99 protein-coding genes, 5 tRNA genes, 1 other RNA gene and 2 pseudogenes (2 of these 107 running past the window's edge) are annotated in these 115,343 nt (G+C 55.1%); 51 read left to right on the top strand and 56 right to left on the bottom strand.

Annotated features, from left to right (window positions below; all coding sequences use genetic code 11):
- Positions 1-215: the 5' end (the start) of a YkgJ family cysteine cluster protein gene (locus tag H8K03_11095; protein ID UVT18392.1), read on the bottom strand. The gene continues 439 nt to the left of window position 1, outside the view; the window shows 215 of its 654 coding nt (coding positions 1-215); the start codon lies at positions 213-215; its stop codon lies beyond the left edge, outside the window.
- Positions 205-765 carry a hypothetical protein gene (locus tag H8K03_11100; protein ID UVT18393.1) on the bottom strand — a complete coding sequence of 187 codons (561 nt, stop codon included), beginning with the start codon at positions 763-765 and terminating at the stop codon, positions 205-207. The genes H8K03_11095 and H8K03_11100 overlap by 11 nt, the downstream gene beginning before the upstream one ends.
- Positions 766-1,057: 292 nt before the next feature.
- Here H8K03_11100 and H8K03_11105 point away from each other — a divergent pair, with 292 nt between their 5' ends.
- Positions 1,058-1,345, top strand: a complete 288-nt coding sequence (locus tag H8K03_11105) for an HU family DNA-binding protein (GenBank protein UVT18394.1) — start codon at positions 1,058-1,060, stop codon at positions 1,343-1,345.
- A 132-nt stretch (positions 1,346-1,477) separates the two neighbouring features.
- On the opposite strand, the gene H8K03_11110 is transcribed toward H8K03_11105, so the two are convergent.
- Positions 1,478-1,753 carry a MoaD/ThiS family protein gene (locus H8K03_11110; GenBank protein UVT18395.1) on the bottom strand — a complete coding sequence of 92 codons (276 nt, stop codon included), beginning with the start codon at positions 1,751-1,753 and terminating at the stop codon, positions 1,478-1,480.
- 82 nt (positions 1,754-1,835) lie between these two features.
- Here H8K03_11110 and H8K03_11115 point away from each other — a divergent pair, with 82 nt between their 5' ends.
- The 3 genes from H8K03_11115 to H8K03_11125 all read left to right on the top strand — a co-directional run bounded on the left by H8K03_11115 (position 1,836) and on the right by H8K03_11125 (position 3,049).
- Entirely contained in the window at positions 1,836-2,261 is a 426-nt protein-coding gene (locus H8K03_11115) for a hypothetical protein (protein ID UVT18396.1), read from the top strand.
- Positions 2,262-2,273: 12 nt separating this feature from the next.
- Positions 2,274-2,834 carry a dTDP-4-dehydrorhamnose 3,5-epimerase gene (gene rfbC / locus H8K03_11120; protein ID UVT18397.1) on the top strand — a complete coding sequence of 187 codons (561 nt, stop codon included), beginning with the start codon at positions 2,274-2,276 and terminating at the stop codon, positions 2,832-2,834.
- A 137-nt stretch (positions 2,835-2,971) separates the two neighbouring features.
- Positions 2,972-3,049 (top strand) — tRNA-Glu (locus H8K03_11125).
- A 501-nt stretch (positions 3,050-3,550) separates the two neighbouring features.
- Here the strand turns inward: H8K03_11125 and H8K03_11130 are convergent.
- From H8K03_11130 to H8K03_11150, 5 genes and pseudogenes are all read right to left on the bottom strand, one after another.
- Positions 3,551-3,853, bottom strand: a pseudogene (locus tag H8K03_11130) (recombinase zinc beta ribbon domain-containing protein).
- Positions 3,854-4,198: 345 nt separating this feature from the next.
- Positions 4,199-4,672, bottom strand: a pseudogene (locus H8K03_11135) (recombinase family protein).
- Positions 4,673-4,876: 204 nt separating this feature from the next.
- Entirely contained in the window at positions 4,877-6,199 is a 1,323-nt protein-coding gene (dnaB, locus tag H8K03_11140; protein UVT18398.1) for a replicative DNA helicase, read from the bottom strand.
- On the bottom strand, positions 6,159-7,088 hold the full coding sequence (locus H8K03_11145) for a DUF1376 domain-containing protein (GenBank protein ID UVT18399.1): 930 nt from the start codon (positions 7,086-7,088) through the stop codon (positions 6,159-6,161). The genes dnaB and H8K03_11145 overlap by 41 nt, the downstream gene beginning before the upstream one ends.
- A gap of 155 nt (positions 7,089-7,243) precedes the next feature.
- Complete coding sequence (locus H8K03_11150; protein UVT18400.1) at positions 7,244-7,432, bottom strand: helix-turn-helix domain-containing protein; 189 nt, start codon at positions 7,430-7,432, stop codon at positions 7,244-7,246.
- Between the two features lie 1,589 nt (positions 7,433-9,021).
- On the opposite strand from H8K03_11150, the gene H8K03_11155 reads away from it, so the two are divergent.
- From H8K03_11155 to H8K03_11195, 9 genes are all read left to right on the top strand, one after another.
- Positions 9,022-9,933: a hypothetical protein gene (locus tag H8K03_11155; protein UVT18401.1), complete on the top strand. Its 912-nt coding sequence runs from the start codon at positions 9,022-9,024 to the stop codon at positions 9,931-9,933.
- 1 nt (position 9,934) lies between these two features.
- On the top strand, positions 9,935-13,522 hold the full coding sequence (locus H8K03_11160) for a DEAD/DEAH box helicase (protein UVT18402.1): 3,588 nt from the start codon (positions 9,935-9,937) through the stop codon (positions 13,520-13,522).
- Positions 13,523-13,958: 436 nt separating this feature from the next.
- Positions 13,959-14,543 carry a recombinase family protein gene (locus H8K03_11165; protein ID UVT18403.1) on the top strand — a complete coding sequence of 195 codons (585 nt, stop codon included), beginning with the start codon at positions 13,959-13,961 and terminating at the stop codon, positions 14,541-14,543.
- Positions 14,544-14,791: 248 nt separating this feature from the next.
- Complete coding sequence (locus H8K03_11170) at positions 14,792-16,291, top strand: SAM-dependent DNA methyltransferase (GenBank protein ID UVT18404.1); 1,500 nt, start codon at positions 14,792-14,794, stop codon at positions 16,289-16,291.
- Positions 16,288-18,990, top strand: a complete 2,703-nt coding sequence (locus H8K03_11175; GenBank protein ID UVT18405.1) for an N-6 DNA methylase — start codon at positions 16,288-16,290, stop codon at positions 18,988-18,990. The genes H8K03_11170 and H8K03_11175 overlap by 4 nt, the downstream gene beginning before the upstream one ends.
- Entirely contained in the window at positions 18,987-21,974 is a 2,988-nt protein-coding gene (locus H8K03_11180) for a type I restriction endonuclease subunit R (GenBank protein ID UVT18406.1), read from the top strand. Before H8K03_11175 ends, H8K03_11180 begins: the two co-directional genes overlap by 4 nt.
- Before the next feature lie 1,189 nt (positions 21,975-23,163).
- Positions 23,164-23,883, top strand: a complete 720-nt coding sequence (locus tag H8K03_11185; protein UVT18407.1) for a hypothetical protein — start codon at positions 23,164-23,166, stop codon at positions 23,881-23,883.
- Between the two features lie 642 nt (positions 23,884-24,525).
- Positions 24,526-24,999, top strand: a complete 474-nt coding sequence (locus H8K03_11190; protein UVT18408.1) for a carbohydrate-binding protein — start codon at positions 24,526-24,528, stop codon at positions 24,997-24,999.
- Between the two features lie 300 nt (positions 25,000-25,299).
- A complete protein-coding gene (locus H8K03_11195) occupies positions 25,300-25,509 on the top strand; it encodes a hypothetical protein (protein UVT18409.1) in 210 nt (69 codons plus the stop codon).
- Between the two features lie 238 nt (positions 25,510-25,747).
- On the opposite strand, the gene H8K03_11200 is transcribed toward H8K03_11195, so the two are convergent.
- Together H8K03_11200 and H8K03_11205 are read right to left on the bottom strand one after the other, a co-directional pair.
- A complete protein-coding gene (locus H8K03_11200; protein ID UVT18410.1) occupies positions 25,748-26,389 on the bottom strand; it encodes a hypothetical protein in 642 nt (213 codons plus the stop codon).
- 57 nt (positions 26,390-26,446) lie between these two features.
- The gene (locus H8K03_11205; protein UVT18411.1) at positions 26,447-27,169 is read right to left on the bottom strand and encodes a terminase small subunit; all 723 of its coding nucleotides are present in this window, start codon (positions 27,167-27,169) and stop codon (positions 26,447-26,449) included.
- Between the two features lie 579 nt (positions 27,170-27,748).
- Here H8K03_11205 and H8K03_11210 point away from each other — a divergent pair.
- From H8K03_11210 to H8K03_11220, 3 genes are all read left to right on the top strand, one after another.
- Entirely contained in the window at positions 27,749-28,033 is a 285-nt protein-coding gene (locus H8K03_11210; GenBank protein UVT18412.1) for a hypothetical protein, read from the top strand.
- A 179-nt stretch (positions 28,034-28,212) separates the two neighbouring features.
- Positions 28,213-28,737: a hypothetical protein gene (locus tag H8K03_11215; GenBank protein ID UVT18413.1), complete on the top strand. Its 525-nt coding sequence runs from the start codon at positions 28,213-28,215 to the stop codon at positions 28,735-28,737.
- Positions 28,738-28,903: 166 nt separating this feature from the next.
- The gene (locus H8K03_11220) at positions 28,904-29,107 is read left to right on the top strand and encodes a superinfection immunity protein (GenBank protein ID UVT18414.1); all 204 of its coding nucleotides are present in this window, start codon (positions 28,904-28,906) and stop codon (positions 29,105-29,107) included.
- Positions 29,108-29,323: 216 nt separating this feature from the next.
- Here the strand turns inward: H8K03_11220 and H8K03_11225 are convergent, their stop codons facing one another.
- From H8K03_11225 to H8K03_11235, 3 genes are all read right to left on the bottom strand, one after another.
- Positions 29,324-30,532 (bottom strand): NAD(P)/FAD-dependent oxidoreductase, encoded by a 1,209-nt coding sequence (locus tag H8K03_11225; protein ID UVT18415.1) that lies wholly within the window; start codon positions 30,530-30,532, stop codon positions 29,324-29,326.
- Positions 30,533-30,694: 162 nt separating this feature from the next.
- Entirely contained in the window at positions 30,695-31,078 is a 384-nt protein-coding gene (locus H8K03_11230; protein UVT18416.1) for a hypothetical protein, read from the bottom strand.
- A 212-nt stretch (positions 31,079-31,290) separates the two neighbouring features.
- On the bottom strand, positions 31,291-32,100 hold the full coding sequence (locus H8K03_11235) for a methane monooxygenase/ammonia monooxygenase subunit C (protein ID UVT18417.1): 810 nt from the start codon (positions 32,098-32,100) through the stop codon (positions 31,291-31,293).
- Between the two features lie 354 nt (positions 32,101-32,454).
- Here H8K03_11235 and H8K03_11240 point away from each other — a divergent pair, with 354 nt between their 5' ends.
- Positions 32,455-33,015, top strand: coding sequence for a DUF1566 domain-containing protein (locus H8K03_11240; protein UVT18418.1), 561 nt, complete (start codon positions 32,455-32,457; stop codon positions 33,013-33,015).
- A gap of 136 nt (positions 33,016-33,151) precedes the next feature.
- Here the strand turns inward: H8K03_11240 and H8K03_11245 are convergent, their stop codons facing one another.
- Positions 33,152-34,033 (bottom strand): cobalamin B12-binding domain-containing protein, encoded by an 882-nt coding sequence (locus H8K03_11245; protein UVT18419.1) that lies wholly within the window; start codon positions 34,031-34,033, stop codon positions 33,152-33,154.
- Between the two features lie 510 nt (positions 34,034-34,543).
- Between H8K03_11245 and H8K03_11250 the strand changes: the two genes are divergently transcribed.
- The 8 genes from H8K03_11250 (at position 34,544) to pyrE (ending at position 41,854) form a co-directional block, all read left to right on the top strand.
- Entirely contained in the window at positions 34,544-35,521 is a 978-nt protein-coding gene (locus H8K03_11250) for a formylglycine-generating enzyme family protein (GenBank protein UVT18420.1), read from the top strand.
- Positions 35,522-35,602: 81 nt separating this feature from the next.
- The gene (locus tag H8K03_11255) at positions 35,603-35,971 is read left to right on the top strand and encodes a hypothetical protein (protein UVT18421.1); all 369 of its coding nucleotides are present in this window, start codon (positions 35,603-35,605) and stop codon (positions 35,969-35,971) included.
- The gene (locus H8K03_11260) at positions 35,968-36,810 is read left to right on the top strand and encodes a formylglycine-generating enzyme family protein (GenBank protein UVT18422.1); all 843 of its coding nucleotides are present in this window, start codon (positions 35,968-35,970) and stop codon (positions 36,808-36,810) included. Before H8K03_11255 ends, H8K03_11260 begins: the two co-directional genes overlap by 4 nt.
- A gap of 374 nt (positions 36,811-37,184) precedes the next feature.
- Entirely contained in the window at positions 37,185-38,099 is a 915-nt protein-coding gene (locus tag H8K03_11265) for a TIGR01777 family protein (GenBank protein UVT18423.1), read from the top strand.
- A 167-nt stretch (positions 38,100-38,266) separates the two neighbouring features.
- Entirely contained in the window at positions 38,267-39,712 is a 1,446-nt protein-coding gene (locus H8K03_11270; protein ID UVT18424.1) for a deoxyribodipyrimidine photo-lyase, read from the top strand.
- On the top strand, positions 39,709-40,662 hold the full coding sequence (locus tag H8K03_11275; protein UVT18425.1) for a DUF523 and DUF1722 domain-containing protein: 954 nt from the start codon (positions 39,709-39,711) through the stop codon (positions 40,660-40,662). The genes H8K03_11270 and H8K03_11275 overlap by 4 nt, the downstream gene beginning before the upstream one ends.
- Before the next feature lie 8 nt (positions 40,663-40,670).
- Positions 40,671-41,180, top strand: coding sequence for a CbiX/SirB N-terminal domain-containing protein (locus H8K03_11280; GenBank protein UVT18426.1), 510 nt, complete (start codon positions 40,671-40,673; stop codon positions 41,178-41,180).
- A 98-nt stretch (positions 41,181-41,278) separates the two neighbouring features.
- The gene (gene pyrE, locus H8K03_11285) at positions 41,279-41,854 is read left to right on the top strand and encodes an orotate phosphoribosyltransferase (protein UVT18427.1); all 576 of its coding nucleotides are present in this window, start codon (positions 41,279-41,281) and stop codon (positions 41,852-41,854) included.
- Between the two features lie 36 nt (positions 41,855-41,890).
- Here the strand turns inward: pyrE and H8K03_11290 are convergent, their stop codons facing one another.
- The 18 genes from H8K03_11290 to H8K03_11375 all read right to left on the bottom strand — a co-directional run bounded on the left by H8K03_11290 (position 41,891) and on the right by H8K03_11375 (position 61,041).
- A complete protein-coding gene (locus tag H8K03_11290) occupies positions 41,891-42,208 on the bottom strand; it encodes a hypothetical protein (GenBank protein ID UVT18428.1) in 318 nt (105 codons plus the stop codon).
- Entirely contained in the window at positions 42,208-43,110 is a 903-nt protein-coding gene (locus H8K03_11295) for a phosphodiester glycosidase family protein (protein ID UVT18429.1), read from the bottom strand. The genes H8K03_11290 and H8K03_11295 overlap by 1 nt, the downstream gene beginning before the upstream one ends.
- Positions 43,111-43,113: 3 nt before the next feature.
- Positions 43,114-44,745 (bottom strand): response regulator, encoded by a 1,632-nt coding sequence (locus tag H8K03_11300; GenBank protein ID UVT18430.1) that lies wholly within the window; start codon positions 44,743-44,745, stop codon positions 43,114-43,116.
- Between the two features lie 8 nt (positions 44,746-44,753).
- Positions 44,754-45,209: a response regulator gene (locus H8K03_11305; protein UVT18431.1), complete on the bottom strand. Its 456-nt coding sequence runs from the start codon at positions 45,207-45,209 to the stop codon at positions 44,754-44,756.
- Positions 45,206-46,159 carry a hypothetical protein gene (locus H8K03_11310; protein UVT22451.1) on the bottom strand — a complete coding sequence of 318 codons (954 nt, stop codon included), beginning with the start codon at positions 46,157-46,159 and terminating at the stop codon, positions 45,206-45,208. Before H8K03_11310 ends, H8K03_11305 begins: the two co-directional genes overlap by 4 nt.
- Positions 46,160-46,810: 651 nt before the next feature.
- Complete coding sequence (locus H8K03_11315) at positions 46,811-48,307, bottom strand: NADH-quinone oxidoreductase subunit N (GenBank protein ID UVT18432.1); 1,497 nt, start codon at positions 48,305-48,307, stop codon at positions 46,811-46,813.
- Positions 48,304-50,013 carry an NADH-quinone oxidoreductase subunit M gene (locus H8K03_11320; protein UVT18433.1) on the bottom strand — a complete coding sequence of 570 codons (1,710 nt, stop codon included), beginning with the start codon at positions 50,011-50,013 and terminating at the stop codon, positions 48,304-48,306. Before H8K03_11320 ends, H8K03_11315 begins: the two co-directional genes overlap by 4 nt.
- 8 nt (positions 50,014-50,021) lie before the next feature.
- The gene (locus H8K03_11325) at positions 50,022-51,581 is read right to left on the bottom strand and encodes an NADH-quinone oxidoreductase subunit M (protein ID UVT18434.1); all 1,560 of its coding nucleotides are present in this window, start codon (positions 51,579-51,581) and stop codon (positions 50,022-50,024) included.
- Positions 51,582-51,599: 18 nt separating this feature from the next.
- Complete coding sequence (nuoL, locus tag H8K03_11330) at positions 51,600-53,576, bottom strand: NADH-quinone oxidoreductase subunit L (GenBank protein UVT18435.1); 1,977 nt, start codon at positions 53,574-53,576, stop codon at positions 51,600-51,602.
- Between the two features lie 138 nt (positions 53,577-53,714).
- Positions 53,715-54,017, bottom strand: coding sequence for an NADH-quinone oxidoreductase subunit NuoK (gene nuoK, locus H8K03_11335; protein UVT18436.1), 303 nt, complete (start codon positions 54,015-54,017; stop codon positions 53,715-53,717).
- A complete protein-coding gene (locus H8K03_11340) occupies positions 54,014-54,541 on the bottom strand; it encodes an NADH-quinone oxidoreductase subunit J (GenBank protein UVT18437.1) in 528 nt (175 codons plus the stop codon). The genes nuoK and H8K03_11340 overlap by 4 nt, the downstream gene beginning before the upstream one ends.
- Before the next feature lie 9 nt (positions 54,542-54,550).
- On the bottom strand, positions 54,551-55,138 hold the full coding sequence (gene nuoI, locus H8K03_11345) for an NADH-quinone oxidoreductase subunit NuoI (protein UVT18438.1): 588 nt from the start codon (positions 55,136-55,138) through the stop codon (positions 54,551-54,553).
- A 42-nt stretch (positions 55,139-55,180) separates the two neighbouring features.
- A complete protein-coding gene (locus tag H8K03_11350; GenBank protein ID UVT18439.1) occupies positions 55,181-57,874 on the bottom strand; it encodes a molybdopterin-dependent oxidoreductase in 2,694 nt (897 codons plus the stop codon).
- Positions 57,875-57,952: 78 nt separating this feature from the next.
- Positions 57,953-59,095: an NADH dehydrogenase (quinone) subunit D gene (gene nuoD, locus H8K03_11355; protein ID UVT22452.1), complete on the bottom strand. Its 1,143-nt coding sequence runs from the start codon at positions 59,093-59,095 to the stop codon at positions 57,953-57,955.
- Positions 59,096-59,211: 116 nt separating this feature from the next.
- The gene (locus H8K03_11360) at positions 59,212-59,709 is read right to left on the bottom strand and encodes an NADH-quinone oxidoreductase subunit C (protein UVT22453.1); all 498 of its coding nucleotides are present in this window, start codon (positions 59,707-59,709) and stop codon (positions 59,212-59,214) included.
- 9 nt (positions 59,710-59,718) lie between these two features.
- Positions 59,719-60,246 (bottom strand): NADH-quinone oxidoreductase subunit B, encoded by a 528-nt coding sequence (locus H8K03_11365; GenBank protein UVT18440.1) that lies wholly within the window; start codon positions 60,244-60,246, stop codon positions 59,719-59,721.
- Between the two features lie 7 nt (positions 60,247-60,253).
- Positions 60,254-60,637, bottom strand: a complete 384-nt coding sequence (gene ndhC, locus H8K03_11370) for an NADH-quinone oxidoreductase subunit A (protein UVT18441.1) — start codon at positions 60,635-60,637, stop codon at positions 60,254-60,256.
- Between the two features lie 125 nt (positions 60,638-60,762).
- Positions 60,763-61,041, bottom strand: a complete 279-nt coding sequence (locus H8K03_11375; GenBank protein UVT18442.1) for a hypothetical protein — start codon at positions 61,039-61,041, stop codon at positions 60,763-60,765.
- A 130-nt stretch (positions 61,042-61,171) separates the two neighbouring features.
- Here H8K03_11375 and H8K03_11380 point away from each other — a divergent pair, with 130 nt between their 5' ends.
- Together H8K03_11380 and priA are read left to right on the top strand one after the other, a co-directional pair.
- On the top strand, positions 61,172-62,725 hold the full coding sequence (locus H8K03_11380; GenBank protein ID UVT18443.1) for an OmpA family protein: 1,554 nt from the start codon (positions 61,172-61,174) through the stop codon (positions 62,723-62,725).
- Positions 62,726-62,860: 135 nt separating this feature from the next.
- On the top strand, positions 62,861-65,131 hold the full coding sequence (gene priA / locus H8K03_11385; protein UVT18444.1) for a primosomal protein N': 2,271 nt from the start codon (positions 62,861-62,863) through the stop codon (positions 65,129-65,131).
- 2 nt (positions 65,132-65,133) lie between these two features.
- Here the strand turns inward: priA and H8K03_11390 are convergent, their stop codons facing one another.
- The 6 genes from H8K03_11390 to H8K03_11415 form a co-directional block, all read right to left on the bottom strand.
- Complete coding sequence (locus H8K03_11390) at positions 65,134-65,556, bottom strand: hypothetical protein (GenBank protein ID UVT18445.1); 423 nt, start codon at positions 65,554-65,556, stop codon at positions 65,134-65,136.
- 92 nt (positions 65,557-65,648) lie between these two features.
- On the bottom strand, positions 65,649-66,020 hold the full coding sequence (locus H8K03_11395) for a response regulator (GenBank protein UVT18446.1): 372 nt from the start codon (positions 66,018-66,020) through the stop codon (positions 65,649-65,651).
- Positions 65,998-67,860 (bottom strand): PAS domain-containing protein, encoded by a 1,863-nt coding sequence (locus tag H8K03_11400; GenBank protein UVT18447.1) that lies wholly within the window; start codon positions 67,858-67,860, stop codon positions 65,998-66,000. Before H8K03_11400 ends, H8K03_11395 begins: the two co-directional genes overlap by 23 nt.
- Positions 67,861-68,013: 153 nt before the next feature.
- Positions 68,014-68,670 (bottom strand): response regulator transcription factor, encoded by a 657-nt coding sequence (locus H8K03_11405; GenBank protein ID UVT18448.1) that lies wholly within the window; start codon positions 68,668-68,670, stop codon positions 68,014-68,016.
- Entirely contained in the window at positions 68,657-73,192 is a 4,536-nt protein-coding gene (locus tag H8K03_11410; protein ID UVT18449.1) for a PAS domain S-box protein, read from the bottom strand. Before H8K03_11410 ends, H8K03_11405 begins: the two co-directional genes overlap by 14 nt.
- A gap of 313 nt (positions 73,193-73,505) precedes the next feature.
- Complete coding sequence (locus H8K03_11415; protein UVT18450.1) at positions 73,506-77,420, bottom strand: PAS domain S-box protein; 3,915 nt, start codon at positions 77,418-77,420, stop codon at positions 73,506-73,508.
- Between the two features lie 587 nt (positions 77,421-78,007).
- Between H8K03_11415 and H8K03_11420 the strand changes: the two genes are divergently transcribed.
- On the top strand, positions 78,008-78,718 hold the full coding sequence (locus H8K03_11420) for a hypothetical protein (GenBank protein UVT18451.1): 711 nt from the start codon (positions 78,008-78,010) through the stop codon (positions 78,716-78,718).
- 179 nt (positions 78,719-78,897) lie between these two features.
- On the opposite strand, the gene H8K03_11425 is transcribed toward H8K03_11420, so the two are convergent.
- Both H8K03_11425 and H8K03_11430 read right to left on the bottom strand, forming a co-directional pair.
- Positions 78,898-79,449: a hypothetical protein gene (locus H8K03_11425; protein ID UVT18452.1), complete on the bottom strand. Its 552-nt coding sequence runs from the start codon at positions 79,447-79,449 to the stop codon at positions 78,898-78,900.
- Positions 79,450-80,148: 699 nt separating this feature from the next.
- Positions 80,149-80,232 (bottom strand) — tRNA-Leu (locus H8K03_11430).
- A gap of 154 nt (positions 80,233-80,386) precedes the next feature.
- Between H8K03_11430 and H8K03_11435 the strand changes: the two genes are divergently transcribed.
- The 5 genes from H8K03_11435 (at position 80,387) to H8K03_11455 (ending at position 85,080) form a co-directional block, all read left to right on the top strand.
- Complete coding sequence (locus tag H8K03_11435) at positions 80,387-81,067, top strand: HAD family hydrolase (GenBank protein UVT18453.1); 681 nt, start codon at positions 80,387-80,389, stop codon at positions 81,065-81,067.
- A gap of 78 nt (positions 81,068-81,145) precedes the next feature.
- Positions 81,146-81,781 carry a 7-carboxy-7-deazaguanine synthase QueE gene (gene queE / locus H8K03_11440; protein UVT18454.1) on the top strand — a complete coding sequence of 212 codons (636 nt, stop codon included), beginning with the start codon at positions 81,146-81,148 and terminating at the stop codon, positions 81,779-81,781.
- A 92-nt stretch (positions 81,782-81,873) separates the two neighbouring features.
- Positions 81,874-83,385 (top strand): leucyl aminopeptidase, encoded by a 1,512-nt coding sequence (locus H8K03_11445; GenBank protein ID UVT18455.1) that lies wholly within the window; start codon positions 81,874-81,876, stop codon positions 83,383-83,385.
- Positions 83,386-83,397: 12 nt separating this feature from the next.
- Positions 83,398-84,504, top strand: coding sequence for a beta-N-acetylhexosaminidase (nagZ, locus tag H8K03_11450; GenBank protein ID UVT18456.1), 1,107 nt, complete (start codon positions 83,398-83,400; stop codon positions 84,502-84,504).
- Positions 84,505-84,618: 114 nt separating this feature from the next.
- A complete protein-coding gene (locus H8K03_11455) occupies positions 84,619-85,080 on the top strand; it encodes a hypothetical protein (protein ID UVT18457.1) in 462 nt (153 codons plus the stop codon).
- A 16-nt stretch (positions 85,081-85,096) separates the two neighbouring features.
- On the opposite strand, the gene H8K03_11460 is transcribed toward H8K03_11455, so the two are convergent.
- From H8K03_11460 to H8K03_11475, 4 genes are all read right to left on the bottom strand, one after another.
- A complete protein-coding gene (locus tag H8K03_11460; GenBank protein ID UVT18458.1) occupies positions 85,097-86,545 on the bottom strand; it encodes an amino acid permease in 1,449 nt (482 codons plus the stop codon).
- Between the two features lie 129 nt (positions 86,546-86,674).
- Positions 86,675-87,415, bottom strand: coding sequence for a gamma-glutamyl-gamma-aminobutyrate hydrolase family protein (locus H8K03_11465; protein UVT18459.1), 741 nt, complete (start codon positions 87,413-87,415; stop codon positions 86,675-86,677).
- Between the two features lies 1 nt (position 87,416).
- Entirely contained in the window at positions 87,417-87,809 is a 393-nt protein-coding gene (locus H8K03_11470; protein UVT18460.1) for a hypothetical protein, read from the bottom strand.
- Positions 87,810-87,922: 113 nt separating this feature from the next.
- On the bottom strand, positions 87,923-88,399 hold the full coding sequence (locus H8K03_11475; protein UVT18461.1) for a hypothetical protein: 477 nt from the start codon (positions 88,397-88,399) through the stop codon (positions 87,923-87,925).
- Between the two features lie 79 nt (positions 88,400-88,478).
- Here H8K03_11475 and H8K03_11480 point away from each other — a divergent pair, with 79 nt between their 5' ends.
- Together H8K03_11480 and tatA are read left to right on the top strand one after the other, a co-directional pair.
- Positions 88,479-89,681, top strand: a complete 1,203-nt coding sequence (locus tag H8K03_11480) for a M24 family metallopeptidase (GenBank protein UVT18462.1) — start codon at positions 88,479-88,481, stop codon at positions 89,679-89,681.
- Between the two features lie 107 nt (positions 89,682-89,788).
- Positions 89,789-90,589, top strand: a complete 801-nt coding sequence (gene tatA / locus H8K03_11485; GenBank protein UVT18463.1) for a twin-arginine translocase TatA/TatE family subunit — start codon at positions 89,789-89,791, stop codon at positions 90,587-90,589.
- Between the two features lie 105 nt (positions 90,590-90,694).
- Here tatA and H8K03_11490 read toward each other — a convergent pair whose 3' ends face one another.
- The 6 genes from H8K03_11490 to H8K03_11515 form a co-directional block, all read right to left on the bottom strand.
- On the bottom strand, positions 90,695-91,213 hold the full coding sequence (locus H8K03_11490) for a PilZ domain-containing protein (protein ID UVT18464.1): 519 nt from the start codon (positions 91,211-91,213) through the stop codon (positions 90,695-90,697).
- A gap of 41 nt (positions 91,214-91,254) precedes the next feature.
- Positions 91,255-91,773 (bottom strand): TIGR02266 family protein, encoded by a 519-nt coding sequence (locus tag H8K03_11495; GenBank protein ID UVT18465.1) that lies wholly within the window; start codon positions 91,771-91,773, stop codon positions 91,255-91,257.
- A gap of 181 nt (positions 91,774-91,954) precedes the next feature.
- A complete protein-coding gene (gene clpX, locus H8K03_11500; protein UVT18466.1) occupies positions 91,955-93,211 on the bottom strand; it encodes an ATP-dependent Clp protease ATP-binding subunit ClpX in 1,257 nt (418 codons plus the stop codon).
- 13 nt (positions 93,212-93,224) lie between these two features.
- Positions 93,225-93,851, bottom strand: coding sequence for an ATP-dependent Clp endopeptidase proteolytic subunit ClpP (gene clpP / locus H8K03_11505; GenBank protein UVT18467.1), 627 nt, complete (start codon positions 93,849-93,851; stop codon positions 93,225-93,227).
- A gap of 64 nt (positions 93,852-93,915) precedes the next feature.
- A complete protein-coding gene (gene tig, locus H8K03_11510; GenBank protein ID UVT18468.1) occupies positions 93,916-95,232 on the bottom strand; it encodes a trigger factor in 1,317 nt (438 codons plus the stop codon).
- 34 nt (positions 95,233-95,266) lie between these two features.
- Positions 95,267-95,349: transfer RNA gene (locus tag H8K03_11515), tRNA-Leu, on the bottom strand.
- 341 nt (positions 95,350-95,690) lie between these two features.
- Here H8K03_11515 and H8K03_11520 point away from each other — a divergent pair.
- From H8K03_11520 to H8K03_11545, 6 genes are all read left to right on the top strand, one after another.
- Positions 95,691-95,780, top strand: a tRNA-Ser gene (locus H8K03_11520).
- A gap of 107 nt (positions 95,781-95,887) precedes the next feature.
- Positions 95,888-95,987: signal recognition particle sRNA small type (ffs, locus tag H8K03_11525), an RNA gene on the top strand.
- A 107-nt stretch (positions 95,988-96,094) separates the two neighbouring features.
- The gene (gene dnaX / locus H8K03_11530) at positions 96,095-97,891 is read left to right on the top strand and encodes a DNA polymerase III subunit gamma/tau (protein ID UVT18469.1); all 1,797 of its coding nucleotides are present in this window, start codon (positions 96,095-96,097) and stop codon (positions 97,889-97,891) included.
- Complete coding sequence (locus H8K03_11535; protein UVT18470.1) at positions 97,888-98,211, top strand: YbaB/EbfC family nucleoid-associated protein; 324 nt, start codon at positions 97,888-97,890, stop codon at positions 98,209-98,211. Before dnaX ends, H8K03_11535 begins: the two co-directional genes overlap by 4 nt.
- Entirely contained in the window at positions 98,211-98,813 is a 603-nt protein-coding gene (gene recR / locus H8K03_11540) for a recombination protein RecR (protein UVT18471.1), read from the top strand. The genes H8K03_11535 and recR overlap by 1 nt, the downstream gene beginning before the upstream one ends.
- A gap of 72 nt (positions 98,814-98,885) precedes the next feature.
- A complete protein-coding gene (locus H8K03_11545; GenBank protein ID UVT18472.1) occupies positions 98,886-99,335 on the top strand; it encodes a TraR/DksA C4-type zinc finger protein in 450 nt (149 codons plus the stop codon).
- Between the two features lie 105 nt (positions 99,336-99,440).
- Here H8K03_11545 and H8K03_11550 read toward each other — a convergent pair whose 3' ends face one another.
- From H8K03_11550 to H8K03_11575, 6 genes are all read right to left on the bottom strand, one after another.
- Positions 99,441-100,589 carry a hypothetical protein gene (locus tag H8K03_11550; GenBank protein UVT18473.1) on the bottom strand — a complete coding sequence of 383 codons (1,149 nt, stop codon included), beginning with the start codon at positions 100,587-100,589 and terminating at the stop codon, positions 99,441-99,443.
- 118 nt (positions 100,590-100,707) lie between these two features.
- Positions 100,708-101,049, bottom strand: a complete 342-nt coding sequence (locus H8K03_11555; GenBank protein ID UVT18474.1) for a hypothetical protein — start codon at positions 101,047-101,049, stop codon at positions 100,708-100,710.
- 523 nt (positions 101,050-101,572) lie between these two features.
- Positions 101,573-102,436 (bottom strand): SHOCT domain-containing protein, encoded by an 864-nt coding sequence (locus H8K03_11560; GenBank protein UVT18475.1) that lies wholly within the window; start codon positions 102,434-102,436, stop codon positions 101,573-101,575.
- An 82-nt stretch (positions 102,437-102,518) separates the two neighbouring features.
- Complete coding sequence (locus tag H8K03_11565; protein ID UVT18476.1) at positions 102,519-103,979, bottom strand: hypothetical protein; 1,461 nt, start codon at positions 103,977-103,979, stop codon at positions 102,519-102,521.
- 79 nt (positions 103,980-104,058) lie between these two features.
- On the bottom strand, positions 104,059-104,529 hold the full coding sequence (locus H8K03_11570) for a cytochrome c (GenBank protein UVT18477.1): 471 nt from the start codon (positions 104,527-104,529) through the stop codon (positions 104,059-104,061).
- A gap of 864 nt (positions 104,530-105,393) precedes the next feature.
- Positions 105,394-105,468: transfer RNA gene (locus H8K03_11575), tRNA-Val, on the bottom strand.
- A gap of 116 nt (positions 105,469-105,584) precedes the next feature.
- On the opposite strand from H8K03_11575, the gene trmFO reads away from it, so the two are divergent.
- The 10 genes from trmFO to H8K03_11625 all read left to right on the top strand — a co-directional run.
- Positions 105,585-106,901, top strand: a complete 1,317-nt coding sequence (gene trmFO, locus H8K03_11580; GenBank protein UVT18478.1) for a methylenetetrahydrofolate--tRNA-(uracil(54)-C(5))-methyltransferase (FADH(2)-oxidizing) TrmFO — start codon at positions 105,585-105,587, stop codon at positions 106,899-106,901.
- Positions 106,874-107,812: a tyrosine recombinase XerC gene (xerC, locus tag H8K03_11585; protein ID UVT18479.1), complete on the top strand. Its 939-nt coding sequence runs from the start codon at positions 106,874-106,876 to the stop codon at positions 107,810-107,812. Before trmFO ends, xerC begins: the two co-directional genes overlap by 28 nt.
- Complete coding sequence (hslV, locus tag H8K03_11590) at positions 107,809-108,345, top strand: ATP-dependent protease subunit HslV (protein ID UVT18480.1); 537 nt, start codon at positions 107,809-107,811, stop codon at positions 108,343-108,345. Before xerC ends, hslV begins: the two co-directional genes overlap by 4 nt.
- A 39-nt stretch (positions 108,346-108,384) precedes the next feature.
- Complete coding sequence (gene hslU / locus H8K03_11595) at positions 108,385-109,752, top strand: ATP-dependent protease ATPase subunit HslU (protein ID UVT22454.1); 1,368 nt, start codon at positions 108,385-108,387, stop codon at positions 109,750-109,752.
- Positions 109,753-109,813: 61 nt separating this feature from the next.
- The gene (gene argB / locus H8K03_11600) at positions 109,814-110,710 is read left to right on the top strand and encodes an acetylglutamate kinase (GenBank protein ID UVT18481.1); all 897 of its coding nucleotides are present in this window, start codon (positions 109,814-109,816) and stop codon (positions 110,708-110,710) included.
- Between the two features lie 23 nt (positions 110,711-110,733).
- On the top strand, positions 110,734-111,600 hold the full coding sequence (locus H8K03_11605; GenBank protein ID UVT18482.1) for a M28 family peptidase: 867 nt from the start codon (positions 110,734-110,736) through the stop codon (positions 111,598-111,600).
- Between the two features lie 81 nt (positions 111,601-111,681).
- The gene (locus H8K03_11610; protein ID UVT18483.1) at positions 111,682-112,281 is read left to right on the top strand and encodes an ORF6N domain-containing protein; all 600 of its coding nucleotides are present in this window, start codon (positions 111,682-111,684) and stop codon (positions 112,279-112,281) included.
- Positions 112,282-112,843: 562 nt separating this feature from the next.
- Entirely contained in the window at positions 112,844-113,932 is a 1,089-nt protein-coding gene (locus tag H8K03_11615) for a hypothetical protein (GenBank protein UVT18484.1), read from the top strand.
- Positions 113,919-114,710 carry a hypothetical protein gene (locus H8K03_11620; GenBank protein UVT18485.1) on the top strand — a complete coding sequence of 264 codons (792 nt, stop codon included), beginning with the start codon at positions 113,919-113,921 and terminating at the stop codon, positions 114,708-114,710. The genes H8K03_11615 and H8K03_11620 overlap by 14 nt, the downstream gene beginning before the upstream one ends.
- A 36-nt stretch (positions 114,711-114,746) precedes the next feature.
- Positions 114,747-115,343, top strand: the 5' portion of a protein-coding gene (locus H8K03_11625) for a hypothetical protein (GenBank protein UVT18486.1). 96 nt of this gene lie beyond the right edge of the window; the window shows 597 of its 693 coding nt (coding positions 1-597); it begins with the start codon at positions 114,747-114,749; its stop codon lies off the right edge, out of view.

Consider the following 115,343-nt stretch of genomic DNA (forward strand, 5'->3'; position numbering starts at 1 on the left):
ATCCGGTGTTCGTCAGGCAGCGACCGAAGACCGCGCTGAATCTCCCGCTTGTCGAGGAGGGTTACAGGAAACAGGCCCATACAACAGTGGGAGCAACCTTGGCGACACGGGAGAGTTCCAAGAAGGGCGGCGCCGGCGCGATCAAACCATTGCGAGGTGTTTTGAAAGAGTTGAGAGGGTTGCACGAGAAACACTCCCGGCAGATCAGCTCTCATCCGAGCCCGACAGATCCACGATCAAATCGCCCTTCGGCGAATAAAAGCCTTGGTTGTCGATCTGTACGATACCGTTGCATTGTTCTTGATAGAATTCGAGGATCCATCCATTGAAATCATAGCCCTCGTCTGTCAGATCCTTCTCAGCCATCCGCGTCGTCAGAATGAACCGGCACCGCGTGACGTACTCGAGAGCCAGCTGCGCCTCCACCTCATCGTGAGCGGTGAGCATGTTCACGAATTGGGCTTTTTCCTGATCGAACACATCCCGATAGCTGCCACGATCTCGTAGACAGAACAGATGGATCGGTTTGCGATCCCGATGGTACCCCAAGGCCACGTGAACCCAAGCCCATTCCTGGAGCACCGCTTCATCCAGATTGGGAGGCAGGATCGGACTTTGCCCGCGGGACTTTAAAAAATCGATCAACAGCTGGAGTGGAGGTGAGTTTTCCTTCTGGCAGAATACACGAGAATAGAGAACACTCTCGGTCTCCCCTGGGACACTCTCTTCTTTACCTAGGTGTAATAATGGCAGTTCTTTACCCATAATCTTCCACTATGTCAAGAGCCGTTTATGCCGATCGTCTGAGACCAACCAGCTCTACTGTACCCTTCCATTTGTTGCTACCGCAAGGGGTGGTATAGGCATTTTCCCTGCGCCAGACGCAGTTTTTCTCGTTGACAGCCCTCAGACTCTTGGCTACACTCTCGCGGGCTTTCACCATATGAACATTGGTCAGCATTCGACGATGCCAAGTGCCGGTCTAGACGTTTTCCCACGAGGCACGTCAGCGAGAATGTAGACTCACTTCATCTCTCACCTTCAAGGAGGTTCACGAATGGCAAAATCAATGACGAAGTCACAGATTGCGGATTACTTGGCCGGAAAAGCCGGCATCACGAAGAAAGGTGCGGTCCAGATCCTCGATGATCTGGCGGCTTTGGCTTATCGTGAGGCCAAGAACGTCTTTACCGTGCCCGGCATCGGCAAGCTCAAGTTGGCCAACCGAAAGGCTCGTATCGGCCGCAACCCTCAGACCGGCGCAGAGATCAAGATTCCGGCAAAGCGGGTCGTCAAGTTTCGCGTAGCGAAGGCTGCTAAGGACTCGATTCTCGGCAAGAAGTAAAGAGGGTTCCGGCATTTGAGCGCCGTGCCGGCGCCTGATCCGTTTGGATGAGATTCATCCGCTGACCGACAACATACGAAGGGGGTCGAGACCGCCGAGGTCTCGACCCCTTTCCTTTTCTTCGTCTACCCCTCAGGGATCCGATGGCCCAAGTCCGCTGCCTCCCATTCCATCGTGCCCGATCAGACGAATGGCATCTCCATCCTGAACAAGCGAATCCTCACTGGCTATCCGCTTATTGATGGTTACAAACACCTTCTTTTCCCGCAGCAACTGCAGGAGGTGGCGAAGCTGCACTCCTTGCCGTTGGATCAGTCGGCGGACAGACATGGGCTGGTCGAGTTCACATGCCAGATCCCGCTCTCCATCCACGGTTTGCAGTTGCCCGGTCAACATGATGGTCACCATGCCTGTTGTTCCTCATCTGTGTGAAGGTTCCCCATGGTGGGATAGTTGACTCGCCCGGCATCTCTCCTGATAATGGGCGAGTATGCCATCGCTTGATGTTCAAAACCCCGAAATGCCCGACCTCCAGTTTGTCCTCTTCGTTGCAGCTCTTTGCACGTCTGATCTGCCGACGCTGAACATCTCGCCGGAGCTCCGGACCACCATTTTTGACCGCTGCTGGGCGCTCATCCACACCGAGCCGCCTCCGACGAATCCCAAAGAACGAGTGCTTGACCTTCGAGGAGGAACGGAGCTGACACTCGACGCCTGCGCTTCTACGATCCGATCTCTCTTCACCGAAGCCAACATTACCACCCTCGTGTGGGACCATCCGGTGAGTGAACCGAGCATGAACAGCTCCCCTGAGGCCCTTCCGCTTATTGATCGCTTGGGGCGATTGTATCCCGGTGACCCGAACGTCGTCGATCCTTCTCATCAGCCCCCTGGCGGGTCGAATCCAACGCAATGACCAGAGGATACCGTGCGTGTGACTTCCATTGACATTCCTGGTGTGCTCTTGCTCGAACCCTCTGTCCTTTCCGATCGTCGAGGGCGTTTTATGGAAACGTATCACGAGCGTCGTTACCGAGAAGCCGGCCTCGAAGAGGGATTCGTCCAGGACAACTACTCCAAATCCGTCCGGAATACCGTGCGCGGCCTTCATTTTCAAGAACCTCGGGCACAGGGGAAGCTCGTCATGGTCCTTGAGGGGACTGTGTACGACGTCATCGTCGATATCCGCAAGGGGTCGCCGACATTCAGCAAGTGGTACGGCGTCGAGCTCTCAGCTGAGAATCCGCTGCAAATTTACATTCCTCCGGGCTGCGCTCATGGTTTTTGCGTGACGAGCGACACCGCCTCCTTCTTGTATAAGTGCACGGCCTACTATTCGCCGCAAGATGACCGAGGCATCCTCTGGAACGACCCTGCTTTGGGGATTCTCTGGCCGGTCAGCGAGCCTATTCTCTCAGCAAAAGACCAAGGCCACCGTACACTGGCAGGAATGGAAGCAGAATTGCCCGTCTATAGACCGACGACCTAGCTGAATCCTCACTCTCGGATCGTGTTATACCAGCTGTACCACTGACTTTGCCGACAAGGACATGGGTCCGGCTGTCCTAGTGACAGCACAACCACGAGTGTGGTATGAGTCCTCGTAACTTCTACCCATATTGGCACGTCCCCATCGTCTAGCCTGGCCTAGGACATTGCCCTTTCAAGGCAGTAACACGGGTTCAAATCCCGTTGGGGACACCACTGACCAGGGAGCAGAAATTCTGTAGCTTTTTCAAAGAGTGGCAGATAGCTTCCGGTTCCGAGAATTCGATACCCCCGCCGTTCCCCGTTCCGAACAATTTCAAATCGTAGCGGCTGATCCAGAAGAGTCCTCAGTAGCTGGCGAGCCCCGGGCACATGGCGGCTGAGCAGTCCCTGCAGGTCAGCAAGCCGGGATTTGAGTTCCCGTTTTAATCGACCCTCATCTAACGAATCGATCGTCGTCTCCCTCTCGGTGAGCTGCTCCAGTTCCTTGGTTAGTTCCACTCGTCTGGCTTCCTCGACCTGCAGTTGCTTGAGGAGAGGATCCATCGCCTGACCCTTGCCGATGGCGTCGACGAGATTCTTTTCATAAGCTTCAATCAGAGATAACTCCCGCTCAATGGCAGTCTTTCGATCCAGCTGCGGACCCTGCCCAGCCCTATGTTTCTCAAGGGCCTTTCTGATCGCCACCTTGATCATGTCTTCGCTCAACGCTTCTTCCAGCGACTTCAGCACAATCTGATCCAGGAATTCTTGCTCAACCAGGGAAGAGTTCTTACAGATGGATGACCCTCGCTGCTTGTAATACGCGCAGCCGTAGTAACGTCCCTTCTTTCGTTGATAGTCCTGCCCTACAATCTGCATCGGTCCTCCGCAATGCCCACAGCGGGCCATCCCGGTAAGCAGATATTTGGATTCGGTGTCTCTGAAAACGGGCTTAGCTTTCTCCTGATTGCTGGCTAATCTTGCCTCGACATGTGTCCACACCTGCGAGGTGATAATCCTCAGATCTGGTGCATCCATCCGGATGACTTCCTTTTCTGCACGCTGCCGGCGCCGCTTCGTTCCACCGCGCACGAACTTCTGAAGGCGCCCATAGACAATTTCACCCCGATAGAGTGGCCGATAGAGAATTTCTCGAACGGCACTGGGTGCCCAGCCACGCGGGCTTCGACGCGGCGCCAGCACCCCTTCCGCATTCAACCGTTTGGCGATTCGCCCAATGCCTAGCCCGCCGGCATACATGTCGAAAATCTGTCGGACAATCGTCGCCTCTGTTTCGTTCACGACTCGCAATACATGGAGCCGCCGGCCCGCGGATGAGAGGACCTCTTTGTTGTCATATCCGTATACCTTGCCTCCAGTGACATGGCCGGCCTTCGCCTTCCTGAGCATTGCGTCATAGGTGCGCTGCTTCGCCCGCTCTCGCTCCATTTCTGAAGAGAAGTTCACGAGCGACAGCATAACCTTATCCATGGCATTGTCGAGTGTGCGTTCCCGGTCCTCCAGATAGAAGAACACGCGGACACCAGCATCAGTGATCCGTTTCAGCGCATATGCCGTTTCAATCTGCTCGCGCCCAAGTCGGGATTCTTCGGACATGATCAGAATCTGAAAGGCCGGGCGAGGACTGAGCGCATTCATCAACCGAGTGAAGCCCGGCCGCTTCACGAATTCCGCTCCGGATATCCCGTCGTCGACAAAGATATGCTCATCAGAAAGGCCCCAGCCCTTCTTTGCAGCATAAGCCTTTGCATGCTCAATCTGTCGGGTTACAGACTTCTCTTCATCGCTCACGCCGTTTTGTTCAGTCGATTTGCGGGCATAGATTGAAGCAATCATTCGACGGACTCTCCTGAGAGGACGGCAGTATTCTCCTGTGCGCTGGATCTGTCAATGCTAACTCCTGAAGATAGCTGAGGATATCGCCTGAGATCTTGTAGCACGAGGTCGGCGAGTAAGTCCGTGATCTGCTCGAAGACATCGTGCGGATAACGACTTCCTCGTCCTTGATCGATGTGTTGGACAACAGGGGCGTTCATCGCACTAAGATTCCAGATCCTCAAACCGCACATACTGTTTCACAAATCCAAGCCGCAGCTCACCCGTTGGGCCATTTCGATGCTTACGGACCAAGATCTCGGCAAGACCCTTATCGAGTGATTCTTCGTGGTAGACTTCGTCCCGATACAGCATGAGCACGATGTCAGCATCTTGCTCGATGGATCCACTCTCACGAAGATCAGAGAGAATCGGGCGCTTACTCTCACGCTTTTCACATTCCCGCGAGAGTTGAGACAGCGTGACGACGGTCACTTCTAGCTCTTTAGCCAGGGACTTCAGACCTCGGGAGATTTCCGACACCTCGACCTGGCGGCCGTCTCGCTTCCTCACTCCTTCCATGAGTTGGAGATAATCGAGGAAGAGAATATCCACTTGCTTCTTGACCCTGAGCTGGCGAACCTTCGCTCGTAATCGATCGATGTTGAGCATGCCGGAGTCGTCGTAGTGGATTGGAAGGTTACTGAGTGACATCGCCGAAGTGGCCACCCGGCGTTTCTCGTCGTCACTCAGCTGCCCATTGTTCAGCGCAAATAGATCCACGCCCGCGTCAATGGCGACCATCCTCATGACCAACTGGCGCCGACTCATTTCGAGGGAAACAATTGCCACGTTAGACCCTGCACGTGCCGCGGCCATGGCAGCCTGACACATGAGCGAGGTTTTACCCATCGAAGGTCGAGCGGCCATAACCACCAAGTCACTCTGTTGCCATCCACCCAACATCCGGTCGAGGGCTATCAATCCTGTAGTGATGCCGCTGATCCTTTCTCCACGGCACTGCATCATCTCGATATGATTCAAGGTCTCGTGAATCACGTCCATGTGCGATTGCCAGACCCGGACCTGCCGCGCCCAACAGGCGTTGTACAGCCGGCGTTCTGCTTCGATCGCAATTAGTTCGGAAGACTTCTTCTCCTCGGACCTCGTGAGGATTTCGCGTCCGATGTCGCGTAAGGCCCGCAACACTGAGAGTTCCTTGACCATCCTTATATGGGTCTGAATGTTCGAAGCCGATGGCACGGCTAAACTGAGCTCGTTGAGATACGCGAGGCCTCCGATCTCTCGAATCACACCGGCTGACTCCAATTCATTCGAGACTGCGAGCGGCTCAATCGTGTCATTCCTTCCAGCGACGCGTTTCATCGCGGCAAAAATCTGTTGGTTCCGACGGAAGTACCAATCCTCCTCGCTGACCACCTCCGCGACGTCATCGAACGATCCTCCGAGAAGCAGGGCTCCGAGGACAGCCATTTCGATTTCTTCACTATGCGGTGGCAGTGTTGGGAACAGTTGCGCGTCGCTCATGGTACTCCTTGTGCTCAGCACACAACGGACGCCCGCAGACCTCTGTGATTACGGGCTGCCCGCATAGCTTCAGAGATATTCCACACTGCACCCGCTCTTGGCACCCTTGCGTCGAAGCAGGCTTGAGATCGATCAGAGTGTCGTAATTTCCGGCTTCGATTTTGTCCAGGTTCGTCGGCGCCAGGGCCCAATCGAGGGAGGCGTGAAAGGGCGGCTTCCCGCAGTTGGTCCGCCCGCAGAGGAAGTCTGACCCTTGGATGCGCTGGAAGAAAGTTTCCCACCAGGCCGCGTCCGGATATTGCTTCAGCCGAGCCTGTATGCGTGCTCGGATCGTCGTTCCCAGCGCTTTGCAGAGTTTGACACCAGGAATGGCATTCCAGCGTTGTTGGACTTCTTCAGGACTCTGCTTGAGCGAAGAGGAGCCCGTGTGTATCTCTCTTTCCTTCCTTCTTGAAGATGGGATTGGGATTGAAGAGTTCGGCTTTTGTTCAACAGGTGCTGAACGTTTGTTGAACACATGTTCAGTATCATTTGTTCTCTGCTTTAGCCGACTTGCGCCACTTTCTCGACCGGCACGTCTCCGCTCTTTCTGAATCCGGAGATATTTTTGATGTTCAGCATACAAGCGGATGTTTGTCAGGAATCCAGGCTTCTTTGGATGGGACTCGAACGCCTGTTGAACAGGTGTTGAACGGGTGCTCCAGTGCTCCCGAAGTTCGGAAAGTGCCGCTAGGATGGCCGGATCATCGGGAAGAGAACAGTCGTCAGTATCCCAACAATGACACAGCAGATTCATGTAGGCGGCTTGCTGGTCAAGGGCCATGGCGGCGCGCTTCTTACTGGTCAACCAGTCCTTGACGTATAACTGAAATGCGGGTGGACGTCCCATTTAGATCCTCACCCCACTTTGTTCGGCGATCGCCAAGAACTCTTCATCGGTTAGGTGACGTCCCATCTCAGATTCCAACCGAGGACGCAATTCAGCCCGTCGACTGACTTCCTTGACGACATCACTCAAGGCTAAGGAAATGTGGATAAAACCCGTTACCTTTTTTCCCACTTCTTAGCCCTCAGCTCCTTGGCAAGCTGCTCGACATCACTCAACTTAAAGAAGCGTTGCCCGCTTCGAGTTTTCTGTGCTGGCAAGCGTCCTTCTCGTTCATAATCGCGAACACGCTCGACGGATCGGCCGAGTAATTTGGCGGTGTCCAAGGTCGTAAGATATTCGTTCATTGCATCCTCCTCGCATTGCTGGAGCCAGGGTACTGCATGCAGAATGGGAGACGCATTAAACGGACAAACTCTGCCAGCTAGAAAAGAAACCGAAGAAGAAATATATTGAAGTGAGTGAGACTAGAGAATGAAACTGGAACTAACACGACGTCGTAGTGCTTCGGGCGAAGGTAAGTCTCGATCAGGGTATCGTAGCTGCCACAGGGCTATGATCTGCTGCCATAGAACTCGCGGTATTGCTGTTTTGCTATCCCAAGATTTTCCTTTCATGTGTGGCCGAATCCGAACGGCCAATGGTCCCGCACATGCTGTCCAGAATCCCTGGCTGGTCGGTGATCCGTCGTAGCGTGTAATCCCACCTCTGCCCCAATATGCAGAAGCATGTTTCCTCTTTCGCGATGAACCGTGAGCCGTTTTAGACACTTTCATGAGAAAGGAGAGATCATATGGTGGGAGATACGTGAGATCCAGGAATTCCCATGCAGTAATTCCCATATTGTTGCTCCAATCTTGCGTCTGCCGAACAAACGATTCTCGCGAGAGCGCCTGCCAATGATCAGCTTCACGTATGCACCAGGCCAAAGCAAGAGCGGCACGTCTCCTTCCGGTCAGGTTTCTAGAACTTTCTCGCCATCTCGCGTTGAACGATTCTTGAAGCGGTACGGGAAGATCGCCTACCAGGTCCTTCCATAAGTTATTGCGACTTTGGACCCACCAGAAGCTCATGAGAAATGTTCTTGGGAGATGTCCACACTCCTTGCAGCTATTTACAAGGTAATCATTGACAGCATATTCCTTATCGCCATTTGGAAGAAACTTGCTGACACTATGTGTGGGCTCCGAATCGTGTCGAAGTGATAACATCCCTTCCAATTCCTCAACTGGAGGTAGCTTTCGTGTGAGGATATTGGGGGCAGTAAATCGATCGGCCGATTGCTCTTCAGTAACTGATTCCACTCGACAGCCATCACATTGCTGATTCGAATTGCGGCGCGACCGGTCAAAGAAAAACCTCCGGCACTTCTTGCATCCCTTCAGGCGCCGCGGTTGTGAAGAGCATAGCCATGCATTCAATGCTTTTTGAAGCTCTGTTCGCTCATCTCCTTCTTTCTTGTAGAGTTTATTGAACAAGCTTTTGGCTTGTTTTAACCCATGCCTCCTCAAGCTCAGCACTACCACTCTTGCGTTCTTATCCCGGGCGTACAGTGAATTAAGAACTAGGAGCAGGCGTGGCAGGGCCAAAGTCCCATACACAGTGTTTCGAAGAAGGGGCGGGCGGGTTTTGTCCAAAGGTCTCCTATCCTGAATAGGATCCTGGATCGAGGAGTGGAGGCACGGATGCCAGGAACGCACGCCGATCGGTTCATGTAGCTGACCGTTCGCGACAATTTATAGCATCGCACCCTGAAACGGCAAGCTCGCTACCTCACAAGCAACATTGATAGCGTTGACAAGTGTTTTAACACACGCGAGAATCTCGACCCTATAAGCAATTCTTTGTTGGTGCGTACTTTGCTGCTTCCGTAACTAAGCAAATATCGAGTCAAATGGTCTTAGGCACATGCTCTTTCTAGGCATTCCTTCTGCATATGATCCGTTTTAAGCGGTTGACGACACAACATCTCGATGCGTGGTTGGTTGACCAACGCATTGTCAGTACCCATGCGAATTACCGATTGAGGGTCTGGCGCGAGAATCGTCCTGGTCTGGCAGCGATTCGATCTGAGCTAATCGCCTACATCGAGGAAGCAATCGATGATGCACGTCGACGGATCCGGTGTGGATTTGAGGACAGCCTATCACCATTCAATGACCCCATGACAGATCCAGCAGCGAACTACCCCGCGCAACTTCATCGCATTACGTTGCAGGGATATTGGGGAGAAACCCTCGCGGCTCTTGCGGTCGAGCACTGGGGTGCTCACGGCAATACGGATTGGAGCATTCCAGCCTTTCTCTTCCGGATGCACGAACAGGAATTTCAGCACCTTGATGCTATCAACGAGCGCCTTCTCACTGGTGAGGCCTATGAGGCCGATTCCATTGCTGAACGGCGTCCTGGCCGCACTGGTGATGACGGTCTCGCATTTCGAAAAAACGGTGAGAACGCCATCACCGAAGTTCTGGTGATTGAGGCGAAGTGCCTTGATGCAAATAACAATGAGAAGATCAAGGAAGCGCATGAGAAGCTTGCAGCTGGCGGGGTGAGACCATCGGGCGTCCGGGAACTTATCAATCTTCTTGAGGAGTATGCCACGCCTGATGCCCAGGCATGGCAGGAAGCGTTGCTCAAGTTATGGCGAGATGGTTATCGGGTCGCAATACGCCACGACGCGATTGGATATACGTGTGGGAGTGTTCCAACTCGGGGTAGGCGTGTGGCTTGGTTACCTGGAGATGCACCCCATGCAGCCTACACTGCGTCGCGAAGACTAGAAGGGATGGAATTTCAATTCGAAGACCTGGCTACTATTATCGACACTCTCTACCGAGGTGCCTGAGATGGCAAATGCAGCCACTATTGAAGTTGCGAGGGGCATCCGTCATAGCCTAGCAGGTAGCGCACTCACCGGGAGACAAGCCAAGCTCTACAGTCAACGTTTGCGTCGTGACATGGGTCGTGACGGTCTAGCAAGCTTTTTGCCCGGCGATGTTGACGCCTTTCTAGATGAGGCTATGCTCCTGTTGCACTGCGGCCTACTTGAAAGGCGCGACAATCGGTCGAGCGCCTGGCGGGATGCGATCAAGCGCGCAGCGGAAATCCTGGAGTGGTTATCACAATCCAGCCTCAAGCCTCCCGAGGCACCCTTGCATCTTCTTGCTGCGGCTGCATATCAGCTAGCGGACTATCCAGCTATGGCACTCGGCCACCTCCGTCATGTTCCAGACAATCAACCGGTTTCTGTCATGCTACGCGAATTACTACGGGCCGATTTCCCAGCAGCACTCAAAGCGGTGCACGATTTCTGGCTCAAACAATTAGCTCTTGGAGGAACAGACCCAACCGCGCCATTAGATCTCACAATCGACACGTTTAAGCATGTTGTCATGTGTTTAGGAACAATATGCACCTACCTACGGACCGGCGATGGAATGACGGATCGTGCGCTCGTAAAGCTTGAGAAGCTTGCGGCGAGCCTCCTCCACAGCCACGATCCTTACTCCTATCTCCTTGCCATGCTGACAGCTACAAGCTGCCGACAATTTGTTGAAACCTGTCTGTGGCCACAGGTTGAGCGTCTCAGTGAAGGCTCCACAAGCGCAGCTCGCGAGGCATTCATCCAGTTTGCACGATCCGCCTTTGTTAACCGCCGCGCACTCATCTGGCCGGCGCAAGCTGCTGGCATCGAACGCCTGCCTGAGAACTCCTCGTTCGTTCTCTGCACACCGACTGGATCCGGCAAGACAACCGTCGCCACTCTGGCTGTGGTACAGGGCTTGTTCGCCGCCCCTCCAGAAAACTCGCTCGACCTTTCTGAATTTGGGCTGGGAAACCTAGTCCTCTACATTGTGCCCTCACGCGCACTTGCAGCTGAAGTCGAGGGTCGTCTTGCACAGGATCTAAAAGGGATTGGTGCAGCCCCGATCGTCGTCACGGGACTATACGGCGGTGTCGACTGGGGCCCAACCGATGCATGGATACAAACAGGTACGGCTACCATCGTTATTTGCACGTTCGAGAAAGCGGACGCCCTGATGCGATATCTTGGGGTCTTTTTCCTTGCCCGTGTCCGCTTGGTGGTCATTGATGAAGCTCACATGGTCGAACAAGATCGAGTTCGTGTTGGTGGGCTTGAAGATGGCTCTTCACGCGCATTCCGTCTCGAACAGCTCGGTGCGCGTCTGCTTAGGGCCCGTAACAATTACGGTTTTAGAGTACTAGCGCTCTCTGCCGTTGCGGCTCGCGCAGCTCCGGCCTTAGCCCGATGGATTTCCAACTCACCTCATGCAGTTCCGACGACATCGTCCTACCGCAGCACCCGACAAATGCTTGGCCGACTGGAGGTAAGCGCCGGAGGCCAGTACACCATCCGTTATGATTTGATGGATGGGCGATCCCTTAAGTTCGACGACGAACGCCCGGATGATACACCTTTTGTCCGCAGTCCCTTCCCTCCGTTGCCTGGTGGTATCAACGGAGAAGAGGGGCCCGAGGTACGCATGCGCGCTCCGACCCTCTGGGCTGCCTTACAACTCGCTGCTGAACGGCAAGACGGATCGAAACCGTCCGTTCTAATCTCATTGACGCAGAACGTTGAAGCATTTTCCGCAACATGCGCAGACCTCATGGATCGTTGGTCAGAGAATGAGCTGCCAAACTATCGAGCCTTAGACGAGACCAATGACCTATGGGTTCGATGTCTCGCCAGCGCAGAGGATTACTTCACGGTTCAATCTATAGAGTATCGACTGCTTCGTCGCGGAGTAGCCGTCCATCATGGAAAAATGCCTGGCCTTCTCGCCAGACGGCTCAAGGCTGTTATCGACCAAGGTCTTGTACGGATCATCATCGCAACTTCGACGCTTTCGGAAGGCGTCAATATTCCCGTGAGTTTCTTGCTGATCCCTAGTGTTTGTCGTGGCTCGGCCGTAATGAGCCTGCAAGAATTTACAAATCTTATTGGTCGAGCTGGCCGTCCTGGCGTTTCCTCCGAGGGTAGCGCGCTTGTCGTCCTGCCTGAGAGGCTCGTGACACGTAATCCCAAAGGCCGCCCGCGACTGACTTCCAGCCGGCAATGGAAGGGCTATGAAGGTTTGGTAGCTGGCATCGAGGAGACAACCATGGCCTCAAGGGATGGGGCGCCGGAGGATGCAGCATCAAGTCCGCTTGCTCACCTGCTTCGTGCCCTCGAAGCCGCATGGGTACAACTAACAGGCGGTGGTACCCACGAGCACTTTATGACATGGCTCGAACGCACGGCTGTCATTGGCGATGATGGAGAAGCAGGATTGGCCTATAGATATCTGGACACCCTGGATTCCTTCCTAATCGCAGCGATTCAAGAGGTCGAGGATTTGCAGCTCGCGGAGTTGGCAACTGAGCAGCTTGAGGCGGAACTCACCGCTATTTGGCGCCGAACATATGCATTCGCTTCAGTCCATGAGGAGGAACGCCTGGCCGAGATTTGGTTTGCGCGAGGGCGTGTGATCAAAGCACATTATCCGGAGGCAACCCAGCGACGTCGCATCTACAAAACAAGTTTGTCACCAAGGTCGGCGAGGAGTCTTTTGGATCTTGTCGACACCGCTCGAGCTACTCTTGAAAGCGGTGCTGGTTATTCACGATGGACGTCCGAACAACGATTTACCTTTATTCGTGATGTAGTGGCTCTTTTGTCTCAGGTGCCTTCTTTTAAAATCTCAACCACCCTCGGTAGACGTCGGAATTTCCACGACTGGCCAAGACTGTTGCGTTGGTGGCTTGCAAAACCTAGCTTGTCAGTCCTGCCAGTACCAGGAGAGATCACAACATGGTATGAGTTTGTCGCACAGAATTTCGTTTACCGAAGTGCGTGGGGGCTAGGAAGCCTGATCGGTCTTCTCTTGGATGCAGGTCAAGGTGAACGGCCGATTCGCGCCCTTGAGATCAGTGACTGGCCTCGAAGCGGCCTGCCCTGGATTGCTTTCTGGATGAAGGAATTGATTACCTGGGGCACGCTCGATCCCGTTGCTGCATTCTTACTCGCCCGAGGAGACGCCATTGATCGTCCTCGAGCCGAGGAGCTAGCTCGTAGCTACTATGACAGCTTTCCTGAAGGCGCCGACCCCAACGAAGTGTTGGATCCCAGGACAGTGCGTGACTGGGTCGACGTTCGACGCATTCCTCCAGAAGAGTCTCGGACAGTCCGAGAGTTGTTCATCGCCAGCGATCTTGTTCGCCCAGTCTCTGAATATCAACAGTCTCGCCTTATGGTTTCGCCGCTTGAGCATGAGGACCGGCTGAGTTGGATTGACTCCGCCGGCTATATTGTTGCGCAGAGCGAAAAGCCCGTTGACTGGCCTGATAATTTCTCGACTTTCGAGTTCGAGCTTAACGTTCCAGATAGAAGAATTGTGGGCAATCCATATCTCCGATACGCGCAACAGTGATTGTTCGAAGATTGGCAGTAAGAACAGGCGCAACCCCTAAGCGAGTCGCGCAGTTGCTAATGCTTCATCTTTTTGAACAGAAAAAGATGAGGACGCATAAAAAACAGCTGAGCCCCTTTTCGACGAGCTCCTGAACAATCTTACAGCCCCACCGTCTGGCCATCTAACGACACCCATTCACAGATAGCCGCTCGCGTAGCCATACCATTTTTGATGTGCATCCTCCATTTCCCCGATAAGAGGGACATAGAGGGGCTAATTCTGAGGCGAAACAATCAGGGGACTTGTTCAGCCTGTCCTGAAAACCCCATAAATTTCCTAATCAGCGACCCCGCTATTCATGCGGGGGTAGCGCCTTGGTTTCCGTTGTCCTATATACATTTGATTATAGGACATATGCCATGTATATTATTCGCCATACATACGGAGGCCTAACATGAAGAAGCGCGTGGCGTTATATGCCCGGGTCAGCACGGATGGACAGAGTGTGGAAAACCAGCTAGGCGAGTTGGAGGCTGTGGCTGTGAAAGAAAATTGGTTCATCGTGAAGAAATTTATCGATCAGGGGATTAGCGGGTCCAAAGGGCGAGAGGGGCGGACTGGCTTTGACGCCCTGCACAAAGGCATTGTGCGCCGAGAATTTGATCTGGTGGCGGCGTGGTCGGTGGATCGTCTGGGCCGGAGCCTGCAAGATTTGGTGGCGTTACTCAATGAACTCCACAGCAAACAGACGAATCTGTATCTGCACAAGCAAGGGATCGATACGACGACACCCGCGGGGAAACTGCTCTTTCAAATGTTAGGGGTGTTTGCCGAATTTGAACGCAGCATGATCGTGGAGCGCGTCAAGGCTGGTCTGAAGCGAGCCAGGGTAGAGGGTAAGGTCTTGGGTCGGCCTCGCGTGAGTGCCGATATTGAGGCCAAGGTGCTCACGTTGCGGGGCAAAGGCGTGGGAATGCGGAAGATTGCGCGGACGCTCGGAATTGGTAACTGCACGGTACAGCGCATCGTAAACGCCTAATGGGAAGTAGTATCCCTCACACCTGCATGGCCGGGACAGCTGCTTTGTACCGGTTGCCTGTCAAAATCTCCATCTGCTGTACCTCCACCGGCCCGCGGTGCCTCTCACACATGCCTCCAATGTGCCCATGTACCCACAAGGAAGTCTGGGTGATTTCTCGCAGTGAAAACGGGTATTCTGCGCAGACAAATGTGCTGCTTATCCTGGCATATTAAGTGCCCGATAAAGGCCGTGTTTCCCCTTTCTCCATGAACAATATGCCTGTCACCCTGGGCCAGCTTGAATCCCATCTTTGGGAAGCCGCCAACATCCTTCGTGGGACGGTGGATGCTGCCGATTTCAAGACGTATGTGTTTCCCCTTCTCTTCTTCAAGCGTATCTCCGATGTCCACGACGAGGAATACGAGGCGGCGCTGAAGGAGTCAGGGGGAGACGAAGCCTACGCGCTCTTTCCCCAAAATTACCGATTCCAGATCCCGGATCATTCACACTGGAGCGATGTTCGAATTAAGACGGTGAATGTCGGTCAAGCGTTGCAGACCGCGATGCGCAGGATCGAGAAGGCCAATCCTGAAACCCTCTATGGGATCTTCGGCGATGCCGCATGGACGAATAAAGAACGATTGCCCGATTCTCTCTTGCGCGATCTCATTGAACATTTCTCTCGCATTAACCTTGGCAATCAGGCGGCGCAGGCGGATGTCCTCGGACAGTCCTACGAATACCTGATCAAAAAATTCGCCGATCTCACGAACAAGAAGGCCGGAGAGTTTTACACGCCGCGTTCGGTCGTCAAGTTGATGGTCAATATTCTGGATCCAAGGCAGGGCGAGTCTATCTACGATCCAGCGTGCGGGACGGGCGGTATGTTGTTGGAGGCCATCCACCATGTTCGTGAACGCAACGAGGATGACCGCACGCTGTGGGGTAAGTTGTTCGGGCAGGAGAAGAACCTGACGACTTCTGCCATTGCCCGCATGAATCTCTTCTTGCATGGCGCGGCAGACTTCCAAATCGTGCGAGGGGATACCTTACGCCAGCCGGCATTTTTCTCCGGTGACAATCTCGCGACTTTTGACTGCGTCATCGCCAATCCCCCGTTCTCACTTGAGAAGTGGGGGGAGGAAGTCTGGTCCAGCGATCCGTATGGCCGAAACTTCGCTGGGATGCCGCCAGGTAAGACCGGGGACTATGCCTGGGTGCAGCACATGGTTAAGTCCATGGCCCCGGGGACCGGTCGTATGGCAGTTGTTCTTCCGCACGGCGCCCTATTCCGCATGGGCAAGGAAGGCGCGATTCGGAAAAAGATTCTGGGCATGGACTTGATCGAAGCCGTCATTGGACTTGGCCCGAACTTGTTCTATGGCACAGGTCTCGCCGCCTGCATCCTTGTTTTTCGGCAGAGGAAGAAGAGAGATAGGAAGGGGAAGGTGCTCATCCTTGATGCTTCCCACCAGTTCAAGACTGGCCGGGCGCAGAACGAACTTCTGCCCGAGCACGTCGAACGGATTTACGGCTGGTATCGCGACTATAAAGATGTGGAAGGTGTCGCCCGCGTAGTCACACTCGACGAGATCGTAGCCAATGACCACAACCTGAACATTCCCCGCTACGTTGAGCCAAAGAATGAACAGGAAGTGCTGACGGTAGAAGAAGCCATGAAACGCTTAAAGGGCAGTGCCGAGGCCGCTTTTGCGGCGGAAGCTAAACTGATTACCATCCTGAAACGGGAAGGTCTTCTGCTATGACCACCCATATCACCCAACAGCAGCTTGAATCCTATCTCTGGGGCGCTGCCTCGCTTCTACGAGGAACCATTGATGCGGGCGACTACAAGCAGTTCATCTTTCCGCTGCTGTTTTATAAGCGCCTGTGCGATGTATTCGACGAAGAGACGCAGGCCGCTCTCAAGGAATCTGGCGGTGACGCCGAATTTGCCGGCTTCCCGGAAAACCACCGATTCCAGATTCCGGCAGAGGCGCACTGGAAGGAAGTCAGGAAGGTGGCCAAGAATGTTGGGCTGGCACTCCAGTCTGCGATGCGTGCCATCGAAACCGCCAATCCCGATAAGCTCTATGGCATTTTCGGCGACGCCCAGTGGACGAACAAAGATCGTTTGTCCGATGCCATGCTGCGAGACCTCATCGAGCATTTCAGTACCCTGGAACTGACGCTTGTGAATCTTCCTGAAGATGAACTAGGCCAGGGTTACGAATATCTCATCAAGAAGTTTGCCGACGATTCCGGCCACACCGCAGCCGAGTTTTATACCAACCGGACCGTTGTCCACCTCATGACTGAGATGCTTGAGCCAGAGCCAGGCGAGACTATCTATGACCCCACCTGCGGCTCCGGCGGGATGCTGCTCTCTTGCATCGCCCATCTGCGCCGGCAAGGGCAGGAGTGGAGAAACGTGAAGCTCTATGGTCAAGAGCGAAATCTCATGACCTCCTCCATTGCCAGAATGAATTGTTTCCTCCATGGCATCGAGGATTTTCAGATTGTGCGTGGTGATACCCTTTCAGAGCCGAAGCTCGTCCAGGGCGATCGGCTCATGCAATTCGATGCCGTCCTCGCCAATCCGCCGTATTCCATCAAACAGTGGGACCGCGAGACCTTCACTGCTGACCCCTGGGGGCGCAATCTGTACGGCACTCCGCCACAGGGCCGTGCCGACTACGCCTTTTGGCAACATATCCTGTGCAGTCTCGCCCCCAAGACTGGCCGCTGTGCGATTCTGTTTCCGCACGGAGTGCTCTTCCGTCAAGAAGAAGCCGAGATGCGGCGCAAGTTGATTGAAGCCGATACCATCGAGTGCGTGCTCGGCCTCGGACCAAATCTCTTCTATAACTCTCCGATGGAAGCCTGCGTCGTCATCTGTCGTGCGAGCAAGCCCAAGGCGCACAAAGGCAAGATTCTGTTCATCAATGCCGTGAATGAAGTCACCCGAGAGCGGGCTCAAAGCTTCCTGACAGACGACCATATCGAACGCATTGTCAAAGCTTACAAGAAGTTCAAAGACGAACCGGGCTTCACGCGTGTGGCGACGTTGGAGCAAATTCGCGTCAAGGACGGCAGTCTCAGCATCCCTCTCTATGTGGAAGGAGCCACAACCAACGGCAATCTCCCGACGACACAAACGTCTTCATTGGCAGAGGCATTGAATGGGTGGATGAAGTCGCGTGGCGAGGTTGCTGAGACTCTGACGAAGATTCTGCCGAAATCACAATCGCCTAGGCTGGGAGCTCTTTTGCGCGGCAGCGATGTCTGTGAGCTGATTAAAGGTAGGAGCAAGTGGACACGAGTCCGCTTTGGTGACCTGGTGGAAAACCTCAACGAGACGGAACGCGATCCCGCCGGTGCAGGTCTAGAGCGATTCATAGGACTGGAACATCTGGAGCCAGGTTCTCTGCATGTCCGTTCGTGGGGCAATGTGGCTGATGGTACGACGTTCACTCGCCGTTGCCGACCGGGACAGGTGCTCTTCGGAAAGCGCCGAGCCTATCAGCGGAAGGTGGCGGTAGCCGAGTTTGATGCCGTGGTGTCAGGTGACATTTATGTGCTTGCTCCGAAAGACGACCACCTCTTGCCAGAGCTTTTGCCCTTCCTTTGTCTTTCTGAGAGATTCTTCCAGCATGCTGTCGGAACTTCTGCTGGCTCACTCTCGCCTCGCACAAATTGGACCAGCCTAGCCAGTTATGAGTTCAACCTCCCGCCTCTCGACCAGCAGCGCCGTATCGCGGAAATCTTTTGGGCAGTGGATGAGGTCGTCACGAAAACATATGCTGCTTCAGAGGATGCAACCGCTGTCGTCGAAGCGGAGCTAGACAAATTTCTCTACCACAGTCCAAGTTGGCGAATCGCTGAAAGCCGTAACTTATTGGCGGAAGGACCGCGCAATGGTTTCTCCCCTCCTGCTAACCCAAGCAGTGGTCGAGTCCCGACGCTAAGTATCAGCGCCATTCGTGGAGGGAAAGTTGTGCCGAATGGTAGCTTGAAATACTCCGATGTCAGCGACGAAACAGTAGCACAATTCAGACTCCGCCGAGACGATATTCTTATCGTCCGTGGAAACGGAAACCGCTTGCTTTGTGGTCGTGCAGGAATCGTGGAGGACTTTCCAAAAGGCTGTTTCTATCCTGATTTGCTCATTCGACTTCGTTTCCGAGACGATTGTCTGCTGCCTGCGTTTGCCGTGATGCAATGGAATGAGCGAAAGACTCACAAACGCTTGCTCAGGAAAGCCAAGTCTTCGAACGGCATTTACAAAATCAACGGGCAGGATATTCAGTCGCATCAACTTGTCGTGCCCCCAATCGAAGAGCAGAAGCGATTTCTTGAGAGCATGAGTACGAAGAACGCTGTCACGGATGCTCTAGACTACTCGGTAACCAACGCTGTGAAATTTCAAAGCTCCCTCATCAACACGATTTTTACTAGGCCATGAGCTTCACCGAAGCAAATACCGTCGAACAGATGATTCTTGATGCGGTCACCAAACACGGTGGCCGTGAGTTACCGCTGGCTGCTGAGACCCCGGCTCCCGGCTGGGGCGTTTCGCTCGGTGGGGAGTTGAAGCCGGCGCACTGGGATTATGTTCCCGCTCTCCAGATTCCTCGCCAGAGTGGCGATGTGATGGTCGAACAATGGGTGCGCGAGGCGCTCATCCGGCTCAATCCAGAAATTGCCGCTCAACCAGATCGTGCCGATGAGGTCATCTACCACCTCCGCGCTTGCATTCTTTCCGTTCAGGCTGATGGTTTGGTCCGAGCCAACGAGAATTTCATGGCTTGGGTGCGTGGCGAGAAGACGATGCCTTTTGGTCTTCATGGTGAGCACGTTACGGTGCGACTCGTGGACGTTACCCAGCCATCCAATAATCGGCTGACTGTCGCGAATCAATGGACCTACGTCATTGGGACTGTAACAAAGCGGTTTGATGTGGTGTTCCTCGTGAATGGTTTACCGGTCGTCATTGGGGAAGCAAAGACACCGACAAGGAGTTCGGTCACTTGGTTCGATGGCGCGTTTCAGGTCAACCAGATTTATGAGAAGACGATCCCGGCCATGTTCGTGCCGAACGTCTTCTCGTTTGCCACAGAGGGGCGGTGCTACCGGTACGGCTCCATCCGCATGCCGATCGAGATGTGGGGGCCGTGGCGTGATGAACAGAATCAAGTCGAGGGACAGCTTCACCACGTCAAGGCCACTGTTCAAAGTATGATCCGGCCCGCCGTGGTCCTCGACATTCTGCAGAACTTCACCTTGTTTGCGACGGACAAAAAACACCGGCGGATCAAAATTATCTGCCGCTACCAGCAATACGAGACGACAAACAAGATCGTAGCCCGGGTCGTGGCAGGTTACCCAAAGAAGGGACTGATCTGGCACTTTCAGGGCAGCGGCAAATCCCTCCTCATGGTCTTTGCTGCACAGAAGTTACGCCTGCATCCGACGTTGGGAAACCCGACTGTGATGATCGTGGTGGACCGGATTGACCTTGATACTCAGATCACGGCCACGTTCAACGCAGCCGACGTGCCGAACATGGTTGGCGTCGCAACTCGACAAGAATTGCAGAGCCTACTTGGGCAGGACGTCCGCAAAGTGCTGATCACGACGATTCATAAGTTTGCCGAGGCGGGTGGGAAGCTGAACGAGCGATCCAATATCATTGTCATGGTGGACGAAGCGCACCGCACGCAGGAGGGTGACCTAGGACGCAAGATGCGCGAGGCCTTGCCGAACGCATTCCTCTTCGGTCTCACGGGCACGCCTATTAACCGTATCGACCGCAACACGTTCTGGGCGTTTGGCGCAGACGAGGATGAAAAGGGCTACATGAGCCGGTACTCGTTTGAAGAGTCCATCAGGGACAAAGCCACCTTGCCGCTGCATTTTGAGGCCCCGGAAGTACGGCTGAAGATTGATAAGGCGGCGATCGATGAGGCGTATGCCAGGATTACGGGCGAGCTGAGTGAGCAAGATCGTGATGACCTCGCGAAACGTGCCGCCAAGATGGCGGTGTTGGTGAAGAATCCCGAGCGTGTGCGGGCGGTGGTCAATCACATTGTGACGCATTTCCAGACAAAGGTTGAGCCGAATGGATTCAAGGCACAGGTTGTGACCTTCGACCGGGAATGTTGTGTGCTCTATAAGCAGGTCATGGACGAGTTGATCGGTCCCGAAGCGAGCGCCATCGTCATGATCAGCCAGTCCAGCGATCCTCCAGAGTGGAAGCAGCACGCTCGCAATAAAGATGAGGAAGAAAAGCTGCTCGACCGGTTCCGTGATCCAAGCGACCCGCTCAAGTTTGTAATTGTCACAAGCAAGCTCCTGACCGGTTTTGATGCGCCTATCCTTCAGGTGATGTATCTCGACAAGCCCATGAAGGACCACAATTTATTGCAGGCCATCTGCCGAACGAATCGAACTTATGGCCAAGAGAAGACCCATGGCCTTATCGTGGATTACATCGGCATTTTTGATGATGTGGCGAAGGCCCTCGCTTTCGATGAGAAAGCGGTGCAGCAGGTTGTTTCTAATATTGACGAACTGCGGAAAGCGTTGCCGGTACAGATGCAGTCCTGTTTGGCTTTCTTCCCCAATGTGGACCGGACGGTCGGCGGGTATGAAGGCCTGATGGCTGCCCAGCAATGTCTGCCGAACAACGATGTGCGTGACAAGTTCGCCTCTGAATACTCAACGCTCGGCACGATTTGGGAAGCGCTTTCACCTGATCCAGGTCTTCTCCCTTATGAAAAGGATTATCGCTGGTTGACTCAGGTGTACGAGTCCGTGAAGCCGCCAAGCGGAAACGGCAGACTCCTGTGGCACGCGCTCGGAGCGAAGACAGTGGAGTTAATTAACGAGAATGTCCATGTGGAGTCCGTGAGAGATGATGTAGAGAGTTTGATTCTCGATGCGCAAATGCTCGAAGAATTCATCAAGAAGAGTGGACCTGAAAAACGGGCGAGGGAAGTCGAAATCAAGTTGGTCACGCGGCTCCAGAAACATCGGGGTAATCCAAAATTTACGGCGCTCGGTGAACGACTGGAAAAGATCAAGGAGCGTCATGAACAAGGTCTACTCACCAGCATAGAGTTTCTCAAACAGATTCTTGATCTTGCGAAGGAAGTGGTTGAGGCGGAGAAGGAAACCGACCGAGAAGAGGAGCGCGACCGAGCCAAAGAGGCGCTTACGGAGCTGTTTTCAGAAGCGAAGACTCAGAACACGCATATCATCGTCGAGCGTATCGTGGCCGATATCGACGACATCGTGAAGAAAGTACGTTTCCCGGACTGGCAGCAGACGACGCAAGGTGAACGGTTGGTGCAAAAGGAGCTACGCCGGACCTTGCTCAAGTACAAGCTACATACCGACCAAGAGCTATTCGATAAAGCCTATGGCTACATTCGACAGTACTACTAACTGAGAGAGTAGCTTAGGCCTTCCAGGGTATTTGGCCCAATGCGGCGTAGACGGTTGCCTGTGATACATTACAACTATTTCCCACATCACCCTGTCATGGGCAACAACCGACCGGTTGTTGCACAGAGAGCCCAACGACGAGGTTGGGCGTTTGGCGCGACTAAGCGCCAATACGCTCCGACCTCTGATTCTGCCTGTTCTTGTATTCCCTCATGACATCGTCGATCCATTGCCTGACTGTGAGAGCAACAGACTCGACATCCGATCTCTTCTGTGGACATCGAGGGTGTGGACAAACTGCGATCTGCATAGAATCTGTTAGCGCGTGGTAAAACACAAACCGTCCGGCAGTGACAGACTGCCATTCAGAAATCTGGAAGAAGTCTCTTGCCGCGCCAGCCAATGTGGTAGACGCAAGAAGCAACCCGGAGGCATTCAGTTTCTTAATCGCCTTCTGGAGTCGAGAAAACGCCAGTTCAACTTCGGGCTTCGACCGGGCAGTGAACGATTTGGACGAATCGTAGAACAGGTTGGTCTGGGAGATGGCTAGGTTCAGTTCAGTCGGTGTCCTATCTGGATTCTCGAGAGAGATATTCCACCATGCAAACCAGGACGCGAGCCGACTGACAAATCGATCCCCCTTGCTGTTGGACTGATAATCAGTGAAGTGGGATGCCCAGGGGGGAAAGTCGCTCTCTCCTTGGGGATTTCCATCCCTTGCTAGACCGTAGTTCAAGCCACAGATCAACAGTCCGCCATCTCGGGTAGGGCTGTCAACTGTTGATAGTCTGGGTTCTTCGATCATGACTCCTTCGGCAGAACTATGTTAGGCCTACCCGAATAAGAGCCGGACCTGTCAGTTCCTGTCCGCATAACATGCTTCTCGCATTGAGTTCACATCCTATCCAGGAGACTGCGGAAGCGCAAGAGCCGGCTGGAACTTTCAGAATTTGAATCCGCGTATGGACAATAACCGGTCGGTCATTGCACATCGATGAGTTGATTAAACCGGCCGGAGCTGCGGGCACCCCACATATTCCGGCACCGCGAGCTGATGATCGAAGCGAACCCATGTAACTGGTGGGTGGCTGAGAGCACAGCTACGAGCCAGCGGAGAACCAAATGACTGGATTGATACTTGCTCACCGTCTGCGCCTAATGCAGAATACCGCATTACAACTAGTCTAATATGGAACATTTTAGCGCTCTTTCCAGAACGAAGAGGGTTAATGACCTTGTACGAGAGTTTGAAATCTACTGTGATGAATTCGACAATGCCGGTCTCTTCAGTGGGCCAAGCGTTTACTTTCACAATAAAACAATATCTCTACTTCGAAAATATCAATCCCCTTGCCAAGTGCTTCAGGACAAAGAGTTTTATGAAAGTCTCTATGCAACTCTGGCTTCTTGGGGCCTTCATCGAATGGGACCTGGAAAAACAAAGCTCGTAAATTTTGACCAAATGGTTAACATTCTCCAAGGCCTTGAGAGCGATATAAGACACCTTGAAACGTTACAAATCTGGAATTTGAACTCGGAACGGCTACAAGCAGTTGCAGAGCAGATATGGAGCTTGATTGCGAGACTTAAAATTGGCATTGGACAAACACGAATTGTCAGTGGGTCGAAGGCACTTCATCACCTGATTCCTGAGCTCGTCCCCCCCATGGACAGAGAATATACTCTGAAATTCTTCTTCAATCACAAAAATCTCAATAAAAGTGGTGAGGATGCCTTCCGCGAAATGTATCCCCACTTCCATAGAATTGCCGTTTCATGTCGAGAACGAATAGAGGCGCGATTGGGCAAAGGAATGTACACGAGCTTCACGAAGGTCATTGACAATGCCATCGTTGGCTATGTTGTGAAGCATTTGAAGCAAAGTATGCATCCGGAATACAGTCCTTGAAGGATTGGAGAATGAAGCAGGAGAGCGACGGGCAAATATAGTTGCAAGGCATCATAAAGTACTGTGATGGGTACTGTCCTCTGTTGTATACCGTTCAGAGTTCTCCAGACCCAATCAAACTTTGAGTATGGAGTCAGTGGATATCGGGCTAGTTTGTTTACAGGAAGCGCACAAGACTCGGTCACCAGTTGTTTCATTGAGCACTCCACAGACTCCAAAACATGTCGGGTCGGTCCCCTGTGGCTCCATGCCAAATAGTCGAAATCATCATGTGCCCTTTCTGACACCTCCCCGAAATCATCACCTGCTGACAGTGGAATTATCAAAGGTCAATCGACGAAAGGGTTCCTGAATGGCCTTCGCTCGGTCCCACTTGAAGGAGACAAACTCATGGGTCTGTTCAGTTTTCGGATCGATCCGAGTACGACCGACAACCTTCACGAATTTCGCGTTCGGCTTGGCGGAATACCCGCGTTCAGGGTCCCAGTTCAAGGTGGTCTTACAAGTGGGGAACTACGAAGCGAAGTCCACAAGGTAAAGCAGCTGTACGAAAGCACATGAGGGTGTTCCCTCGTTACTAGTCTCTCACCGAACTCATACATTGGATTTATTGCCGAGACTCTCGAACCCATAGGCGCACTCATGAATAAGCGAACCATCGATGGTGTTTCCACAACCTCCCTTTCTCCCACCCATGAATGGTTGAACGTGGAGGGCCTCGCTGAGGTAGAAATCACCTCAGAGCACCCGTCTCACCCAATTGAATCCGCAGTGCTAGCCGGTCGTGGTTCGGGGTGGCGGGCCGCAGGACCCGGAAGACAAACGATCCGTATGATCTTTACGCACCCGCAGGCGCTGCGACGGATCTGGCTGCATTTCCACGAACCCGAAGTGGAGCGCACACAAGAGTATGTCTTGCGTTGGTCGTCAGATCACGGGCAGTCGTTTCAAGAAATCGTGCGACAGCAGTGGAACTTTAGCCCACTTGGCTCAACCAATGAGACGGAAGATCATCATCTCGATCTCCAGGCTGTTACGCTGCTTGAGTTGAGTATCATTCCGGATATAAGTCAGGGGAATGCGTTCGCGTCGTTGGCACAATTGCGACTTGCCTAAACGTCAGCAGTGCATTCTCTTCCGATCCATTATTTATTGACGATCACGTAGACTCGCGTTTTATCGAGGATACTGCCGAGTTCTATTGCAGAGCGGTTCCGTTCAGTCCTAGAATCTGGCCTCCTCTCTAGTAGCTAGCGACTATGAGCACCGAGCGTCCTAAACGTGAATTCATGTCCCGCGAAGAAGCCACCTTCTCGAACATATGGGAGATTGCGGTAAGCTGTATCGTGTACGTACAGCAGACTGATTGGATGAGAAATGCATCAAAATAATTCCGAATGACAAGGGAGGTTTCGTATGCGTATTTTATGCGCTCTACCTTTTGCCCTTCTGGCCGGTGTCATGGTTGCAGGCTGTGCCGATGATTCTTATTCCGGTCGACGACCCGCGCCTGGCTACGACAACGTCAATCCGGGGACGCCGCAGCCTGGCCAACAGCATCGTTACGACGAACCTACGCCGAATTCACAACGTGATCCTTATAGCCGTCAACCTGGATACTATTAGCAGGACGCCCATGAGAGGATCACCTGACCTTTCACGCTCCGTCCGTTGCCTCCGCTGAACGCTGGAGGCGGGTGAGAGTGGGGGTCAGGTGGAGGTTCATATGGTTCTGTACCCTATTCAAAAGCCGCTCTACCTCTTCCCGTCGGATCTTAAACGGCCAGATCCTCATGAATTTCTTTATCTTTCCCCTTGGGTTCAGCGGCTCCGCAGTTCAGCGGTTCTATGCAAGCATGTCGTCCTATTTGATAATTCCTCTCTTAGCATACTGTCTCCGATATTCAGCGTTCAGCCACGTCACAAAAGCCTCTTTCGAACCTTTGCCATACCCCTTTGTGATTGGTAAATGGGGCCTCAGTAATTGAGGAAGGTTGCAGTCTGATAGAGCGGCCACGAACAATCGCGCCTCCTCCGGCCGATACGCATTCAATTCGCAAAGCTCGGGTTTCCTCAAAAGGGCCGTCAATCGCATCACAGCTTCTTGCCAGACATGGTCCTGCACTGAAAGGGGAAGTGCACTGAAGTCAGCACGAGAACACTGGAAAAAGTAAAATAATCCATCAGTGTTGAGCTTTTCACCGCAAAATCGACATCCCTTCAAAATCCACCAATAGCGAGGCGCTTCTCTCCAACCGCCGGTGAGGTCCCAGCCCTGATCGAATGCCAGCATGCAGGCGATACGGGAGATTCGGTCCTGCTGCAGAGGCCTCACGGTCGTCTCCAAGATCCAGTCCCACATACAGGGTTGAAGCACGCGATAACCTTCAGCCAGGACATCGTGTAAGACGTTTGGACGGTTCGCATCACAGGCCTCTTGAGTGGTTGCGAGTTGAACCTCAGCCTTTGTCACTCGCTGATTGAGAATCCTACTGTACACGCTCATGGGCCCGTCCTTTGCGGCAAGAGCCGCTGTTTTCGCTGGGAAATGTGCAAGTGAAGATCATACACTTCTCACGCTTTGACCTTCCTTCTGTTGGGTAAGCAATTGGTCCAATTTCTCTTCCAGCGCCGTGAGCCGGCCTAGTAGAGCATTATGCTCAGCAATCTTCAGTTGAAAGTCTCGGGAGCGGAGCAGTACCGTTAGCTCATCGGTACTAAGGTCGCAGCGCGTAAAGGCTTGCTCGATCTCCTTCCAGGCGGTCATGGGGTCGTCGGCAAATTGGAGCGGCTTTCTCCATGGCGTGTCCTTCGCATAGCCCAGGACCTTTCCCATGTACTCATGCCGAGTCTTGTACGAGGTGGTTTTGTAGTCATGGCTGTAACCCGTCGGCACGGCCTCAGTTTCGCCTGCCGCCTTTTTGACCTTGGTGTACTCTTCCGTAAACTTAAATCCTTCGATAAGGGTAATTTCGTCGTCCCCAAGCTCAGTGACTGGCACGGTATTCCCGAACTGATCGAAGAGCTTTCGTGGATCGGCCCGATACAACCGCAGGCCGTCTTCGATCCATTGCTCACGGGTGAGTTGTACCTTTTCGACTATTGGCTTCAACAGCTCTTCGATTCTTAGGGTAATCTCAGGGTCTTTCATCAATTTCGAGGCTTCGGTGTCAATTGCCGCCCGACTCATGTTCTTGGCATTAAACGCAGCTCGATACGCCCTAATCTGCGTCGCCTTTGGCTTGATCATCTCCTGACAAAACTTCTCGCGCTTGGGAGTTAACATCCGGATTCTCCTTCGCCCGGAGGATTTTCAGCTGTACCCTTCGGCGCATGAGCCAGGTCATCACGGCCGCAATGCTGGATCAACCGCGTGGCCGGCAGATGACTAGAGCAATGCTTTAGTCGATCACGTCCCCTGCAGGGGGCAAATTTGGCCTCTGTGAGGAGATCGGCGAGCTTCTTGAGGGAGGGGCCGCCCTGCTGAAAGGCAACGTATATTAGGCAGGCGTGATAACGACGAGGTGGAAGGTCGAAATGGATCATGCAGCCTCCACCAGAAGCTCGATTGTGAATCTTAGCGGATGCTCAGGAAGTGCTCCCTTGTCTGACGGGACCCGTTGGGGACACCAGTGCTTTTGCACCACCAGTCACCGACTGCCCGATTGCCGCCGTTCCTTTTATCATCTCAAGTGCCCCCAATTGATAGTCCCAGGGTCATCTGCTACAGTTTGCCCCACTCATGGCTAGGCCACGTTCGGGAAAAATCAAACAGCCGCATGCCTGCGTCTTAATCCTCATTTACGGAAGGGGCTTACGTTGACGCTGCCGAAGGGGAAGTGAGATAAAGGACCTCTTGCGAACCATGAGTGCCCCTATAAGATTCCTCGATCATTCACGCATCACCGTGTATCTCATCGTCTTCCTGTGCGTCTGTGTCTTGGTGCAGATGCTCGGCTTGCCCATCACCATGCTGAATTTCTTCACTCCCGATGATCTGCTCACCGCATCGATCTGCGCAGATCCTTCGATAGTTCCATCCGTGCCTGAACTGCATCTTACCAATCCCCTGTCCTTTTGCGTCGATCGCGACCCATCTCTCACCCCTCCCTTGTTTATCACCTCGGTCTTCCATCCGCCTCTGACCTAATCCAGCTGCTCCAACTGTGTGCCTCAGCCATCGGGTTCTGACCGTGAATTTCCTATCACGCCCCATGTGCTCAGGCTCGTGAGGAAGAGCCGGAAGACCCGTCATTGCTCTGCCGCCACCTAGACTTTGAACCTAGAGTCTTCTGCATGCGGGCAGAGAATATCCGTTGGAGAGGATGCATGAACATTCTCATTCTGTGTCTCATTGTCTTGATGGGCTGGGTTGCTTGGATCGGATTGCGCCGCTCGTCCCGTCATCGCACTGTCAACGCCAGCCCGCATCACCACGACAAGCCATCGCAGAATAGGGACGCTCTCAGCGTGGAACCTGCTGAGCTGATCGACAGGCCGGACACGCACCATCAGCTGTTAACAGCCGACAACGAACGACGGGCGTTCGAGGCTGGTCAACCGGTCTGGATCCGTTATGAAGACAGTTCCGGCCTGGTCACGGAACGGGTGGTCGAGATCTACCGTCCAAGCCATGACGAAGTGATCTACACTTGGTGCCGAAGGAAGCAGGCCCCGCGCACGTTCGCTCGCCGAAACATTCGAGACTGGCGAGTGCTGCCCGAGCGCTTCGACTTTGATCCCATCGTCGCAAAATACTGGGATGAAGAAGGGACTCGGGATCGGTCAGTAAAGAGCCCCTGGAGAGACTGGTTGCGGCGACAGCCGAAGGAGATCGCTGACCGGTACACGTAATGGAAAGATAAACATCTCAACAGACGGCCGGCCAAGAATGTACTGAAGAAGTACCGGGACAGAGAAAAGGCAAGAGGAAGAGGATCCAAGAACACAAAAATAAGGGGTTCACCCGAAGTGGAAATAGCAGAGAACGCCAGACGACTCCGAACGAAGGGTGTGAACCATGGACGATGATCTCGTCAGCAACCTCTATGCCTTGGGGAAGGCGTTCTTGTATTCCCTTCCCTCGTTTATCGCCCTCGGGCGAGGGCATCGCAACTGCATCGCGATTGTGGTCGTAAATCTCGCGTTAGGATGGACGGTGATCGGCTGGGGGGTCGCGTTGGTCTGGTCGTTAAAGAGGGGACAGAGCGAAGGCGAAGCCTAACTGAACGTAAGGGCCAGTTACGGTAGAGGAAGGAACTCGCATGATACGACATCAGAAATACCGACGGTTCGTGATCTTCTCCGGACTCCGCCGCACGCGATTGCACTATCAGGGATTAGCCGACTGATCGCTACCCCTTCCTTAAACTCATATCAACGCCCAGCATCATCACTCACTGGGGTGAAGGGTACTCGGTCCTCATTGATCAGCACCGCACTAGTAGTCGACTAGTCTAGCCCACTCGGCCGCTTTGAAGGCGTCTGTGCGGTTGGCGCGCGGCGGATAGATCCACTGTGTGTTGATCTCGCGCTTCATCGTCTTGGCCTTGTCGCCGTTCAGCTCGACCTTGCTGTCCCAGCCTCTGGTGAACACGGCGTCGGACGGGCCAAGATCCAGGCAGGTCACGTAGTTCTTCTGCTGATATGGTTCCAGCGGCACGCCCAGCAGGTCTGCCGCCGCGTTGAACCCGGCTGAGGCACCGAGCCGGTTGGCATGCTGGCACGACATGAGCGCGCGGTGGCCCAGGTCGTCCGTTGCTGCGTTCGCAGTGTCCCCGGCTGCGAAGATCGCGGGCATCTCGGGAACACGCAGATTGCGGTTAACCACCAGTCGGCCGGAACGATCGCGTTCAGCCGGGACTTGCACAGTGAGTGGATTTGCCTGAAAGCCTGCCGTCCAGATCACGGTTGCGCTCTCGATGACCTGCCCATCGCTTAGGGTGACGCCGCTCTCGCTCAACGCCGAGACGCCCACGCCGAGCCTGGTTTCTACGCCGGCTTCGCGTAGCGCCTTCTCGATCCACGGACGTGGATCGGGGCCCATCGCCGGCGCGATGGCTGCGTTGCGGTCGACAATGATGACACGGACGTTTGCCTTCGGCCCGAGGATAGCGCGCAAGCGCGATGGCATTTCGGTCGCCACCTCGATACCAGTGAAGCCGCCACCGGCGACGACCACCGTGTCTCGGGCGGCAGAAGATGGCCGGTTCGCCAAGGCGTTGAGGTGGTGGTCGAGTGTGATCGCGTCGTCGAGCTGATCGACTCTGAAACCGTACTCGGCAAGGCCTGGGATGTCCGGCTTGACCCCTTGGCTGCCGGCAGCCAGCACCAGGCAGTCGTAGTGCAGCGAGCACCGCATCCCGTCTGGCTTGACGACCACGGCCGACTTGCTGGAGGAGTCGATGACGTCGACCCGACCCTGTTCGTATCGCACGTCGACGGCCTTGAACAGTTCGGTGAGCGGTGCCACCATGGTCTCGGGCGCACGCTCGTAGAGGCGGGGACGGATCACCAGCTGGGGCTCCGGCGCAACGACGACAATCTCAAGGGTGTCTGGCGAGACGCCTTGTTCGTCGCGCAGGCGCGCAGCGGACAGGGCTGCATACATGCCGGCGAAGCCGGCACCGATGATCAGGATGTGCTTCATGGTCGGATACCTCCTATTCGGTTAGTCCACGGGAACCATTGAAGCTCTGATCGTCTCTATACGACTCTTTCTAGCTCTCCTCTGAAAAGGCTTGCGTTGGCAGGTGCAGCGCCGAATCCTATGAACGTAGGTCAGAAGGCGAGGAACCACGGTACAAAAAGCCTAGCCCTCGAATGCATGACTACATTTTCGGCAGAGGAATTTCGACGCGATCTTATCCTTCCACTCGTTTAATTTCTGGGTATAGTTCTTAGTCTTCAATGCTCCGTATCCCACCCATACCCCCAGGAACGCAACAGAGGAGGCCACATCAGCTATTGCCATCTCGGCTTCAGATCCCTGTGGAGAAGCCAGACTCAACATCACAGCGGCATTGACCGGGATTCCAAGTAGAAATCCGTGGAGATAGGCCCACGGCGCCTTTGGTGGGTGATAGGAGACCGGAACGTCCTCCACTGCTTTCGGGGACGCCGTCTGCCGGAGAATATCACTAATCCGTTGTGCCTTTTCAGTGTTGCAGGTTGGACACGTTCGTTCAGCCGACATGTGAGGCCTCCTTCTTACACGACATACGGATCACGGAACCTCTCCTCTTTGAACTTCTTCCCACACTCATTTTAAGAAGAAAGAAATACGTCGTGCAAGAGGCGGTATCCGGTTCCGATGCTTTTCGACAGGGGGCAGAAATGCGACGGCCCGGAACCCCTTCGACGGAGCTCCGGGCCGCGCCCTGACACACTCGCTCTCGGGTCACCCGTTTAGTACACGGTCTTGTGCCCGGGGCCCACCTGGCTGGGGAACGGATCCAGGATGCTCTTCGGCGCGTTGTTCCAGATCACGTCCGCCAGATTCGACATCCGGCTCACGATCTGCGCCGCCACGCCGCCTGCCGCGCCGAACAACCCGCACCACCCCAACGTCACAAAGCCCCAGTGCAACGGGGCCGAGAACAATTCATCGACGAACCAGAACGCATGCCCCCACTCGTTCAACCCCACGTTCGGCAGGATGAACATCGGCCCCACCACCGCCGCCACCAGCGGGAACGACGTCGCCTGGGCGTACAGCGGTAACCGCGTCTGCGCATACAGGTAGCTCGCCACGCCGCACGTGATGTACAACGGGAACGTCCCGTAGAACGCCACAATGTGGCTCGCCGTGAAGCTCGTGTCCCGGATGATCACTTGGTGCCACGCCGCATCTTGCTCTAACGTGTAGCTGCCCGCGTAGTACACCCCCCAGATGTAGCAGACGAGCCAGCCCATCCAGTAAAAGTACCGCTTCAGCTCCAGCTTGTGGTCCAGGTTCGCCAGGTTCCGATCCCGCGTCACCCAGATCCACCCGATCGTCGTCGCAAAGAACACCGCGTTCGCTAAGATGTTAAACCGCCACAGCCCCATCCACACCGAATCGAACTCGGGGGTCATGGAGTCTAACCCGTGCGAGTACCCGAACGCCCGTTGATACAGCACCCAAAACACCCCGATCCCCAGAATCGCCAGCCAGCCCAACTTCACCGGCTTCGAGTCATACCACTGCGAAATATCGTACCCTCGGTCACTTGCCATAGTTCTTACCTCCTTCCACTGCTACCCAGAAAATAGACCCACTTATAATGTTCTTGTTCTCCATCAACGAGCATCGAACAAAATGACCCTCCTTCTCTCACGCACTGTGTATTCTATACCTCTCAATTAACCCTTTTCAACTCCATTTCGTCTTTTGCCGCCCCTTACAATATATTCATTCTTTCGCCCTGTTACGCTTACCATTGATCACCAGATTCATTTCAGAATACGAAAACATCGATGCGATCAATGCCGGCTTTTATCGATCGCCATGCATGTCATGTTTACACACTCATAGCCATGGCGTAGGATGACCTGTTTGACCTCTCTCCATCGTCTAGATTTTGGAGGAACGTGTCGCTACCTAAATGGGTAACTCGATTCGCCATCCTTATCATCATTGGCGCATCCGCTCTTTTGGGATACCAGCTCCTGACACGTCCGGCGACCCACAAGGAAGCGCTGATTGCTGATATCATTCAAAACTGGCAAAACACACATCCTGCCGCACACCGCTTTGTGATACTGCCTGACTTCAACAACGACGCGGTTCTTGATAAGGATACGGGCCTCATCTGGGAGATCTCTCCACAACCAACGACCGTGACGTGGAATGAGGCTCGTGTCACTTGCGTCACCAGAGCGACGGGGGGACAGAAGGGTTGGCGCCTTCCCGCACCGGCCGAAATGCGTAGCCTCGTGGGGCCTGCAGTCGACTCACCCATTCCCAATCTTCCACCGGGTCATCCATTCTCGAATATCCAGCCGACATCCTATTGGACGGTAGTTCCTGAAGCGAATCAGCCATCCTATGCACGCTACGTGGACGCATTCCTGGGCAATGTGCTCAGTTTCATCAAAATATACACCTATCCAGTCTGGTGCGTTCGCGGACCGATTAAGGGTTTGGACTAGCCTCCGAATCACTTCACTTACGTCCATATACTTACTTCATTTTCGTCCGTGAGCCCTCGCACTGCACAGTTATCAAGACATTCCGTCGACTCTTCCTCTAAGCTATCGAGAGGCTTCATGCACGTATGATCAGACTTTAGCGAATAACCCGCTGCTGCCTCGAAAGAAGAATCGCCAGGCGGTTGTGTAGTGCGGCAAGCTCGTCAAGAAGTTCAACTCCACTGATCTCTAAAAGGTGTTCGATCACACGCGCGCCCTGGCCTCCAATCGCAACAGACCAGGACGCTGAAAGCCCTTTCAGCTCGTCTAACAGCTTGCTGGTTGCTCCATCAGATTGCGTTTCGGTCAAGGAGAGGAGAACCAGGTCCGGCTTGACGCGTTCGCAGAATGTTTGAAGAGCTGAAATAGGAAGATTGGGACCAAGATAATAGACGTGACACCCACGTGCAGCAGCAAGATAGGCCGCAGCCTGTGCGCCAATCTCGTGAAATTCACCTTCGGGACACGCAACAAGCACCCGAGGACCGAATTCATTCACCGGCAACTGGTTCATCACGGCAAACAATTTCTGCTGGATGACTTTCGTCACATAGTGTTCAACGGCAACGGTCACCCGCCCTTCATGCCAAAGCTCGCCGATGCGGCGCTGCAACGGAAGCAGAATGCGCTGCACGGCTTCTTCGAACGGTATCACCGCCACTGCTGCGTTGAGTTGCTGTTCAAACCTGGTCTTGTCGAGCGGATCAAGACGCGAGATCAGTTCCTCCAACAAAGAGTTATGCGGTGACAGATCCTGCTGCTTCGGGGTTGAATTGATTCGCATTCGATTAAGCAGTGAATCCCGCCCTTCGACCGCGAGCGCCCCGATTGTTTGGCCGCGGTCGAGCTCTTCCTTAAGAAAACGAAGTAAGGCGACATCTTCATCAGTGTATTCCCTATAGCGATTGGCACTCCGCAACGGTTTGACAAGGCCATACCGCCGTTCCCAGACCCTGATCACATCTCTTGAAAGCCCCACGAGCTTTGAAACTCTATGAATTCTGTGAGTGTTCATATTTCATTCTTATATGTTGTCCAATGTTTGTCAAATATTTTCTCATAAAACACTTGACACATTGGACATATAACTGCTATACATTGAACATACATTATACAAACGATGTGCACGAGCATGGAGGTGTTCAATGGCTACTAGGACGTCGGAGCGAATCAAAGGGCAGGAGCACCATGCGGTCACTTTTACGGCAGATCCCTACCAATCAAATTGCACTAGGTGTGGAGGCCTATTGGTGAGGGACTTTTGGCAAGATCTGATGGACGCATCCAATCCCTTTATCGCCCAAAGATGTATCCAGTGTGGAGAGATCATCGACTCCGTCATCCTCCGTAATCGTTCGCTTCAACAGCAATCAAGCGTGGTCCACCCTCTGCACGTCTCGGCTCACTGCCCGAACATGCAGACACCATCACCACAGACGTCATGAGAGATCGTTTCCTCTTCATGCGCCTAAAGACGAAGGAGAAAGTCATGCGGAGTCACCCACACATTCAAGCCAGCATACCTATGTTATTCATCGTTCTGTTGACCGCTGGAACGATTTCCGCAGCGGCGGGAGATCCATCGGCCGTGAACAAGGACATGGTGCTCATTTCCAAAGGCGAGTTCTCCATGGGGAGTAACGAGCACGGAGACGAAACCAAGCATCAAGTCGTGCTCGATTCCTATTGGATCGACAAGTTTGAAACATCCAATGCTCGTTACAAAGAGTTCATGAAAGCCACCAGCCATCCCGCGCCGGCCTATTGGGACGACCCGCGACTCAATAAGCCCAACCATCCGGTTGTCGGTGTGAGCTGGACTGATGCAAGCGCATTCTGCAAATGGGACGGCAAACGCCTTCCAACAGAAGCAGAGTGGGAGCGAGCGGCCAAAGGCCCTGAAGGGGATAGACATTATCCATGGGGCCACACGATTGATCCAAAGAAAGCCAACTATGGTCAAAACGTCGGCCGCACCATGCCTGTGGATTCGTATCCAGATGGGATCAGCGGCTACGGGGTCTACAACATGGCCGGCAACGTGTTTGAGTGGGTAGAGGATTGGTATGAACCCTCGTACTACAAGCGTAGCGTCGCTCTGAATCCGAAGGGTGCTGATCAGGGTTACAACTTCGCCAATCAAGGTCCCGTCAAGGTGCTCAGGGGAGGCTCTTGGCTCGCCCCGGAAACTTCTCTCCATACGAGTCACCGATTCTGGAATCAGCCGGACAATAACTCCTACGGCGTTGGCCTTGGATTCCGTTGCGCCAAGTCGGCCCAGACGGTGTCCGACGAAGCCGTGCAAGGAGGCCGCGAGGCATTCATTCAGGCGCTAATCGCAATGGGTGCTGAAAAGAACGCCGATGCACTCACGTCGATTGAGAAAGCGCTGGCCGCAGACCCTGGGAACATAGAGTATCTCGCAACCCGAGATGTGATCCGGAAAAGCCTGAACATCACGAAGTAATCTGCTCAGGTGTTCAGAACTCCTATGGTGAGGCTCTTAGCAATCCGCGTAACCCGATCGCTTGGGATGGAGACGCGACCCATGAGACACCGCAATTTCCACTATGCTGGGATCCTCCTCATCGCCTTGACTGTACCTCCAGACTTGTCGGCCGGTCCGCTAGAACCGGCCGACCACCCACACCGGGAAAGCGTGATAGCCGTCCACGAAGCTGAACACGATGTCGATCATGCCTGGGAGGTGTATCACCGCGCAGCGTTAGGCGGTACGGTGGCCACTCCGCGACTGCAGGCCGAGATCGAGGAACATTTGCACGATGCCCGTGTTCTCATTACTCAAGCCCAAGAGGCCGCTGAATACGGCGATCAACGCCAAGTGGAGCACCTCATCGAACAAGTCAGATTCCACACCACCCAAGCCATTGAAGGTAGCAAGGAACCGAAGAGATGACGACTCATTGGTGGCGGAGTTCGGGGCGATTCACTGAAATAGCGACCCTGGCAGTTGTGACGCTGTTCGCGCTCTCGCAGTCACTCGCCGCCGAATCGCAGCCCTCGGCGAAAGACATTGACCCCGTTCCGATGATCACAATTCCAGCCGGTGAATTCTTGATGGGCTCTGCGGAAAGAGAAGGGCGGGCCGACGAGTGGCCTCAACGGTCCGTATACTTGGACACATTCCTCATCGATCAGGTCGAAGTGACGAACGCGCGATATATGGAGTTTGTCAAGGCAACAGGCCACCGACCTCCTCCTAATCCCTATGGTACCGGTACGTTGCAGGCCGCCAAAGGCATTGAGCAACTGCCCGTGGTCCAAACGACCTGGTACGACGCCAAATCCTATTGCGCCTGGGCCAAGAAACGCTTGCCGACCGAAGCAGAATGGGAAAAGGCCGCTCGCGGGACCGATGGCCGGCTGTATCCATGGGGTAATGAGCCGCCGACTGGGAAACACGCGAACTTTGATCGTGAATGGGAGGATGAGCACACCCTCCATATGGTCGGGTCTTTGCCCGGAGGAGATTCCCCCTATGGGGTGAAGGACATGGCGGGCAATGTCAGAGAGTGGGTCTCCGATTGGTATGACTCGGAATATTACAACTACGCGCCCAATCGGAACCCGCAAGGCCCCGACAAGAAAGGAGTGGTTCGTTCGATCCGAGGCGGCTCCTGGCATAGTCCGAAATCCGACATCACTACATCGGCACGGGGTCGTGGCGGGTTCGCCTTGCAAACCCATGGCACTGGGTTTCGGTGCGCCCGCAATCTCGAGAGAACGAGTCACTAGGCATTGGAGAAGCGCCCTCATGCTGTGTCGGAATAGAATAACCAATCAACACTGCTGGAGGTTGGCTTCCGGTTTGGTCAAGGTGACGCCGGAACTCCGCACGGCGTCACCCGCTGAGGCAGACAGGTCTCCCTTTCATGAGGGGGATCTGTCACCTCGGTGGAGCACAACCGCAGCCGTCCACGCATGTTTCGGGCGTGGGAATATAGGAAAGATCACGTGGACCTGAGGACCCGAGAAACGACCCGTTGGTGCAACAGATGAGTTGTCCCAAGTCTGTCTCACATGGCTCAACCAATCTACGTTAGGATAGGGTCCGAATACATGCGCATGATTGACGATGTCATGTCAGCGGCGATTCCGGGGATGGGCCTATGAATATCGTAGTAGCCGGAGCAACTGGATTCATTGGCCGGGCACTATGCACAACGCTACTCCATGCAGGCCACAGAGTCAGCATCCTCACGAGAAATGCTGGACAGGTCTTTAACCAGCCCGGGATGAGCGTGAACCAAGTCCCGTGGAACGCACGAGATACAGGACTCTGGGAGAAGGCTCTTGAAGGAGCAGATGCAGTCATCAACCTCGCCGGTGCACCAATTGCCGAGGCACGCTGGACAGATGCACGCAAGCGACTCATTACCGATAGTCGCGTGCTCACCACTCGCTTACTGGTCAGAGCCCTTTCACAGCGTTCTGCTCGGCCTGCCACATTCATCAGTGCGTCCGGCATCGGGTATTACGGGGCCACCGACGATCGCTGTCTTGACGAGGGGGCCGCACGCGGTCCGGGGTTCTTAGCCGATCTGTGCCTCGCATGGGAAGCGGAGGCCCTTCGGGCTGCGGAATTCGGGACGCGGGTCGTCCTCCTACGAACCGGAATGGTGCTCGAACGAGATGGTGGAGCGTTGCCTAAGATGCTGTTGCCCTTTCGACTCTTTGCAGGCGGTCCGATCATGCCGGGCAGCCAATGGGTCTCCTGGATCCACCGGCGTGACCACATCGGTCTGATCCAATGGGCGCTCTCGACGGCAACTCTTTCCGGTCCGCTCAATGCCGTGGCCCCGGAGCCGGTGACAATGAATACATTCTGTGAGGTCCTGGGGCGAGTGCTTCACCGTCCGTCATGGCTTCCCGTTCCAGGCATTGCCTTGAACATCCTGCTTGGTGAACTGGGGTCACTGATGACAACCGGCCAGCGCGTGATCCCTGCAAAAGCGATCGCGGGAGGTTATGCATTTCAGTATCCGACGCTCGAACCAGCCCTGAGCGCCGTGCTCAAAACATAGCCCGGAAAGAGGTGGTCTCATGAGAATGTCCGCCATCCCTGGTTATGTTGCCGCAGGCTTGATGACAGGCTTTCTAGCGGTGGCGACACTTTGTCTGCTTGGATTGGTGAGTCTTGGATAGTCCTGGACGTTCGGAACGATAGTGATTCGAGGCAGAAGGAGAGCGGATGCGCGGGATCGTCTGGTTCAGACGCGATCTTCGATTGCACGATCAGCCGGCCCTGACGGCCGCCTGCAAAGAATGCGACGAAGTCATTCCACTATTCGTGTTCGATGAGCCGCTGCTGCAGTCGCATGAGTTTGGGTCAGCGTGTGTGAACTTCATGCTCGGATGTTTAGAGCATCTTGGATCTTCGTTGGAAGAATTGGGAATCTCTCTTCGGTGGCGGCGCGGGGAGCCGGCCGAAGAGGTGGTTCGCGCTGCGCGCGAATGGCAGGCCGACATCATCTATTGGAATCGCGACTACGACCCATCCGCGAAGACGAGGGACCGGCAGGTCCAAGAACAATTGGCGCAATTGGGTGTGTCCGTACGGACCTTCAAGGATCATGTCGTATTTGAAGCCGAAGAGATTCGTGGAGCGACAGGCGATCCATTACAACGATATAGCGCGTATCGCGCTCGTTGGTGGACAACGTGGCAGGCTTGTAAGCCGGCCATATTACCGGTTCCGAAAATGACCGGACGAGCGAAACCGGTTTCATCACTCTCCATCCCCAAACTTCCTTCACCGCACGACTTAGGATACGAGACCCTGACACCCTGGATTGAACCAGACGAACACAACGCCCGCAGACGATTGCGGAGTTTTCTTGATGGCCCGATCCTCCAGTACGCGGATGGACGAAATCTCCCCGGAATTGACGGAAGCTCAAAACTGTCTCCCCATTTTCGTTTCGGAACACTCTCACCTCGGGTGGCCATTCACGCGGCCTTGGCAAAGCTGGCCATAGGTGGGCACCGGTCCCGTCCCGACATCGTCACGTGGATCGATGAACTCATTTGGCGTGAATTCTTCCAGCAAGTCTTAGAGTCATTCCCTCATGTGGCCGCGGGACCATTCCGCACTGTGTCCGTGCCGCCGCCGCGTGAGCCTGGTCCGGAACGTGACGCGCTCTGGGAAGCCTGGTGCGCCGGGCGAACCGGTTATCCTATTGTGGATGCGGGCATGCGGCAGCTGAACCGGACAGGTTGGATGCACAACCGTGTGCGGATGATCGTGGCCTCCTTCTTGATCAAGGACCTTCGAATCGACTGGCAAAGCGGTGAGCGGTACTTCATGAACCACCTGCTCGACGCGGATCTGGCAGCCAACAACGGGAACTGGCAGTGGTGTGCCTCGACCGGCACCGACAGCATGCGGGGTTATCGCGTGTTTAATCCTGCGCTCCAGAGCAAGAAGTTCGATCCGGACGGTGCGTATATTCGCCTCTACATACCCGAACTCGCCAAGGTGCCGGCGAACAGGATCCATGAGCCGCATCTGATGTCTTGTGACGAGCAAAACCGCTATGGCTGTCACATCGCGATTGATTATCCATCTCCCGTCGTTGATCACAGTCAAGCTCGCCAGGAATATTTAGAGTTGGGCAAGCGTCAGGCGACACTATGATCGCTTCACCGATCCGTCTGGGCATCAGTCGCTGCCTCCTCGGTGATGAAGTTCGCTTTGATGGCGGCCACAAGCGCGATCACTTTCTCACGAAAGTTTTGGGCCGCTACGTTGAATGGGTGCCCGTCTGTCCTGAGGTCGAGGCGGGATTCGGCACCCCGCGGGAAGCCATGCGGTTGGTGGGCAATCCGCATCATCCTCGGCTGATGACGATCACCAGCAAGCGCGATCATACCGAGTCGATGAAGGCCATCATCCCTGCGCGTCTCGACTCCCTCGAGCGACTCGATCTCTCCGGGTTTGTCTTCAAGAAGGGCTCACCCAGTTGCGGCGTCGAGCGGGTGCGCGTGTATACCGTCCAAGGGATGCCGAGTCACAGCAGATCAGGGATCTTCGCGGGTGCCTTTATGGAGACGTTTCCGTTGATTCCCGTCGAGGAGGAAGGTCGGCTCTGCGATCCTGCCTTGCGGGAGAACTTCATCGAACGAGTGTTCTGCTATCGCCGATTCCAAGATCTGATGCAGAACGGGCTCACGCGACAGGCGCTGGTACGCTTCCATACGATCCACAAGTACCTGCTCCTGTCCCATAGCCAACAGCATTATGAGACAATGGGCCGGCTGGTCGGACAAGCGGAACGATATCGGCCCAAGGAATTGACGGTGAAGTACGGGGACCTTTTCATGAAGGCTCTCGCCGTGAAAGCGACGGTCCGCAAGCATGTGAATGTGCTGCACCACATTGTGGGATACTTCAAGAGTCGACTGACGACGCATGAAAAGGCCGAGCTGTTAGGCGTGATCGACGACTATCATCGAGGGCTTACTCCCTTGATCGTCCCGCTCACACTGATTCAGCACTATGTCCGGGTGTTCGACGTGAGCTACATCCGTGATCAAGTGTATCTCCATCCACACCCGAAGGAACTGATGCTGCGAAATCACGCATAGGAGGGTTCATGACGACAGACAAGCGAGGGGTGGTTCTGGTGGGTCATGGCGGCATCCCCAAGGATTGTCCACAGGAATTGGTGACCAGACTGAAGCGGTTGGAAGCCCAACGGCGCGCCGCCAAACAACCGCCATCCCAGGAAGAGCTCGAATTGGACACGAAGATCCGGCGTTGGCATAGGACCGCAGAAACGGACCCGTATCAAGCAGGTCTCGAGACAGTTGCCGCACGCCTTCGACCCCAGCTCGACGGCGCGCTGTTTGCCGTGGCCTATAACGAGTTTTGTGCGCCGACGTTGGAGGAATCGATCGAGTCGCTGATTAAGCAGGGCGCGACTCACATTACCGTGGCAACCACGATGTTCACCCCAGGAGGTTCACATTCGGAAGTCGAGATTCCTGAAATTCTCGATCATTTACGCCCACAGTACCCTGGAGTCGAGCTGCGTTATGCCTGGCCATATGATCTTCAACTGGTCGCGACCACCTTGGCGGAACAGATTCGACAGCACTCCTAAGCACGTCCCATGCAAAGCTGTGAAAAGGCATGCCATGAGCCGGGCGAGCGGTGTAGAATGCCGGCGCCCATCGACTGCCACACGAAGGAGGATGACCGGTGATGCTTCGGGAACAATTGGCGAACGCGTTCCACGAGACCCAATCTTTTAAGTGGGATCGCGAGAACGGATTTAAGCTCGCATCGGGTGAAATGAGTCCATTCTACGTCGATTGTCGCACACTCATGGCACATCCGGGAGCTCGCCGACTGGTCGGAGAGCTTGCCTATGAGGGTCTCGCCGGGATTGAATTTGATTGTCTGGGCGGCCTCGAGCTTGGAGCCATCGCTCTCTCCGCGACCATTTCTGATTTTGCCTATGCCGCCTCTCGTCAGCGCGTCTGGAGGACGTTCGTCGTACGAAAACAGGCCAAAGACCATGGATTGGGCAGACTGATTGAGGGCAGTATTCATCCTGGCGATCGAGCATTGATTGTCGACGATGTACTCACGAGCGGTGGGTCGGTGCTGAAGGCGATAGGCGTCGCGCGGGAAGCCCGCCTCAAAGTGGACCATGCGCTGGTGATCGTGGATCGCCAAGAACAGGATGGAAAAGCGCGACTAGAAAGAGAGGGGGTTCGGGTGCTGAGTCTTTTGACTATTCAGGATCTCATGCATGCCATGAAACACTCCTAATACGACCGGCTGGACGACGCGGCGTTACGCTCCCATTCATCTGCACTCGAACTGAATCCCCCATCGCCGCTCCTCCACAAGTTCCTGCGCTCCATCAAGGGGACTCACGACCCGAGTCCGTCCTTTTGCTTCTCCTTCGCGAACGACACTGTAGGGCTTGCCGTTGCATTTTTGCTTCATGAGGTCGAGGGCATCTTTGCGAAACGACGAAAGCATGTGGCCCTGACCATCTTTGAAGGGATAAATGACGACCCCACCCATGTCGTGTTCCTGAACGATCTTTGCCCCGTCGGCACAGCCTCCAAGAATCAGACAGGCCATTGCCGCTGCGGCTATGGGCCAAGGATTGATCATTACCTTGAACTCACCCCGATCACGGTGGGCAACGGAATATGAGTACCTGCGGTTCCGCTGAACAAGCTCTTCCATGAAGCATGTCCCAGTATAGGCATGTCTTTCTGCCACAGCGACTCCAAAATTCGGACATCGGATGAGGACCCTCCATCCATCGCCATAGCCTGGCGCACAGCCAGAAACCCGTCCTTAAAGCACCGACCCAAATCGTACAGGGGGACAACCCCCAGACTCTTGAAGATGAGAATGTGTCCATTCTCGGCTTCGGCTACGATCGTCTGATAGGCATGTTTCCCGGTCTCGCGGACACGGATCTTCCCGGATTGATCGAGGAGCATCAGGGCCTGTGCGGCCTCCCGGTAAGGCGGTTGATCTTCGTCGAAGCTGTCCGATTCCAAATCAAGGACTCGGGCTTTTTTCACTCCCGTCATGGACGGTTCTGCCACAAACAACCCTTGCCACTGCGCGTGGCGCCGGCTTCCCAAAGAACGGCCATCTTTGTAAAGCAGACCGAGATAGGTGAAGTTTTCACGGAACAATCCCGCGTTGAACACCACATGATGGCCAGTGCGCTTTTGCCATTCCTCGATCGTGAGAGGGTGTGAAAGTCCCTCCTGTGCATAATGGTGGATCGAGAAGCGCGCACGTTCCGGGTCCATATCCACAACCAGCATGGTCGGCACGGTAGGACAAGAGTCTCCCGGCTTCCACACCGAGACCGTGAGGCCCTCAGACAGGCGCTCCCACGCAATATTCTGGGCTAGGCTCAGACTGGGCAACAGGAACACGGCTAAAACGACGCAGCTCACCCCATGTGTGTTTCCATATGATCGACGGCATCGATCGATGTTGGGCCCTGCGGAGACCCAACGGTGGAGGGCATGCAGGTATCGACGGCTCATGGTTCAGGATCGTTCTGGGAGTGATGGCTGCTCAATCGTCTCCGGTTGTTGATCGACTTTCGTCCGCTCGGCTGGCAGCAGGTCGAGCAGCTCGCGAACTTTGCCGGCTAAGGCCTCCGGCGTGAACGGCTTTTGCAGATACGCGCTGGCGGCATCACCGGCACCGATACCGACATCATCCGTATATCCGGATATGAAGAGAAGCTTCAGTTCCGGCTTGATCACGCGAAGATGCCTGGCAAGTTCCGTCCCGCTCATGCCTGGCATGACAATATCTGTGAGTAACAGCTTGAGCTTCCCTATATAAGGTGTGGCCACGAGACACGCCTCGATACCGTTTCTCGCTTCGACGATTCGATACCCCAGCTTGCGAAGCTCATCACGAATCAGTACGCGAACACTTTCGTCATCCTCGACAAGGAGAATGGTTTCATGACCGCCCATCGATTGGAACGTCGCATTGACTCCCGATGGGGGTTCAACCTCGGTCATGACACGCGGGAGGTAGACATCGAACCGCGTCCCCTCTCCGATCTTGCTGGTCACATCCAATCCTCCACCGCTCTGGGTGACGATGCCGAACACAGTCGACAGCCCAAGTCCCGTTCCCTTTCCTTCTTCCTTGGTCGTAAAGAATGGCTTGAAAATATGCGCTTGCACTTCAGGAGTCATTCCGCACCCGGTATCGGATACCGAAAGTCTCACGTACTCTCCGGGCAGTACCGGTCGCGCGTGGTAGGCCGGCGTGTGGTCGAGATCGATCGAAGCGGTTTCAATCGTGAGCTTTCCACCTGTCGGCATCGCGTCCCGAGCGTTGACGACCAGGTTCATCACAATTTGCTCAAGGGCGGCAGGCTCAGCCTTCACTCGGAGGTCGTCCGGGCTCAGTTTCAACGTCAGTTGGATATCCTCTCCGATCAACCGCCGAAGCATCGTCTCAAAATCCGAGAGGATGGTGTTCAGGCTAAGAATCCTCGCCTCAGAAGGGTGTTTTCCGCTGAACGTGAGCAACTGGCGAATGAGGATCCTCGCACGATCACCCGCCTTCTGCATCTCTTCAACCCTGCTCCTCAGTGGATGGTTCTGGCTCATTTCGTTGAGCAGGATCTGACTCTGCCCTATGATAACGGTCAGCAAGTTATTGAAATCGTGAGCGAGTCCTCCCGCCAGACGGCCGACTGCTTCCAGCTTCTGCATCTGTCGAAGTTGCGCTTCGCTCTGTAAGAGGGCCTCTTCCGCGCGCTTTCGCGCCGCTCGCTCCTCTCGTTCACGCACGACGCGCCGCACCGAGGGAAGAAGGCGATGGAGTTCTTCTTTGGAAATACAATCCGTCGCGCCGCGCTGCAGCTCCTCAATATCCGGTTTCTCACCAAGAGTGGACGAAACAAAGATGAACGGGACATCAGGGGCCACCTTTTTGGCCAACGCTAGGGAGGCCCTCCCGTCAAGCCCTGGAATGGCGAATTCAGCCAAGATGAGGTCGGTCTGACCTTCGCTGAGGGCTGACTTGAACGCGCGGCGAGTGTCTACGCGGTCCAGCACGCAAGCAATACCACCATCGGTCAACATCGTCCCTATACGATCACTATCGTGACGATTGGCCTCAAGATGAATTACCCGCAGCGGAGTCATCATTGGAAGGGTCAGTGAGTGGAACGGGAACTTTCAGGAGGCGGTTCATTGATGAGACCCCAGAACGTCCCGAGTTCCTTGACAGCGGACAAAAATTTGTGAAACTCAACCGGCTTGACGACATAGGCGTTTGCCCCCAAGGCGTAGCTCTCAGCAAGGTCGCGTTCTTCCCGCGAGGATGTCAGCATCACAACGGGAATCGGGCGAAGGTTGCTATCCGCTTTGATGGTCCGCAACACCTCCAGTCCGTTCACTTTCGGCATCTTCAGATCAAGGAACACCACAGCAGGGTTGCCTTTCAGTCGTGACTTGAAGCGTCCACGACAGTACAAATAGTCCAACACTTCAGCCCCGTCATGGCACAGAATGACTTTATCGGATATGCGTTCCTCCTCCATGGCCGCCAAAGCCAGTTCGGCGTCGCGCGGGTTATCTTCGGCAAGCAGGATCGGCTTGGCCATGTTCATGATTCGGTTCTCCTTGTCGGTAGCGCGACGTAGAATGTCGCTCCTCTATCAGGTACGCCTTCGGCCCAAGTCCGGCCGCCATGGCGATGAACAATGCGACGAACATTGGCAAGACCGATTCCCGTTCCCTCGAATTCATCAGCGCGATGCAGTCGTTGGAAGACTCCGAACAGCTTCGAGGCATACTGCATATCGAACCCCACTCCATTGTCCCGGACAAACAACACAATTTCCGAGGAAGTGGAACGATCTGCGCCGATCTCAATTGTGGCCGTCGGTCTGGTGCTCGTAAACTTCACGGCATTGGCGATCAGGTTCATAAAAACCTGTCGGAGCATGGCCGGATCCCCCTGCACGTCGGGCAGCGCGGCGATTGTCCACGATATCCGGCGTCCTTGCAAGTCCAGCCGTAGATCGGCAATGACGCCTTTGACCAGTTGATCCAGGCTGACGGTTGTGGCCAGCATTTCTTGCCGACCCATTCGGGAAAAGACCAACAGATCATCGATCAGCTGTCCCATCTGCTTGGCAGCATCGGAGATCGTCTGCAAGTAGCGGGCGGCTTTCTCGTTGAGCGATTGTTCAACCGATTTCCGCAAGAGGGCGGCATACCCATCGATGTGTCGCAGCGGGGCACGGAGGTCATGAGAGACCGAATAGCTAAAGGCCTCAAGCTCCTTGTTCGCGGCCTCCAGAAGCTCGCCTCGGTGTTGCAGTTCCTCGGCAACATGCCGCCGTTCCGTAATGTCATGCCGAATCAAGTAGTACACCGATGCCAACAACACCAGTTGGAGTACGGCGCCGATACCGAGCAACACGATGCTATTTCTCGTACCGGCGACGGATTCCAGTACACGTTGACTTACGGCTTGTCGTTCATGTGCATCCATCTCGGCAATGAGTTGATGGATCACCCCGAGCTCACGTTTTCCCGCTCCTTCAAGGGCCATTTTTTTGACCGATCGGAAGCCTTCTTCGTGAAACATGCCGATGGCCTTTGACTCAGCGTTCAGTTGCCGGTCCATCATCCTATCCAGAACTCCGACGCGTTGCTGTTGTTCCGGTGACCCCCGGGTCAAATCATTGAGATACACCGTGAACGCCGGCTTCTGCTTCACGAGCTTCTGGTAAGCCTCCAGATACGATGTTTCTCCGGTCACAAGGTACCGTCGGTGGATATCTTCCGCTTCATTCATCGTGACGTCGATGGTACCGAGGAGTTGCAAAAGATCATGACTGCGACCGTCCAGCCCACTATTTGTGAGCAGAGTGCTCATATTGCGGTAGGATATGGCACTGATGATCAGGATACCGACGAACACAAGGCTGAACCCGGTCAAAACCCGCTGCTCAATGGTCATCCTGTTAAACCGCGCAACGGCCACTCGGTAGAAAGCCGTTGCGCCCGGAGCTACGTCGGCAAGAGGTTTGGTTCCCTCAGTCGCTAGGAGAGGCGTCTGTGACTGCTGATTCGTGGCTGATTCCATGGATCAGGACGACCTGCATCAGCACGCGTAGGGCGATCTTGCGAAAGCCGTACCGGTAAGATTCCTTAGACCGTTCTAATTGTAGCAGAACTCTCGAGAGGCGGAAGCAGAAAACTAGCTGCCTAACGGGAGACTCGGGGGTATGACCGTAGCTGAAGGTGCGACAAAATTAGCGAACATCAGCGTCGCGGCTACGACCCAGTCTGTAAAGGGTTGGGGGTAAATACCGATCACCAAGGTGCCGGCCAAACCGACATAGATGACTGCTTTCATCGGTCCTGAAATTCCAATAGGAGAGGGATCAATCGGCTCATTGATGTACATCTGTTTCACCACGATGAGGTAATAGTACATCGAGATCACGATGTTAATCAGACCGACCACGATCAACGTATAGAGTCCCTCTTTGATGGCAGCCACAAAAATGTAGAGTTTGCCGATAAACCCCGCAAGCGGAGGCACCCCGGCCAACGACAAGAGAAACAATAGCATCGCGAACGCCAGAAACGGCGAGCGCCGACTCAAGCCCCGATAGTCTTCGATTTCATCCCGGCCGATGGCCTGGCTGACCGCAATCACGACGGCAAAGGCCCCGATATTCGCGAAGAGATATGCCAGGAGATAGAAGAGAATGGCATCGCTTCCCATCTTAGTCCCTGCCGCAAGACCGATCAGGACATTTCCTATTTGAGCGATGCCGGAATAGGCCAACAGCCGTTTGATATTCCGCTGCGCGATGGCCACGATATTGCCGTAGGTCATGGATATGATTGATACCGCAACCAACAGGTAAACCCAGATCGGCTTGAACGTTCCCAGGGCCACCAGGAAAATACGGAGCAAAATCGCCAAGGCGGCGCCTTTTGGAGCAATCGATAAGAACGCTGTCACAGGAGTCGGGGCGCCATGGTACGTATCCGGAATCCACGCGTGGAAGGGAACGGCACCGATCTTAAATCCCAAGGCGGCAAAGATCAGCAGAAACCCGATGATCAACCCAGGCGTCGCTTGCGCTGACGCCATTTCCGAGAACACCAGCTTGCCGGTTTCGCCGTAGACGAGGCTGATTCCATAGGCGAAGAGGCCGGCCGCAAAGACCCCCAGGATAAAAAATTTGAGGCCCGCCTCGTTCGAGGCCAAATCATCCCGAAGGTAAGACACCAGAATATAGAACCCGAGCGTCGAGAATTCTAAACTGACGAAGACGGACAGCAGATCGTTGGACGACGCCATGAACATCATGCCGAGCGCCGACATGACGACCAGAACGTAATATTCTCCCCGAAAAAGGGTAAAGCGGTTGACGTACTCGATCGACGAGAGAATGACCAGTATCGTAGATCCGAGGATGAACACCTTGAAGAAGATGGCCATCCGATCGAGGACGAACATGTTGCCGAAAAGCGTGCCGGCAACTTGATTGAAGTCAAACCACAGCAAACAGACGAGTGTCCCCATCAGGCCGGCAACGCTGAGGTACGCGAGTCGCTCTTTGGGGAGGCGCGGCGAGGCGAAGTCGACGATAATGATCACACAGAGCCAGCAGGTGAGGAGGATCTCCGGTAAGAGGAGCAGCAGATCGGAGAACGACATATTCAATGAAAAGGTCATTCCCGGTCTCCTCGCGAGGCCTCGGACGGAAGCGGTACACGTTTGTTCGCAACGACCGGAGGCTCGGAAGCCGTTCCGTGAACAAGCACCTCACTCTCTGTCCCCTTCCCTTCGCCCGTTTCTGCGACGGGGACGACTCGCGTAATCCTCGCGACTAGCGGATCTACCCCTGAGCGAACAACATCGTACAAATGCATCGGGAAAATACCGAACCCGATGCTGATTGTGATCATGATCAACAGAGGCAGACGGTCGACCGTCGAAATCGCATCATGCGCATGGCTATACTTTTGGTTCATCGGGCCATAGAAAAGGCCGCGCATCATTTTGAAGAGGTAGGCGAGAGTCAGCACGATGCCTAACATGGCGACGATGACTTGTAGGGGATACTTGTTCCAACTCCCGACGACGATCATGATTTCTGCGATAAAATTCACGGTGCCGGGCATCCCGATCGAGGCCATACAGGCCACGATAAAACAGGCCGAGATGAACGGCATTTTGTTCGCCAGGCCACCCAGCGAAGGGATGTCACGTGAATGGGTCTGGTCATAGACCCAACCCGCCATCGCGAAGAGCATGCCGGTCGCCATGGCATGAGCGAACATGTAGATGACCGCGCCGCTCAAACTGATGTAATTCAAGGCCGCCATTCCGAGGAACACATAACCCATGTGGCTGGAACTTGAATAGCCGATGACGTACTTGGTGTCTTTGGCGTAGAACGCAACGAACCCGCCGTAGATGATGCTGAACATGCACAGAACAGCGGCGATCGGCATCAGTTCCCGGGTCGTGTCAGGGAGAATTTCAAAGGCGACCCGTATGATAGAGAAATGCCCCAGCTTCATGAGGACCCCGGCATGGAGCATGCTCGTGGCAGCCGGCGCGGCCGCATGGCCGACGGGGGACCAGGAGTGCAACGGCCATAGCGGGGCGATCGAGGCAAAGCCGAAGAAGACCAACACCCAGATAATCTTGTCCAAGGTCGTGCCAAGCACGGGGATATTCATCAGCTTGGCCTGCTCCCGAAGCACCAGAATATCGAAGGTGTTCAGCCCCGCGTATTTATAGATCAGCAGAATACCCATCAATGCGACGACCGCGAAGGCCGACAGAAACAGGACGAGCTTCATCGCCGCATACTCTTTGCTGTTCGACCCAAAGTTGAGGATAAAGCCGACGGAGTCTCTTCGCTTCAGCCCCTCAGGGTCCGTCATCTCCAAATAGTTCTTCGTGTGGCTACCCCACATACCCAGCAGCAAGTACATCGGGATCACGGACATCTCATAGAAGAAATAGAGGAAGAAGAGGTCGAGCGACATGAAGACCCCGATCGTGGCGGCCGCCAAGATCAGCAACCAGATGTAGAACTCCTTCGTGCGATCCTTGATGTGCCATGACACGAAGATGCCGGCAAACAGCAAAATCGATGAAGCCAGCACGAGCGGCGTGCCGATCCCATCCACGCCCAGGTACAATGAAATGCCGAGTTGTCTCGACCACTCAAACTTTTGAATGAACTGGAATCCGCCTTTCACCGGATCATAGGTGTAAAAGATATAGAGCGAGGCCATCAGCGACACAAAGGCGGCGCTCGACGCGATGCTTCGCACCAGCAGGGGCTGACGATTGGACACAAAGATCAGCGCCAGGGCTCCGGCGAACGGAGCGAAGAGGATATAGAGTAGGGCGTGTTCTCCCATGAGGCGACCTAAAACCCTCGTCCCATCCGGTTATCATCCAATCCCGCGGTCTTCTCGTGATGGAGGCGGTCAACGAGCGCTTGAACGGACCCGTTCATGATTCGCAAAAACGGCGACGGATAGAGCCCGATCCAGAGAATCATGACTGAAAGTGAAACCGCAATGATCATCTCACGAAGCTGCAGATCGCTCATCGTCGCTTTGACGGCGTTGCCGAGCGGGCCCATCATCGAACGCTCGTAGTACCAGAGAAAATACGAGGCGCCAAAAATCACGCCGAGCACGGCAATGGCGCCGAACCACCATTTGGCTTCGAACGCCCCCAAAAGAATGAGAAACTCACCGACAAAACCGTTCGTCCCCGGAAGTCCGATCGAGGCCAGTCCGATCAAGAGAAAGAAGGTCGCGAGGAGAGGCACTTGCTTCGCCATGCCACCGAATGCGGACAATTGGGTCGTCTGCTGGCGTGAGTACAGAAACCCGGCGATGAAGAAGAGCCCGGCGGTACTGAACCCCAGATTGATCATGGTCAGCAAACTGCCTTGCAGACCTTGATAATTCAATGCAAACAACCCCACCACGACGAAGCCCAAGTGACTGACGCTGCTGTAGGCCAGCAAGCGCCTAAAATCAGCTTGAACCAATGCCATCCAGGCCCCATAGAGAATTGCGCAGAGACCGAGAGCCACGACGACCGTGACGACTGTCTCACTCTTTGACGCATCCGGCAGCAGCGGAATGCTGAAACGTATGAAGCCGAATGTACCGAGCTTGAGACCGGCCAACACCACGGCCATCCCGATCGGACCCTCCAGCAGCGCATCAGGCAACCACGTATGGAAGGGAAACACCGGCGCCTTGAACGCAAATCCCATGAACATCAGCCAAAAGATGAGGATCTGCTGACTGATTGGAATCGGCACCGTGAGGAGGTCAAGCAGATCGAACGAATAGAGTTGATCGGTGTGATGCAAGGAGGCCCACTGATGAAAATTGATGTTCAGCAAGGCGATGCCGACCAGCATGAACACACTGCCTAAGAGCGTATACACGACGAACTTCAGGGCGGCATAATGACGCTCCGCTCCTCCGCCCCACAGCTTGATCAGGAAGTAGCTCGGAATCAGCATCAGCTCCCAGAACACGAAGAACAGGATCAAATCCAACGACACGAAGACGCCCATGGTCGTCGTTTCGAGCGCCAATAGGCACATCATGTACAGTTTGACTTGATGTCGGATCGTATCCCAGGAGTACACCACGACTAAGACCGTCAGAAATGCCGTGAGTCCCACGAACAGTACGCTGATCCCGTCAACAGCCAAGTGATAGCTGATGCCTAGCGCGGGGATCCATCGGACACGTTCCGTGAACTGCATGGCAGCCGACTCCGGCACGAATCGCATCAACACGAAGACCGAGAGCGCAAGCTCGACCAGCGCAATGGTGAGTGCGGAGGTCCGGACCATGTCCTCATCGTCGAGCAACCAGAGAACGGCCGCCCCGACAACCGGCAGAAAAAGAATACAGGAAAGAATCGGGAATCCTGTTGTGAGTTCTTCGAGCATGATTACAGTCTGTTCACGCTACATCTGAACGACAAGTTGAACAACCAGAGCCAGAAGGAAGATCCCGGCAATGATGATCGCCGCATAATGATGGACCATCCCGCTCTGCATTTTTCGTCCCTCGCGGGCGGCGAGGTGGTTGCTGTATCCGATCACGTTCAGGCCGGCGTAGATGATGTATTTCTCGATCCACGTGGATCCCGCAGAACCCCAATCAGCGAGTCGCCCGACGCCCCGCACGATGCCGTCAATGACCGTGCGATCGAACCAGTCAAGTATCGTGCCCAGACGCTTGAAGGGCTCGACGAAGATCAGATCGTACAGTTCGTCGACATAGTACTTGTTCCAGAGAATCCGATATAGGCCGGAAAATTGTTCAGCCCATCCGTCTGCGGTAACCGGGCTCACCGCATAGAGGAAATGTGCGAGCCCCCATCCCATCAAGGCGATGACGATGGCCGCACCCATCAGCAGAAACACCATTCCCGCACCGGCTTCATGCTCACCCGCCGCTCCGACGACCGATGTCAAAAAGCCATGCAGCCAACCTTGTTCGGGAGGAAATCCTAAGACCAATCCGCCTACGCACGACAGGAACGCAAGCACCATCAAGGGCCCGATCATCACCATGGGAGACTCGTGCACATGCCCCTCCGTATGATGATCGATCCTCGAGGAACCGTAGAAGGTGAGATACGTGAGACGAAACATATAAAAAGAGGTCATCAGTGCGCCGACGGCAGCCATGCCATACAAAAGGTAGTGATGGTGGGTGAAGGCATGGGCCATAATTTCGTCTTTGCTCCAGAAGCCCGCCAACGGAGGAAGCCCGGCGATCGCGATCGTACCGATCAGAAACAGACGATGGGTCCAGGGTATGCGTTTACTCAGTCCACCCATCCTTCGGATATCCTGTTCGCCCGACAGCGCATGGATGACCGAGCCGGCAGCCAAAAACAACAGCGCTTTGAAGAATGCATGCGTCATGACATGAAACACAGCTGCCGTATAGGCACCGATTCCGCAACCCAGGAACATGTATCCGAGTTGGCTCACGGTCGAATAGGCCAAGACACGTTTGATGTCGGTTTGTACGAGTCCGATGGTTGCCGCGAACAAAGCAGTCCCTCCACCGACAAACGCGACCACGGACATCGCGAGAGGAGAGAGATCGAAGATCACGTGATTCCGGACCACCATATAGACACCGGCCGTGACCATCGTCGCGGCGTGGATGAGTGCGCTCACTGGTGTCGGACCTTCCATCGCATCGGGGAGCCACGTGTACAGTGGAAGTTGCGCGGACTTCCCAATCGCCCCAATGAAAAGGCACAGGGCTATCGCAGTGGCCATATCGGGAGATAGTTGTCCAACCTGGGCGAAGACCTTCGTATAGTCGAGCGTCCGAAAGTTGATAAAGACGAGAAAAATGGCGACGAGAAATCCGGCGTCACCGATCCGGTTGACGACGAACGCCTTGGTGGCAGCTTTCGCAGCGGAAACCTTGTCATAGTAATAGCCGATCAAGAGATACGAACAGAGTCCGACGCCCTCCCACCCAATAAAGAGCACCAGGTAGTTGTTCCCCATGACGAGCAGCAGCATGGAGACCATGAAGAGGTTCATGTAGGTGAAGAATCGTGTGAACCCGACCTCTCCGTGCATATAGCCGACGGAATACACGTGAATGAGAAAACCCACGCCGGTGACGACCAGTAACCAAGCACAGGTCAGAGGATCCACCAGATACGCGAGGTTGATCGTGAGATCGCCGCCGAAAATCCATTGGTACGCAATGACTTCGTGGGTAGCTCCGGTCCGTAGGACATCGGCAAATACAGCGACTGTGCAGAGGAACGAGAGCCCGACCGCCCCCCAGGCCAATCGATGGGCCATATCATGAGAGTAGCGACTCCCTAATAGGCCGTTCGCGATGACTGCCAACAGCGGAAAAACGGGAATCAGTTTGATGAGCAGATCCGTCAGATCAGACACGGTATCCTACGATTCGCAGGGTGTTCAGCTGAGCAACGACGCCGTATGGAGCCGAGTCATACAAAGTGTCTCGCTTGGGGCTGCATCATGTATGCAAGCTACTGAGCACGTCGCTCACTGCCCCTTCTCAACTTCCTGCTACCACTTTAAAAGGTTCATTTCGTCTACATTGGTAGAAATCTTGCCTCGAAAAACCACGATGATGATAGCCAGGCCGACGGCGGCTTCCCCGGCGGCAATGGCGATAATAAACAGGGCCACGAGCTGCCCTGCCATAGATTCCAGATAGTGCGAAAATGCGACAAGATTGATATTGGCCGCATTCATCATGATTTCGACCGACATCAGCACAATGATGAAGTTCCGCCTGACGAGTACTCCAATGAGTCCCGTCATGAACAGGATGGCACTTACGGCTACGTACGCCGACAGCGGGATCATAAACGATCTTTCTCCGCATCCAGTGGCTTCGGAGTCTTGGCCAGAACGATGGCGCCGATAATGGCACCCAATAGAAATATGCCGACGATCTCAAACTGCAAGAGGTGGTCGCTGAACATCTTGATGCCCACTGCGTATGTATCGCCTTCCAGCAGCACAGCCGTGGCCGGAGCGTTTCCCTTCGCTCCACCGAATGGAGACCGCATGAGCAAAAAGAGGACGTAGCTGGCCCCCAGGACGGCCGGTCCGAGAAAATAGAGGGCCGACGGATGGAAATAGCGTTCGTCCGTTTTGAGATTCAACAGCATCAACACAAAGAGATACAGCACGAGAATGGCCCCGACATAGACAATGACCTGCACCGCCCAAAGGAACTCCGCGTTCAAGAGAATGAACAGGCCGGAGACGTGCGTCAGTAATGCGAGCAGGGCGAGAGCGCAATGGACGGGGTGCCGTAAGGTCACAGTCAGAACGCCGGCGGCAATACTGATCAACGCGAAATAGGCAAAAAACACTAAGACCATGTGTTCGGCTCAGCTCAGATGCTTGGGAGGTGGTTGGGTCGACTTCGCCACTGATTGAGGAAAGTAGTACCGGTACTCGCGGCTCTGCTCGACGTCCTTCTCCTGGTTGTGCGCGTACAAATATTTTTTTCCGTCCTCGAGATGGCGTTCGCCGATGTCGTACAGCCGCTTCTTATCGAACAGCAGACTGCGCTTGTCATGGGTTGAATATTCGTACATTTTGGTCATCGCGAGGGCGTTCACCGGACAGGCCTCAACACAATATCCACAGAACACGCATTTTGTGATGTCGATGTAGAACTCACTCGCATAGCGCTGAAGCGGCCGAGTCATATCCTCCCCGCTGATCACTTTGATGCAATGGGATGGGCATGCGACTTCGCACAAGTCGCAGCCGACACAACGCTCGTGCCCGTCGTCGTATCGCAGCAAGCCCAGCGCCCCACGGTGCGCATCCGGGATCGTCCGGTGTTCCCGCGGGTACTGAAAAGTCATCGGTCGATGAAGCATGTGCCGAAACGTGACCTTCATCGCGTCCCAAATTTCATAGAACAACGCGGCTTGAAGGATTTTCTTGGTCAGGGCGGCGACACTCATTGCTGGTTCCTCGTCACGGACGGGCGCACGCCCGCCTCTCCCTTACGCCTGCTCAACACTTACCCAGATCTGCTTGAACGACGGGACACCGGTCGTGGCATCGACCGAGACGGTCATCAAGTCCTTCACCGGCGGTTCATTGAAATGCTCCGGGAAAAAGCACGTGCCCGGCGCAATGGACTGATCGGGCTGCACGCCGAGTTGCAATGAGCCACGGTCCGAGGTCAGCCGTACCTTCGCGCCGTCTTCCAATCCCAAGCGTTCCATATCCCGTATATTCATCCGTAACTTTCCGGTGTTCGGTGCGATCTTGATCAGCCCGGCCGCTTGCGTCGACAATTTTCCCGAATGCATCAACAACTGCCCCATCAACAGCGCAAAAGGACGCGTGGGCTCCGCTGATACCGGAGTCGGGCGGTAACGAGCCTTCACCTCCGTTGCATAACCGTTCGACAAACACTGATCGGGCACGGGCGTGACCTTGCGAGGCTGGCCGAGATTATAATATCCGGGCAATAGTTTCATGATCTCGCTTTGAATGTCGTTTGCCGATTGGTATTCCCATCGACATTCCATGGCATTGGCAAGGGCCGTCATGATGTGCCAGTCCGGCAAACTCTCTCCAAGCGGATCCATCGCCTGCCTGACGCGAAGAACGCGACCTTCGAAGTTCGTAAATGTGCCGTCCTTTTCCGCATAGGTGCAGGCCGGAAGCACGAAATGACCCAGCTTCGCTGTGTCCGTCAAAAATGGATCCTGCACGATCAACAGTTCCAGACGCTCGAGCGCGGCTCGTATCTCCATCGAGGCCGGCAGGGTCGCGAGCGGATTTTCACCCAACACGTACAACGCCTTAATCTGTCCGCTTTTGCACCGCTTCAAAATTTCGACCAGATTGGCACCTGACCCGACAGGAGGAAGCGACGCGTCCCATGCCTTGGCGAAACGTTCACGCACGTCGGGGTCATCAAACCGGGCCTGTCCCGGGAAGAACTCGGGGACTGCGCCCATATCCACGGCCCCTTGTTCGTTCGGCTCCTCCGTCACCGTATTCACACCACACCCCGGTCGACCAAGTTTCCCGGTGATCCAGGCTAGATCCATCAGCTTCAAGACGTTCTGGTAGCCATTCGTCCTTCTGACAATCCCTTCCGCACACAGGATGATGGACCTCGGCGATTCAGCAATAATCGCGGCAATATCTCTGAAAGCCTCCGCTGCCAGACCGGTTTGAGCCGACAGCTGCTCCAACGAGACATTCGCCACGGCGCTCTTGAGTGCTTCAAACGCTTTGGGGTGCCTCCCCACGGTTTCTTCATCCACCAAATCCTGGTCGATCGTCGCTTTGACCAACCCATCGATCACCGCGCCCTCAGTTCCAGGCTTAATCAAAAACGGGTGCGAGGCCAACTTGGCAATATTCGTAATAGCGCTGTCGAGCGTCACCACTTGAGCCTTGTACACCCGCATGGCTTCTTTGATGCGCACGGCCGTCAATGGGTTCGTCTCGGTGATGTTGGAACCGATGATCAGAATCGCCTTCGCCTTCGTCAGATCTTCCCAATCGTTCGGAGTTCTCCCCAGTCCGACGGCATGCCTCGACGCGAGCACAAAATTCATATGCCCATAGCGGGCACTGCTATCAAGCTGGTTGGTTCCAAAGGCTGTGCGCATCAGCTTTTGAAACAGATACAGTTCCTCGTTCGTGCAGCGTGCCGTCACGAGACCGGCAATGGCATCGGCGCCGTGCTTGCGCTTAATGTCAGTCACGCGATCCACGAGCAGATGCATCGTTTCGAGCCAGGGCTTTTCGACGAGCCGGCCGCCTTCACGAACCAACGGGTGTACGAGCCGGCTTTGACTGTCCAGACTCTCGAATCCAAAGCGTCCCCGCACACACAGGCCCCCATGACCCTTGGCTGTGTCCGAACGGTCTCCCCATTTGTTCTTCCAGGATAACGGCGACGTCACGCGGACCACTTCCGCGTCTTTCGTTTCCAAGTACATTTGACAGCCGTCTCCGCAGTAATTGCAGGTCGTCGTCGTCTTCTTCATCTGCCAAGGCTTATACAGATACTTGGAAAACTTGTTTGTGATGGCGCCGACAGGGCACACCGCCAAGCAGTCTCCGCAGAATTCGCAATCGAGGGCCAGGTCCCCTTTGGGGACCACTTGGTTGAACCCGCCCTTTTTCATGAACTGTAAGGCGTCGATCATCAACACATCCTTACAGACATTGATGCATTCCGCACAGGCAATGCAGCGATTCATGTTGAAATCGAGCACCGGACTACGCGTATCTTCCGGAATGAATTTTTGCTTGGCATTGGCCAGGTTGGTCACACCGTGCTGGAAGGCCATGTCCTGCAGTTCGCAATGGCCGTCTGCGTCGCACACCGGACAATCGAGGGGATGCACGGACAGATGCTTCTCGACGGCTTTCTTGCGGGCGAGGAACAGATCTTCTCCTTCGGTACGGATCACCATTCCCGCTGCCGCCTTGGCCGTGCAAGACCGAACGGGGGCCTTTTTCCCTTCTTGCATCACGAGACACATGCCGCAAGAGCCGAACGGATCGAACGTATAGTGGTAGCACATGGCCGGGATGATCTTGCCGGTCATGGAAATGACGTCGTAGAGCGACACCCCGTCCTTCGCTGTCACGGCTTTGCCGTCGATGCTCAGCTCGATCGTTGCTGCTTCCACGTCGGGATTCGTAGCCGGCTTGAGTCCCATGTTTGGTTCCTGTCCTGAATGTCCCGGTTCTTAGCGTTGGCCTAACAATCCGATCTCACAACACCGACGCCCCATAACTCACCGATCGCACTCACCCATCACGACATCGTACGTCCCAAAGATCGTACAGGCATCCGAAATCATGTAGCCCCTGGCCATATGATCGAACGCGCCCATATGGATGAAAGAGGGGGCGCGAATCTTCAGCCGATACGGCTTTCCTCCTCCCGTACTGACGATGTAAAAGCCCAGCTCACCTTTGTGCGCCTCAGTCCCACAGTAGATTTCCCCGGGGGGAGCGTCGAATCCTTGCGAAAAGAGCTTGAACTGTTGGATCATCGACTCCAGGTTTGTGAAGACCCGTTCTTTCGGCGGCAGCGTGACGCTCGGAGCATCCGCCATGATCGGCCCATCCTGCATTTGTTCAAGACATTGCCGAATGATCTTGACGCTCTCGTAGAGTTCCATCACCCGAATCCAATAGCGATCGTACGTATCACCGTTTTTTCCGACGGGTACACTGAACTCACACTTTGGATAGGCGCTATAGGGCTCGTACTTGCGAAGGTCATAATCCACGCCGGACCCTCGGAGAACCGGTCCGCTCAGCCCAAAATTTACAGCATCTTCCGCAGAGATGACGGCTACCCCTTTGGTGCGCCCCAGCCAAATGCGATTTTTTTCGAGAAACACCTGATACTCGTCGATCTTCGGCGGGAAATAGTCCAGAAACTGTTTGAGCTTATCGATCAATGAAGGGCTCAAGTCGCGTTCAACCCCGCCGATTCGGTACCAGCTGGTCGTGAGACGGGCTCCGCACAGCTCGTCGAACCAATCGAGCAGGATCTCCCGGTCGCGAAAACAATAAAAAAAGACGGTCATGGCGCCGATGTCAAGCGCCTGGGCGCTCAGCCAAAATTGATGCCCGATGATGCGCTGGACTTCCGCGACAATCGTCCGAAGATACTCCGCTCGCTCCGGCACTTGCAGGTTCAAGAGCTTTTCAACGGCGCGGCAATAGGCAAAGTTGTTGTACATCGCACAGACATAGTCCAACCGATCCGTATGGGGAATGAACTGATGATAAGTACCGTCTTCCGCGAGTTTTTCTACTCCACGATGGAGATACCCCATCACGGGCGTGGATTTCACCAGCCGCTCCCCCTCCAACTCCAAGATCACCTTGAGAACACCGTGCGTACTGGGGTGTTGAGGTCCCATGTTGAGCAGAAGTTCCTCGGTTCGCAAGGTCGGAAGCGTCTCGCTTTCCGGATGCTCCGGGTGGATCTTATAGACGGTCGTTCGTTGGTCTTCGAATGCCATAACTACGCCCAATCCTACCTCGGGACTTCATCCAGGAATTCAAACGTGTCCCGCCAGCCCTTGCCACGCAGTGGAAAATCTTTCCGCAGAGGGTAGCCCTCGGTATAGTCATCCGGCATGAGAATGCGGCGGAGGTCCGGATGATTTCGGAATCGGATCCCCATCATATCGAACACTTCACGCTCCATGAAGTCGGCGCCTTTCCAAAGATCCGTCAAGGAGTCAACCACACAATCCGCTTCAGGTACCCGAGTCTTGAGCCGGATACGCTGCCGCTTCCGGATCGAGTAGAATTCCCATACGACCTCGAATCGCTCTTCGTCGTCTGGCCAGTCCACTGAGCTCACATGAACGATATAGTCAAAATCCATCCCGGGATCGTCGTGCAGAAATTGAGCGACCTCGTGAAGCTTGTCCCGGGAGACCGTCACGGCCACATCGCCTCGCCATTCAGTCAAGCCGGTGATTCCGGCCGAAAACGTCTGCTGAATCCGCTGCAATAATGGATGCATACTCACGTGTCAGACCTTTAAATTGGCCTTGACCTGTTCCGGTTGAGTCACAAACACACGCTTTTGCATGATGCGCTCTTGCAGCTTCAGAATACCGTCCAAGAGAGCCTCTGGAGTCGGAGGGCAGCCGGGCACATAGATGTCGACGGGAATGAACCGATCGACCCCCTGCACAACGGGATAGCTGTCGTAGATGTTCCCGGAAGTGGCACAGGACCCCATCGCAATTACATACTTGGGTTCCGGCATTTGGTCGTAGATTTTTCGAATCACCGGCGCCATCCGACGACACACCGTACCGGCAACGATCATCAAATCCGACTGCCGCGGAGAACCCCGAAATACTCCCGCCCCGAACCGGTCCATGTCGTACCGCGAGGAGACAGCCGCCATCATCTCGATGGCACAGCAGGCAAGTCCGAAGGTCATAGGCCAGAGAGAGCCCTTCCTGGCCCAGTTGACGGCCTTTTCCAGAGACCCTGTAATGACGTCAGGAGCCCCGTCTTTGTCATGGCGTCCCAGTTGGATCAGTCCCATACAACCCTCAGTCCCATTCCAATGCGCCTTTTCGCCAGGCATACACGTACGCCACGATGAACAGCCCGATAAAGATCAGCATTTCGATCAGCCCAATCACCCCGATCTTGGTGAAGACCACCGCCCACGGGTAGAGAAAGATGACTTCGATATCGAAGATGACAAACAACATCGCAAAAATGTAGTACCGAACAGGGAACGGCATACGGGCGTCAGAAAATGGTTCGGATCCGCATTCGTAGGTCGATAACTTTTCAGGTTCTGGGTACCTGGGCTGCACAAAATAACTGATGAGCAAGGTCAACACTCCAAAAACCAGCGTCACGAAGATAAACAGAAAGACCGGGAAAAATCGTGTCAGATACTCGAAAAGAATTTCGGTTCCGCTCATTTACTTTTGTCTCACAAGGCATTGACCTGGAAAGGGTATTCTAAATCTGACAGGTGGAATCTTAGTGCCCTGCTCTCGGGGATAGCAAGCGAACAAAGGACCTAATTTCAGCCGACCCGAAAGCCCTAGGTATGACGGTCTGAGAGTGGTGTGACGGTTGAGTGGTGAGGCTCTTCCTCTCGCTCGCAACCTGGCATGGAGCCAGGGGTCACTGCTGCGTTGTCGCTCGCCCTAACGGGAGGATTGGGACTCTCCCATTCTAGTTCCAAGGGAGAAAGCGCTTTGATCTTCCGTCGCCGATGGATCTGTGTTTCGAGTCGTCCCTTCTCACGGAACGGCTCGAGACGCTGCCCCCCTTTTTCATGACCATTCATGGCTGAGCCAATATTCCTCCGGACAGACATGCGCAGGCTCATACGTTAACACCGGCAGGAAATGCTCGTCAAACTCGTGCCAATCAAGCTCAAATTCTTGACAACACAGCGCCTTTTGCTATGGTTTTTAAGTAGCACTAGCTCGAAAAGGAATCTATCTATGAAAACCTTGACGTCTCTGATCTTGGTTCTGTGTTCGGGCATCGGCCTTTCGATGGATAACGCACTCGCACAAACCCCAGACCTCGATTCCGTCAGGGTTACCGATGGCGCGCTTGCCTTTTCCACCGGCGCCATCCAGAAAAGCTCCCCCATCGATGGAACCGTGAACTTGATCACAGGTGATAATCAATCTTCGGGCAATCGAATGCTTCTGGGTAAGCGGGATTCCCTCTACCTGAAACTGAATAACCCGGCAGAGGTAGCCGTTGGCGACCTCTTTACCGTGTACAGGCGGGTTCGCAAGGTATTCCATCCCGTGACCAGGGAATACCTGGGTTTTGTCGTGAATCGTTCGGCGGTCGTGAAGGTGACTGCCGCTGACCACGCCCTCACAACCGCAGAGGCTGTTCTCAGCTACGGACCGATTTCCCCTGGAGACCCGGTCGCGCGGTTTGTTCCTCCGACCACAGACGTAGACATGAACCCCGTGTCGGACGTGTCCGACCTCGAGGGCATGATCGTCGAACTTCAGGCCGACCGGCCGATGACACTGGTTTCACAATACAATGTCGTATACCTGGATCGAGGAAGGGAAGATGGACTCAAGACCGGCGATCTTATAGATATCCACCGTCATAGCGCCGGACTCCCTCCACGAAAGATCGGCCAACTCAAGGTGCTGTCGACGGAACCACATACGGCAGCCGCGAAAGTTCTCAAGGCCAACACCCGTGTCATGAAAGGGGATCGGTTCAAGCTCGTGGGACATTCTGCACTCACCATTCCGCCCGTCGCCGCGATCCCGGCATCACCCGCACCCCAGGCCAGTGAAACAGTCCCGGCCGATCTGATAGCCAGCAGACTGAAAGTGCAAGATGCGTCCGGACAAAGCCGTCTCAACCTTGGGGAACTAGCCAAATTCCTGCACTACGACTCTGGGGACGCAGCCATTACATACGAGAGTTACAAAGTTCTTGATCAGTTGATCGAATACTTGCGTACTAGCGGAGACACGAGGATGATCCGAATCGAAGGTCATACGGATAGTGTGGAGATCGGCCCTTCGCTCAAGTCGCGGTATCCCAGCAATTGGGAGTTGTCCAGAGTGCGCGCAAACGGTGTTCTCCGCTATCTCGTGGAGAAGGGCGGCGTGGACTCGGCCCGGATCAGCGCGGTGGGACTCGGCGATACCAAGCCGACCGCCACGAATGCGGTCGAGGAAGGCCGCACCAAGAATCGGCGTGTGGAGATTGTTCTCCATACCTCCGAAAGTGGTCCCCCGGCCTCCAAGCTTGATGTTCAGACTCACGTGCCACCGCTGGGGGCCAATCCCTCCAGTTTGAGCGCACGAGATAGTAGCGACCAGCCGTTCACCCCTGCTTCGGATACGGGTGGTTCCCTTAGCCGGGGGACCTTGTCCGTGGGCGATTCTTCGCAGGCTTCCGTCAAGGACGGGTCGGGTGCCACCAATGCGAGTGGCTCTATTTCGACAGAGATCAACAAACAAGACACTCCTCAGCAGCAACCAGGCACCGGGACACCTACGGAGTAGGATCAATCGATTTTAAGTGAGATTCACCTACATCCGAGTTCCCCTCACTCTTCGCCCTCGCTCACCGGAACTTTCCTGACCAAGGATACCGGTATACTCGGTGTCCTTCATATTCCCACACTGTTAGAATGCGGCATGGGTTTGGATAGTCCCTCGAGCCTCCTTCGTCGAACGGAGGCATTGTATGCTGACGTCATCGTTCCTCGTCATATTGCTAAGGCATTCACGTATCTCGTGCCTCCCACCTTGACCAGAACCCTTGAAATAGGAAGCCGTGTACTGGTGCCGTTTGGACGAGTGGTGCTGGAAGGGGTCGTGATCTCGTTGAGCAATCACCTTTCCGTCGAGATGAAGGGCGGTGTCCTCAAAGAAGTCCGCTCGCTCGTTCAGGACGGACAAGATTCGACACTCCCTCCCGGACTGCTCGAACTATCCCGCAAGATTGCAACCTACTACGTTGCACCCTGGGGTCAGTGTCTCCGGCTTGTATTTCCGCCGACGGCAATAAAGAAAACCTCACCTACACGATACGTTGCCACCCAGCAGGGTCACGAGGCATTGGCGACCGAGAGTTGCCCCGATCTCCTGGCGCCGACTCTCAGGCGAATTGCACGACGAGCTACGGGAATATCGTCGTCTACTCTTCAACCGACTCGTCAGCGCGCCGCCTCGCGGACGATCGATGCCCTCATCAAAAAGTCGTGGATAACGCTCGTGCCTTCAAACAACGCCGAGATCGGTCCACCAAAGCGGCGTGGGAAACTCGTGGCGGACGAACAGGATCGCAGAACGCCGATGCAGACTCTTCTGCCTACAGAAAAGCTTCCTGAGGTGGATTCTTCCTGGGAAACTCACGTTGCCCATTGTCTGCAAAGTCACCGCATGAGGAAAATCGTTCTTCATGCTCCATGGCAGCATCGAATCAGAAGGCTTGCCGACGCCATTCAACAGACGCACGCAATGGAGCGGTCTACCATTGTTCTCTGCGGCGAGATAGCGAGGGCGGTGTGGTTGAAAAACCTGCTCTCAACTCTCACGGGACTTCCGATTACTCTCGCATACTCATCTTCAAGATTCGACCGATGGCAACCGGGGCAAGGACCCACTCCATCGATTGTCGTGGGGACCCGCTCAGCTGTCTTTGCCCCTCTTCGATCCATCGGACTGATTTGGGTAGACGGAGAGGAAGATCCGGCGCTCAAAGAACCTCAAGAGCCCCGTTATCATGCCCGGGAGGTGGCTGGTTTGCGAGCTGAAAGTGAGCAGGCGCTCCTTGTCCTCGCATCGGCTCATCCATCCCTTGAGTCGCGGTTCGACACCGCAGCCGAGATGTATCACGTTCCACAAGATGATAGTCCGCAGCCTCACATTGAGCTCGTCGACCTCCGCAATGAACCAAGAGGAACCTTGCTCAGCCAAAAACTCATCTTGGCGATGCGGGAAGCGCTCGAGAACCATGCCAAGATCCTGTTGTTTCTCAATAGGAAAGGTTATGCCAGAACCCTGGTGTGCCGAGACTGCGGCTGGGTGCCCCGCTGCCCCTCCTGTGCTGTGCCGCTCACATATTACCGGGAAGCCGGCAGCCTGACATGTCGCTACTGTGGGTGCGCGGATGGGTTGCCGGATGTCTGCCCCTTGTGCCGTGCATCTCGTGTGAATCCCCTTGGAGACGGTACTGAGAGGGTTGAAGCCGAAGCTCATCGCTTGTTTCCACATGCCCGGCTTGTGCGGCTCGATGGCGATACACTCGGCCGTCCTACTTCCGCTCGTTCTCTATGGGAACGTGTGAGATCAGGGGCCTGGGATATTCTGATTGGGACGCAAGCCTTGTTTGGCCGGGAGCCACTGCCTCAGCAGGAATTGGTCGGGATCCTTCAAGCAGATTCCGGGTTACACGTTTCAGACTTTCGAGCAGCGGAACGGACCTATCACCTGCTGGTGGATGCCGTAAGCCTGGCCCGTCCGGCATCCGCCGGGGGTCGAGTCATCTTACAGACGCGGCTCCCGGCACATCATGCCGTGCAGGCCGTGCTATCAGCAAATCCTGGTCAGTTCTATGATGAAGAATTCACTGCGCGTCAGCTACTGAATTATCCGCCAGTCTGTCACTTGGCCGATCTTTCGATCACCGGAAAAGACGCGAAGATTGTCGAAGAAGCGGCCAAGCACTGGGGCGCGGAGCTTGGACAACCTGCCTGCAATCAGGAGCCTGTCGTCGTGTTAGGGCCGGTGCCGGCAATAAGCGGGCGGCCCTCCGGTCATCATCACCATCGCATGCTGGTCAAAGCGACCGATCTCGGTATACTCAGTCGCAGGATCCATGACTCTGTCCAGCACATGGAGCGAGAGTATCACAAGGGACGGATCAAATTTACCGTCGACGTCGATCCAGTTGAGACTGGATAGCGTTACACGACTTTCTTTTTCTTGGTTGCCCGGGACGTCGGCACTGCTGCTGATTTCTCTCCGGACAGACCCTGACGCTCCCTGCGTGCTCGGCTGAACAGCCCATAAGAAAACGAGACCCAAAACACCGATGAAAAGAGACCCAACACCACGGCTGAAAGAATCGTCCCCATCTCGGCTTCAGGAAGTGCGTCCGAAGTGCCCTTCATTTGAATCATCAACACCAATGGCCAAGCAAAGCTCTCCAGGCCGAGCAACAAGGTCGACCATGCCCATATTTCCGTGATCGATTCCGCCTTCAACCATAGAAACACCCCTACGACCAAGCCCCATCCAAGCACGAGGAATGGAGACACGGTTCCCCAGATGAGCCAGAACCCGACGACGGTAACCAGAGTCCCAAGAAACAGGTTGAGGAGTCTCATGACAAGGATGAGGACAAAACAAGGGGGAGAGTCTGACGGGACCGTGATGTGATGTCAATGGGAAGAAAGGGGGAATCTGCGCGGCAGACCGTTTAGGGGATCATTTCCTCAGCAACCGTGTCTAGAAGAACCTTCAGCTCGAATGGTTTCTGAAGAGTCCGTCGAGCTCCAAGCATCTTTGCGACATCCAAGAAATTGAGGACGCCGATCGCTTCGCTTCCGCCTGTCATGGCAATGACACGAGAATTAGGAAACTCCCGCCGAAGCCTCATGATACCCTCTAATCCATCTTGGTCGGGCATGAGAATATCCATGATGACAAGATCGGCCGATCTGGCCCGATACCGTTCGAGTCCCTCTTTCCCATCACGAGCCTCCTCAACCTCATAGCCTGCCTGCTCCAGAGCTTCCCGTATGAGCTGGCGAACCTGGTCTTGATCATCAACGACGAGGACCGACGGCATCCGACACCTCTATCTGTAACAGCGATGGTTCCTGATCAACATGCGTCGGCGGAGCGGCGGATACCGGATACGGCAAGGAGCGTGTCATGCTTCGGCGAATCTGCTGCGCCAGCTCGCGGGCTTTTCGCCCCGCCGTGATGACCTGTCCGATATGGCGATGAGCTTTGCTCTCGGTCGGAATCAATGCCAGTGCCAACTCACTAAAGCCCAGTACGGCCGTAAGACTGTTGTTAAACTCGTGCGCCATAGCGCCGGCCAATGGATTGACCGGCCCCATCTCGACAATCGTGACTAAGAACGACGTTCCTGACGACAGATGGATGGGATGAAAGGCGACCTCGATCGGGAATTCCGAGCCGTCCTTTCGAACTCCGTGCAATTCCAGACCTGCCTCCCTACTGCTCGATGAAGAGGTTGAACGGCTATTGGCACGGAGGTCCTGCTGCCACACACGACCTCGTGTAGACAGTAAGCATTCAACAGGCCGGCCCAACAACTCCTCACGAACATAGCCGAACATGTGCTCGATCTTCCCGTTGACCAAGGAAATAGTTCCGTCGTGGTGAACCATGAGCATGCCGCTGGGGACCGATTCCATGGCGGTCTTGAATTGAAGCTCTCGCTCCTCTGCCATAGTCACGACGAGCTTGTAGTCTGTGATGTCTTCAATGGTTCCAGACATCCGAATCGCCTGGTCTGTTGAATCTCGCATGAGGACTCCGCGGCAGCGGATAAACCGAATATCGCCCCTGGGCTGGATGATTCTGCACTCGATGTCGTATGGACGATCCGAGCTGAGCGTCTCCTCGACGAGGGTGCGAACACGATCACAGTCCTCCGGATGAAGGGCCTTCTTAAAGGTTTCATATGTCGTCGGCACCGAACCGGGCTCATACCCAAAGATGCGGTATTGCTCGGCCGACCATACCTCCGCACCGTGGCCGAGACCCCACGCCCAATGATTCATTTCAGCAATCGCAGGCGCTTGTCCTAGGGGATTGTGAACGTGAGGACCTTGGATGTCAGTCCGCTTCCGGCAAGACAGGTCCGAGAAACAGACTAGGAACGACGCGCTTCCATCCCACATGATTGGAACTGCCGACAACTCCACATCAACGGCCTGTCCGTCAAGACGCAGGAATCGCGTTTCAAGCGTCTTGTTCGAATAACTTGACGCCTCTATCTGCACCATCAATGGTCGTGCGACCTCCTGAGAGTCGCAATGGATGATGTCACAAAAGTGTTTTCCAATAAGCTGTTCGGCCGACGAGGCTCCGAGAATCTTCAGACCGGTCCTGTTGACATATGCGACCCTTGTCTCGGTCGTTACCAACATTCCTTCTGAGGCGAGATCACACAGGAAGGTCGGGGAAGGCATCTTGTGCAGATCCGCCTCCAGCTGCCGGATGTGTGACACATCACTCATCACCCAGATGACCGACGTCAGCCGTCCCGCCTGATCCACCACCGGAGTCAGCGTCACCTCATTCCAAAACGACGTGCCGTTTTTACGGTAGTGGCGCAGAGACACTCGGCAGGCACTTCCGTCTTGAAGAGCCAACGCGAGCTTTTCTATCGAAGCTCGATCGGTATCCGGCCCACTCAAGATCGCCGTCGTTTGACCGACTATCTCGCGTTCAGCGAAGCCGGTCAGTATGAGAAAGGCGGGATTGACATAGACGACGGGATGGTGTGGAAACGTCGCATCCGTCACCAGTACGCCGCAATTCGTCGCCGCAATGACCCGTGACTTCAAGACATTTTCGCGGCGATGTCGAATTGCTATCCAAAGAGAGGCGCTCAGAAGGAGGATCAACCCTAGGAAGAGACCAGCAGTCATGTGGGACAACCTCCGGTCTGCGTGTATAGAGTTGTTACGAATCCGAATAAACTGAGGTAAGTCTATAGAAATCCGGGAGGAATGCCCAGATATGAACGTTATTTACAGGCTAGAATTTTGCCCCTAGAAATGGTAGAGCCGAATGCTGTCGGGCTATCCTTGCCGTTTCACGAAGAAGGCAGCCGCTTGCGCGCGCCGCGTGATGCGGAGCTTCTGAAACACGTTCGCCAAATAGTTCTTGACGGTCTTGTCGCTGAGGCCCAGAGCAACTGCGATTTCCTTGTTGGTCTTCCCCTCGGCTACCAGTGCGACAACCCGTTCTTCCTGAGACGACAGCTGATCTGAGCCCGGAGTCGCCGGCAGATCGTGCAGTCCTCTCAGCCACCGCAGCGCCCGTTCTGTCACACCGGAATCCAAGATCGATTGGCCCCTGGCGACCGAACGGATCGCTTCCAGCAAGCCCGGTGAGTCGATTTCCTTCAGGACGTAACCATGCGCCCCGGCGAGTACTGCAGCGAGAACGGAATCATCGTCGGCGTAGGATGTCAGGAAAATCACCCGTGTGCCCGGCAGCGCTCCGAGAATCTCTCGGCACGCATCAACCCCGGAGCCGTCGGGGAGACGGACATCCATCAAGACCACGTCAGGCTTCAGCTTCTGCGTTTGCTGGACCGCCTCAGCCATCGTGCCCGCTTCCCCCACCACAGTGACACCTTGGGTTTGGCCAAGTACCGTCCGAAGCCCCACGCGAATGACTTCATGATCGTCGACGAGCAACACTCGAATGGTGTGAGTTTTAGTTGTGAGCATAGTGCGCGTCCTTTGGGAGATCGAGCAAGATTTTCGTTCCCTTGAAAGGTTTTGACTGCAGCGCAAACGACCCATGGACCTTTTGAGCCCGTGCCGCCATGTTGGCCAACCCATAACCAATTCCTTGAGCCGATCTTGCATTGAAGCCGACTCCATCATCGGTAATGGAAAGACGAACCGACTGGCTGAGCTCTCGAAACGACACGGTGATCCGTGTGGCTCGACTGTGACGCAAGGCGTTACTTAACCCCTCCCGTACAATATTAATGATATGAAGCGCGTGTTCCGTTGAAAGTCGACGCGCGGCTGCGTTGTCGATTCTTACCATACATCTGGCCGCAGAAGAACCCGCCATACTTTTCACCATGGTTCGCAGAGCGGTCGGAAAGTCACCGCCTTGTATGACGTGGGACTCTAGGCCGGCGATAAAATTCCGTACCTCGCCCATCACTTGGTTGAGCTGCCCAATCGCCTGATCGAGTGTCCTGATAAATTTTCCAGCTACGTGTTCCGGTTGCTGCCTGATCATCGGCTTGCACGTCTCTAATCCGAGGCCAACCGCATACAACGATTGGAGAAGACCGTCGTGGAGATCCTGGCTGATCCGTTCCCGCTCTTGAAGGGCCGCGCTCAAATCCCGTTCGCGTTGCAAGAGCATCTCTTCCATGCGCTTCCGTTCTGTAATATCGGTTGCGGCGCCAAGCACCATGTGAGCCCGCCCGTGGTCGTCGAAAATCGGCCTCTTGACGGTCTGCACCCAGCGAGTTCGTCCGCTCGCATCGGTGATTCTCTCCTCCGGGATGAACCGATCCCGCCCGGAATTCATCACCTCAAGATCGTTCTGCCGAAAGAACTCAACCTCCTCCGCATTGCTATTGAACGCAGCGTCGGACTGCCCGATCAGGTCTTCCACCGTAGTGCCGTACCAATCGGCGACAGCTTTGTTGGCCATCGTAAAGCAGCCTTCCCGGTCCTTGGCAAAGATGAGGTCCGGATCTGTGTCGATGACCTGTCGCAAGAATGTATGGGAGCGGTGCAGCTCCGCCTCCGCGCGCTTCCGGTCTCCGACATCCCTCAGAATCGCGCAGCCATATTCTTTGCCCGCATACTGCAAGTAGTTGACGGTGACTTCCGCCTCCAAGACACTTCCGGTTCGGGACCGATAGGTCGACTCGAATGTGAGCGATCCTTGCTGCTTCAGGTTATTCCAATAATCCTGCCACCGTTCTAGCGGCACGCTTGGATCGATATCCTGCACCGTCATGACGATCAGCTTTTCGCGCGGGTATTCCAACATTCGGCACGCGGTGTCATTGACGCTGAGAATTCTGGCGCTGGAGTCCACCCACAACACCGCCTCGACCGCCCTATCCACGGAGAATTGGGTCAACCGTAGCGCTTCTTCCACCCGCTTACGCTCGGTGATGTCCTCGATAATGGCGACCATGAAATGATCTGTGACCCCCGCAAGAGTCAATCGCGTGGCGTTGACCACAACCCAAACAGCCTGGCCGTCTTTTCGGACGTATCGTTTCTCTATACGATAGCCTTGTCGGTGGCCGGCGTGCATTTCGTCAGTGAGGGCCAGGTTCCTGGAGAGATCGTCGGGATGGGTGAAGCGCGCATAGGTTTGTCCGAGGAGCTCCTCCGAAGAGAATCCCACAAGCTTACAGAACGCCTGATTCACCTTCACGTACCGTTTTTCTCCGTCCAGTACCGTGATGCCCAGCGGAGCTTCCTCAACCAGCAATCGGAAGCGCTCCTCGCTCGCCCGTAACGCCTTTTCGGCCCGCTTGCGGTCGGTGATGTCCTCGTGGGCAACCACGACTCCTTCCCCGTCGCCCGCGAGGGCGGTGGCGCGCAGGACGAACCAGCGCTGCTCCGTGGCTGAATGGCAGGGATACTCGATGGTAAAGGCCCCTTGCCGTCCCGTGCGGACCTCTTCGATGCCGTCAAGAATCATCTGCGTCGATACGTCTTCCTTCAGGACTTGGCGACAGATGCCCAGATAGTTCATGCCGATTCCTGTATTCAAGGAAGGCACCGTCCCGTTGGCACTGGCGAATCGCCTCCAGGCTTCGTTGACGGCCACAATCGCGCCTTCGTGATTCAACACGGCGATGTGCGCAGACAATGAATTCAAAATGCCGCGGCCCAGTTCTTCGCTCACCCGCAGGGCTTCTTCTGCTCTCTTGCGTTGCGTGATGTCACGGACGAAGGCACAGTGAAACTCCTGCCCTTCATAAGCGAGGAAACTGACGCGAATGTCGATCGGGACGAGCCGCCCATCCTTGGCCCGATGGTTGGTCTCGAAGGACATGGTCCTGTTTCGCCGCGTCTCCTCCCAGAAGCCCGGCCACATGGACGCCGGAAAGTCCGGATTGAGGTCATGCACCGTCATGCCGAGGAGCTCGTCTCTCGAATAGCCCACCATGAGGCTGGCGGCCTCATTCGCATAGAGGATCTTGGCGTACGGATCGATCCAGTAAATCGCGTCCACTGCCTGATCCATGGCGAATTGGGTCTGGCGCAACCGTTCCTCCGCCCGCTTGCGTTCCGTGATGTCGGAAAACAGGCCAAGAATGGCGGGCTTGCCGTTCCACATGATCCGTGCGGCTTCCACCTGAACTGGAACGGATGTTCCATCTATCTTGAGATACTTTCGCTCCGCGCTATGGACAGAAACCCCGCCGGCGAGCAACCGTGTGATGTTCTCACGGACTTCTTGATGATAGTCCGGATGGACAAACTCAAAAATCGATCCATCCAGAATTTCCTTGGGATCTCTCCCGCCTATGATGAAGATCCCGGTTCGGTTGATGTAGACCGTCCGACCTTCACAGATGACGAAGACGCCTGACGGGGAAAGCTCCACCAACGTCCGGTACCGTTCTTCGCTCTCCCGCACGGCCGCTTCAACGTGCTTCAATGCCGTAATATCTCGCCCGATACCGGTCATGCCGATGAGCTGTCCGCGACGATCCTTGAGCACGGCACCGGTCCAGTGATAGGGAATCGTCCGTCCGTCTTTCGTCACCAAGTGACATTCAACTTCCGCGGTCCCCGCTTCAACCACCTGTTGCATAGCCGCCGCAAGTTTCGGCCGCTCATCTTCCGGAACGAACGTCAGCGCCGGACGATGCATCAATTCTTCGGGGGAATAGCCGCTGATGTTCCAGACGTGCTTATTCCAATTGACGACCTTCCCCTCGAGATCCAGGGTATACATGATGTCGGGAACGGTCTCGGTGATGTTCTGAAGATCATGGAGGGTGACTGAGAGGGTCTCCTCCATCCGTTTGCGATCCGTAATGTCGGTATGCGATCCGAGGAGGCGAATCCGTCGGCCGTCGGCTTCCGTAACAAAGGAGGCTCGTGATTCGATCCATCGATACGTCCCATCCTTGTGCCGCAGTCGGAATTCCTGCCGATAGTCGCTCTCAGCGCTTGTCAGGTAGTTCTGCACATACGCAAGCGCTCGATCATGATCGTCTGGGTGCAGCCGCGTTTCCCACGTTTCGAATGAGTCCGCCAGCTCCGTCTCCTCGTATCCAAGCTGTCGTTTCCATTCCCGAGAAAGCACGACCTCTTTCGTGTCTGTGTTCCAGTCCCATAATCCGGTCCCTGACGCATGGAGGGCTTGTCGGAGTTTTTCTTGTGAGGTTCGTAGCATGGCTTCCGTGCACTTCCGCTCGGTGATGTCCCGTGAGTTGACGATGACGCTGCATCGTCCTTCAGGATCACACACCGCCCGGCCGATTCCTTCGAAATGGCGCCATGAGCCGTCCTTGTGACGAAAACGAAATTCCGCAATTTGAGGTATTCCAAGCTGCTGGATGAGCAACTGGAACTTTTCCAGCACAACGGGAAGATCCTCCTGATGAACAAACTCAAAGGCGATCCGCCCGTCGAGCTCGTGTTGCGCGTACCCGAGCAATCGTTCGAAGGAGGGGCTTTCAAACCGAATCGTGCCGTCCAAATCAAGCACCGTGATGATGTCCGAGGAATGCTCGATCAGCGCGCGGAAGTGCGCTTCGCGCTGCTGCAGCGCGGACTCCGCCCGCTTGCGATCGGTCACATCCAAGGCTGTTCCGGACAGACGAAGGGGCTGCCCGCCGCCGTCGCGGTCAACTTCGCCGCAGCAGTGAATGGTTCGTATCTCGCCATCGGGGCGGACGATCCGGCATTCGATGTCATAGGTTGACGCTCCGGCCAAGGCGCCATCGAACGACGCCAGGACCCGGTCATGATCGTCCGGAAGAATTGCCGAGACAAAGGTGTCGAACGTCACCTCTCGTGATTGAGGCTCGTACCCGAATATACGGTAGAGCTCATCCGACCAGTGCACCGGGCCGTTCGCGATGTCCCAGTCCCAACTCCCCAAGTGAGCAAGGGCTTGAGCCACGTGGAGATGGCGAGTTCGTTCGTGCAGCACACGGTCCCGTTTGGCAAGCTCACGCGCCAAGTCGGCGACCTGCTTGCGCAGCAGATCCCATTCAGGAAGGTGGCTCGTTGGACTCATGATGAGGCTCCTTGCTGCGCGACACCGATCCACTAACGATGGTCGGCTCAGCTCATGGGAGTAACCGCTTCCCCTCGCGAACCGATGAGTGAATGTGGCTTCGCCAAGAAAAATGCTTCGCCTTGGACCGAAGCTACTGGTTCCTAAGAAAAGGCCTCAAGAGGGCACCAGTGTCCTATGGGAATGGAGGAAAGTCTAGATCCAAATGGACCCAGAGTCAGAATCCGACTCTGGGCAGGTATTCAGGCCGATGGCGTCAACGACGGGTCTCCAACCCTTATGGGTTTTCCCGCATACCTCTCAAAAGAGCATATTAGTTGGAGTTCCCATCGGCGTCTTTCGGAAGATCCAGCAGAATTCTTGTTCCTTTGTACGGCTCCGCCCGTACGGCAAACAATCCGCCGACTTTTTGAGCCCGCGCCGCCATATTTTCCAATCCGTGACCGACCCCATGGGCCGACCGTGGATTGAATCCGATGCCATTGTCAGTAATAGCCAGACGGACCGAACCAATGAGCTGTCGCAATGACACGGTAATGCGTGTGGCATGACTGTGACGGAGGGAGTTACTCAACCCCTCCCGCACAATGTTGATGATATGGAGCGCATGCTCGGTTGTGATATGCCGCCCAGCTGCGTCGTCGATCCGTACCCGACATGTGGCCGACGAGGAACTGCACATGGTTTGGACCATGGTTCGCAAGGCCGTCGGGAAGTCACCGCCTTGCATAAGGTGAGACTCAAGACCCGCGATGAAATTGCGGACCTCTCCCATCACTTGGTTGAGTTGCCCAATGGCCTGATCAAGTGTCGTCAGAAATTTTTCAGCGACGCGTTCCGGTTGTTCCCTGATCAGCGGCTTACACGTTTCTAACCCGAGCCCGACCGCATACAGCGATTGGAGGATACCGTCGTGGAGATCCTGGCTGATCCGTTCCCGTTCTTGAAGCGCCGCGCTCAAATCCCGTTCGCGTTGCAGGAGCATTTCTTCCATGCGCTTCCGTTCGGTGATGTCGGTCGACGCGCCAAGCACCATGTGGGCGTGCCCCTGGTCATCAATAATCGGCCGCTTGATGGACTGTAACCATCGCATTTTGCCAGACCAATCCGTGATCTTCTCCTCCGCGATAAAGCATTCCTGCAAGGAGTTCATGACCTGGAGATCCTTCTGACGAAAGAACTCCACCTCTTCCCCGTTGGGATTAAAATCAGCATCCGATTGCCCGATGAGGTTTTCCACAGTGGTTCCGTAACAATCAGCGACCGCCTTATTGACCATTGTAAAGCGTCCTTCGCGATCCTTGGCGAAGATAAAGTTCGGATCGCCGTCGATGACCTGCCGCAAGAAGGCATGGGATCGGCGTAACTCGTCCTCGGCACGTTTTCGGTCTGTAATATCATCCCCCACCGTCACACTACATTGTTTGCCCTTGAGCTCGATCAGCTCCGACGACAAGAGGAACTGGCGAACCTCGCCAAGTTTGCTCCGCAGTTTGACTTCCAAATTGCGGATCGACCCCACACGCTTCAATAAATCAACGAAACGTACTCGTTCCTCGGCCGAATACCAGACGCCTATTTCCAAGGTGGTGTGTCCCTCGACTTCGTCCTTGCGATAGCCCAACAGCTGACACGCGGCTTCATTGACCTCCACCAGCCGACCGGTGTCTATCTCGCTGATGACCACAGGATGTGGGCTCGCCTGGAACGCCTTGGCAAACCGTTCCTCACTGGCACGTAGTGCTTCTTCCGCATGCTTGCGCTCGGTGATATCGTCGCACACGATCAGGGCCAATGGTTCTCCATCCAGGCTTTGCAGCACACGCGCAAACTCACGGACCCACAGCACCGTGCCATCGTGTCGCACTTTGCGGAATTCCCATTGCGCCACGCCTTCCGGATGACGAAAGAACGCGTCCATTTCAGCACAAACACGTTCTCGGTCTTCTTCAAAGAAGATCGTCGCCACGGACTTCCCCACCAGATCCTCGACGCCATAGCCCAAGTACTGCGCGCCGTACTGATTAACGGACCGGATGATTCCCGCACCGTCCACGGTGAAATACATCGAGGGCGTTTCATCATAGAGGGTCCGGTATCGTTCCTCACTCTGACGCAATGCGTCCAGAGCCGATTGGTGGTCCAGCTCACTGCCGAGCCACCTCGCCATAAGTTGGATGAAATCGCGTTCGGACTCGGTATAACGTTTGTCGCGGGGTTCGACACTCGCGAAGTACAACGTTCCGTAGGTGCGTTCCAATCCGTTAACCGCGGCCCCGATGTACGATTCCAACTTCAGCGTCGCGTAGGCCGGGTGCTGGCGCCACACCGGAGACGCACCCGCATGCTCGAAACTCAACGTCCCGCTCTGACGAAGGGTCTCGCCACAGTACGTGTTGCACAGAGGCACGCGCATGCCTGGATGGAAAGCGGGCTCGAGTGCGTTGACCGGGCCCATTTCCAACTCTTCGCCCCGGACAAAGGTTTCGACCCCGATCGGCAGGTCGAAGAATCGGCACCCGAGCTGAAGCAGCGCTTCGACCCGCTCCTTGAACGATTGCCCCTGCGCCGACGAGATATCGTGGAGCGCGCGGATGGCTTGCCGGCTCTTCCAGAGGGCCTGTTCCGCCTGTCTTCGTTCAGTAATGTCTTTGCTGAGTATGATCATGCAGGATTTGCCGTTGTACTCGATTCGCTCGGCGGACATCAGGCAATCGTGGTGCTCTCCGCTGGCCGTTTCTACAGCAGCTTCGAAATTACGGATTGAACCCTCGCGGTTCACTCTTTCAATGAAGCGAACCTGGATGTCCGGCGTCAACCAATGTTCAATGTCATCTCCCTTGCGCCCGACCACGTCCTCTCGAGAATACCCAAGACAGGCGAGACAGGCGTCGTTGACGTCAAGCCACCGGCCCGAGTCAAGCTCCACCAGAATCATCGGGTCCGGGCTGGACCGGAACGCTTTGGAGAACAGTTCCTCGCTGGCCCGCAGCGCTTCTTCCGCCTGCTTACGCTCAGCGACATCGGAAACAAGGTTAAGAATGGCGGGTTTGCCGTCCCACATGATCCGTGCGGCTTCAACTTGAACGTGGATCGGTGTTCCATCGCTCTTCAGATAGATTCGTTCCGCGCTATGAACGGAATCTCTCCCGTTGAGTAACCGCTTTATATTTTCACGGACGTCGTGGTGATAATCCGGATGGATGAAATCAAACATCGGTCGTTCGAGAATTTCCCGGGGATCATTCGCCCCCATCAGGATGGCGCCCGTGTGGTTGACATACACGGTCTGTCCTTCACGGAAGACGAAGACTCCGGATGGTGAAAGTTCAACCAACGCTCGGTACCGGTCTTCGCTCTCCCGCACTGCTTCTTCCATCCGTTTACGATCTGTAATGTCGGTATGCGAGCCGAGAAGGCGAATCCGGCGACCGTCAGCTTCCGCCACAAACGAGGCACGGGCTTCGATCCATCGGTATGTTCCATCCTTGTGCCGCAGGCGAAACTCCTGCCGATACTCTCCCTGACGTACACGCACGTACTCCCGCACATATGCGACGGCGCGATCATGATCATCTGGGTGTAACAGCGCCTCCCAGGTCTTGAACGAGTCCAGGAGTTCCGCCTCCCGGTACCCCAGCTGGCGCTTCCACTCTTCTGAAAGAGTCATATCCCCCGTGTCGGTATTCCAGTCCCACAGTCCAATTCCCGATGCTTGAAGGGCCTGCCGGAGCTTTTCCTCTGAGGACCGCAACATCGCCTCTGTGCGCGTGCGCTCCGTAATATCCAGAACGGAGCCGGACATGCGACACGCCTTTCCATTGTCGTCGCGCAGGACCTCGCCGCAGCAATGAATCATCCGCACGTCGCCGTTAGGACGAACGATTCGATACTCCACATCGTACGGTGCCTTTCCCCCCAAGGCATCATCGATTGAAGCGACAACCCGGTCGCGGTCTTCTGGAAGCAGTGCCGATACAAAGATCTCGAAAGTCATGTGGTGAGATCCAGGTTCACGGCCGAAGATGCGATACAGCTCGTTCGAGCATCGGACTTCGCCGCTCTCGATCTCCCAATCCCAGCTGCCCAGATGAGCCAGAGATTGGGCAACACGGAGGTGCCGAGTTCGTTCGTGCAACACACTGTCCCGCTCGGCCAGTTCATGGGACAGATCGGCGACCCGTTTGCGCAGTAAATCCAAAACAGAAAGATTACCGGTAGAGATCATGTGAGACTCCTTGCCATGTGATGGGGCCGACCGATTGAAGACGAGTTGGGGGTCACAGACGCGAACGAATCAAACGGCCATGAGATGGTAGAGATCAACTTGGGATGAGGCGATCTCATCGCATGTCACTCAGGCGTACGACAAGAGATCAAAAATGGGCTAGTGTCCTACGAGATGGGGATGAAAGTCCAGATCCGAATGAGCCAGAGACCCTAGGAAGATAACCGGGGAGGGATGTTCGGAATCAATAGTGCCGAAAGCGAGATTGTACCAAGAGAGATTGCGTAAGTCCTTGAAGATTTTGGCAATCCCTTGTCATCCCTGTATAGGAGCATTGTAGACCACTGTTTGACTTCGGGTCATGTCATTCAGTTTCATGCTGATTCGCTGCTCCTTAAAACACGCTTACGCCATACATCTGCCACCCTCGAACTGCCCGTCCGACTCGCGGGTTATGGGTCTCATAATTAGGGTTGCAACATCTAGTCAAAAGACGCCCGTGCGGGATAGAGTAGTCACCGGATAACTCGAGTCTCCGCAGTGCAACGAAGCCTATTCACAAACCATTGTCCTCGGGAGGGAGTGTCGTGCCAACAGATGAGCCAAGCATAAACGTCATCATCGACCACCTGGTACCTACGCAGATTTCAGCGGATACCGGCATCTTTGAGCTCTCGACTCTCATGTCCCTTGAGACGGGCTTGAATCACATCGCGATGACAGTGTGGCAGAAGGAAGAGCCCTTGCGCCGCAGGGACGGCGCAGCGAAGCGCGCCGCTCACCCCGGTACCGACCCACGGGAGGCTCGCTTGCTGGAAAGTTACTTCCACTGGTTTGGAGTGTCGTTGTGTACCTATGTGAATCTCGTGGGTCTTCTGGCTTCCCTAAACAGCGGCGCAGCCAGTCGCAAGGACCTGAAGAACAAGGCCGGACGAAAGCGTATAGCCGCTGCCTGCAAGGCCTACGTAACTGGCATCTCTGAGATCAAAGACGTCCTAATTTGGCGGAGTAAAGTTGCAGGCCACTTCGCGATGACCGATCCCAGAGAAGACGACAACCACGTGGTCACGCTCGACATGTCTGCCATGCATCCGATTTCTCTCTTGGCGCGCAGGTACCACGTGCGCCAGTGGAATCTGGGGCATAACGCGAGCGGTGGACCTATGTATGAGTTCCCCCCATGGTCGATTACAGAAGTCTATGAGCGCTTGGCACCGAGATATTGGCCATCGTTTCGATGGCCGGAAGCCGAGACCCTCACAGCGCCTCGTTCTCCTGCTGAACGCCCCTCAAGATGAGTATGAGGCAGCCAAGAAGCAACCCGAGCCCTACAACAGGGTGCGGGTGCGTTGCCAGAGAAGAGATGGGACACGGTGGGTGTGGTGAGAAAGGCGATCGCCTATAGGCAGCGAGCCCAGAGGCGCATGATCCATCTCCTCCATGTCTTGACATGTCACGAGGATCACGAGCCATCGGCTCAAAACCGAATGCCGATGGTGAAGAGCCATTGTCGCGACAAGTCGGACTTGCCCTGGAAATCAATCTCATATCGCGTGTACTGAAGTCCCATATCGACGGAAACTCCCTGAACGACAGGAAATCGTACACCGACTTGTCCTCCATACAGGTAGCCCGGCGAAAGTGCACCTCGCCCCGGCAAGGTCCCTCCCAGTATTGCGCCGACATAGGGTACCGCCCGGTGCTCCAGCGGACCGAACAGAACATGTCGCAGGATGCCACTGATGGGGTTGCCGTTTGGAAAATCCAACAAGTCGATGAAATTATTCCAACGTGGGTTCGCATACATGGAATGTTGGTCGGTAATATAGGTCGGTGTATGGTGACTGTAATACTGGTAGATGCCCCTCAATTCCAGGGGGCCATAGCGGAGTGCCGTAATTCCGGCTTGAACAGCGATAATTCTTTGGGTTGGCGCAAAGGTGCGATCGTTGAAGGACACGTCGAAACTGAACGGGCGGAGTGGGAGGATCTCGAGAACCGCCTCTTGGCTCAGCGCTTCACTCGGCATCGCCATTGCGAATACGAAAAGAGCACCCACAAAACGTGAAACGTGTGTCTGCAGCGGCCACCCCCCTCTATAGGCACGAGCTTTGAGCAGCGGAAAGTCTCCCGCTGTTTTCTCTCACAAATACTTTGTCCTCAAGCCGTGGATAAGTCCAGAAGGTGATGTGGTCACTCCTCTCTTCAACGATTCTGCCATTGGTCATTGTTTTCAACCTAAGCCGAAGTGGAGCTCCGATCTGACCGGAGGTATCCTCTTACCCGGAGCTGACGGTATTTACATCTCCGAAAACACTCCAGTTTTTGAGCAAGAAGTCGTTAATGTGATTACTAAGAACAACTCCGCTAGAACCACCAACGACTTTATGCGCGGCATCCCACAGTCTCCGACATGCGAAAAGGCTAAACGTCTTACCGTCGGACTGCATTTGGTTGGTTGCCTAGATTACTTCGACCAATTCCGAGAGTCTCACCGAACTTTCGCCTTCCGAGATATTATGCCACTCCTATCCGGATTCTGATGAAAAAGAGGAGTAGCATGGGCTCAGGATGACACTGCCGCTCGAGGACAGCTCGACCGTTGCCACCCCAGAAAACGGCAACTCAATGCAAACGAACTCGCCCGTACGGTTGCTTTGCTTTGCAGGAAAGTTGAGACCGCTGATAATGCAGACTAGGAGAGATCTTCTGACACTGGCTGGATTAATGGTGCCGAAGGCGGGACTTGAACCCGCACGGCTTTCGCCACACGCCCCTCAAACGTGCGTGTCTGCCATTCCACCACTTCGGCACTCAGCAGGATGCTGACACGAAGCCTGCATCAAGGCCTTTGGTCAGCATAGAGGGGAAAGGAGGTGCATTATAGAAGTAGGGTAAAATTCTTGTCAATGAACCATGCCTCCGGTAGAATTGGCCTCTCATTTTGTAACTCGGTCGGCGCTTTTATGATACGGACTGATCAACGAAGCCTTTCCGCCACCGTTGCGGCATTCTTTGATGTCGACAATACCATCTTGCCTGGCGAAGCGAGCGAAGTGAGATTTTTCCGCTGGCTGTGGCGCCGCGGTATCGTCGGCTGGCCCGAAGCTCGCGAAAGTGTGTCTTGGCTCCTGCGGCATTTCCCGCCCCTGTCGTTACATCCGCTCCGCGAACGAAAGCTCTACCTGGCCGGGAAGCCTTCGCAAGTGATCCAACCCTTGGGTGAGGAATTCTGTCGAGAGGAATTATGTCCTCGTGTCTCTCCCACAGCCATGCGTATGCTCGACGAGCATCGCCGGGCCGGCCATGCCATTATCTTCGTGACGGGTTCCATCGATTTCCTGATCGCCCCCGTCGCTGACGCACTTCGGGCCGATCGGTGCTTTGCCAGTCAGTTGCAGCAACAGAACGGCCTCTACACCGGCTTCCTTGTGCCTCCCCTTCCATATGGAGAGGGGAAACGCCAACTCATCGATCGATTAACCCATGAACTGACGCTTGATCTGTCCCAGTGCTACGCCTATGGAGACAGCCCCGGTGATTTGGACTTGCTCCGTGCCGTAGGACACCCGACGGTGGTAAATCCCATTCGTGGAATGGCCTCCATCGCCCGGCGTAAGAACTGGCCTGTTGTCAAATGGCAATGAGCGACGGCTTGTGATCAGATCCACTATCTCCCTCGCCGAATCCCCCGACCGACACATCGGCGAGCCCACACCTTTCTCATGCGCGTGACAGAAATCTTCCATAGTGTTCAGGGCGAATCCACCTTCGCCGGGAAGCCCTGCGTATTCGTACGCCTGACCGGTTGCCCGCTTCGTTGCGTCTGGTGTGACACGGAGTACGCGTTCTTCGGAGGAACGGACCAGTCCATTGAGTACATTCTCGAACAGGTGCGCTCCTACGGCTGTCCGCTGGTGGAGGTCACAGGAGGTGAACCGTTGGCACAAGCGGACACGGCCGCGTTGCTGCGTCGGTTGTGTGAGGAAGGACTCACGGTTCTCCTCGAAACCAGCGGGGCCGTCGATACGTCCGTCGTCGACCCCTCCGTGCGCATCATTCTGGATGTGAAATGTCCAGGGAGCGGCATGATGGAACGGATGCACTGGTCCAATGTGGAACGGTTACGACCACAGGATGAAGTGAAATTTGTCATCCAAGACCGCCGTGATTATGAATGGGCGAAACACGTTCTGGATCGCTTCCGACTGCCCGAACGCTGTCCTGTCCTCTTCAGTCCGGTATTCGGCACACTGGATCCCCGCCACTTGGCTGAATGGCTGCTGGCAGATCGTCTGCCAATTCGCCTTCAGCTGCAACTGCACAAGCATATTTGGGCACCCGATATGCGGGGAGTATAAGGCCATCACTCGTCACGTGGGATGTGTGAAGGCCGGGGATGATCGGTGATCGACGGATGACATCGGCCGACTGACATACAAAGGAGAACCGAATGCAGATCATGCGGGTTGAGCCAAAACAAGGACGGGTTAACACCGAGATGACGGATGCGCTGGTCATCCTGCATTGTGAAGGAGCGGGATGGTCCAAAGAAGACGGGGCGGTGTTGGACCGGTCTCTCGGTGGATCGCTCAACGAACTTCTGCAATCGAAGGAGTTTGAAGGAAGGGCTAATGAGGTGGTGCTGTTCCATACGCATGGAAAAATTCCAGCAAAGCGGCTGATTCTTGTCGGTCTCGGCAAGAAACATGAGCTGGGGTTGGATCAGATTCGCCAAGCTCTGGGACATGCGGTTAAACGAGTGCGCCAAGCGAAATCCAGCGTTTTTACGGTGGCGCTGCCGAGCCTAGTGCCTCGCGGCACCTCACCGATGGATGTGGCACAGGCCATGGCCGAAGGAGCCATCTTGGGGAGCTATCAATTTACCGCCTATCGGAGTGACACTCCAACAGGTAGGGACGTGACGGCAATGACCATTCTGGCTCCTCAGAAAACTCAACTGCGTCAGTTGTCTGAAGGGATTCGTCGCGGTGTCGCGACGGCTGAAGCCACCGTGTTTGTCCGGGACCTATGCAACCATCCTTCCAATGTGATGACACCGACGAAGATCGCCATCGAGGCGAAGGCCGTGGCGAAGGAAGCCGGCATCAGTCTGAAAATCCTCGAGCAGAAGGACATGGAAGAACTTGGCATGGGCGCGTTACTCGGTGTGGCGAAAGGCAGCCATGAACCGCCGAAATTCATCATTCTCCAGTACCACGGAGCCAAGAAGAAAGACGACCGGCCGGTGGTTCTCGTCGGGAAGACCATCACGTTCGACACTGGCGGGATCTCTCTCAAGCCCGCAGAGAATATGGAACAGATGAAGGCCGACATGACCGGCGGAGCAGAGGTGCTGGCTGCGATGCGAGCGGCAGCTCGGCTGAAGCTGCCCCTCAATCTCATCAGCATTCTTCCGGCGGCGGAGAATATGCCCGGGGGACGGGCGATGAGGCCCGGTGACGTCGTCAAGACGCTTTCCGGCAAGACGGTGGAAGTGCAGAACACCGATGCCGAGGGTCGCCTGATCCTTTCTGACGGCCTTGCCTACGCAACCCGATTCAAACCGGCCGCGCTCATCGACATTGCCACGCTGACAGGGGCGTGTGTCGTCGCGCTCGGTCAGTTCGCGATCGGCATGTTCGGCACGGATGCGAACTTGAAAGACGCCATCCGTAAGGCCGGTCTCCGCGCGGGTGAGCGCGTGTGGGAAATGCCGCTGTGGGACGAGTATTTTGAGCAATTACGCAGCGATGTGGCCGACATGCGGAATATCGGCGGACGTGGGGGCGGCATGATCACGGCGGCTCTGTTCTTGAGCAAGTTCGTCGGCGACTGTCCCTGGATCCATCTCGACATCGCCAGCACCGATTGGAGCGAACGAGAACGGGCGTATATTCCCAAAGGCCCTACCGGCATTGGGACCAGGCTGTTGATCCAGTTCCTCATCACTCGCTCCCTGTAAACGAGAGAACGAATGCAGACCATTTCTCGCGACCAGATCGGCCAGCTCTTCATGATAGGGTTCGACGGGACCACCGTTTCATCCGACCTGGCCGCGCTTATCACAGAGTATAAGCCGGGTGGAGTGATCCTGTTTGCGAGAAACCTCGATTCAGTGCCACAGATCATTGACTTGACGAACCACCTCCAGCGCTGCAGCCCCCATTCCCCACTATTAATTTCCATCGATCAAGAAGGGGGACGTGTCTCACGGTTGCCGAAAGAATTCACGATCTTCCCGCCATGCGAGGTTCTGGGGCGATGTCACTCATCTGAACTGGCCTACGCTGCAGCAGCAACGACCGCAAAGGAGCTCAAGGCCGTCGGCATCAACATGAATATGTCCCCGGTGCTGGATGTGAACAGCAACCCGACGAATCCGGTGATCGGTGATCGGGCTTTCGGCTCAGCCCCTGAGCTCGTCTCTCAATTAGGGTTGGCTACGGTGGGTGGTCTTCAGGACAATCGTGTGGTGGCTTGTGGGAAACACTTTCCCGGGCATGGCGACACCACTTCGGATTCGCACAAGGAATTGCCCATCGTGACGGCGGCACGCGAACGACTCGAGCGTATTGAGTTTCCACCGTTCAGGCATGCGGTGGCAAACGGCGTAGCGACGCTGATGACGGCCCATGTTTTGTATCAAGCGTTGGACGACACCCGCCCGGCGACGCTGTCTCCAGCGATTATTGGGAGATTTCTTCGCGAGGAGTTGCACTATGACGGGGTCGTATTGACAGACGATCTCGAGATGCACGCGATCATCGATCATTACGGCATCGGAGACGCGACGGTTCAGGCCATTCAGGCCGGCTGCGATATGCCTCTGATCTGCAAAGATCGCAACAGAGTCGTGGCCGCGTTCAACGCGGTTGACAAGGCCGTCGGGAATGGGGACATTTCTGCTGCACGGCTGGCACAATCCCTCGCTCGGATCCGTCGATTGAAGGAACGTTTCCTGCTTCCCTATCGACCGGTCACGATTTCCGATGCAAAGCTTGCGGTCGGCTGCCGAAGCCACAAGGCCCTCTTGCGTTCCATCAATCAGGCTCGCGAGCGATTCTCGAAAATCGACACCTGAACGGGACAATTCGCCTCTTCCTTTTTCTCCAGCCCCCGACACCCAGCGATTGCCTCAGTCGGCCTTGCTCCCTTCTCACTTCTTATGGCATCATGGGCATTTCTGGGGAGCCTTATGGCCTCATTGCTCGAGTACGTTGGATCTGTCCATATTTTTCTTGGACCCTACCGGGGCAATCCCATTGCTTTGTACCTGAAACGGACAGAGTCCGGTTGCCAGATTGGGCCGAAGGTTTATCCTTGGAACGATGTGACAGGTGTCGGTGAAACCCCCAACAAAGCCGCGGCCGATTTCGAGGAAAAATGGAAGACGAAGGGGTTAACCGCGGATATGTATTCGGGTCCGGCCTGGGAAAGAGGCATTAAGCCGGAGAAACCCGCGCCACCGAAGCCGGCTACACCTCCGCCCAAACCTGCTGCTGCCCCCAAGCCTGCTGCAGTTCCGGCAGGTACCTCTCCAAGCCCATCTCCGGCCACGCCTGCTACGGCCGCAGTTCAAGCCGCTACTGCCCCGGTCGGAGAAGCGTCTACCACAGCCCCTGCTTCTGCGACACAGCCGACCGGAAAGTCGGATTAGTTTCTTTACCCCGGACTCATCGAGACATTCCATCGCGGTTGGCGGGTTGCACGGCCAGTCTGCTGTGTTTCATCCCATAAAGGGCGTAGACGAGAATGCCAATGGTGGTCCACACCCCAAAGCGGATCCATGTGACCCAAGGCAAACCTGCCATGAGGTAAAGACACGCCCCAATGCTCAGGATCGGTACGAGAGGCATGAAGGGCAGACGAAAGGGACGGGGCTGATCCGGCTTCGTGTACCGGAGCAGCATGACACCGAAGCAGACGAGCACAAAGGCGAAGAAAGTTCCGATGTTGGTCATATCGGCTGCGTCCCCGATGTGAAACAGCGCCGCCAGGATTGCCACAGCCAGCCCTGTTATGATCGTGGCGCGATGCGGGGTTCCAAACGTCGGATGAACCTTGGATAAGCCCGGACTCACAAGTTGATCACGTGACATCGCAAAGAACACGCGAATTTGTCCAAGCATCATGACGACCAGCACACTGGTAATACCCGCCACAGCTCCGATTGCAACGATGGCAGCGCCCCACTTGAACCCAACGAGGCTGAGCGCTTCGGCCACTGGGGCGTGAATATCGATTTGATTCGCAGGGACCAAGCCGGTGAGCACAGCAGCCACAGAAATATAGAGTACGGTGCAGACAGCCAACGAGCCAAGAATCCCCAACGGAACATCTCGTTGAGGGTTTCGAGCCTCCTCTGCAGCCGTTGAGACAGCATCAAATCCGATGTACGCAAAGAAGATGATGGCGGCAGCGGCCCGGACCCCCTCGAACCCGTTGGGCATGAAGGGCGTCCAATTGTCCGCGTTCACGGCAGGAGCCCCGACGGCGATGAAGAAGAGAATGACCGCAAGTTTGAGAAGGACGATCATGCCGGCCGCCCGAGCACTTTCTTTGATTCCTATCACGAGGATGGCTGTGACCAGCAGCACGATGATTGCAGCCGGAAAATTAGCGATACTTCCCTCCGGGCCGCCGGCCCAATGAGGTGGATTGGTTGCCCAATAGGGCAATTCCAGTCCCGCGAGCTTCAGCAATTTATTGAAGTAGCCGGACCAGCCGATGGCAACCGCAACGCAGGCGACCCCGTATTCGAGGATCAGATTCCACCCCGTGAGCCAGGCGAGAAACTCTCCCAGCGTGGCGTACGAAAAGGTGTAGGCCGACCCAGCGACGGGGATCATGGCCGCGAACTCAGCATAGCAGAGCGCGGCTAATGCACAGGTGAGCCCGGAGAGGACGAACGAGAGAATAATCCCAGGTCCAGCTCCTGGCCGCTGAGCATCGCCCACAATGGCGGTCCCCACCAGGACGAAGATGCCGGTCCCAATGATCGCGCCGATCCCAAGTGCCGTCAGATCCCAGGCCGTCAATGTCTTCTTGAGTCGATGTTCCGGACGGTCGGCGTCGGCGAGGATTTGATCGATGGATTTCGTCCGGAGAAGTCGGCTTCTCACGGTCTCTCCCAGCCCAAGCTGCTAGGATTCGCAGTGGTGGGATCTATGACTGGAGGTCCCATAAAGATCAAGTATAGCAGGGGAATGCTGATGGTGACCGATTGTGATCGTTTGGACGGCACGTCACATTCATGAGCGAGTTCGTCGCGCCGCGCGCAACAAGGCTTCGAACAGTCGCCGATGGACCGCGTGACGCTCAAATAAAAATTCGGGATGCCACTGAATGGCGAGCAGAAATCGATTCCCGGGAGATTCGATCGCTTCTATGATGCCATCGGGTGCAACGGCACTTGCGATGAGCGATGGAGCAACCGTCTTGACCGATTGGTGATGGGAACTATTGACCATGAGCTTCCCTCGTGCGACGACCTTGTTCAAGAGACTCTTGGGGGCCACGGTTACCGGATGCGAGACATGGATCGCCTTCCTCTTTTGACGATGATCCATCGCGTTCGGCACCTGTGCGGGAATGTCCTGAAAGAGACTACCTCCACACGCAACATTGATCGCTTGCATGCCTCCGCAGATTCCTAGCAACGGGAGGTCTCGCATTCTGGCCTGGCGGACTAACTCCAGCTCAAAATCGGCACGGCGCTCACTGACTAGCGGAAACTTGTAGCGCTGCCGTTCTCCGTAGAGACTGGGCGGAAGGTCCGGCCCGCTGCCGGTCATGAGGAGCCCGTCGACCTTGTCAAGGAGCCGACGTCGAGCGGAAGGCTCAGCCACTAAGGGAAGAATGAGAGGAATTCCACCGAGTTCTTCGATGGCCCGAATATAACGGGCTCGCAGGAAGTAGGTCGGCTCGCGTCCACCCATGTCTTTCCTGTCACCGGCATTGAAGTCTGGCGTCACACCGATGACAGGGTTCATATCACTGAGCGGGGTGGCTCATCGGCGCAGAGGCAGCCGGCGCTCCCTCGTTTTCAGCAGCTACTCCGAGGAACCGGACCGGACGATCACCGCTGAGATGCTCGGGAGTAATGACGTAAGTCCCGTACATGCTGGGGATCCAGATACTCTTTGCCGTTGGTTCGCTAAAACCCGAAAAGACATAGGCCAAGCCACCGACAATACCTCCACCGATGGCAAATGCCGCTTTAAACGGGAAATATAAAATAGTGGCAGCGGCAGACGCAGCTCCCATACCCGCACCAGAAGCCGTCCCTTGCTGCGTATCGGCTGAGGACGACTGACTCCAGGCTGGAGCCGCAACCATCGAACAGTAGGTGATGATAACCATGAATATAACGATCGGGAGTCTCACAGGCGTCGCCTCCTTCCGCTCAATCCATAGACAAATCGAGCCGCCAGTAATCACACGATAACACTGGCATGCGTTATAACAAATCCGCTGGTAAATGCAAACCCCCTGCCGATTTACGAGCCGAAGGACGATGGCAACGAATGATCAGCTGCCAGATCCAATTCTTCCAAAATATAGGCGATAACATATTCGGAGCGCGCGCCGACCTCATGATCCAATTCGATCACCAACTCGTCGGCTCGAATTCGCTGATTTTCTTGAGTCAGACCCGCCTGTACTCGAAGATCGAGCTTGCACCAGCAGAGGGCTTGAGCGAACAGATCGGCCGTGCGTTCTTGATAGTGTGCAAGCTCGTGGGGATCGACTGCCGTCAAACTCTTCGCAAGTCGATCGGTGAGTTGTATCCGCTGTTGAAGAGTCGAAAGCTGGACGGTGTTGAGTTCGACAGCGACCTGGATGCCCGCCTTCCAACTCCGCTTTTTGACATTGAACACGCAGACCAGCGCGTCTGATTTTCCCTCAACGGGTTCGGGCCCAAAAAAGAACGTCACTCGATAGGCTGGGATATCTCGAGGTGATTCCGACATCATCGCCCATCATTGTAACATATTCACACAACGAGCCCGGCTTGATTGACGCCTCTCTAGCCCAAGGATAAGATGCCATCGTATGAACCTCACTGCGCACCATGCGCGTATCCTCGCGATCCAAGAAGCGCTTCGAGACGCCCAGACAATTGATGGATGGCTCTTCTACGACTTTCGTGGGAGTGACCCGCTAGCCTATCGGGTGTTGCTCCTTGATCCGACTCGGCACGTCACCCGGCGCTGGTACTATTGGATCCCTACGAGCGGGGAACCGGTCAAACTCCTTCATAAGATCGAACCCCATGTGCTGGATGAATTACCCGGTCAAACGCAGCACTACGTATCATGGGAACAGCAGCGAATGGCATTGGCTTCCCTCTTGCGAGGCCGATGCCGAATTGCCATGCAGTATTCACCGCTCAACGCTGTGCCGTACCTCTCGAGGGTCGATGCGGGTACGATCGAGTTAATGCGGAGTTTCGGGCTCGAGGTGGTCACATCAGCCGATCTGGTTCAACGTTTTGAGGCTGTCTGGACAGATGCGCAACTGGAATCTCATCGATACGCAGTGACGAGGCTCAGGGGTATCGTCGATGACGCCTTCTCCCACGTTGCGTCGTGTCTCACCCACGAACGTCCGCTATCCGAATACGGACTGCAACAATTCATTCTCTCTCGTATTCGCGACACGGGCATGACGACATCCAGTGCTCCGATTGCCGCCGTCGATGCCCATAGCGCCGATCCTCATTACGGTCCTGCCGAATCCGGCTCCTCGTCCATTACTCGAGACAATTTGGTGCTGATTGATCTGTGGGCTAAACAAACCGCACCCGGGGCAGTCTACGGCGACATTACCTGGACCGGCTACACCGGTACGCACGTGCCGGCAAAGCAACGCATGATCTTTGAACATGTGCGGCGAGGGCGCGATGCGGCACTGTCATTTGTCCAGGAACAGATCGCTGCGGGACGATTTCCATACGGCTGGGAGGTCGACGATGTCTGCCGCCACGTGATTCGCGAGGCAGGCTATGGCGACTTCTTCATTCACCGAACCGGTCACTCAATCGGTGAGGAAGTTCATGGCAACGGGGCTAATATCGACAACCTGGAAACTCAGGACGGTCGTCGGCTCATGCCGAAAACCTGTTTTTCCATTGAGCCGGGCATCTACCTTCCCGGAGAGTTCGGAATCAGGAGTGAGCTCGATGTCTATGTCTCGGATCGTGAAGCCGTTGTGCACGGTCTACCGCTTCAGACAGAAGTTGTGCCGCTGCTTTGATTTTGGCCATCCGTTCGTTCTGCTCCCACCCTTTCTTGACACGATGTCTATGGGGCGGCTAGATTCACTCATCCAGTAAAGGCACCTAATCCAGTGCGAGGCCGTGCATGTTCGGCACAATGGGTTTTTCCGAGCTCATTATTATTCTAGTGATTGTGCTGATCATTTTTGGGGCGGGGCGTCTACCACAGATCGGTGAGGGTGTCGGCAAGGCGCTGAAGGGGTTTAGGAAAGAAGTCAACGAACCTCCCCAGCCTTCTTCGGGTCAGGTCCAGCAGGAAACCGGACAACCGCCACAACCAGTTCAGGCTCCTGCGGTTGTCACAACAACCTCGCCCACTGTCACAACACCGTCTCCGACACCGGCCAAACCGAATGTTCCATACATCCCGGGGCCTGAGCTCACACCTGGCACCACGGCCTCGTTGCTCTACAACTCAAGCCCACAAAATCCTCAAGCGTCGCTGTCTCCACCAAATCAACCCTCTGCGTCAGTCGCAAGCCAGGTGGTGTCGATGGAGGAACGGGCTGCAGCTCCGCCTCCGACGGCTCGTGTCTCGTACCCATCGTTGCCGGCCGGCGCTCATGCGAAACCAGCCGCAAAACGTCCTTCAGCCATCGTCAATAAGGATGCGGTCGCCCGTGTGCAGGCGCAACAAGCTGCTCTCAAAGCGAAAGCGACGCCGTCCGTTGGAGTATCGCCGGATGACCTACAGAATCTGGGTGAAGGCCTTGGGGAGGTCGTACGATCGTTTCGGCAAGCCGTGACTGATGTCCGAAGCAGTGTCGACCCTCAGATGCGCACCATTCAAGCTGAAATGGATGCAGCACAAAAGGAAATCCAACAATCCATCGATGCCGCTAAGGAACTCCCGCCTGTACAAGACGACCCACCAAGATCCGCGTGATCCTCTGCCCGCATCGCCTCGAATCGTAGGCGGTTGATTGCCGAGACTAAAATGACATGGGTCATGCTGCAGGACGAGAGTCTTGATGTCAAAGACTAGGGTGGGTCAGAGCGGATTTCGGCTGCGATTCAAAGCTTCGACGAGTCCTACCAGTTGCTCCTCAATCTTCTTGTCCAATTCCATGAACTGGACGCCCATGCCTGGGAAAAGGAGGTATCGCTCGGGTCTGTTGCGGACCCAAGCGACTTTCGCCTTAGCCTGGAATTTATCCCACGGCCGATCCGGAAGCGCGAATTCGACCGTCAACTCTGTGCCCGGACTCAGAGGAGCGCCACTCTCAATAAAGAGCCCTCCGCCGCCGATTCCTCCGGTCAGACTATCGAACTGTTTTCCTTCCGGCGTTGTGTAACGAACCTTCAGTGCGAGGGGCGCACGTGGCTGCGTCCGACAATGGGCAAACCGAGCATCTTCGCTGCTGGCGAGGACACGCTCAATGATCGCCCCCCACGGCATATTGCCCAACAACTGACCTGAAGTGTCATGCACGTTGATTGCTTCATGCCCGGGGTCTATGAGGAGCGATTTACCCTGATGACCTGCGGTAGAAACGACAAAAAACTTCATAGAACCGTCATTGTTCCGGGAGGTCTGCATGAGGAACGGAATTAGGCTGCTTGACTCGTGTTCTGAATCGATTTCACGATTTCATGGATTCGATCGCGGACATCCTCAGCAATTTCAGTAAACCGTACTCCCATTCCAGGACTGAACGTATATTGATCGGCTTTTGGACAGACCCAGGCCACAGTCCCTTTGGCCAGCAACCATTCCTCGGACTTCTCGGGAAGCGAGAACTCCATGGCCAGTTTGGTCCCTATCGGAAGAGGCGCTTGGCTTTCAATAAACAACCCTCCTCCACCGATACCACCCGCACGACTCTCGAATCGAGGTCCTTCCGGGGTGTTGTAGCGAACCCGAAATGCGAGGGAAATGCGCGGTTCTGACCGGATTTCCTTTTGCACAGACACCTTGCGGTACGCGAGAATTTGATCGATGACGAAGTCCCACGACAAACTCCCGATCGCTTCCCCATTGATCCCCAACAAGATGACCATCTCTCGCGCCGCATCCAATTCCAGGACCTTACCCTTGTGGCGAAGACTTGAAGAAACGGGGTATTTCACACATCCTCCATTCAGCGGCGTGCACGTGGCAAGTATAGCGCAGCGTTTCTACTTGTCGAGAAAAGATGAGAGGAGGAGCTAAAGGAAAGACACGGTACTCGCTGGTACAAGAAGCGGTCCGATGGGAACCCACTCGAGCCATCGTATAAGACCGAGTGGAACTTTAATAATTTAGCAGTGTTTACGCAGACTTAGCGTCATTTTCCTGTTCGAAGATGCGCATCGGTGGATTCTTACCCAAAATAGCATCCTCCGTAATCACGACCTCCATGATCTGTTTCTGCGAAGGAGCATCGTACATGACGTCGAGCATGACTTCTTCCAAGATCGCCCGAAGTCCCCGAGCCCCCGTCTTTTGTAAATAGGCTTTTCGTGCGGCCGCCCCCAGCGCCCCCTCCGTAAATCGAAGCTTAACCTTCTCGAATGACAGCAGCTTTTCATACTGCTTCGTCAGGGCATTGCGTGGTTCGGTCAGGATACGAATCAGAGCTCGCTCGTCCAACTCCTCCAGCGTCGCTACGACCGGCAACCTTCCGACAAACTCAGGAATCAGGCCGTACTTCAAGAAATCCTCAGGCTGCACCTTGGCCAACAGATCGCCTAAGCGAACGTCGCTTCTCCCACGAATTTCAGCTCCGAAGCCCATCGATTTTCGATTCAGACGCTGTTCGATGATCTGCTCCAACCCGACGAACGCCCCACCACAAATGAACAGAATGTTGCTGGTGTTGACTTGAATAAATTCTTGATGCGGATGCTTTCTTCCTCCTTGCGGCGGGACATTCGCCACCGTGCCTTCTATCAGCTTCAGCAGAGCCTGCTGAACGCCTTCACCGGATACGTCGCGAGTAATCGACGGGCTGTCGCTTTTCCGGCTGATCTTGTCGATCTCATCGATGTAGACGATCCCGCGCTCAGCCCGCTCTACGTCATAGTCGGCCGCTTGCAGGAGCTTCAGAATGATATTCTCGACATCTTCGCCCACATAACCGGCTTCGGTCAGCGTTGTGGCATCGGCGAGGGTAAACGGGACATCCAAATACTTGGCCAAGGTTTGGGCCAAGAGCGTCTTCCCCGTTCCGGTTGGGCCCACCATGAGAATATTGCCCTTTTGAAGCTCGATATCGTCAACTTCCTTTTCTTTTGACGAGATGCGCTTGTAATGGTTGTGCACGGCCACAGACAAAATGCGTTTCGCACGTTCCTGTCCGATCACATACTGATCGAGGTGATGTTTGATTTCCGCCGGTTTCTTGAGCTTCGACGAAATCTCTTCTTTGGCTTCTTCCCAATCCTCAGCGATGATGTCATTACAGAGGTTGACACATTCATCACAGATATAGACGGTCGGTCCGGCAATCAGTTTTCGAACCTCATCACGGCTTTTCCCACAGAAAGAACATCGCAAGTGCCGGTCCATCTTTTCCTGCTTGGCCATGTACCCTCCTGTGTTACTTACCTTTAGCTCCGTCTCCGGATTCTACGGCTTTCATGAATTTCGGTGGCCGCGTAATGACCTCGTCAATAATACCGTATCGCTTCGCTTCCTCACCGGACATGAAATAATCCCGTTCCGTGTCATGAGCAATCTTCTCGATCGGTTGCCCCGTGTGCTTAGCCATGATCTCGTTGAGGCGTTCGCGAATCTTTAGAATCTCTCGAGCGTGGATGTCGATTTCCGTCGCCTGTCCTTGGAATCCACCCAACGGTTGGTGAATCATCACCCTGGCATTCGGCAGCGCAAACCGTTTGCCCTTTGTTCCTGCGGTCAATAGGAGCGCTCCCATACTGGCAGCCTGACCGAGACAGATGGTGTTGATCGGGGGTTTAACATATTGCATGGTATCGTAGATGCCTAATCCGGCCGTCACGCTGCCTCCAGGCGAATTGACATAGAGATTGATGTCTTTCTCGGGATCCTCCGCTTCAAGGAAGAGAAGCTGCGCGATCACCAAATTGGCGAAGACATCGTCAATCGGGGCACCAAGGAAAATGATACGGTCTTTGAGAAGGCGTGAATAAATATCATAGGCTCGTTCGCCTCGATTGGTTTGCTCCACGACGATCGGGACCAACATGTTCCTCGATTCCTTTCCTCGACGGCTCCTGTCCGTTGCGATCAGGGGCTCTGAGTGGTTGCGCTTATCCTTGAATGACCGCTTGCCGATAGACGACATCCAAAGCTTTGTCGGCCAAGATCCGTGCTCGTAATTCATCGATGGAGTCCTGGCCACCTGCTTGAATCATTTTTACGAGATCGGCCATCGGCACCCTCAGTTCCGTGGCCAATCGAGTCACCTCGTTGTTCAGATCTTCCTGGCTCACAGCCAAACCTTCCTTCTCAGCGATGGCTTCCAGGATCAATCCAGCCTTGACACGACGATTCGCTTCTTCACGGTGTTCCTCGCGAATCTTTTTCAGTTCTTCTGCATCAGCTGCGGGGGGGGAGTCGAGAGCTTTCCCCCGCTGCCGTGCTTGTAATTTCTGCCGCACAATCGTGCTGAGTTCACGTTCCACGAGTGTATCAGGAAGGTCGAAATGATGGGTGTCAATCAGGCGTTTGAGAATGACATCTTTGTAAGACTCCTCGATATCTTTCTTGAGCGCCTTTTCCATTTCACCGCGCAGCTTGTCCTTTAACTCTTGGAGCGATGCGTATGGTCCACAGTCCTTGGCGAATTCATCGTCAAGAGCCGGAAGCTTTTTGTGTTTGACCCCCTTGATATCGAGACGGAACCTGACAGATTTTCCTGCGACACGCTGATCCGGATGACTCACCGGATAGGTCTGAGGGATGTCTATAACCTCTCCGTCATGTCTTCCAATAAGGTGTGCATCGATTTCAATCCCCAGTAAGGCGGCCTTCGAACCCACCTTATGCAGTTGACCTTCTTTCTTTGTGCCTTCCAGAGCGATATCATCCAGGTATCCCTCGAGATCGACGATGGCATAGTCTCCCTCGGCTAAGACCGTACCGGCAGGCGCCGCATCCAACCGAGCCTGTTGCTCTCGTAACACCTCGAGAGCACGGTCTACCTGTTCCTCTGCAACGGTACGCTTGTCGGCTGGGAGAGAAATAGGATTAGGGGCTCTATAACTACGCAGCTCGATCGTGGGTTTGATTTCGACTGTCGCCGTGAAGGTAAATGGGGAATCCTTCTTGATTGTGACCCTATCCAGGGGGGGTATATCCACCACGACTGGATTGATACCGGCTTGTTTGATGGCTCGACCATAGAAATCCGGCACAAGCTTTCGAATCACATCTTCTTCGACTGCTTTGGCATACCGCTTCTCTAGAATCGCCAGGGGAGCTTTTCCTGGCCGAAACCCTGGAATGTGAACCTGACGGCTGAGCTCCAAATAAGCGCGTGAAAATTGCTGTGTCACCTCGTCGGCCGGCACTTCGATTTTCAAGGCACGTCTCATCGGCCCTAACTCGGTCACTTCCATTTTCATTGTCAAAATCGGGCTCCCTCAAGGATTGATGTAGTGGTGCGAGAGGGGGGACTTGAACCCCCACGGTTGCCCACGAGATCCTAAGTCTCGCGCGTCTGCCAGTTCCGCCACTCTCGCACAGTGGAGAACGTCTGCGAAGCTATCACCGTAAGACAGCGAAAACACGCGATGTCGTATAGCGTTGTACCGTCGAAGATATGCAAGTGTCAACCCATACGACCGGGGGTACTCCATCCCTAGTAGGAATGGTTCGGTCAGACAGGTTGGTCCCCTCATCGATTTCTCTGGGTAGAGAGCAATCTCTTCTTTCCTGCTCACCGTGGTGCAACTCAAAAGGTGATTGTCTTGAGACAAGAATCGCCTTCTGGCCAGCTCATAACCGACGCAACGGCTAGACCGTCCGCCTTGCCGGTCATGAACACGCATGCTAAGATACCACCCTTTACACTTCTCGACGCGGAGAGGTGCGAGAGTGGACGAATCGACATGCTTGGAAAGCATGCGTCCCGGCAACGGGACCGTGGGTTCGAATCCCACCCTCTCCGCCATACCGCACTTCGTGTGTATCGCCCGCTCTTTGATCGTTGGATCGTAATTGTTACGGGCGGATGACACCTCATGTGTGGACTGTTGGAGAGCCTAGCGTGAGAATAGGGGCTGGGCCCTGTGCAATAGAACCCTGTGAACCCCGCCAGGTCCGGAAGGAAGCAACGGTAAGCAGCCAGTTCTGTGTGCCGCAGGATCACCTGGCCCCACTGCTTTTTATCAGACGCGTTGAAAGAACCAGAACTGCCCCGATGATCCAAGTCTCGCATCTGCATCACTCCTGGAATATCGCTCACCATAGGGAGTAAAGCATCCATTGGACTACCAAGTCTCCGCACGAAAATACCGGCCCGGCACGTTTGACGATGTGATTGGGCAGCCCCATGTCGTCCAAACGCTGATGAACGCGGTTTCCACCAAGCGGATCGCTCACGCCTACCTCTTTTCCGGCACGCGAGGCGTGGGGAAAACGACCGTCGCGCGTATCCTTGCGAAGGCGCTCAACTGCGAACGAGGGCTGACCAGTCGTCCGTGCGATACATGCGAAAACTGCCGCGAGATTGCGCAAGGAAGCTCAGTCGACGTGATCGAGATTGACGGCGCGTCCAATACCGGCGTGGACGATGTTCGCGAGATCCGCGAGAACGTCAAATTCTCGCCGTTTCGTGGTCAGTTTCGAGTCTATATCATCGACGAAGTTCACATGCTCTCAAATTCAGCCTTCAATGCCCTGTTGAAGACGCTCGAAGAACCGCCGGCACATGTGGTCTTCATTTTTGCGACAACGGAAATCCACAAGATCCCTGCGACGATTCTTTCTCGATGCCAGCATTATAATTTTCGGCGGATTGCCAGGACCGAAATCATCGAACGCCTTCGACACGTGGCTGTCCAGGACGGGTTGACACTCGAGGAACGAAGCTTCGTAGCCCTGGCTCGTGCCAGTGAAGGTAGTATGCGAGATGCTCTGAGTTTGCTCGATCAGGCAATTGCCTATGGCGGGAAGACCATCCGGCACACGGATCTCGAAGTGCTATTGGGCACAGTGCCACAAGAGCTGGTGCAGGGGCTCATCGGAGCCATGATCACCCAAGACAGCCCCACCGCTCTAGCCAGTCTGGCGAATTTGTTGGACCAGGGACATGACTTGCGCGCATTTTGCGCCGAAGTGGTGGAACACCTCCGCAATTTGCTTGTGGCGGCAGTCGTTCCTGGCACACGAGAGTTGCAGAGCTTGATCGAAACATCGGAAGAAGATCTGAAGCAGCTTTCGATGGATGCGAAGACGCTGACTCCGGAACAGCTTCAGGAACTGTTCGCAATCTTCCTCCAGGCGGAAGATTCATTACGGTTCAGCGCTCATCCTCGATTTGTTATGGAGACCGCGGCGGTTCGAGCCACGCGATTGCTGCGTCAAAGGGAGAGTGTCGTTGCCCGGCCGCTCCCGACAGGGCCGTCTTCAAGCCAAAAACTTTCGGTTGCGCCTGAAGCACAGAAGACTGCGCCATCGACACCGCCTCCCCCGACTGTGCGACAGGACGTATCTCTTGCCTCAAAATCGGTCTCTAGACCTCCCTCATCCGAGGTAGGAAAGAACGAAGAGCGTGCGAATGCACCCGTTCCATCCCACAAGCTCGTCACCGATACGACGACAACCACCTCGATTCCTCACCTTCCCACAGCCGTCGGCCCACAACCGACACTGCATTGGGAATCAGTCCAAGAAGAGGTCGCTGCGTCATTTCCAAACATCGCACCCTTCCTGGAAGCCGGTCGGTTTATCGGGATGGAAAGCGGCTTCGTCACCATCGGGTTTGCCAAGCAGGCAACCCTGGCCAGGGGCAGACTGGAGAAGGAAGAGAATCTCCACGTGGTAGCAAAGCTTTGTGAGCAGCAATTGGGGCACCCCGTGCGGGTTCGCATCATTGAACTCACCGACACGCATCCACAGGGGCCGACGATGGCGCAAGCACGAGCAGCCAAGGAACAAGAGCAGCGGTTGGTGTTATTCGAACGTGCGAAGGCAAATCCGACGGTCAAGCAGGCACTTGAGATATTCGGCGTCGAGTTAGCCGATGTTCGTACCATAGCCCAACAGGAGGCAAGCGAATGAAAAATCCTTTCGGCAACATGAGCAACATCCTCAAACAAGCCCAGGCTATGCAGGAGCAAATGGCCAAGATTCAGGAGCAGGCGGCATCGAAAACCGCCAGCGGGACGGCGGGCGGTGGGATTGTCACGGTAACGGCGAATGGTGCGATGCAGATTGTTAGCGTGGTCATCGATCCCGAGGTCGTCAAAAGCGGCGATGTCGATATGCTTCAGGATCTCGTGGTGGCTGCGACGAATGAGGCGCTCCGTAAAGCCAAGGAATTGATGGAAGGCGAAATGAAAGCGCTGACCGGGGGGATGAAAATCCCGGGCCTTTTCTGATGGCCGTCGATCAGCAAGGGCTGTTGGCAAGATTGATCAAGGAGCTGGTCCGTCTCCCGGGAATCGGCCACAAGAGCGCGCAGCGTTTGGCTTTTCACCTCATGAAAGCTGAACGGGAGGACGCCTTGCGCTTGGCGGATGCCATACGTGCAGTGAAGGATGGGCTGGCATTTTGCAGAAGCTGCCGGAATATCGCCGAAGGGGATTTGTGCGAGTTTTGTCTTGACCCTAAGCGCGATCGTACTAAGATTTTTGTCGTTGAAGAACCGAGCACCCTCTATGCGGTTGAACGCGCCGGCGCCTACCGTGGACTTTATCACGTTCTGTTGGGCGCGCTTTCGCCGCTCGACGGCGTAGGTCCGGGAGATATCAAAGCTGACGAACTCATTGAGCGTGTAAAACTCGGAGGGGTCGAAGAAATCATTCTTGCAACGAACCCTACGATTGAAGGAGAAGCCACGGCAATCTACCTCACCCGGTTGCTCAAGCCGTTCGGTGTGCGTGTTTCTCGAATCGCCTATGGAATTCCCGTGGGCATGGACATTGAGTATGCGGACGAAGTGACGTTGTTGAAATCGATCGAAGGTCGGCGAGATTTGTAGCGTTCGGTCCTCGTTGACCCTCCTGATTCAGGTTGGTATAGTTTGCTGTTTTCTCACACATGGAACTTGGCTATGAAAGCACGCCCGTCCAGTAAACGCGCTCCTTCGACCAAATCGCCGAGCACGGCGCGCACCAAGGGTTCGAGAGATAGTCAGAAAGCACCTGCCAAGAAGGCAAAATACCCTGACATTCGCCGTGACCTTGAGCGCCAGCGTGCGGCAATCCTGAATGAGGTTGGGGAAGTGCTGACGCACCGCGGCGATCTCGAGGCATTTCCAGACGTCAGCGACCAAGCTTCCGCCGAAGTCGATCAGAATTTTTCTATGCGAATTCGCGAGCGCGAGCGGAAGTTGCTCAAGAAGATCGACGAGGCTCTGGAACGGATGAATGTCGCGACCTATGGGATTTGCGAACACTGCGGCGGAGACATCCCTTACAAGCGGCTCAAAGCCCGTCCCGTGACCACACTCTGCATCGAGTGCAAAACCCTCCAGGAACAGCAGGAACGGGCTCGAGGCTGAGCCATTTTGTCATATTGAAACTCTTGCTCCGACGACATTCTCCAAGAATTACTTGTTCGTCGTTAAGTCGCGGACCCTGGTAGGGCCGAGTACGTAGAGTGAAGACTACTGCTTTAATACCTTGATGCGTTCCTTTACGTAAGCAATGCGATCCGCCTCTTCGGGAACCCCTTCTACGATGGCAAGGTAGGTTTCGTATTCGGAGAGGGCGCGCTTTGGATTCGTCATTTCAGACGCTTCGGCAAGGTTGTATCGGGCTAGAGCATAGTTGGGGCGAAGGACGACCGCTCTTTCAAACGAGCTCAAGCCGGCGGCTTTATCACCGAGTTTGACCTGAACTGTTCCGAGGTTGTTCAGCACTTCGGGGATGTTGGGTCTGAGAGCGAGCGATTCCAGCAACTCTGTTTTCGCTTTTTCGAATTGACCCTTCGCTTGCCAAGCGACTCCCAGCTTATGTCGAGCTTCGGCAAGCCACACCTTGTTGGTAAACCCACTTGTAATGGCTTTCTGGTAGGCGTCGGCCGCGATATCATAGTTTTTTTCACCGCAATAGGCGAGCTGCGCGGCTTGGCCACGGGCGAATTGCTGCAAAGACGCGAACGGCTCCTTGTCTTCGATTCCTTGACTCTCCATCTTCTGTCCTCCCTTGCCTCCTGTCGGGTTGCGAAGCCGATCGAGAAACTCCCGCCGGTATGGAGAAAACAGCCGCACATACGGGTCGATGGTGAAGGAAGCTTGAAGCAACATCGGATGCTCTCGCAGACTTGTGACGAGATACTGGGTCGTGCTTTTCTCGTCGCCGGTTTCCAGAAGAGCACTGCTCTCCATGTTCGTTCTCGTCTCCAATTCGGCTACGTTCAAGTAGAACTCGAGTGACGGCTTCAGCTGCGAGAGCGTCTGCCGGAGCACTGAATACGGCTTGAGGTCCAGCCCTCGGGGGAACGTAAAGAGTACCCCCACCAGGACACCATCTTCGTCGAAGAAGTAGGATTCTTCTCCGTGCGAGGCACTCTTCTCCAACGAAATCGTGAGTTCGCGGCCTGCTCCCCAGTCTCTCGACGTGTGCGTCGTGGGAGGATGTTTTTCTAGAAATTCGGCCTTGCGCTCGCAGAGTGCCGTCGAGGCAAGCAGAACGAGATCGGTTTTTGAGGGAGGGAGGGGGGGCCGAACGGGGGCTGCTGGGCCGCTGCACCCGATCGTAAGACCCAATATTATCAACAAACCGGCTGAAGACAGGTATCTCAAGAAACTCATGACTGGATCCCTATAAGAGGGACAATACACGATTTGAGGGGGTCTTGGCGAAGAGGAAACTGCGAGGCCCACGCTTCCAAAGAGTGGGCCTCGGCTTTCGCAAAAGCACTGGCTGAGTTTAGCGGCGTTGTGCGTCTAGCATATTGTCTTCTGCCGTGTACCCGCTGAGATACGAGAACCCGCTCGAGAGCGTGTACAAAGGCCGATTAATCCCGTAGTCGAAAGCTTGGCCTATCGGATGTGAAACGAACCCGAGCCAACGAAGAGGATGATCGTTCACGGCTGATCCAGCAGCCGGGTCTGAATAGACCAGTGCAGTGCTATCCAGAATGTTGTAAATGCTCGTCGGGGGAGTGTATTCCTTATCATCGGCGCCGGCACGTTGCTGGTGTGTTGTGCTGCAGCCAGCTGCGACCATAGCCAACATCATGATACCGACAACCGTCCACGTTGCTCTCATAACATTACCTCGCTTGTTTTGGTCCTCACCACGCGATCCTCAAGCCAGACACATCACCACAATCAGAAGTGTAGCTGACGTCCTCATTTCTGTCCAGAACACGAGGCGTTGCTTCCAAGCTACTGTATCAATATTTCCAAGGAGTTAGAGTAAGCACCCAGCAGGACAACATGGTGGGCGATACAGGTATAGAATCTGTGCGTAGGCCTTGAGAGGACAGACGGAAATCAAGAACAACACGATCTGCTGTATGTATATTCCAATCTGTCCCCTGCCCATCCTTGCGTTGGGAAAAACTGGGCTGCCCCCTCAGAAGCAATCGTTCGTTACGACGTTGTTGCTCGTTCTCATCCGGTATCACGCTCCCTTCGGAGGCTAGGTTTGTCCTATGAGAACCAATGTCGGAAGATGATTGTCTAAAGGATTGTTCGGGTTATCAATGGTTCAGTAGTCAGTTCTTGTTGGTTAAGTACTGTGGTCGTTACGCGATTGGACTATCGCAATGATTTCTGCGCGAGATGGCTTAGAAGCGTTCCAGGAGCCGTTGTTTCTTGACATGATACTCGTCTTCCGTGATCAACCCCTGGTCGTGCCACCGCTTCAGCATCCGGAGGCGCTCTTCGAGTGACAGAGTGGGAGGATCCCTATCAGGGGAAGATGCAAGCTCTTTCTGAGGTGTCGAGGGGTCGCCCGGCTCTCCAACCAGCACCGCCTGGTACGAAATACTCACTTCAGCTGGGGAGGGCGAAAACAGACCCGCCCACGCCCCAGCGTCGCCCACGGGTGTCTGATACTGGCTCGCGACCAGATCGTAGCGAGGGCCTGCATCCGGACGCAGGGGGCGCTCCCAAAGCAATTGACGGGTACCCGGCATGGTGACGACCTTTCGATAGTTTGCTAAGACAAGATGCAGCGAAGACCCTTCGGCGAACCATCCGCCGGTCGTGAATTCAGTCATGTTGTACGAGTTCAGGTGACTGAGTCCAAACACGACCATTTCATGGGGTTGGGCTTGCGCAAAGGCCTGGCTCAATGCGGCGCAGAGAAATCTGATGTCCTCCGGAGTGAAGGCGGGGAGCACCGGCCCTGGTGGGTCCCGGAACAGAAGGCCCTCGGCTTGACGCTGGACCTGCACGGTCGCGAGGAGCGCGGTCCATTCCTCAGGAGTGAGGACAAGTGGATGTGTGAACTGGCGAGAGGAAGCCGCGTGAGAGTCATCGGACATCTGTTGGAGCCGGACAAACCGGGCTGCCTCCTCACATTGGTGACAGGCGGTTCGCGTGATGGGCGTGGCGGCCCTCACCACCGTGGTACTCAGGGGTGGGCCGGAGCATGCGACCAGGCACACACTGAGTCCGACCAATCCGATTCGCGATGATCGCATCATTCATGACTCATTGGAATCGTACCCCACCAGTTCACCGATCCTCCGACGCTGGTGAATTCTTGCGGCCACACTTTCACCTCAATTAGAACGCAAAGTCGATTCCGGACAGCAGCGTCTGGCCGTGTAAATCCCCGCCACCGGTTCCGACCCTGGCGGTCTGGTAGAAGTTGTACTCCATGTGCAGCGCAATATCGGTTCGGCTGGACTGATGGAGGTAATACCGCCCCATGAACGTATGAGAGTTCACGTTGTTATAGTCCTTGGCGAAAGTCGGATCCCCTTGCTGGATGTTGCGGATCAAGTCGTAGCGATACGACAACAGCCACCCTGGCATATGGATGAAGGGAAGCAGCGTCGGATACCAGTCCAATTGCACAAATGCCCCATACCAAGCCGCCCGCTGTGCGTTGACGATGCCTTGGGACGTAAACAAGTTCTTACTATCGTTGCCATACATCAGCGCGCCGAACAAGTTCCATTGCCCATCGAAGGTCAAGCTGAAGTCGCCTCCGACGCGGTGGAAGGGTTGCCCGCTGCCGGCAACCGCTTGGCAGGTCGGACACGTCGCATTGACGACCGTAGGTGCTGTGCCATAGGCGCCGAACAGGCCGAGCCGATGTCCAGACACGATGCCATAGCCTCCGAACGACTGGGTGACATGACCATAGAAGTTGACGTTTCGGCCTCCCGTACCACACGTCGTCCCGGCGCTGCATCCGCTGAGCGGCCCGGAAAAGGCATTGGTCGTGAGAGCGGCGAGGGTGTATCGGAAGTACCCTTCCGTAGCAGCCGTCTTCTTTATCCCGGTCAGCTCAAGACCAGGTTGATTCTCGCCGATCGCAAACGAGTTGGGATTGAGATAGGAACTCGTGGAGGTCCCGCTGATGGTCGATGTGTATGGTGTGCCGGGTAAATAATGATACAGCACAAACGGGGTATTCAGGGTCGGACTGCGTTTCTCGCTGAAGGGCACATCCAGCTCGAATTTACCCACCTTCAGGTTCAGGAGATAATTGCCGGCTTCAGGTTTCACTCCCAGAAATTGTTCTAGCCGCATCAGTCGGACAAACGCGGCCTCGAGATCACTATCACTGGCGCCAGTCCCAAATCCAGCACTCCCCAATCCCGGCGTATACACAACCCCAAAGGCGATATTGCGCGTCAGGGTTCCGAAACTGAGGATATCCAATCCCGTGAAGCCGAACCCTCCCGTGGTCACGCCGGTGGCGTCGGTCCGAACACTGGCTCGTTGATAGCCCACCGTCGTGCGGAAGGAAATGGGAATGTACCCCATGGAGATGCTTTCGTGCGTCGGCAGATCCCGTTCAGAATCCACTTGATAGCCTTGATCGCGGAAGATATTGCCGGTGTCGTTGAGTTTCGGGAAGCCGGGCACGTGACAGACATTACATGAGAACCCGTACTTCCGGGCAAACGCGGGAATCGCCTGGGCGTCGGTGGCGAGTTGGCTCCAGTCATAGCCCACCAAGGCAATCAGCCCGACCAGCAGGAGAGTGGCTTGCACCCCTAGACGGTGTTTCATACCCCAACGAGCTCCTTTCCACTCTCGCCCGAACTAAAATAGTGGGCGTTGTTCCCTGCCAAGAGATCAGGAAACCAGGTTAAGCCGGTGGCTCTCCCCACTTGCAGAAGGTTCGCAGATAAGCAATCACTTTCCAGCCTTCCTCTTCACTGAGAAGGTTCGGAATGAGGGCCTGCATGGCAGTTCCTGGACTACCGTACTTGATAATCCAGAAGAGCTCGCCATCGTCGCGATCTCTCTGCACCGCGCAATCCGTGAAATCTCGGGGAGGATTTTTGGCATGCATATGGTTGGCCGGGCCATCTCCTTTCCCGCTCAACCCATGACAGAGATGACAGGTGCCTTTGCCCTCATAGAGAGTTTTCCCCGCTGCCACAATCTCCGGTGCAGCGTGCCGCGCATCACCGAACGGTGCCTGCAAGGCGAGGGCTTTTTCCAAGTGCGTGGAGGGAACGCGGTCATCGATCGGCGGGCGCGAGCCGCATGACAGCATCGTCGCCATGAGCATCAACATCACGACGAGAGAGCCGCCTCGTTTAATCATCGCCATCACAACTCCTCCTTGTACGTTCCATGAAGTTGCTAAAGCATCTTGAATGCCATCACGGTTCGATCGAAAAGCAGTCAACCGGAGGACATGGAATGCACCGTGACTTCGGGCTTTACTCGTCATGGCTTTCCCTCAGCTGATCCGCTGAGCTGCATCGGCCTGTGGTGTTGTGCCTCAACAGAATACAAACCGTTGTAGCTGAATGCCTCAATCCCGAGGCAAGACATAGTCCCGTCAGAGAGAACCCACAACCGATAGGCTTATCCGCCTGGCTCAACATCAAACCCTCAACGCTCAACCTCTGGGCTCAAGGTAAGATCCCCCGTCGAAAGATTCATGGCTTGATTCGGTTCGAGCGGGACAAGGTGACGGAATGGTTGGAATCGTTTGAGGGGAAATCACCAGCATCAATGCCGCGAGAGTGCCAGATCAGTCACCGCGATCTGGATCGTGTCATTGAAGCGGCCACGCGAGACGCCCATACTCCGCGCCCCCGGGGAGACCACCGACAGCGAGCCAAAAATGAAAGGAGGAAGACCGTGGGGCTCGTTAAACGAGGGAATGTCTGGTGGATGAATTTGATTTTTCTGGGACGGCGAATCGGGCGTTGGCAGACTCGATCATGACTAAGGTGAAGGTTCAGCTGATTGAGGGGCAGTATTTGGATCGCCTCAAAGAAAAGACCCGAGCTTTCGACGAACTAATGGATCGTTTCGAGCGAAAGCATCTCGTGAAGTTGGCAAGCCACCAGACAGGTCAGGTCTTCGTGAAACGCTTCCGTACGTTCTTTGGAGGTCGGATAGTGGCGGAGATGACGCCCAGACTGATCGTGGACGATAAGAGCGCACGGTGCCGTGGGAAAGATGGTGGGCGATACAGGTATCGAACCTGTGGCCTCTTCCGTGTGAAGGAAGCGCTCTACCACTGAGCTAATCGCCCGACCGGAGGGGGAGTCTAGCACGAGATTTTGGCGTGGTTCAACGTTGTCTCTCTCCTTGACTTCACCAAAAGACGGTTTCTAGAATGAACGCCTTTCACGGCAAGGAATGTCGATCATGAGAGATGACGTCGTCATCGTGGGCGGTGGTCTGGCCGGTTCGGAAGCGGCCTGGCAAGCGGCGAATCGCGGAGCCAGAGTCACGCTCTATGAAATGCGCCCAAAAGAGATGACGAAGGCGCATAAAACCGGAGGATTGGCCGAGCTCGTGTGCTCGAATTCACTGGGATCCACTGATCCTCTGAATGCGCCAGGCATTCTCAAGGAGGAGATGCGCCGCGTCAACTCGCTGATCATCTCTGCCGCCGAGCAGGCCAGAGTGCCGGCCGGATCGGCGCTGGCTGTCGATCGTGAGCGGTTCTCGCAGACCATAACCCAGGCCTTGGAAGGACATCCTCGCATCAGAATTCTTCACGAAGAGATTGCGGAAATTCCCGTGGATTGCCTCTGCATTATCGCCACAGGGCCGTTGACCTCGGATAAACTCTCACAGGCCATCCGCGCTGTGACACAATCGAAGCACCTCTATTTTTACGACGCCATCTCGCCGATCATCGACGCGGATTCCATTAACATGGACATCGTCTTTCGTGCCTCTCGCTACGACAAGGGTGGAGATGACTATCTGAATTGCCCCATGACCGATACGCAGTACGACGCCTTTTACGATACTCTGATGGCAGCGGAGAAGGTGCAGCCAAAGGAATTTGAGAAAACTCCCTATTTCGAGGCCTGCGTTCCGATTGAAGTGTTGGCAGAACGTGGCCGCCAGACAATGCAGTTCGGTCCTCTGAAGCCAGTCGGCCTGAAGGATCCGCGGACCGGGATAGAGCCGGCGGCAGTCGTGCAGCTGCGGACAGAAAACATCCATCGCACGTGCTACAACATGGTAGGATTCCAGACGAAACTCACCTACCCGGAGCAGAAGCGCGTGTTTCGCATGATTCCCGGGCTCGAACAAGCCGAGTTCCTGCGGTATGGGAGCCTCCATCGCAACACCTTCATCAATTCCCCTCAACTCCTCTTCAACACGCTGCAATTCAAGGCACGCAGCACACTATTCTTTGCGGGGCAACTCATCGGCGTGGAAGGCTATACAGAATCGGCGGCCATGGGAGGCTTGGCCGGCATCAATGCGGCGCGGGCTCTAGCAGAGCAACCATTGATCACGCCGCCACCCACAACAGCGCATGGCTGTCTGGTTTCTCATATCACTTCATCGGACCCTCGCCATTTCCAACCGATGAACACCAATTTCGGCTTGTTTCCTCCCTTGTCGAACCCTCCCAAAGACAAAGACAAGAAGCGCCGCGCGTTGAGCCAGCGTGCCCTCGAGGATTTCAACTCATGGAAGATACAATCAGGGCTTTCATAAAGTACCTGCACGTTGAGCGCAATGCGTCGGACGAGACCATTCGCAATTACCGATCCGACCTTCAACAACTGGCAAGGTTTCTCCGTCGAACGGAAGAAGAGCCCATCCGCATCCGAGTCGATGCAGTCACCAGCGACGATGTTCGTGCCTATCTCCACAGCCTGGATCGACAGGGCGAGAAAGCGTCATCCTTGGCGAGGAAACTCGCTTGTCTTCGGAGTTTCTTTCGGTTTCTGGTTCGTGAAGGCGTGGTTCGGACCAACCCCGCAGAAAGCCTGAGAAGCCCTAAGCTACCAAAGCCGCTCCCTCGAGTGTTGACAAAGGACGATGCCGCGGCGCTCATGGAATTTCCTACGGGGGTCTCACCGCTCTCCTTGCGGGATCGTGCCTTGCTCGAAACATTGTACTCCACTGGCGCTCGAGTGAGTGAAGTCGTCGGAATCAACTATGGGGACCTGAACGAGGCGGACGGGGTTGTCCGCCTCAAGGGCAAAGGTCGCAAGGAGCGGGTGGTTCCGATCGGGGACGTGGCGCTGCACGCGATCCGGGTGTATCGGACATCCTTGCGTGTGCCGGCCATCGCTTCACAGGTATCGGCTCCGATTTTCTTAAATCATCGTGGAGGCCGGATCACGACTCGGAGCGTCGCTCAAATTGTTTCGCGGTACTCCAGCCGTCTCGTCGGCGGATCGGTAAGTCCTCATGCTCTGCGGCATTCCTACGCAACGCACCTGCTCGACGAAGGCGCGGATCTCCGCTCCATACAGGAAATGCTCGGGCACGCCTCGCTGAGCACAACACAAAAATATACACATGTGGCGACGGATCAACTCCTCGCCGTCTATGATCGAGCCCATCCTCGAGCCAAGGCAGCGAGCATCATCTCGGGAAAGGACCGCAAATCTTCATGATTATTCGATCGACCACCATCTTGTGTGTCCGACGCGACGGACGGGTCGCCATGGGATGCGACGGCCAGGTGACCGTAGGCACCACGGTGATGAAGCACAACGCCAAAAAGCTTCGACGCCTGCATCATGATCAAGTACTGGCCGGATTTGCCGGGGCCACCGCGGATGCCTTTACGCTGTTCGAGAAATTTGAGGCCAAGTTGGAGGAGTATCGAGGCAATCTCACCAGGGCAGCGGTTGAGCTCGCGAAAGATTGGCGAACCGACCGCGTGCTTCGACGTTTGGAAGCGCTCCTGGCCGTCGCAGGTCGTGACCAGTCGTTCGTCATTTCAGGAACCGGCGATGTTGTGGAGCCGGAAGACGGCATTTTGGCCATCGGCTCGGGTGGACCCTATGCTCTCGCGGCTGCCAGAGCCCTGTTACGCCATTCGCAACTCGAGGCCCCGGTGATCGTCACCGAAGCCATGACCATCGCGGGCTCTATTGACATCTACACTAACCAACAGATTATTGTTGAAGAACTTCGAGGATAACTCATTATCATGAAGCATCTCACGAGCGACTCCGAACCGCTGAATCTCAATAGCCTCACCCCGCGTCAAATTGTCGAGGAACTGAATCGTTATGTGATCGGGCAAAAGGACGCGAAGCGGATGGTCGCCATTGCCCTTCGCAACCGCTGGCGTCGCCAGCAGGTGGCTCCTGACCTGCGCGATGAGGTGATGCCGAAGAACATTATCATGATCGGGCCGACTGGAGTCGGGAAGACCGAGATCGCCAGACGGCTCGCCAAGTTGGCCGAGGCCCCTTTCCTCAAGGTCGAAGCGTCGAAATTCACCGAAGTCGGCTACGTCGGGCGCGATGTGGAATCCATCATTCGCGATTTGACCGAGCTGGCCATCAATATGGTCAAGACCCAACGCCTTGCCTCCGTTCAGCAAAAGGCCGAACAACAGGGAGAGGAGCGACTACTCGATCTTCTCTTGCCGCCGCCGCCCCCTCGACCAGGATTTGGGGAAAGCGCGGACGAGACGTCCACCCACACACCGCCGGATTCCCACGAGGCCACCCGGTCGAAACTTCGACTGCAGTTGCGGGAAGGAAAGCTGGACGAACGCACGGTTGAAATGGAAGTAAAAGAACGCGGGCTTCCGGTCGGCGTGATCTCCAACGTCGGAGGGCTTGACGACCTCGAGAACAATCTCCGTGACATGCTGGGTGGAATGTTCCAAGGTAAGAAAAAGAAGCGGGTGATGAAGGTGCCGGAGGCGCTCAAACACCTGACACAGGAAGAAGCCCAGAAATTGATCGATATGGATGACGCCACACGTGAAGCCATCGCCAAGGTGGAACAGACCGGAATCGTGTTCCTCGATGAGATCGATAAGATCGCCGGCCGCGAACGTACCATGGGACCGGATGTGTCGCGGGAAGGCGTGCAACGCGACTTACTCCCCATCGTAGAAGGATGTACGGTCACTACGAAACACGGCCCGGTCGTGACGGATCATATTCTCTTCATCGCCGCCGGCGCCTTTCATGTGGCAAAGCCGTCCGACCTGATCCCGGAGCTTCAAGGACGGTTTCCCATCCGGGTGGAACTCAGTCCCTTATCAAAAGATGATTTTGTCCGTATTCTGACGGAGCCGAAAGGCGCGTTGGTCCGTCAATATCAGGCCTTGCTGGCCACAGAAGGCCTCACCATTGAGTTTGCCAAGGACGGCCTGGAAGAGATCGCCGAGGTCGCGGTGCAGGTGAATGAACGGACCGAGAACATCGGCGCGCGCCGGCTCTTCACCATCATGGAGCGGTTGCTTGAGGAAATTTCCTTCGAAGGGCCCGGATGGCCCGACAAACGAATCGACATCACCGCCTCTTACGTGAGGGAGCGCTTGAAAGATATCGTCAAGGACCAGGATTTGAGCCGGTATATACTCTAAGAGCTGATCATCGTCGACATCGGCCGATACGGTCGCCGAACTTGATAGCTTGGAGCCAAGCATGAACCGACTGATCAAGAAGGCCAACGTTCTCATCGAAGCCCTTCCGTATATTCGCACGTTCCGCGGGAAAACCGTGGTCGTCAAATACGGTGGCCATGCGATGACGGACTCTTCGCTCAAAGAACGCTTTGCGCAGGATATCGTGCTATTGAAGTACGTGGGGATCAATCCCGTCATCATTCACGGCGGCGGCCCGCAAATCGACAAGATGCTGGATCGGCTCGGCATCGAAGCAAAATTTCGTCACGGCGTCCGCATCACCGACGAGGCCACGATGGAAATCGTGGAAATGGTCTTGGCCGGAAAAATCAACATGGAGATCACCGATCTCATCAACCGGCACGGTGGAAGCGCGGTCGGTTTAAGCGGAAAGGACGGTGGCTTGATTCTCAGCAAGCCGTTGACGGCCAAGGCCTGGGCAGAAAGTCTGGAGCGCGACTTGGAGGGAGAAGATGGTGAAGGCGACTTTGGGTTGGTGGGCGACATTGAAAAGGTCGATCCGGGTCTGTTACGCAATCTTCAGGACGACCACTACATCCCCGTCATCGCACCCATAGGAACAGACCGCGAGGGCAATACATACAATATCAACGCGGATCTCGTGGCTGGGGCGGTGGCCGGTGCACTGCGCGCGGAGAAGCTTCTGATGATGACGGATATCAAAGGCATTCGCGATGCCAACGGACGCCACCTTTCCACGGTGTCTCGAAAAGATGTGCAACGTATGATGAAGAAAGGGATCATCACGGAAGGCATGATCCCGAAAGTTCATGCCTGCCTGGAGGCAATAGCTGAGGGAGTCGGCAAGGCCCATATCATCGATGGGCGCATTCCCCATGCCGTTCTGCTGGAAATCTTCACGCACAAAGGTATCGGCACCGAGATTGTGACCTAATCCTTCCCTTGACGGAAACCCACGTGCCCGTTGATCGCAACCTTCTCAAAGAAGACCTTCGCCATCTGGTAGGAGAGCGGCATCCCCTGTCCTCTCCAGTCCGCTTACAGCAGACGGAAGCGTATCTGCGCCGCCGATTCATGGAAGCTGGGCTCGCCGTCACTGCGCATGAATTCGAAGCATTGGGCAAGCCCTATCGGAATGTCATCGGAACGGCGCGCTCCAGTTCTCTGCACGATGAACACGCGCTCCCTCTGATTCTTGCCGCGCACTTCGATACAATTGAAGGGTCTCCCGGCGCTGATGACAATGCCAGCGCGCTCGCGGTGCTCCTACACGCAGCTCGTCAGGTCCGAAGTATAAAATTGGCCAGGCCGGTCCAGTTCATCGCCTTCAACTTGGAGGAACACAATCTCCTTGGCAGCTTCGCCTATACCTCATTCCTTCGGAAGAACCATCATGCCATTCATGGAGCGATCGTGCTGGAGTGCGTCGGTTATGCGAGCCATCAAGAAGGTTCGCAGAAAATCCCCCCCGGTGTGCCGATCGCCGTTCCCACGACAGCAAATTTCCTTGCCGTGATCGGCAATGAGCGGTCACGGGACTTGACGAGCTCCATCGCCCAGACGATGAAATCGCACCTTCCGATTGTTCCTTTGGTTGTGCCGGGCAACGGAGAAAAGCTGCCGGACACAAGACGTAGCGACCACACGTCGTTCTGGGAACAGGGGTTCCCGGCCGTCATGCTGACCGACACCGCGAACTTCCGTAATCCTCATTATCATCGGCCGACCGATACCCTCGACACGTTGAATCTCGACTTTATCGCCTCAGTCGCCGATGGGGTCACAGCAGCCGTCATGGCGTTGGCCGCCCGACCTATTACGTAGCGTTCATTCAGTGTATTGGCTAGACTGCCCGCTGCGCTGTGCGGAGCAAGAAAGACGTAACTTTCATGGGAGAGCTGATCGATGCCTTCACGAAAAGCCGATCTTGTCCCTGATTCCTTAGAGCCCCTCATCCTGGTCCTTAGAAACCAGCGCGTCATCCTGGATGCGGATTTGGCCAGACTATACGGAGTGCCTACGAAGCGCTTTAACGAAGCCTTCAAACGAAACCAACGGCGGTTCCCCGATGATTTTGCCTTTCAGCTCACCACTGTGGAGTTCAATAACTTGAAGTCGACATTTGCGACCTCAACGTCGCAATCAGTTGGAATGACAGGGATAAATGTGAACTGGTCGCAATTTGCGACCAGTTCCAGCCGCCATCGCGGAATGGCGTACCGACCCTGGGCGTTCACTGAGCACGGCGCCATGATGGTCGCCAACATTCTCCATAGCGAACGGGCAATCCACATGAGCGTCTTTGTGATACGAGCCTTTGTTCGACTGCGTGAACATATCGCTGCCAATCGGGCCATTCTTAAGCGCCTAGCTGAAATTGATAAGACCTTGCTTGAGCACGATACCGCCTTGGTCGATCTGTACGAGAAACTGCAACCACTGCTGCAACCGCCACCCGACGCACCCACGCGACGGATCGGCTTCCAGGCCAAGGGGAAAGCGTGAGGTCGAGCGGCACATCTTTCTGAGATTCTCCCTCCGAGGTATCCCTCCTCACCTGGTTCAAAACCATCCTTGATGATCTCGTGTTCGAGCTTGAGCACGTCGCCAAGGATGTCTTGCGGCTTGTCGTGGTCAACTGCTTCAACGGTCACGGGTTTGTAGCGGCCTGCGGCGAGGCTCCAGTCATTCTTTAGGGTGCGACTCGAACAATCAAAGTTGCTCCCCGTGTACTTCGAGACATTTCTTCAGACTCCCACTGCCAAGGAATATTTTCTGGGTTGCGCAATAAGAACAATCCATCTCGCCAGTATTAACATGACTCAGTTACGAGGTCTGCCTGTGCCGGTTCCATCTCTCAGTTTCCAGAAAGAATTTGCCTCTCGCCGACATCTTGATGATCTCTTTCAGTCGATGCTCCACCGCGCGTTCCAGGGAGAGTTATAGGCGCCCTAGCCTCTTGCCGATCGCGAGTTCTTTACCTTTAAGAACTCCTACTCTCTATAGGCAATATGTTCACTCAATCCTATTGTTCATGATTCATGAACGTGCTATATTGCCGATCACTATGAGACGCATTGCGCAAGAATCTCAGATCATCGCCTCAACATTGGATCGGCTCAAGGCCGTCCATCCTCTTCGCGTTGCAAATCTCCGGCGCGAGGTTGGTCCCAGGGACCATGGATGGGATGGTGAGGTCACGATCAAAACCAAAGGTAAGAACTATCACTATTTATTCGAGGTAAAGGCTCATCTTCGCCCACAAGTAGTTCAGCATCTGCTCATTAGAGCGAACGCCGATCGCAGTCGAAGGGGGGAGGCGACAGGGCTTTTATTGCTTGCTGATTACGTCAATCCACTGCTTGCTGGGAAGCTACGACACGCTGGCGTCAATTTTATTGATACAGCAGGCAACCTGTTCCTAAGCCGTGACCCAGGTCTTTATATTTATGTCGAAGGCAAAAAACCACCAACCTCTCAGAAGGAAAAACCAACCAGGCTGTTTCAGCCGAGCGGTCTTACACTTCTTTTCGGCCTGCTCATTGAGCCAGATTCCATCAACACTCCCTATCGGCATCTCTCCCATGCGAATGGCGTAGCTCTGGGAACGGTGGGATGGGTGAAACGAGATCTTAGGGAACAGGGATATCTGGAACCGCTCGGCAATGAGCGATTTCGTTTGCTTCGGAAGAAGGAATTGGTGGAGCGCTGGGTCCAGGGGTATGCAAGCCGCCTTCGCCCCAAACTCTTTCTCGGTGAGTTCAGAGATCTGAAAAACAACCTAGAATCCGTTGTCAAGAGTTTCCACCACTATGCCTCGGATCAGGGGCTATCGTGGGGACTCACAGGAGGGTTCGGCGCGGACGAATTGGTCCATCACTACCGCGGCAAAGTCCTCACGGTCTTCGTTGAATTGTGGCGACAGGATGAAGCTCTTCGGACCTTGAAGTGGTTGCCCGTTACAGAAGGACCGATCACCGTCATCAAGGCGTTTTCACCGAATGTCTTCCGGTTCTGGGGAAAACAAGAGCCTTACCCGGTAGTGCACCCTTTATTGGTTTACGCCGAACTGTTATGTCGAGCCACCGACCGCGACCTCGAAACCGCTCGGCTTATCTACCACAAGTACTTGGAGCCGACCCTTGCCAAAGATTGAGGCCCATCTTGCGCATGCGATGAATGTGCTCGCCGCCTACTTTGACCGTAAAGGGATTTCATTCGCACTTGTGGGTGCACTTGTTCCAAGCATTCTACTCTCCTCGGATGTCGGCACTCGCGAGACGCGCGACGCCGATCATGTGATCAAATTGTCGTCGTGGGCAGATTGGGAAGCTGTCATATCGGACCTCGCCAAATTGGGTTTTCGGCAAGGCCACGGGGAACAGGAGCACCGGCTTTATTATCAGACAGCAGAGATCGATCTCATTCCTTATGGGATCTCAGATGGCCCCGAGGACATCCTGGTTTGGAGGAAATCTGGCAACCACATGAATCTGACTGGGTTTGCGGAAGTGTTTCAATATGCAAGACAGGTTGAGGTTATGCAAGGGTTGGTACTGCCGATCGTACCACTGTGGCTGTTCGCGGTCTTAAAGGTGGTGGCCTATTTGGACAGAACATATCCGCGAGACCTTGTGGATCTCTCCTACGTCATGGAGCACTATGAGGCTAACCAGGCACGTCGATTTGAACTCGCGGGTTTAGCATGCATAGCGAGATATGAGGATGCAGGGGCGTTCCTGTTGGGAAATGATATTCGCGACAACGTTTCAGGGAAAGCTTTGGAGACGGTGAAGAGATGCATTGGCACTGTAACGAATGAGCATCATCCTATAGTCAACGCTATTCTCAGAGAGACGAACTCCTTGTATTCAGATGAGCGCAGAAGGGCTGTGTATCAACAGGTTCAAGCGCTAAAGAGTGGATTGGCCTAAAACCGTCGTCAGAGAGATGCGACCTACGTGAGCGGCATGGGGAAACGCCTTGCTTATACTACCCGGCGAGTTATCAGCGACGTGTTTGATCGCCTCGATTACAAACGGCTGGAGGCCGTCTACTGTTATGAAGGTGGCGATGAGTTCTGGCGCACCAAGCGAGCGCCTTGCCGGAGACTGGGAACTACTGTGGCCGAAGCGCTCGTACGGAGGTTGCCGCGTGATGGGGGAAGTCTCTATGTCGGCGCCGGAGTGGCGGAGCTTCCGGCACTACTTGCCGAAGCGATCGGCCGCCAACGCACGGTGGAGCCGTATAACCTTCGGCGCTTGGAGGTCGCGGTGCTCAATCGTGCGTGTCGCGGTTTACCGATTCGTTTCCACGCTCTCGATGCCTCCCGAGCACAAGGTCGATTCAATCACATCTGGATCGTCAGCGTGCTCAACGATCCGGAGCGGTTCCCCCACCTCTCCACGCTGTCATATGGTCGCGCTGATCCGGTCACCTTCCAGCATGTGCTCTTTCAGAAAGAGCGGCGGATCGTCCAAGCGATCGTGAACCGCTGCATGTCAAAATTAGATGTGCCGGGCCTGGTGACCACGTCCACGGAGGAAGTGGTATGGATTGCGGACTGG

The sequence above is a fragment of the Nitrospira sp. genome (genome assembly GCA_024760545.1).
Taxonomy (GTDB): domain Bacteria; phylum Nitrospirota; class Nitrospiria; order Nitrospirales; family Nitrospiraceae; genus Nitrospira_D.

Bases quoted from the DNA above. Each gene is read 5' to 3' on its own strand.
- argB (UVT18481.1), top strand. From the start codon at position 109,814: ATGAACCGACTGATCAAGAAGGCCAACGTTCTCATCGAAGCCCTTCCG.
- H8K03_11405 (UVT18448.1), bottom strand. From the start codon at position 68,670: ATGCTCACAACTAAAACTCACACCATTCGAGTGTTGCTCGTCGACGAT.
- H8K03_11290 (UVT18428.1), bottom strand. From the start codon at position 42,208: ATGATCAATCCTTGGCCCATAGCCGCAGCGGCAATGGCCTGTCTGATT.
- priA (UVT18444.1), top strand. From the start codon at position 62,861: ATGGGTTTGGATAGTCCCTCGAGCCTCCTTCGTCGAACGGAGGCATTG.
- H8K03_11455 (UVT18457.1), top strand. From the start codon at position 84,619: ATGGCCTCATTGCTCGAGTACGTTGGATCTGTCCATATTTTTCTTGGA.
- H8K03_11410 (UVT18449.1), bottom strand. From the start codon at position 73,192: ATGAGTCCAACGAGCCACCTTCCTGAATGGGATCTGCTGCGCAAGCAG.
- H8K03_11260 (UVT18422.1), top strand. From the start codon at position 35,968: ATGACGACTCATTGGTGGCGGAGTTCGGGGCGATTCACTGAAATAGCG.
- nuoK (UVT18436.1), bottom strand. From the start codon at position 54,017: ATGATCCCGCTGTCGGCGTACGTAGCCGTAAGTGCCATCCTGTTCATG.
- H8K03_11250 (UVT18420.1), top strand. From the start codon at position 34,544: ATGCGGAGTCACCCACACATTCAAGCCAGCATACCTATGTTATTCATC.
- H8K03_11160 (UVT18402.1), top strand. From the start codon at position 9,935: ATGGCAAATGCAGCCACTATTGAAGTTGCGAGGGGCATCCGTCATAGC.
- H8K03_11170 (UVT18404.1), top strand. From the start codon at position 14,792: ATGAACAATATGCCTGTCACCCTGGGCCAGCTTGAATCCCATCTTTGG.
- H8K03_11200 (UVT18410.1), bottom strand. From the start codon at position 26,389: ATGAGCGTGTACAGTAGGATTCTCAATCAGCGAGTGACAAAGGCTGAG.
- xerC (UVT18479.1), top strand. From the start codon at position 106,874: ATGGAAGATACAATCAGGGCTTTCATAAAGTACCTGCACGTTGAGCGC.
- H8K03_11115 (UVT18396.1), top strand. From the start codon at position 1,836: ATGCCATCGCTTGATGTTCAAAACCCCGAAATGCCCGACCTCCAGTTT.
- H8K03_11165 (UVT18403.1), top strand. From the start codon at position 13,959: ATGAAGAAGCGCGTGGCGTTATATGCCCGGGTCAGCACGGATGGACAG.
- H8K03_11465 (UVT18459.1), bottom strand. From the start codon at position 87,415: ATGAACCCTGTCATCGGTGTGACGCCAGACTTCAATGCCGGTGACAGG.
- queE (UVT18454.1), top strand. From the start codon at position 81,146: ATGCGCGTGACAGAAATCTTCCATAGTGTTCAGGGCGAATCCACCTTC.
- H8K03_11435 (UVT18453.1), top strand. From the start codon at position 80,387: ATGATACGGACTGATCAACGAAGCCTTTCCGCCACCGTTGCGGCATTC.
- H8K03_11555 (UVT18474.1), bottom strand. From the start codon at position 101,049: ATGAGAGCAACGTGGACGGTTGTCGGTATCATGATGTTGGCTATGGTC.
- H8K03_11535 (UVT18470.1), top strand. From the start codon at position 97,888: ATGAAAAATCCTTTCGGCAACATGAGCAACATCCTCAAACAAGCCCAG.
- H8K03_11225 (UVT18415.1), bottom strand. From the start codon at position 30,532: ATGAAGCACATCCTGATCATCGGTGCCGGCTTCGCCGGCATGTATGCA.
- H8K03_11565 (UVT18476.1), bottom strand. From the start codon at position 103,979: ATGAAACACCGTCTAGGGGTGCAAGCCACTCTCCTGCTGGTCGGGCTG.
- H8K03_11195 (UVT18409.1), top strand. From the start codon at position 25,300: ATGCGTATTTTATGCGCTCTACCTTTTGCCCTTCTGGCCGGTGTCATG.
- H8K03_11235 (UVT18417.1), bottom strand. From the start codon at position 32,100: ATGGCAAGTGACCGAGGGTACGATATTTCGCAGTGGTATGACTCGAAG.
- H8K03_11305 (UVT18431.1), bottom strand. From the start codon at position 45,209: ATGAACATGGCCAAGCCGATCCTGCTTGCCGAAGATAACCCGCGCGAC.
- H8K03_11215 (UVT18413.1), top strand. From the start codon at position 28,213: ATGAACATTCTCATTCTGTGTCTCATTGTCTTGATGGGCTGGGTTGCT.
- H8K03_11255 (UVT18421.1), top strand. From the start codon at position 35,603: ATGAGACACCGCAATTTCCACTATGCTGGGATCCTCCTCATCGCCTTG.
- nuoI (UVT18438.1), bottom strand. From the start codon at position 55,138: ATGAGTGTCGCCGCCCTGACCAAGAAAATCCTTCAAGCCGCGTTGTTC.
- H8K03_11340 (UVT18437.1), bottom strand. From the start codon at position 54,541: ATGGTCTTAGTGTTTTTTGCCTATTTCGCGTTGATCAGTATTGCCGCC.
- H8K03_11180 (UVT18406.1), top strand. From the start codon at position 18,987: ATGAGCTTCACCGAAGCAAATACCGTCGAACAGATGATTCTTGATGCG.
- H8K03_11380 (UVT18443.1), top strand. From the start codon at position 61,172: ATGAAAACCTTGACGTCTCTGATCTTGGTTCTGTGTTCGGGCATCGGC.
- H8K03_11205 (UVT18411.1), bottom strand. From the start codon at position 27,169: ATGTTAACTCCCAAGCGCGAGAAGTTTTGTCAGGAGATGATCAAGCCA.
- H8K03_11610 (UVT18483.1), top strand. From the start codon at position 111,682: ATGCCTTCACGAAAAGCCGATCTTGTCCCTGATTCCTTAGAGCCCCTC.
- H8K03_11445 (UVT18455.1), top strand. From the start codon at position 81,874: ATGCAGATCATGCGGGTTGAGCCAAAACAAGGACGGGTTAACACCGAG.
- H8K03_11480 (UVT18462.1), top strand. From the start codon at position 88,479: ATGAACCTCACTGCGCACCATGCGCGTATCCTCGCGATCCAAGAAGCG.
- H8K03_11395 (UVT18446.1), bottom strand. From the start codon at position 66,020: ATGCCGTCGGTCCTCGTCGTTGATGATCAAGACCAGGTTCGCCAGCTC.
- H8K03_11155 (UVT18401.1), top strand. From the start codon at position 9,022: ATGATCCGTTTTAAGCGGTTGACGACACAACATCTCGATGCGTGGTTG.
- H8K03_11325 (UVT18434.1), bottom strand. From the start codon at position 51,581: ATGCTCGAAGAACTCACAACAGGATTCCCGATTCTTTCCTGTATTCTT.
- H8K03_11545 (UVT18472.1), top strand. From the start codon at position 98,886: ATGAAAGCACGCCCGTCCAGTAAACGCGCTCCTTCGACCAAATCGCCG.
- nagZ (UVT18456.1), top strand. From the start codon at position 83,398: ATGCAGACCATTTCTCGCGACCAGATCGGCCAGCTCTTCATGATAGGG.
- H8K03_11230 (UVT18416.1), bottom strand. From the start codon at position 31,078: ATGTCGGCTGAACGAACGTGTCCAACCTGCAACACTGAAAAGGCACAA.
- H8K03_11220 (UVT18414.1), top strand. From the start codon at position 28,904: ATGGACGATGATCTCGTCAGCAACCTCTATGCCTTGGGGAAGGCGTTC.
- H8K03_11185 (UVT18407.1), top strand. From the start codon at position 23,164: ATGGAACATTTTAGCGCTCTTTCCAGAACGAAGAGGGTTAATGACCTT.
- nuoD (UVT22452.1), bottom strand. From the start codon at position 59,095: ATGGGACCTCAACACCCCAGTACGCACGGTGTTCTCAAGGTGATCTTG.
- H8K03_11310 (UVT22451.1), bottom strand. From the start codon at position 46,159: ATGGCCCTTGAAGGAGCGGGAAAACGTGAGCTCGGGGTGATCCATCAA.
- H8K03_11150 (UVT18400.1), bottom strand. From the start codon at position 7,432: ATGAACGAATATCTTACGACCTTGGACACCGCCAAATTACTCGGCCGA.
- H8K03_11360 (UVT22453.1), bottom strand. From the start codon at position 59,709: ATGCATCCATTATTGCAGCGGATTCAGCAGACGTTTTCGGCCGGAATC.
- H8K03_11295 (UVT18429.1), bottom strand. From the start codon at position 43,110: ATGAGCCGTCGATACCTGCATGCCCTCCACCGTTGGGTCTCCGCAGGG.
- recR (UVT18471.1), top strand. From the start codon at position 98,211: ATGGCCGTCGATCAGCAAGGGCTGTTGGCAAGATTGATCAAGGAGCTG.
- H8K03_11265 (UVT18423.1), top strand. From the start codon at position 37,185: ATGAATATCGTAGTAGCCGGAGCAACTGGATTCATTGGCCGGGCACTA.
- ndhC (UVT18441.1), bottom strand. From the start codon at position 60,637: ATGAGCGGAACCGAAATTCTTTTCGAGTATCTGACACGATTTTTCCCG.
- H8K03_11210 (UVT18412.1), top strand. From the start codon at position 27,749: ATGAGTGCCCCTATAAGATTCCTCGATCATTCACGCATCACCGTGTAT.
- H8K03_11300 (UVT18430.1), bottom strand. From the start codon at position 44,745: ATGATGACTCCGCTGCGGGTAATTCATCTTGAGGCCAATCGTCACGAT.
- H8K03_11490 (UVT18464.1), bottom strand. From the start codon at position 91,213: ATGAAGTTTTTTGTCGTTTCTACCGCAGGTCATCAGGGTAAATCGCTC.
- H8K03_11365 (UVT18440.1), bottom strand. From the start codon at position 60,246: ATGGGACTGATCCAACTGGGACGCCATGACAAAGACGGGGCTCCTGAC.
- H8K03_11145 (UVT18399.1), bottom strand. From the start codon at position 7,088: ATGGGACGTCCACCCGCATTTCAGTTATACGTCAAGGACTGGTTGACC.
- H8K03_11400 (UVT18447.1), bottom strand. From the start codon at position 67,860: ATGACTGCTGGTCTCTTCCTAGGGTTGATCCTCCTTCTGAGCGCCTCT.
- H8K03_11280 (UVT18426.1), top strand. From the start codon at position 40,671: ATGACGACAGACAAGCGAGGGGTGGTTCTGGTGGGTCATGGCGGCATC.
- H8K03_11475 (UVT18461.1), bottom strand. From the start codon at position 88,399: ATGATGTCGGAATCACCTCGAGATATCCCAGCCTATCGAGTGACGTTC.
- H8K03_11275 (UVT18425.1), top strand. From the start codon at position 39,709: ATGATCGCTTCACCGATCCGTCTGGGCATCAGTCGCTGCCTCCTCGGT.
- trmFO (UVT18478.1), top strand. From the start codon at position 105,585: ATGAGAGATGACGTCGTCATCGTGGGCGGTGGTCTGGCCGGTTCGGAA.
- H8K03_11425 (UVT18452.1), bottom strand. From the start codon at position 79,449: ATGCCGAGTGAAGCGCTGAGCCAAGAGGCGGTTCTCGAGATCCTCCCA.
- H8K03_11190 (UVT18408.1), top strand. From the start codon at position 24,526: ATGAATAAGCGAACCATCGATGGTGTTTCCACAACCTCCCTTTCTCCC.
- H8K03_11550 (UVT18473.1), bottom strand. From the start codon at position 100,589: ATGAGTTTCTTGAGATACCTGTCTTCAGCCGGTTTGTTGATAATATTG.
- H8K03_11570 (UVT18477.1), bottom strand. From the start codon at position 104,529: ATGGCGATGATTAAACGAGGCGGCTCTCTCGTCGTGATGTTGATGCTC.
- H8K03_11110 (UVT18395.1), bottom strand. From the start codon at position 1,753: ATGGTGACCATCATGTTGACCGGGCAACTGCAAACCGTGGATGGAGAG.
- H8K03_11390 (UVT18445.1), bottom strand. From the start codon at position 65,556: ATGAGACTCCTCAACCTGTTTCTTGGGACTCTGGTTACCGTCGTCGGG.
- H8K03_11175 (UVT18405.1), top strand. From the start codon at position 16,288: ATGACCACCCATATCACCCAACAGCAGCTTGAATCCTATCTCTGGGGC.
- H8K03_11100 (UVT18393.1), bottom strand. From the start codon at position 765: ATGGGTAAAGAACTGCCATTATTACACCTAGGTAAAGAAGAGAGTGTC.
- H8K03_11270 (UVT18424.1), top strand. From the start codon at position 38,267: ATGCGCGGGATCGTCTGGTTCAGACGCGATCTTCGATTGCACGATCAG.
- tig (UVT18468.1), bottom strand. From the start codon at position 95,232: ATGAAAATGGAAGTGACCGAGTTAGGGCCGATGAGACGTGCCTTGAAA.
- H8K03_11560 (UVT18475.1), bottom strand. From the start codon at position 102,436: ATGATGCGATCATCGCGAATCGGATTGGTCGGACTCAGTGTGTGCCTG.
- tatA (UVT18463.1), top strand. From the start codon at position 89,789: ATGTTCGGCACAATGGGTTTTTCCGAGCTCATTATTATTCTAGTGATT.
- clpP (UVT18467.1), bottom strand. From the start codon at position 93,851: ATGTTGGTCCCGATCGTCGTGGAGCAAACCAATCGAGGCGAACGAGCC.
- H8K03_11315 (UVT18432.1), bottom strand. From the start codon at position 48,307: ATGACCTTTTCATTGAATATGTCGTTCTCCGATCTGCTGCTCCTCTTA.
- dnaB (UVT18398.1), bottom strand. From the start codon at position 6,199: ATGAGCGACGCGCAACTGTTCCCAACACTGCCACCGCATAGTGAAGAA.
- H8K03_11415 (UVT18450.1), bottom strand. From the start codon at position 77,420: ATGATCTCTACCGGTAATCTTTCTGTTTTGGATTTACTGCGCAAACGG.
- H8K03_11375 (UVT18442.1), bottom strand. From the start codon at position 61,041: ATGTCTGTCCGGAGGAATATTGGCTCAGCCATGAATGGTCATGAAAAA.
- hslV (UVT18480.1), top strand. From the start codon at position 107,809: ATGATTATTCGATCGACCACCATCTTGTGTGTCCGACGCGACGGACGG.
- H8K03_11615 (UVT18484.1), top strand. From the start codon at position 112,844: ATGAGACGCATTGCGCAAGAATCTCAGATCATCGCCTCAACATTGGAT.
- H8K03_11350 (UVT18439.1), bottom strand. From the start codon at position 57,874: ATGGGACTCAAGCCGGCTACGAATCCCGACGTGGAAGCAGCAACGATC.
- H8K03_11320 (UVT18433.1), bottom strand. From the start codon at position 50,013: ATGGGAGAACACGCCCTACTCTATATCCTCTTCGCTCCGTTCGCCGGA.
- H8K03_11105 (UVT18394.1), top strand. From the start codon at position 1,058: ATGGCAAAATCAATGACGAAGTCACAGATTGCGGATTACTTGGCCGGA.
- clpX (UVT18466.1), bottom strand. From the start codon at position 93,211: ATGGCCAAGCAGGAAAAGATGGACCGGCACTTGCGATGTTCTTTCTGT.